Here is a 113,507-nt window from a genome sequence, read left to right as displayed (position 1 = left end):
CGGTCGATCAGGATGTAAAAATAGTTGCCCGCTTTTGTGGTCACGGTGATAAGCTGCTTGTCGCCGTAATAGTCGTCCACCAGCGTGGCGTTGCCCTCCAGGGTCAGGGGCTGCCCCTCCGGCTCCATGCCTCCGGTGGCGGGTTCTTCGGTGGGTTCCGGGGTCGTCTCGGCGGACTCCCCGGTGTAGTAGTCGCCATCCCCACCACCCGCAAAAGCGGTGACGGAGAAGGCGGTCATGCACAGAACCACCGCCGTCAGGGACGCCAGAAGGCGAAAAATTCTGTTACGCTTCATCTTCGCCATCCTCCATTCCTTCCATATCCTCGTCGTCAGGCTCCGGCGCCGCTTCCGCCTCCATCATCCCGTCGGGCAGGGTGATAAGGCCGCTGGCGTAAGCCTTCAGGAAGGCGGTCAGCTCCTTGTTGTCCATGCGTACCGCCTTGACCATGCGGACGATCTCCAGGTTTTCTTCCTCGGTGAGCTGCGCCTCCAGTTCCCGAAGGCGCTTCTGCTGGGTGGAGATTTTCTCCTTCGTCTTTTCGATGTCTTTGCGGATTTTCTCAACCGTTGCCATGTGTGCAAAACTCCTTTCCAAATCGTTCTCTCCAGGAATAGTTCCGCCCCAGGCCCTTGACCGTTTTCAGGTTTTTCCGGGCGTTGTCCTCCAGCGCCAAGGCGCGTCGGAACAAATCGGGATGCTGCTCCCGCAGGGCGGTGATCTCGTCGGGTTTCATGCTGGGGCAGAAAAAACAGGACGATTTTCCCGGCTGGGGCAGCCCTGCCGCCTCGATCTGCCGGATGCAATCGTCCCGCGTCCATCCCCATTCCATCAGGGGATACCACTTGCTGTATTTTCGGTCGGCCAGGTCTCCCAGCAGAACCTTGTCGCTGCGGTAGCCCTCGCCCGCGTCGTAACCGATGAACTTGACCACCCGTTTGCCCGCCGCCCAGGTTCGGCGGCATGGCAGGTAGTGGTTGCAGAACTTTTCCTGCGGCCCGATCTTGTGTTTCAAGGAACACCGCTTGAAGCCGTAGGCGATGGAAGGAAGGCTGCAACTTTGCAGACATTCATCCTCCAGCGTCAGCCGTTTCCCGTCACGGGTGGTCTTATACACTCTGGTAATGGGCGGCATCCCGTGGTCCTTCAGCCAGCGGTCCATCACCTCCAGATAGGCGTAGGTATGGGGATGCTCTGCCCCCGTATCCGCAAAGAGGATCAGGTCCACCGGGATACGGTGCTGGTGCAGCCCGATCAAAAGGGCGGTGCTGTTGGCGCCGCCCCCGTAAGAAACCATATTGATGCTTCATCACCTCCATTAGTTGTACGGCGGTCTGCCGTATGCGTAGAAATGAGACTGCCAGTAACTTGTGTTCAGGTTGGAATACTGGATGGGGTCCCCGCAATGCAGCATCATCCCGTCGCCCACATAGATGCCTACATGAGATACGCCGGTTGTGTCGTAGGTGCCCACGAAGAACACCAGATCGCCGGGCTGAGGGTCGGATACCGGAGTGGAAATGTTGTAGAGCCCCTGGGCGCCCAGCCGCCCGGTATTGCACAGGCCGCTGTTGGTCAGCACATAACTGACAAAGCCGCTGCAATCGAAAGAAGTGCTGGGACTGCTGCCGCCCCACACATAGGGATAACCCAGGTATTTTTCCGCCTCGGTAATGAGGGTGTTGAACCGCTCGTCCGTCAAGTATTCAGCGGGAATCTCCCAGGCGGTGGGCGGGTTGTCGATGTACTTGTTCACATACCCGGAGGACGGAAACAGGTCGGGACGGTTGCCCAGGGTGGACATATAGGTGGCGTAGAGCGAAAGCTGTTCCTCGCCCATCATGTAGACCGGCACATGGGAGAGGTCGAAGTTTTCCAGCGTGACGGTACAGATGGTCCAGGTGTACGGCACCTGGACCGTATAAGGGTTGCCCTCGCTGTCCGTCCGTGTTTCCGTCCGATACCGGGTTTCCGTGGTCACAGTTTCGGTGAGGATGTATTGCTTGTCAAAGAGGGTTTGAAGGTCGCCCTGTATTTGGTCGATGGTGAACACCCCTTCATGGAGAGCCGACAGAATGGAAACCAGCACATAGGGGTCGTGCTCAATTTCATCCAGGTCGAAGTGATACTCGTCATAGTCGTGGGTGGCCTCGTAGGTATCCAGGTACTCCCGCAATTCATCTTCTTTGGCGCAGTAGGCTTCTTCCGCTGCCAGCATATCGGCATCCTCAGAGAGATAGGAAGATGCCATGATGTTGGAAACACCGCCGCCGAACATGGAGGAACAGGATTGCAGGGAGCCCAGCAGCATCACCAGCACAAGGCCGATGCCGCCCACGATCAGCGCGCCTTTCCAATGCCGCTTTACAAAAAGAATGGTGCGCTTGGACTCCTGGGCGGTTTTCTTGGCCGCCTTTGCCGTGGCCTCCGCTGTTTTCCCGGCCTGGGCGGTCTTGCCCGCCGCCCGGTATGCCGCCGCATATTGCTTTTGCAGCTTCCGTTTCTGCCATAGACGGGAGATGGGATTGGATGCAAGCTGGGGGTTTTCCGCCACGGCTTTCCGATAGTAGAAATCCGCATTGGCCTTGACCGCCGCCTGCTCCGCCTTTGCCGCGTCCCGCCAGGGTTTCAGCTTGCGTTCCGCCCGCCAGTTCTGAACACGGCGGTTTCCGTAGCCCACAGCCTTCTCAAAGCTGCGTTCCCCCAGGTGGCCCGACTGGACGCCGGAATTTTCCTGCTCCACCTCCTGGACCTTGCCGTGGATCGCTGCGCCTGCCTCCTGAATGGGGCGGGACAGCGGATTGGCGTGGGGCTTTCCCGGATTCTTATTGGGGATCGCGTCTCTGGCGGCATCCAGCCGGTCCGCCGCCTTGTCCGACTTGCGAATGGCCCCTTGCAGCTCCGGCTTGGCCTGGTCTGACTCGGAAAACTGCAATCGGGAGGATGGGCGGCCCGCTGCCGCCTCGCCCTCCCGATAGGCCCTGCGCTGTTTCCGGCGCTTCTTTTTGGCTGCTGCCTGTTTCCGGTGCAGTTCCGCATGGTCCGCCGCTTTTCCTGCGGCGCCCGCCGTATCTCCGGATGCGGAATGGTCCTGCTCCGGCTCCCGGTCAGAGGGATAGGTCGTCTCGCCCGTGACCAGATTGACGTCTACCGCCCCGTCACGGGTCATCTTCTGCGCCTCCTTTTCGGGGGCTTTCCATTCTTTCAAGGTGCGTCACCTCCTGTTCCATAGGGGTAGATGTCGGCACACGCCCCGGTTTCGATCATGGCGATGTACTGGAAAATGGGATAGGCCTGGGGCGGGCAGACCGCGTTCCCCAGGGTTTTCAGCCGCAGCGCCCGGTTGTCGGTGTCCTCGGTCATGCGGGGGACTCCTTCGGGTTCGGCACGCCATAGGATGCGTCCGTCCATTTCGGGGGGAATCCCATAAGCCATTCCACCCAGTCCGGGTTCAGCGCCGCCTTCTCGGAAAGGGGCTGCTCCTGCCGGATCACCTGAGCCGACAGGTTGGAGGACGGGGATTTGTCCCGGAAGGCCGCCGGTTTTAGGGTGGAACGGTAGCCCTCCGATGCTGCCGGGGTCAGGTAGAACACCGCCGCCGATAGGCTGAGGCTCCAGATCGACCCGTCCTTGTTCCGTTTGCGGAATATCCCATTGTCCGACAGGAACACATCCAGGTTGGCAGCATCCCGCCCCGTGGATTTGTCGGAGGCAAGGGGTGTGGGAAACATCAGCCGCGACGATAAAAGTTCGCTGGCGCTCATGCCATGCGCCGACGCCGCAAGCCGGAAATACGAATGGGAGAACAGCGTATCCCGCTTTTGCCAGGTCAAAAATCGTTTTGTCGAGCCCCATATTGATGAAGCCAGCAACATTTTCCCCAAGCACCCAATGGGGCCGCAGTTCGGCAATAACGCGGCACATCTCCGGCCACAGGTAGCGTTCATCCGCAAAGCCCCGCCGTTTTCCTGCGGTGGAGAAGGGCTGGCACGGGAATCCGCCGGAGAGGATGGTGATGGTTTCAAGTCCTGTTTTCTCAAAAAACGCCTCCTTCGTGAATGTGGTGATGTCCCGGAACTTCGGCACATCCGGCCAATGCTTTTGCAGGATGGAATAGGGATAGTCCGCCCACTCGCACTGACAGACCGTTTCAAAGCCCGCCGCCTCCGCTGCCAGGTCCAGCCCGCCGATGCCGGAAAAGAGGCTGACATGGGTGAGGCGGTCAGGCATGGGGCTGGTCCTCGTCATCCTCGCAGTCCACATAGAAGGCATCCAGTTCGCACAGCTCCAGGGCCTTCAGCCGGGCAAGGTCGGCCTTTTCGCCGAACACCAGATAGCGGCCGGGGATGCTCCAGCGGTCAAACATCTGGTCGGCGATCTCGCCGTACCGCCGGGCGGTGTCGATCAGGTTCTCCATGTCCCGGCGGTCCTTAATCTTTCCAGCAAGGAAAGCCAGCTGGTGCAGCAGCCCATAGAGATGGACTTCCTCATCGATGTGCGCCTCGTAGGTCTTTTCCTCGATGACATACAGCTTTTCCTGTTCCATATCCTTATCCCATCCTTTCCTTATGTTCCACCTCGCTGGGCTTGGTGGTAAGCAGTTTGTAGAGTTCGGTATCCTTCGGGAAGTCATCCGCAAAGGGCAAAATGACATTGTTGAAAAACAGCAGCCCGTGGCCCGGCTCGGAATTGGTCACATAGGCAAGCTGCTCCGACGAAATGTTCAGCCGCTCCGCCAGTATCTTCCGGTCGCCTGCCGCCTGGTTAAGCATATAGATGAAGTCGCTGTTCTCCAGGATGTTTTCGATCTCCGGGGAAGAAAGCAGGTCTTTGGGATTCTGGGTCGCCCCGGTGGGGATACCGCCCCATTTTCGGAACCGCTTCCAAATCTCGGCGCTGTACGCCGCAGTCTGTTCCTCCTTCAGCAGAAGGTGGAACTCGTCCACGAAATACCAGGTAGACCGTCCAATCGCCCGGTTGATGGTGACGGTATTCCACACCGCGTCCTGGACAATGAGCATACCGGGCTTTTTCAGGTTCTTGCCCAGGCCCTTGATGTCAAAGCAGACCAGGCGGTTGGAGATGTCCACGGTGGTGCGGTGGTTGAAGAAGTTCAGCGAACCGTTCACATAGAGGTCCAATGCCTGGGCCACCCGGTCAGCCTCTGGGATGTGCTGGGACAGCAGGGCGTTCATCAGGTCGCCCAAAATCGGCATATTCTCCGGCCGGGGGTCAGCAAAGTAGGGCTGGTAGATCATCTGCACCGCCCGGTCGATGACGGTTTTCTCGATGGCCTCTAGGCCGGTCTTGCTGCCCATAATGAGTTCGCAGAAGGACAGCACGAAGTCGCTTTTCAGCGCCAGCGGGTTTTCTTCCTCGGAGTAGTTGAGATTGATGTCCAGGGGGTTCACATAGTCGGTGCTGGACGGGGACAGCCGGATCACCTGACCGCCCATCCGCTTCACCAGGGGCGAATACTCGTCCTCCGGGTCGCAGATGATGACATTGTCCTGGGTCATCAGCATGATAAAGGTGATTTCCCGCTTGCAGCTCATGGACTTGCCGCTGCCCGGTGTGCCGAACACGAGACCGTTGGGACAACGGGATTGCTTGCGGTCCAACAGGATCATGTTGTTGGAGAGAGCGTTGAGACCGTAGTACATGGCGTCGCCACCCATGAACACCTCCTGGGTGACGAAGGGGACGAACACCGCCAGGGCCGAAGTAGTCAGGCTCCGTTCGATCTTGATGCGGTTGAGGCCCAGGGGCAAAGAGGACATCAGCCCATCCTCCTGCTGGAAATCCAGCCGGGTCAGAAGGCAGTTATAGGTCTGGGCGACGCTGGCCGCCTGGGACACGGCGATCTCCAGCTTTTGCCGGGTCTCCGCCGTGTGCAGCACCAAGAAAGTCATATTGAACATTCTCTCGTTCCGGGATTGCAGGTCGGTGAGAAGGTCCTTCGCCGCGCCGCCGTAGGTGGAGAGGTCGGAAGGAAGAATGTCCATATCGTAGCCGCTGCGCACCGCCCGCTTCTGTTCCTGTATCTTCATGGCGTCCAGGTCGGTGATCTTCCGCTTGACCATTTTGATGGCCTCGTTCTGGTTGATGCCCCGAATGTGCATGGTCACCATGATATTCCCGTCCGCCTCCATGAAATCGGTGAGGATGCGGTCGTGCATCTCCGGCGCCAGAATTTGCAGGAAGGACACCGCCCCGTACCGCTTTCCTATGCGGAAGGTGCGGGTCTCCCCGAAGTGGAAGGAGGACGGAGAGATGAAGTCCTTCACCGAAAGGCCGCTGGCTGGGAGCCAGTCCCATTCAAAGGTGAACTGTCCTCCCTCCGGGTGGAGGATGTTGTAAAGCAGCTCCAGCCGTTCCTTTCCGTCCAGCACATGAGCCGCCGCCCCCATGACCTTGAAGCGGTTGAGGGTGTCGGTCTCAATGCGGGCAAACCGTGCCCGTGCCGCGGGAAGGTTCTCCGCCTCGATGGTCAGGGTGACATACTTGGTTTTCACATAGCCGTTGTTGCCCCGCTTGTACTGCATCCGCAGGATGTCCACCGCCTCGTCCCGGATGGGGTCCAGGTCGTTGCCCTGTCTGGTGATGCCGAACATTTCATCGGCGGCGCTGCCTCCGCTGCGGCTGTCCAAAGTGACCTGGACGCCGATGGAGGGGTCGTAGCCGTTGTAGAAGTCGCAGAGGCTTTCAAAGATGCTCCGCTGATCCTCCGGCCCCGCCAGACGGTAATTCACGTCCTCAAAGGCGATGGTTTTGGAGAAAGTCCCGCCCTCCAGCCTGCACAGGCCGTCGGGGAACATATTCTGAAACGGGATGCTGTCCTGCACGGTGTGGGCTTTCCCGTCGCCCTTTGCCTGCCGGATCACCGCCTCGATCTGCTTGCGCTCGGCACGGGTAAGCTTACGCTTTGCCGGTCTTTCTGCCTTTTCTCGCAATCCGCTTCACCTCCTGTTCCAGTTGGGATTGCCGCACCAGGGCGGAATAGAGATTGTTGGTCCGGTAGATGCGCACCTTCGGCCGGATGAATTTGTTCTGGATCAAATGGCCCAGGAATACTTCCAGCGGCTGTCCGTTCTTCTCGTACATGGCGAACAGGAAGAAGGGCAGCATCACCAGAATCATGCACAGCGCCGCCGTGGTGGTCCCCAGGCTCGCCTTTGCCAAAAAGAAAAGCGGCACGCCTATCAGCGCCGCCGCTCCGAAACAGATCACTTGTCGTTTGGTCAGCCCGAACAGGACCTTGCTCTGTATCCGGCTCAGGTCCTTCGGGATCGTTACATAAGCCAATGTTTCACACCTCCTTTAGTGGGCGCCGAACAGAGATTTTGCCAGGCTGCCGGTCTTGAACAGGGTGTAGCACAGCAGGACCGTATAGCCCATACAGCCCCAGATGGCCGCGGATATGTTGTCGCCGGATGTAGAGATGCCCTCCACCAGCACAGCATAGATGCCCACGCAGATCATAATGAGGAAGGCCTGGAAGCCCAGGGCCAGCAAAGAGCGAAGATAGTTCTGCCCTGTGGAGCCCCATTCCCGGTTGACCATCGTGGCAAAGGGAATCGGTCCAATGGAGGTCACCAGATACACCTCTATCATTCTGCCGTAGATCACCAGGAAGATGCAGATGGAAAGAATCTGCGTACACAGCCCCACAAACACGCTCTGGAACCACAACCCCAGCAGGGCGCCCACGCTCCAGTCGGCAAGCTGGGTCTCCAGATCGCCCACTACGCCGGAGATGTCGATACCCGCGTCCGAGATGATGACCCCCGCCGACTGGCTGACCACATTCTGCGCCACATCGAACACCGCCATGACGATGTTCCAGGTGTTGGTGACGATCAGCACTGCACAGAAGGTCTTGAAAATCCACTTGAAGAAAATCCATGTGTCGAAGTCGTGGAGGTTGTTCTTCTCGATGATGAGCTGGATCAGCTCGTAGCACATGACGAAGGTGAGGATGATGCCTGCGATGGGGACGATCACCGTCTCCGAGAGATTGCGGATCATGTTGAAGATGCTGCTGTTCCAGGCGGCGGGCGTCATGCCGACCTCTCCGGCAATCTCGCCCACCTTTGTGTTCAGGGTATCAAACATCCCGGTCAGGTTTGAAATGATACCATCAATGAGCAGTTCCTTGAACCACTCCTGGATCATATCCAATATCAAGGGAGATCACCTCCTTTGCGGGGGCTCCCGCTATGAAACGAAAGCCCCCGCCGGGTTTGGAGAAACATCAGGTGGTGGACAGCAGACCGGACAGCAGGGGGATCAGGGTGATGCCGATGAGGGCAACGCCGCCGCCCGCCATAAGCTGCTTGATGCCCTGGCTCTTTGCTGATGTGCGATAAAGAAGTAATAGAAGTGTAAAAAATTTTGCCGTTCCTATCCGGCACTTGCGCATTGTGTCGGATAGGTCGGGCGTTTATTCGGGCAAGTCCACCTTGCCAACAAAAGAATAATAAATCTCAATGTCCTGTCTGCGGGTCTTGTTCTCGTCATAGCTGCACTCATGTACAACGATTTTCTCTACAAACTCCCGCAACAGAGTAGGGGTAAGTTCTTCAAAGCTGGTATGCCGCCGGACAACATTCATAAACTTTTCTGCGTTCACAGTGGCTTCCTGTGCTTTGGAAAGCTCCGCTTGGATAGCGGCGGCTCTTTCTTTCAGCTCCCGTTGTTCTGCTTCATAGTCTGCCGACAGCTCTGTGAAACGCTCGTCTGATATGCGCCCGGTCACGCTGTCCTCATACAGCCGCTTGAAGATAGCGGATAACTCGGCTATGCGTTTCTCGGCGGCTTCCAGTTCCTTTTTCTTGGCGGCGTTCCTGCGTTTGCCCCCGTCCTCGTTCTGCTCAATTAAGAGCTTCATAAACCGGGCTTCATGCTTTGCCGCATAGCTTGTCACTTTCCGCAGATTGGAGAGTACACCAGCGGTCAAGAGGTCGGTGCGGATAAAGTGCGCCGTACAGTCATGGGTGCGTTTCTTGTAGTTGCCGCAGATATAACAGTCCTGCTTGCGCTTGTCCGTCTGGTATCGCTGCTGGTACATGACGCTGCCGCAGTCCGCACAGAACAGTATGCCGGAGAACAAACCCACTTCATCATAGCGGTTGGGGCGTTTGCGCTGCTTGCGAAGTTCCTGCACCCGTTCCCATGTCTGGGTGTCTATGATAGGCTCGTGGTGGTTCTCGAAAATCACTTGCTTCTCCGGGGGATTTTCTACGCTGTGCTTGACTTTGTAAGAGAGCTTTTCTGTCTTGAAATTTACCAGACAGCCTGTGTATTCCCGGTTTTCAAGGATATGCACAACGGTATTGGTCGCCCACTTGCACTCATAGCCGGGGTGGTAGCGGCGGGTGCTGCCCGTCCTGCGGTATTCCAGCGTCCCCGGCGTGGGGATCTGCTGCTCTGTGAGCATACGGGCTATCTTGGTCGGACCATTCCCGGCAAGGCAGAGGTTGTATATCTGCTTGACTACGGGTGCAGCTTCCTCGTCAATAATGAAATTTTCGTCCTCGTCCATGAGGTAGCCATACACAGGCTTGCTTGTGATGGGCTTGCCACTCATGCCTTTTGAGCGTTTTACTGCTTTGATTTTCTTGCTCGTATCTCTCACCAGCCATTCGTTAAAGATATTCCGCAGCGGGGCAAAATCATTGTCGCCCTGTGCGCTGTCCACTCCGTCATTGATAGCGATGAAGCGGACACCTTTCTGTGGGAAAATCATTTCCGTATACATTCCCACTTGCAGGTAGTTTCGCCCTAACCTCGACATATCCTTTACGATAACTGTCCCGACTTTTCCGGCTTCAATGTCCGCAAGCATGGCTTGGAAACCGGGTCTTTGAAAGTTCGCACCAGAATAACCGTCGTCCGTGTACCAGCGCAGATTGGAAAAGCCGTTCTGCTTTGCATAGGTTTCAAGGATACGCTTCTGATTGGAAATGGAATTGCTCTCGCCTTGCAGCTCGTCCTCATGGGAAAGTCTTGGGTAAAGGGCGGTAATTGGTTGTTGGTTGGTCTGTCTTAACATAAAATCCTCCGTTTCCGACAGCCAGCCCCACTATTCCGTACCTTGATTGTACCACATGGGGTGGCTGTCTGTATAGCGGCAAAAGCGTCAAATCTGCTTCTTTATGGTCGGTCAAATCGCCGTTTTTTGTGTAGCAGATGATTGGGATTGCATAGTAGAAAAACTCTTGTTCTTATGGTAAAATGGAGCTAATCAATACAAGGGGGTGTGACAATGAAAGGGTTTGTCCGTAACAATCAGTACCTTTCTCTTTGTGGTCTAAATTGTAAATTATGTCCTATGAATTTGGCAGGGCATTGTTCCGGTTGCGGCGTTGATAATCAAAGTTGTAAAATCGCAAAGTGCAGTATTGAACATGGGAAAATCGAATATTGCTTTCAGTGTACCAGCTTCCCTTGTGACAAATACGCTCATATAGATGATTTTGATTCTTTTATAACTCATCATAATCAAATGAATGACATGGAAAAAGCCAGCCAGATAGGGATTCCCGCCTATAATGCTGAACAGGAAGAAAAGCGCAAATTATTGGATTTCCTCTTGTCACACTATAATGACGGGCGCAGAAAAAATCTATTCTGTGTTGCAGTCAATCTCTTAACGATTAAAGAAATTGAAAATATCTTGCAAACAGTTAAATCCGATAAGGATTTTCAAAGTATGGGGAAGAAAGAACAGGCTTCTGTTATCGCAAAACTGTTGCAGGATATAGCTGTTCCAAAAGGCATTGAGTTGAAACTTCGGAAAAAATAAAGTTGTTACTGATATTCCAGCGGTCATGCTCCCCGGCGTGACCGCTTTTCCATGTCATCACTTATGCGCTGAACGGTGGCGTATGTCCGGCAGCAGTTTCCGCTTCCAGCACTTTCATCATCTTGTCGGCTGCGGTGTCGGTTGCGCCCTGCTTGAAGAAGCCGGAAACGGTAAGGACGGAGTTGCCCATGCGGATTTCCGTCACACAGTCCGGGCGGCGGTCTGTTTTGGTGGTGCTTGTCTGTTTCGTTTCTGTCATAGGCTCTCCTTTCGCTGCTTCATCAGTTGCTTTAAGCGTTCCAGCTTTTCCTGTGCGGTTTCCTTTCGGAAGTTGCTGCCCGTGAAGCGGACGGGGGCGCACATGGAAGTCAGCCTGTCATAGATACGGGCGTGGGGCGTGTCCTGCGGGTGCTGCAATTCCTCCAGCGTGAGGTTGGTCGTGGCGATCAGCGGCTTGCCGCTTCGGTAACGGCTGTCAATCACGCTGTAAACCTGTTCCAGCCCGTATTCTGTCCCTCGCTCCATACCGAAATCATCAAGTATCAGCAGGGGGTAGCTGCAAATGCGGGAAATATATTCGTTCCTGCTCTCAAAGCTGGCGGCAAGGTCATTGAGTATCGTTGCAAAGTTTGTCATGCGAACGGCAACCTCTTTTTCCATAAGGGCGTTGGCGATACAGGCGGCAAGGTAGCTTTTTCCTGTCCCCACGCCACCCCAAAACAGGTAGCCGATATTTTCAGCCTGCATGGTTTCCCAGCTCTCCACATAAAAGCGGGCGGTTTCGGTCTGCGGGTTTCTGCCGTTGTCATGCTCAAATGTCCAGTTCCGCATAGCAGGGTCGGTAAAGCCCCGGCGTTTCAAGTCCTCCACTTTTTCAAGGTGCTTCTGTCTGCTTTCAGCGGCTTCCCGTTTTTCACGGGCTGCCCGCTGGCAGTCGCACTCTGCCGGGTGTCGGTCATGCCCTAACCATTGGGCGGTTTCTTTTGAAAAGTAGGCTTCTTTTGGCGTATGGCACTTGCCGCAGTATAAAAGCCCGTCCTCGCCTGTGTAGTCCTCCGCTTCGGCGGTAGTGGTTGTAATGTCCGTAATCATAGCTTCAATCTCGTTTTTCATAAGCTCTCGCCCTCCTTGCATGAATAATCGGGTATGCCCTGTTTCGGGGCAGCCTTGCCTTTGGCAGCGTCCTCCTGCGCCCACTTGTAAATGGTGGCTGCATGGCTATGGTACTGCTTTCCGGTGGAAGCGATATGGCAGGAAAGCCGGTCAATATAATACTCCCACTTGTCGGGCAGCTCTGTTTTCAGCCCGGAAAGCTCCGTATCGGTCAGTATCACATTGTTGTATCTGCCATAAGCGGCGGGGGCGGGGTGTCCCGTTTCTCCCTCTCTCTCTTTTTCTATCTCTATCTCTTTCTCTAACTCTATCTCTATCTCTGGTGGACGAATGTCGGACAAATGTCCGCCTTTTGTCCGGGGCGGTAAAAGTGCCTTGTTTTCCAGCCTTGCAGCCCGTTTTCTCTCGGCTTCGGTAGAGGATTGTCCTATCATCAGCTCAATGTCGGTCATATAGAAAGCCCCGCTGTCAAGCTGCTCCACAAGCCCCAACTGCCGGAAAATCTCCAAAGCTCTCTCAACCGTCCCTATCTGGTGGCGGGTCAGTGTCGCTATCATCTGTGCTGTGTAGGGGATATGCTCGTCAAGCTGCAACTTCCCGCCGTTTTTCAGCGATTTTAAGTACAGTTTCAAGAGAATATTGGAATATAAAATCCCGTCTTTCATATCTTCCAGCAGCACAATGGAGTCGCTGTCAAAAAAGTTCTCTTTCAGCTTGAGGTAGTAATACTTGCGGTTATCTGCCATTGTCCCTGTCCTCCTTTTTCCGGCGTTTGGAGTAGTAGCGGGGGCAGAGTATGATAACCGCCCGGAAGCTCTGCTTGCAGCTATGGGTACAGCCCCGGCAGAGGTCGTTGTATGTGATACGGTCGCAGGTGGTATTCCCGACTTTCACTTGCCGCAGGAAAAAAGACCATTCCAGCCGCCGTTTCTTGCTCATTCTTGGCATGGGTGCGCTCCTTTCTGCCGTTTCCGCTGGTGTGGCGGTATCGGCGGTAATTCTGTATCATCTCGGTATCATTTTCGGGGTTTTTCTGCCCTGTAAGCCCGTTAAAAAATCCTTTGGTATTGCGGATAGGGTACGGGGCAGCCCCCTTGTTCTGTATGGGTTCGGGTACATTTTGGGGTGGTTTTTATCGCTCCTGTTCCTGCCTTTTCACAGGCTTGCGCTCCCGGCGTAAAATCTGGTCGATATTGCCTTTGACCGTCTGTAAGCGGCGGTATTCCTCCCGTTTTGCCCGGTAATCGTTGTAGCCGCTGTTTTTCTCTTTGATAAGGCTTTCAATCTCTGCTTGCAGGGTTTTATAGCTCGGCAGCTTGGAAATGCCGTTCTCCCTGAAATAGTGGGCGGCTGCGTCTGCTATGATAAAGTCGCTTTCGTGCTTCTGACGGTAGGCTGCTTTTGCTTTGGCGTTTTTCTGCTGTTTCAGCCCGTCCCGGACAGGGCGGGTCTTGGAATAGGCAAGCACCTGCCGTTGCAGCTCCTTTTTTCCGTTCAGCGTCTTTTCCACCTGCTTCAGCTCTGTAAGGCTTTCCTGCATGGCGGCATAGGCGGCAGAACAGGCTTCGTCCAGTTCCTCCGGGGAAGAAAAGCCGTACTGCTGGTAGGCGGTAACGGTAGCTGCCATTTGCTTTAGGTTGTGCTTTGCCGCCCAGCGGTCATAGCCCACGCCCTTGCCCTCGGCTCGCTTGGCTTCCCGGTCAACCATGCGCTGCAAGGTGTTGTCTGCCGGGGTGGTTTTTGTGGTTTTTTCCCCTTGTGACGGCTTTTTAACTGCGGCAGGGTATTCGGGTATGGCTTTGGTCTGTTCGGCGGCTCTGTGGGCGTTCTGCGTGAGCAGGGCAAGGACAGCAGCTTTGTCAAAATCGTCCCCCAGCTTCCGGGCTGTGATAGGCTTTGTCCTGTCCGGCGTGAGGTAGGAAAGCCGCCCTCGGCTCTCCTTGACGGTCACACCCCCCCGCAGCAAAAGGGAAGAAAACTCGTCAAAGCTGGCGGCTTGGGAAAGTGACTGCCGTATCGTCCGGCGCAGCTTCGCCTTGTCCGTTTCAAACTTGGTGGGCTTGGTCGGCTGTCCGGCGGCTTCTCTGGCGGCGTTCTCTTTATCAAGGGCAAGCTGCCCTTTCTTTGCCGCCCAGTATTCCCGTTCCGTTATCCGTTCCTTGCTGCCGTTCAAGAGGTCGATTTGATAAAGCCCCTCCCGGTGGCACATCTCCATGACTTCACTCTTGAAATATTCCATAGCGGCGTTGGTGCAGCGGTGCTTGCAGCCCTCCCCTGTGTCGGCTGGTCTGTCCATGTAGGGCAGAAGCGGGACTTCATAAATCCGCAGGGAGTTGATGACGATATGCACATGGATATTGCCGCTGTGGTTATGCCCGTCCGGGTGGGTGCATACAAGGGCTTGGTGTCCGGGGAAATGTGCCTTGCAGAACTGCTCGCCCAGCTCCTGCGCCCAGTCTACGGTCAATCCGTTATCTGTCCCGTCCCGTGGGTCAAAGCTGATGATATAGTGGTGGCTTTTCACATCTTCCCGTTTTTGGTTTTTCTCATAGCGGAGATTCGCCCGCATACAGGCAACGGCGAAATCCTCGCCCCCGCAGTTAAGGGAAGAAATGCGGTAATCCTCCCTCGGTATCAGCCGCCCGTTTTCATCAAGGGTGGGCTTCATGGTAAACTCGTCATGCTCAAATGTGAGGTAGGCTTCCGCTGCGCCATAGTCGGCATTTTTAGAGCTGATATGTTTGAATGTTGCCAACAGCGTCACCCACTTTCTGCAAGACTTCAAACTTTAGGGCAGCAAGGTCGGAAACCGCCGCCCGTACCTCCCCGGCAAGCTGCGGGTAGGGGCTGTGCCACTCGTTCAGCGTCCGGGCTATCTGGTTTAAGTTGCCGCCGATCCTGCCGTATTCGGCGGTCAGCTTCCCGACAGCGGCAAGCAGCTCGTCACTGACTGCCGACACATGGATAACAGGGCGTATGGCTGCCCCGGTTATAGCTTGCCGGATAAACTCGGCTTGGCTCATGTTATAGGCAGAAAGCCTTTCCGCAAACTCGGCGTATTCTTCCTCGGTCATGCGTGTTTTGACTACCCGGCTGCGGTGCGGCGTGTTATATCGTTTTCGCATGGTAAAAACCTCCTTTCGGCTGCCGCATGGCTGCGGCGGGATAAGCGGCGTAAGCCGCATAAGCAGGGTTTGGGGAAGGCACTCCCCAACAAGATTCCCGCAGGGGCAAAATGAGCGAAAAGCGAATTTTGGTACTGCGGTAGAATCTTGCTCTAAGAAACTGCTGGACTGCCGTTCACTTCCTACTGCCACTTTTTCGAGAAATCTATAACCAGTTTTTTATAAAAGGCGGCGGGCTGTCATTCTCCCCCTTACTCCCTACAACACCGCAAAAAGCAAAAATGACGGACTTTCCGGCAAGAACTTTTCCGGCGGCTCGGTCTTTCCCGACAATAAGGCGTTTCGGAAGCTGCATTTTGCCCGCTGTCTGAAAAAAACGGCAGCCTTTTTTGGCTTCACTGTCTAATACGGAACTTTTGGAAATTTGCCAAAAATGGGCGCAAAAAAAGCAGCAAATCTTTTTCGGATTTACTGCTTCATGTGCCGCTGCGGGGCGGCGGGATATTCAGTTTTTATGGTGGTTCAGTGTAGTAAACTGGAAGTTCATCAATTACTCTGCACTATGAAACTAACACTTCCTTTTGCTTTTTTTCCTGTTACTTCAACTGTGTATGTTCCGCTTTCATCAATTTCAACATCAAACTCATTAGATGTGGAAATTCCGTTACTTTCATAGATAGGGTCTTCCCCGTCTTTTTGAATTTTTATTGATAAGCTACCTTTATCTACTACAATTTTAGCACTAATAGTATCTCCAGCTTCAATAGTTAAATCCTGTGCGTCCGTTGTATTTAACACACTATATTCCATGATAAATTCACTATCGTTTCCAGTACGACTACCATCAAATTTTGTGCCACACGCAGTTAAAGATATAAGAAAGACTAATGTACAGACTATCAATATAATTTTTTTCATACTAACCTCCCGTTCGCATTTATTGGACTAATTTTATCATATCATCAATCCAAACTCAACGGTCAAGCCGGAACTTAAACAGGCTTTCAATCAGCTTTGTTCTGATGTAGTCCTCCATATCAGAGTTATAATAGCCGTTCATTTTGGAGAAATAGCGGATATATCCGGCATAGCGGTCAAGGACAGCCTGTATCGCTATGGGGTCGCCCTCATGTGCCTTTATTATCGTGTCATAGGGGAGAAGTCGGTCACTCATGGGACAACACCTCCATTTCCTCTCTCAGCCGCTTCAAGGCAAGCTGGATATGCCGCCCGATTGTGCTGCGTGTCCAGCCACTTTGTTCTCCGATTTCTTTCTGCGTCAAGTGCTGGAAGTAATACAAAAAGATTTCCTCCTGCGTCTGTTCCGGCAGGCGAGCAAGAGCCGCCGCAAGGGAGCAGCTATCTAAAAATATCGTCTGCCCCCGGACAGAGAACGGATAAGTTTCGCCATAGTCCGGCACTTGAAAATACTCGTCTGTGGTGCTTAGTGGGACAAACTTTTCTTCGGTCAAATATTCAAGAGAGATTTCCCGTTTCCACCTCGCCGCCAGCATACGGGCAGCGTCAAAGGACGCATGGCGAATAACAATCCGGCAATAGGTATCATGGGTATAACGGATATGTTCTTGATGGGCTTCCTGTTCGGTCATGGAAAATCCCCCTTTCTTCGATTATAGGAAAGGGCGGCAGCACTTTCTGCTGTCGCCCCTTGATTACCCACCAGCAAGGACAGTCGGGGCTGTCAACGGTGGGCGAAGCCCATTCACTTGCCGTTGACTGTCTCGACTGGGTTTGCTATCTCACATTTGAAATGTAATCTTTTAATTATTTGATAAAAATTTCTCTGGTAAGAAGTCACACTGACTGTCAGGAATACCTAAACTTTTTGCATAGTTAATCATTTCATTCCATTCATTCTTTTGTTCAGCAGAAGATATGTCAATCAATTTTCCGTGAATAGGTGATATACCTCTGGGAGATAATTTAAATATTTTAGAACGAAAGACAATAATTACCTTATTTTCATTGTAAAAAGTGATATACCATTCTTTTTTTAGCCGTGTACTCATATTTGATTGAAAATAATTGACTGTTTCCTCAATTTTTTCACTTGGGATTAGTAGAGTATATATTTTTACAAATCCCCAAAAGCGTTTTTTTATATCAATGGTTTTATAGTTATTAATTACATTAACATTTTTAAGGCTTAGATTCACTACTTCTGCACGATAATATGACATTATTTTCCCTCTCAATATATGGCACTTTATTCATTCCAATTCATCTCATTATCAGATATTCCTTGCTTTCTGCATTCATTACAAACAATGGCTTTTTCTTCTTCATTACCAATTGTGTATTTCAATATCTTATTTTTGAACACGACAAATTTTGTGTTATTGCATTTGAAATCAACAAACCAGTTTCCACCTCGACATGGGTCTGCTATTAAAACTTTTGAAGCTAACTCTGGAAAGTTAGGTACATCTGATGTAAAGAAAATGACTGTCCAGTACTTGGGCACTCCACCTGTATTCCACAATTCGATTTTATGGACACGAATGTAATCTAATAGTTTTTCATCTTCAAGGCTTTCTTTGATTAGCGCACCCTCAAATAGTTTTGCGTGTTCTTTTTTTATGGCATTATTACCGCAAGTATTAATTTCTTTTGTTCCGTTAATTGAAAGTTCGTCCTTTAATAACACATCAACCGTTACTTGAAATAAATTGCTTAATATTATCAATTTTTCTGTTTCGGGAAGTGCAATATCAGCTTCCCACTTTGAGATAGACTGTCGGCTAACATTACAAATAACGGCTAAATCTTCCTGTGAATATCCATTATCTTTTCTTAGTATTTGTATCTTTTCAGACAATTTCATGTGGCTTCCTCCTAGTCTGTTTTGATAAATTATAGCAAATCTCTAATGTTAATACTATCAACTTTCTCGTTCTTTTTAGCAACCTAAAAGTGCTTTTTAACTTAAGTTATAGATACTGGAATAGTAGGGTACTGTCAATTAAATTTTTGTGTTTCTTTACCGCACATGAGCATTGGAGGCAGGGTTGTCCTGGCCGTAACCTTCCAGAAGGTTGATGCCGCCCCATACGCACAGGCCGCCGCCCAGGGCGATGACCAGAGTCTGCAAAACGTCGATAGCGTTAGTAAAAAAGCTCATATTCACAGTTCCTTTCGTTCAGTTGAATTGTTGGGTTGAAGGTCGGTCGCTTTCAATTCGTACAGATCGAAAGGCTCGTCCGGCTTCACGATGGCCGGTCTGCGTTTCATGTACCGTTCAATGTCAAAGGTGTTTTTCTTGTCGGCGTCGGCAAGGTATTTATAGCGGGGATGCTTCGTTATATCAAACTTGTCGCTGAAAAACGGCCGCACCCCTCGAAGCTGCAAAATACACTTGCCTCCGTCCATCACCGCGATCTCGTCCTGGGTCATCAACTCCTTTCCTAATTTCTGATAGTTGAGGCCGTGGGAAATCTGGCTGCCCCGGTTCTCGGATTGATTGAAGCTGTCGATGGTCTCCTTGCCCAGCAGCTCCGAGATTTCTTTCAGGGTGGATTTCTCCTTGCCTCCCAAAAACAAGGTGGTGTCGCAGTTGCCCACAATGGTATCCGCGGCGTCCTTGTAGATGGTTTTTAACTGGCTTTGGGATTGCAAAATAATAGAAGCCGAGATTTCCCGGCTTCGGATGGTGGCGATCAGCTTGTCGAAGTTGGGTATCTGCCCGATGTTGGCGAACTCGTCCAGGAGGCACCGCACATGGACGGGCAGCCTGCCGCCGTACACATCGTCCGCCTTGTCGCAAAGGAGATTGAATAGCTGGCTTTGCAGCATGGCGATAACGAAATTGAAGGTGGTATCCGTGTCGCTCATAATGAGAAACAGCGCCGTTTTCCGGTCGCCCAGGGTGTCCAGCTCCAGTTCGTCGTCGGACATGATCTCCCGCAGCTCCGCTATATCGAAGGGGGCAAGGCGGGCGCCGCAGCTAATCAGGATGGATTTCAGGGTCTTGCCAGAGACAAATTGTCAAGGACTTTTTCATCAAATTCACAAAAAATCCACAAAAAAAGGTGCCAGAAGCACCGTATGGCTCCTGACACCTCGTTTGATAGATTACATTTTTCCGTTCAGCAGGTCTTTGCAGAGATACGCATAGTCTGGCAGCTGGTTGATATATGGCTCCCAGCGCCGCTTGATTTCGGCCAATTCCAGCGGATCGGCTGCTTCCAGTGCATGATCGTTGCCTGTCATATATAAAACATCCGTAGCAACATCATCCAAACACCTGCCGCAGAGATCGGCGGCTGATTCGATTCTGATACCGGTATCCACATAGACTGGATTGACGCTAATCGCCAGCCAGACATAGCCTACCTTGTCCGACCAGAGCAGTTCAAAATCAGGGCTTTGCCGCAGATGTTCCGCAAAGACCTCCTTTACTCGTTCAATTTCATGCTTCTCTTTTTCTGTGTAAAGCATTTTCGTGTCCTCCTTGACAAAAATTTTGGTGCGTACCATCATCAGTTTAGCACAAGGCAGCTTCGTTTATCAGTCTGTCACATCTGCTGAATTTCATTTTTGAGCATACGCTTGATTTTATCGCTCATGGTTTCTGTGCTGGTATTGCTGAAATGGACATGAACTTTGTAGGTTGTCTTTCCGATTTTCTTTACCATCGCCGGCGTGTTTTCCGGCGCTCTGGACGCAGTAGCGGCGTCTGCCACCTGCATAGTACGGGGTTCTTTGTTCATGGCGCTCCTTTCTCCGAACGGGTCTGTGACACCCGGTAAAAAATCAATCGTGCTTACTGTTTACAATGTCTTTTGCTGTCTGTCGGGTAGCACCGGCATTTTCTTCCCGGAAATTCTTCCCGTCAAAGAGAATCGGCGCACACCGTTCCAAAATACGATCATAGATACGGGCGTGAGCCAGATCAGGTGGGTTTTTCAGCTCGGACAGTTTCAAGTTTGTTGTAATAATCATGGGCCTGCGGCTGCGGTAGCGGCTGTCAATGACGAAAAACATCTGCTCCATCGCATACTCGGTATTGCGCTCCACACCCAAATCGTCAATGATGAGCAGGTCGTACTCGTCAAAGCTGGCGATAAAGTCGGCCCTGTCCTCGGAGAACATCCCTGTCAGGCGATTCAGAATGGTGGGAAAGTTCGTCATCAGCACCGGCACATCCCGGTCAAGCAGGGCGTTGGCAATACAACCGGCGAAAAAAGACTTGCCGGTTCCCACATCCCCGAACAACAGCAGGCCGGTGTTGTTTTTATATGCCTCCTTCCAATTTTCCACATAGGCGCGGGCCTTGTCCATCAATGGGTTTTGCCCGTTATCATTGGAAAATGTGTAGTCGTACAGATAACGGTCTTGCAGGCCCTGTGCCTTTCGGCGTTTGATACGCTCCATGCGGCGCTGCCGTTCCTCGGCGGCCTTGCGCTGCTCCTCAGCCTCCCGCTGGCACTGGCAGATGCAGCGCGGCATAAAGTAGCCGGGTTTCCCAAAGCATGGCACAACGGTCTGCCTCTGGCCGCCGCACTTTTTACAGTGAATGAGGCCGTCTGCCGGGTCTATGTACTCGTCCCCGGCCAGTTCCATACCGGCGGCTGCCTTGTCGATCAGCGCCCGGATTTCTGCGGTAATCTCAATCATACGGTTTCATCCTCCTTTACGCTGTAATCCCGGTTGCGAGAGGGCGGGGCTGCTTTCTTCGCGTCCTCACCGGCCCAGCGCCGGATGGTCGCTGCATGGCTCTGATAACGCTTGCCGGTAGAAGCCATGTACTCGGACAGTTTTTCGATGTACTGACCCCATACGGTGGGAAAGCTGGCCTGCAAGTCTGCCATTTCCTCGTCCGTCAGGAAAACATTTTGGTAACGGCCATAGGCGCGGGCGGAGTGTCCCTTCTCTATCTCTCTCTTTATCTCTATCTCTTTCTCTAACTCTATCTCTATCTCTGGTGGACGAATGTCGGACAAATGTCCGCCGTTTGTCCGGGGCGCAGAAAGAGCCTTATTTTGGAGCCTCGCAGCCCGCTTTCGCTCAGCCTCGGTAGAGGACTGGCCGATTAAAAGTTCGATGTTGCTCATGTAGAATGTGCCGCTGTCCAGCACCTCCACAAGACCCAGCTTCAAAAAGATCTGCAAAGCTCTCTCAACAGTGCCGATCTGCTGGCGGGTAATGGTGGCGATCATCTGCGCCGTGTAAGGAATGTCCTCGTCAAGTTGAAGCCGTCCACCATGTTTCAGCGATTTCAGATACAGCTTGAGCAGAATGTTGGAATACAGCACACCATCCTGCATACTTTCCAGCAGCACGATGGAATCATCGTCAAAATAGTTTTCTTTGAGTTTCAGGTAATAATATTTTCGATTGTCTGACATAGGGTTCCTCCTTGGGGTTCTCTTGGGATTCTGTACGCATTTTAAGGCTATTTTAGTGGGCAGAGGATAAATCTATCAGACTGCCTTTGACACCCCCGAAAAAAACCTTGATTTACAAGGGTTTTTCATCCCCTAAAGCGTGACATTTCTCCCGTTGTTTCCGCTTGCGCTTTGCGGCGTTGATCCGCTTCATGCGTGCGGCACATTCCGGGCAGTATTTGGCTCGGTTGGAACCGGGGGTAAACAGTGCCTTACATACGGAGCATTTCTTAGCATTCAGCCGGTGGAACAGCGCCGTTTCCAGTTCCTTATCCTGCGGCAATACCGCCGCCCGAAACCACCTGCACAACAGGGAGTAGGAAATAGACTGGACACAGACACATTCCTCCCCATCGTCCAGGGCGATACAGTTTCCGTCGATGTAGTTACAGCACTCATGCACCAGCCTCCGCGCTCTGCGATACTGGCGGTAATCCATGACAGGGATAGGTTCAGTCTTGTTGTTCTTCATAAATGATTTCTTTCATAAAGCCGGTAACCTCCTTGAATGAATTTATTGTTAAATATTCGTGCAAAGTATTGTTTTCTTCGTGCAAATGGCATATACTATAATTGCCAGCAGAAAGGGGTTGATCGTATGGCTGGAAATACCACAAACATCAGTATCCGCATGGACGCAGATTTGAAAGCGCAGGCGGACGCACTGTTTACTGAACTTGGCATGAACCTGACTACGGCGTTTAACATCTTTGTGCGCCAGTCGCTTCGTGAAGGCGGCATTCCCTTTGAAGTAAGGCTGGAACAGCCGAACAAAGAAACGGTTGCTGCCATGCTGGAAGCGGAAAGGATTGCAAAAGACCCGTCTGTAAAGGGCTATAATGACCTTGACGAGTTGTTTGCTGACCTGAAAAGATGAAAGAAACCAAATATACCGTCAAGTACACGACCAGTTTCAAAAAGGACTACAAACGAGCCATAAAGCGTGGCTTGAAGATTGAGCTGTTGGAGCAGGTCGTAGCATTGCTGGCGATGGGCGAACCGCTGCCAGATAAGAACCGTGACCATGACCTGTCCGGCGATTGGGCAGGCCATCGGGAATGTCACATTCTCCCGGACTGGCTGCTTGTCTACCGCATAGAAGATGATGTTCTGGTGCTGACGCTGGCCCGCACCGGCACACACAGCGACTTGTTCGGCAAATAAACAGTCTGCCGCCGTATGGGGAAACCTGTACGGCGGTTTTTCTGTATGCAAAGGTATGTCGTGAAACGCGACGCACCTAAAAGGGGTACGCCAAAACGCGGTAGACTTTACCGCTCCGGCCCACGGTCGTGAGACTTGTCCCTTTCCTGTCGGGACAGCTGCTCGGCGGTTTTGCGGAGCCGTTCCACTGCTTTCAAATCCTCCCTCATGGATTTCATGGCAAGCGTGTCCGTCTGCTTTCCAGCGGCCAGCTGGTCAATTTCCAGCTGCCATGCCTTTGGGGTGATTGCCTCGCCGCTGTCTTTCAGTTCTTTCAGATACCGGGCCGCTGCGTCATACAGAATCAGTTCCCGGCTGTGGCGCTGTTCAAACTGTTCCCATTTTTCCGGCTTTACTTTGGCAAGCTGCTTGTGGATGGACTTGTACTGGTTGTACTGTTCCCACATCTCCCCGCGCTCGGTAAGGGTAGTGATCCGGCGCTCGGCCTTGACGATCTTTCCGCGCAGGTCATAGTAACGGCTGTTCATATCAGCGATTTTTTCATGAAGCTGCTGCATAGACTGGATGCCGTTTGCCTGCAAAAAGCTGAATAGTGCAGCGCTTTCCTGCAAAGCCCGGATTTTGCCGGTGCGGGTGCGGGGAGCGTCCAACTGCTGCTGGGCCTCCCACAAAGCTGTCAAGCTGCTTTGCTGTGTTTGTGGTTTTTCCGTTTCGGCTTTCGACCAGCGATAAAGACGGGTAATGCGGGCTTTGATTTCTTTCAGCAGCTTATTGTCGGCGGCGATCTGCCGGTTTACTTCGCCCTTGTCGGTGCGGATGCCGCGCTTTTCCATTTGGCTGGCAGCTGGCCCCAGATGGACAGAGGGAATCTTATCAATGCCCTGCCGCTTGTAGCTGCGGTGATCTACCAGGGCGGGCTGACCGGCAGCCTCCAATGCCCGGTTGGTATAAGCCGCCCACGCTGCCCGCCAAATCTCCACATTTTCTTTATCGTTCCAGTCGGTCGTATCCTCTCTGTGATTTTTCCAGCCGCCTTTCCCATCCGGGATACGCTGTCCATTCTCGTCCAGATCGTATGCCTTGCGGCACTTTGCACCCCACTGTCCATTTTCTTTCAGAGGCCGGAGCGTCAGCATGATATGGACATGAGGGTTGCCGGTTCCCTTGTCATGGATAGCAAAGTCAGCACACATTCCTTTGTCTACAAAGTTGTCCTTCACATAGGCACGCACAAGGGCAAGCTGCTGTTCGCCGGACAGTTCACGGGGCAGGGCTGCTTCAATCTCGCGGGCAAGCTGGCTGTCCCTTGCTTTCTCGATTTGCTCCACGCTGTTCCAGAGGATAGATCGGTCTGCAAATTCCGGCGGCGCGTGGGCAGGCAGCATGATCTCCGCATGGACAATGCCGCCTTTCCGGGTGTAGTCGTGGGTCATTCCGTCCCATTCATTTGTCAGCTTGGTTCCGCTGCGGTAAGCAGCTGCGGCAACGGCAGAACGGCCTGCGCTGCGCTTTATGATACTGACGGGGATATGACAGAAATCTATGGGGAACACCTCCTTTCAGTGAGGGGATAACAGGCTCTGTGGAGCCGGACAAACGCAAAGCGGGTGTTTGGCTGCGCAGAGCGCACAAGGGGTTTGGGGAGTGTAGCGCCCCATCGCGGACGAAGTACGCAACGCCCCCGGCAGGGCGCACAGCACCGGCAACGGTGTATAAGTGCGCCCTTGTAAACAAGGGACTTACGGCTTGTCCCCGGATTTCGGCAGTTTTGCGGCCAGTTCTGCCGCCCCCGGAAGATGGGACAGGGCAATCAGGAACGCTTTGACCTCTACGCCGGGAAGGTCGGGGGCCAGAGGGAAAATGCCCTCCAAAACGGCCCCACGCTCAATCAGGCGGCGGGTGCGGGCCTTGCGTTCCTCGTTGCGCTGCTTGTTCTCCAAAATCTTCTTTCGGCTTTCAAGCTGCCGAATCTCCTTCAGGACTTTCTCCCGTTCTTCTTTTTGGGGGCGGGCTGTAATTTTTTCGTTCATGTCAGGCACCTCTTTTCTTTGAAAATACTCATAGATTGACCGTCCATTTCTGTCGAGCAAAGTACCGGCGTAGCCTCCGCAGTGCGGCATGGATGGATTTTCCCGCCTGTGATGGCGTGATACCCTCCATTGCGGCAATATCTTTCACTTTCATACCCAGCATATAGCGGGCGTGAACACGGCGAGCCTGCATAGGCGGCAGGGAGGAAATGGCTTCGTACAATCGCCGTATCAATTCTTCGTATTCGGCTAATTCTTCTTTTTCTATCAGGTAGTCCTCCGGCGATGGCTGCGCCCAGCCGATGGCGGCATTTTCGATTCCATCGTTACAATCGAGGGAATAAAACGCCTTATACCGGAACATCTTGCGATCTCTGGCGGCCTCGGCTCTCTTGTCCAGAAGAAACGCTTCGACGATCTCATCGGACACCTCCACAAAAATGTCCTCTTTGCAAAATGGATAATATTGTTTGAGATTGATGGTCTGCATAGGCACGCCCTCACTCTGTTTGAAAAAGGCCATCATAAAAGCGGCGCATATTCCGCAGCCCCCGGCGGATGGCAACGCTGACCTTGCTGCTGTGGACACCCTCTATCCGAGAGATTTCCGGCTGCTTGATACCGGCAATGTAGTAGGCGTGAACACGGCGGGCCTGTGTCGGAGTGGCATGAGCCAGAGCCACCGGCAGAGCTGCAATCAGGTATAGGCGGGTGGTCTTTTCTTCTCGTTCCAGCAAAATATCTTCCGGCGATCTGCTGTGTTCCAGTGCGTAATTTTCCAGCCAGCTGTATGCGTCCAGAGAGTAGTAGGCGCGGTGGTAGACTTTCCGGCGCTCATAATTCTCCATCTCCCGCTGGGCCTGATACATCGCTGCCCATACCTTGTCTGTAACATCCACAAACTCGTCATGCCGGTAGTGGGGATACATCCACCGCAGATTGATTGTTTTCATAGGCTTACCTCCTGAAAATCGGAGAGGCGGGCAGCTTGTCCGCTGTCCGCCCCTCGCTGAGATAAGGGAAATAATCCCTTTCACTTGGTAGCCCGAAAACAGGTCATTCGTTAAGCCTGTTCTCAGAGAAATTTATAAATTTTTTTCTGACCGCCTCCACACTTTGATAAACAGCCACTTTGGAGCAGCCGCACAGCACACCGATCTCTGCAAGGCTCAGCCCGTCAAGCGCATAGAGCAGGAACCGGCGGCGCTGGGCCTCGGTACAGGTGTCCAGAACAGCCATCAGCTCATGCAGCGTTTCCATGCGGCAAAGGTGTTCCTCCGGCGTTTCGCCGTAGACCCCTACACCCTCGGTGGTAATGATGTACTCGTCAAACTCCCGGCCATCCCAATGCCGCCGCTGTTCATGGAAGAGGTTCTCCGTTTTATGATCGGCCCGGTCAAGAAATTCATAGACTTCCAGCGTAACCTCCACGGCCACAGCTTGTCCGTTATAATTGATGGTAACTTCCATCTGCCTTTCCTCCATTCAGATTTTTTTAGTAAATCTGAATGGGGCGGCGGGGAGCGGCACCGGGGCCAGGGTTCGGGCCATGCTGGCCCGATGTTCCGGCTCCATAGGGACAAAAAAGCGCCCGGACAGCAAAAAGCTATTCGAGCGCAAAAACTCCAATATTCACTTACAGAATGACAATTTTCGCACCGGCTACCAGACGGGGCCTGTTCGTTGACTGGGCTTTTTTTGACGGTAGTGAAATATCGTCTGAATTTGTCGGCGGTCAATGTGCTTCATGGCGGTTCCCTCCTAAAGCCGCCGTGTCAGCGTGTAGTCGTCACTCCTTTGTTGAGGGCATAAGGAACGGCGGCCTTGATGTTACTCAAAACCGCCGCAGTACCCGGAAAATCCATTATGGGCGCACGAAGCTGCCTGCCCTGCAACGGTTTTTTTCTTTCCCCGTCTTGCGGGGCAGGATCGCTTGTCTTATTTGGTTTAGGTTTGTTCCTGTTCGGCTGCCTCTTTCAGCCGTGAAAAGCTCTCATCGCTGATGATGTGTTCAATCCGGCAGGCGTCAGCCTCCGCAGTCCTGGGGTCAACGCCTGCGGCGATAAGCTGCTCGGTAAAGAAGCAGTGACGCTCGTAGATTTTTTCGGCTACCTCGCGGCCCACATCGGTCAGATGGAGAAAGTGATCTTCGTCCATAGTGAGAAAGCCGCCGTCCCGCAAGATAGCCACTGCATGGCACACGCTGGGCTTTGACACCTCCATGTGCCGGGCCACATCTACGGAGCGTACCATACCGCGTTTCTTTTGGAGAACAAGGATGGTTTCCAGGTAGTCCTCCCCGGACGCATGAAGTTTGTTCTTGCTGCTCATTATGCCAGCTTCCAGTTTTTAATAGATTTCTCTTTTTCCCACATAGTTTGATAAAGCGGCACGGTCTGCAACAGTTCTTCATGTTTCCCACAGCCTTGCAATATGCCGTCAGATAGGACAAGTATCTGATCTGAATTTTGGATATAGGACAAAGTGTGTGATACAAGGAACACCGTCTTGCCCTTAATCATTTCTTCTATGCCCTTCTGTATTGCTACGGCATTTTCGGCATCCAGACTGGACAGCGCCTCATCTAAAAGAATGATCGGGGAATCTTTCAAAATTGCCCTCGCAATAGCGACGCGCTGACGCTCTCCACCGGAAAGGCTTGCGCCGCCCTCGCTGATAACCGTTTGATAGCCCTGTGGGAGCTTTTCTATAAATTCGTGACAGTGAGCCTTTTTTGCCGCCTCTACCACCTGCTCGTCCGTTGCGCTCTGGTTTCCCATTCGGATATTATTCATCATGGTATCCTGAAAAAGATATACTTCCTGAAAAACGACACTCACATGACGCACCAGATCACTATGCTTTAATGTTGCCGCATCTTTCCAATTCAACAGAATCCGCCCGTTTTTCGGCGTCACGAATCCCGGAATTAAATTAAGGAGAGTGGATTTGCCGCTTCCAGAAGGACCCACCAATGCAGTGATCGTTCCGGGTTTAGCTGAAAAACTTACATGACTAACTGCGTCACGCTTTCCATCATAGCTAAACGATACATTTTCAAACCGTACATCGGCTTGTGTATCTGCAAACTGTGTAGTTCCCTGTTTTTCATTTTCGGTCGGCAGGTTGTTGATTTCTGCTATATTATCCAACGATGCGTTTGCAAGATTCATCATGGCAAAGGAACCCATCAGAGCTTCCAGCGGACGGTAAAAAATAATACCCATGATTGCAAAAAACAAATAGGTTGCCGGGGCTAATGAACCAGAACGAACCATTGCAATGCCAACACCCAAACTCAAAAACAGGCCCAGATTCAGGCAGATTTTATAACCCATGCTCCAATTCGTCAGCGTCGCTTCATAACGGTCAGAAGCCGTGCAATATCCGTTCACCTGCTTCTCCACGAGCTTACCGGATTGCTCCAGCCGGTATGCCTTGATCGTTTCCATGCCCTGTACATATTCCAGCGTGGAATCAATCATTGCCACCTGCGTATTTTTCTTCTGCTCTCCCAGTTGAACCATGCTCTTTTGAAACTGCTGGTAGAGGATATAGCCGGGGATGATCCCCGCAAACAGAAGAAGCGCCATACGCCAGTCCACACTAAGCAGCATCAGAGCAAATACAACCGTCATGATCATGCTGGAAACGAAACCGGCAATAATCTCCATGATATTCATTTCCACGAAACTTAAATCAGTTGTAAACAAAGATGTAAGCTGGCTGATCTTGTCTTTTGTAAAGTAGTAGAGCGGAAACTGTTTGATTTTCGCCGCAATCGAAAGACGTTCATCCCGCATCATGGCATAAGATACCGGGCGCTGTTTTGCAATCGTAAAGTAATAAAAAACAAAATGCAGGACAGTATAGACCAGAAACATAAGGCTATACTGCATCAGTTTTTCCTTTGTAAACGAGCCGCCCAAAATATCTTTTATCGCAAGGAACAGCATGAAATATATCGCGCCCTCACAAATTGAGGTCAACGCCTGAAACAGCCACGCAAGATAAAGCTGCTTTTTGCGCTCGCCTGCAAGGTCTAAGAATTTCCTTATCATAGCAATCATGCGTTTACACCTCCCATTTTCCATTGATCGGATTGTTCAAAGGCCGCCCACATATCCTGATACGGGGAGCAACGGTTTATCAATTCATCATGTGTGCCGCAGTCAATCACTTTGCCCTGTTCCAGAACCACAATCGAATCAGCTTCCTTGATACTGGAAAGACGGTGCGCTATTACAAGTACGGTTTTTCCCTCTGATAATTTAGCTAGCGCCTTTTGCAGTAAATCTTCATTGTCGGCATCAATGTAAGCCGTTGCCTCGTCAAGAATCACGACCGGCGCATTTTTCAGAATCGCCCTTGCCAATGTGATTCTCTGTTTTTCACCGCCGCTCAACTTGGTTTCCTTGTCTATCACTGTGTCATAGCCCTTTGGAAGCCGCATAATAAAGTCGTGACATACGGCATCCTTGGCTGCCTGCATCATTTCTTCCTCCGTGGCCTCTGGGTTTCCCATCATAATGTTATCCCGGATGCTCTTTTTGAACAGGAACGTATTCTGGGTCACAAAGGAAATCTGGGACATCAGATCGGATAGCGGAATCTGGTTCAGCGGTACGCCGCCCATACAAATCTGTCCCTCGGTTATATCCCAAAACCGGCAGATCAGGCTGGCCGCTGTACTTTTGCCGCTGCCGGAAACACCGGCGAGCGCCGTTACTTTTCCGTCAGGAACAGTAAATGAGACATCTTTTAATACCGGCTGTTCTTCCCCATAGGAAAATGTAACGTGTTCAAACGCAATCGTGTGGTCGGCAAGTTCTGCCTTTGAGGTCGTATCCGCCATTTCATCCAGCTTCAGAATTTCGTCTATCTTTTTTGCAACAGAGGCGTTCATGCCGATATAATCAAAGTTATTAGAAACAGTTTCCAACGGAATCAGCATGGCAAGCCCCATAAACAGATACATAATATAGCTGGCCGCTGTCACGCTGCCGGAGAGGTACATCAAACCGGCAAGCGGAAACAGGAACACAAGGTTGCTGTTTAAGTCGGTATGATTGAAAGCAACATATTTCAAGCAGCTTTGGAACCACTCTGTTACAACGGTGCTGTAAGTGCGGATGCTTTCTGACAGGCGGCCATAAGTGGATTCGTCGGCAGCAAATATCTTCAGTTCTTTCATACCGTTGACATATTCCACCGTCTTAACGCTGACATCGGCAAACGCCTGATTAAATTCGTCCATTTTTTTCATCTGAACGATAATCATAAGAATACCGACAAGAATAAACAGAACGACCGGAATCAGCATGATACCGGCTACCCTGATGTCCAATATCACCAGCAGGATTTCCATACACAGCGGTACAGCGAGGCCGGAAATAATCTCTGGAATGTTATGGGCGTAAAATGTCTCCAACTGTTCCATATTGTCCATAATGATCGTTTTGACCTGCCCGGATGCCGTTGTTTTCACATAGCCCATTGGTAAGCGGGCAATTTTACGGAACAGCTTTTTACGGGTTTCCCCCAATGTCTGGTAGGCTACCTTGTGAGAGATTTTTGTGCCGGTTCCAAACAGCAGATGTTTCAAAATGATTGCTGCGGCAATCAGGCACACATATTGAAAAAGGTTCTCTGTCCGTTCATCCAGGAAACAGGTCACAATACCCCAAACGCCTAAATAGGGCAGGATGCCGCACAAAACAGACAGGACGCAACAGATCACCGCACCAATCAGGCGGCGCTTATTTCTCTTATCAATTAGTCCAAACAGGGCTTTTACATCACTCATTACAATTCATCTCCTCCTTGCGGAATAGTGAAATTCCAAAATCTGTCCGATACTCCATTTTGCCAACCAGGTATAGCAATAGTTCCATGACTTTAATACGCATAAGGTAATTGCGGTACTGTTCCGGCAGCAAGAGCAGTTCGGTAAAAATATGCTCCACACTTTTTGTTGCGGGTGCTATAAAGCATCCGCCCGCTGTAAAAAGTCCTTGAAAATCCATGTCCTCGTCAAACGCGATTGTCCCCAGCATGATATTCAGGCTGTTTATGATCTGCGGCAGATAAGCCACCACTGAAACACCAACAAAAGGTTCTTCTCCAAAATCACAGCTTTTCAGGTGGCTTGCACCATTGAAAACAGAAATATAATGGTCGCTCATAATCATCTCCGGCTGGTCGCTGAACAGCATATTCACTCGCCCATGAAAGCAATAGGTGACTTCAATAAAACGATCTATACATTGGATATTTTTTTGAATTGGAGTTGTGATATGAACATTGCTATAAACAATTTCAGCACCAGGCATCACTTCAAAGCTCTGCATGGTGCCTTTCCCAAATTTGGGAGAAATTGTATATATCTTTGAATCCTTTTCAACGGAACAGTTACCAATCAGCTCATGGAAGAACAGGAGGTCATTTTCCATTCTCCTCAAGGTTCTGCCTCCTTTCTGACCGCAAGAAAAAATCATGTAGTCGATGCAGATTGTCGGGGGAAAGTGGGTAATCTTCCTGCTGTTTTCCGTTATCTAAATGAATCACTCTTGTACAGGCTGCCGCTAAAAATTCGTAATCATGGGTTACAACAAAAATTACCTTTCCCATTTTGGAAAGCGTTTGAAATAACCCCGCAACCTGAATCATGCTGTCATAATCAAGTCCGCTAGTTGGTTCATCAAAAATTAAAACATCCTTACGGCATACCATACTGACCGCCACGGCTGCACGCTGCTTCTGCCCCCCGGAAAGTGTATTGGGATGATGAGTACGGTACTCATAAATACCCAGCCGTTCCATTGCCTGTTTTGCTGCATCCAGATCAGGATGTTTAATTCCAAATACACATTCCTTTTCCAATGTATCGGCAAATAACTGATAGCTTACGTCCTGCATCACCATATAGGAGCGTTTTAACCGGCTCTTTGCGTTCAGTTCTTTACCATCCCAAAGAATTTGTCCCGTACAGTTTGTGTGCAGGCCGCATAGTGTTCTGGAAAATGTAGATTTCCCGGCTCCGTTATGGCCGATAATTCCTATGATTTCTCCCGGTGCCGCACTCAAATTCAAATCGTCCAGAACCAGTTTTTTCTTATAGAACAAGGATAAGTTCCTGACTTCCAAAATCGGCTTTTGAGAATTTTCAGCAAAGGCCCTTGGCTGTACCTTTGACAAATCTAAAGCGCGAAGTCCCATACTATGCCGCTGTTCTTCAGGAATAGAAAGAAACTGGCTTGGAGAAAACACAGCAGATATAGCCCCGTTTTCCATATACGCAATGCGGTCAACTAATTCCCTCAGATAATAAATCCTATGTTCTGCAATTAGAATGGTCTTGCCTTGTTTCTTTAGGAGTTCAAGTGTACGCCGCAAATCCTCAATAGCATCCATATCCAGATTGGACGATGGTTCATCTAACAAGTAAATACTCGGAGACATAGCATAGATGGACGCAAACGCCACCTTTTGTTTTTCACCGCCAGACAATTCAAATATGCTTCTCCCCGTCAGATGTGCTATATCTAAATCCGCAACTGTCTTTGAAATGCGTTCTTTCATTTTTTCCCTTGGATAAGTCAGATTTTCCATTCCAAAGGAGATTTCACTGTCTGTATCTACATTAAAAAATTGAGAGCGTGGATTTTGGAATACAGACCCCACATACTCGGACACTTCATATATGGGATAATCCTGTATATTTTTACCGTCAACATAGGTTGTTCCGGTGACTTCTCCCGGATAAAAGTATGGAATCAGGCCATTCACAAGACGGGTCAATGTGGTTTTCCCACAGCCGCTTCGCCCACACAACAGCACACACTCGCCTTTGTTGATTGTCAAATCAACATCGCGCAGTCCGCCATTTTGTAATGATTCCTGATAGGTAAAAGAAACCTTGTCAAAACGGATCATTAGCCTGCACCCCCTTTCAATTTCAGCCAGATTGACACTGACATAAACAAAGTGAACAGGATAAAGCATACGGCATCCGCAACACTAAAGTGGATTTCCTGCAAGCAGGTTCGGGGCTTCGGATTTTCCAGCCCCCTTGTAACAGCCGCCGCCGACAATTCATCCGCCACTTTCAGTGCTGACATCATCATCGGAACATAGATACATTCCACTGTTCGGGCCGGATGGGTCAGCAGACTTTTGACGGTTGGAGCTACATCGCGCATCCGCATGGCGTCGCTGATATAGCCCCAATCCTCATGCACCATAGGAAAATAGCGGAGCATGACCGTCAGAGGAATAACCATTGCTTTTGGCATATGAATACGGTTCATGGCCGCCATAAATTCATTTACCCTTGTCGTGCTGACTAAAATACCTCCGAGCATGGCACAAGGAAAGATTTTACGGATAAATACGGTAAATGTTACAATCGCAATCTGCAAAGTCCCTGTCAAATAATTTGTTCCAATGATATGCAGAACAACCATTCCCGCATAGACAGCAGCCATTCTTACCGTAAACCGCTTTGCTCCTACAAGGATGCCGAGAATCACAACGCATACAACCAGCGCAATCTCATAGAGTAAAGAGGGCGCAAGGAACAACGCAACATTTCCGACGATCAACAGATATAGTTTTGTGCGAGGGTCTAAATGTAATGTGGCAAGTGTGTCTTTTGTTTGCAGTTGCATCTCCATTACACTACTCCGGCCTTTTCAAAATGCTTTTTCAATAGTTTCTGGCCTACAAGACCGCTGATAGCAGCACAGATCAACACGCCGATAATCATTGCCGGGAGCATCCAGTTTTGCGCGGTTGAAACCATTGTGTCCATATAGGTCTGTTCTGTTCCCTTTTCTACCAAATATTGCACATAGGCGTCGCGGTCAAACCAAAGCATACCGTAGGAGAAAACTGGGCTGAGAACAAAAATCATGTAGGACAACAGGTTACGCCCTTTGTTTCTAAAGTTCCCGGAACCGGCCAGCAGATCGGCCACAACGCCGAGAATACAATATGCCAAACACATAGACCAGTACATACCGAGTACGAACAGTACACCTCCTACCAAAATACCGGTGACAATGATTGGGCCATGCTTCGGCACCTTCGCCAGTATCAGCATATAAACCGGGCCGCACAGCAGCGCAATAGACAGCGGGCAAAGGAAAGTCAGTACAGGGAAGAACCCAAAGATAGCCTCGCCAATCATGGCGCATACCATGTACAAAGCAGCAAGGATGCCGGTGGTAATCAAATCACGCACAGACAGCCCTTTTTTCATTTGTTGTGAATTAGACATTTTCAACGTCCTCCTATTTATTATTTGCTGGCAGAAGCCTCATTGACCTACGCACAAAATCGTGATAGAATTGCTGTGATTAGAGTCAGCTAACCAGCCAGTAATGTCATTCTACTCAGTGATTTTTTGGGTGTCAAATCCGGCAAAAAAGGTCAAAACAGGAGTTAAAAGTGGAAAAACAACCGGATATATCAGTGCTTTTTGTGGTTTTGCTGACAGCCTTTGCGACATTTTGGAGCATAAAAAAAGATACTGCGGATTATTCCGACTACATAAGAAACGGGGGTGAGCAGGATGCAGACCGATTCTACACAGGCCGCGCACGAATTAGGGGATGCTTCTTTTTATCTGCATGATTATCATTTTCGACAGGATAATCATAATGGAATCTGCACCTTGCAGCCGCAAAACAGACAAGGCTATGGAAATATCTATCAGGTTCAACCGACAGATGGATTATTCCTGTCAACCGGAAGCTGGATACCATACGCCTCAATGGAACGCAAATATGAGATCAATCAAAAGCTGGTGAAAATTTATTATTTGGAATCCGGCGGTGTTACCCTGATCCAGAATGGGCGGAAAGCCCAACCTATCACAGAGGGAATCCACCTTTATCTAAATAAGCCGTCACAGGGGCGAGTATTATATCAACCCAATATACCAATCAGCTATGCGTCAGTTTTGCTGTTTGAAGATTACATAGAGAAAAATCTGCAAGACCGTTTTACCCCGGACGATTTTGACTATGCAGAGGTTTATGATTGGAAAGCTTTTGATTATAATACCCCGGAAATTGGAACCCTGTTTTTGCAGATACGGGATAAACTGATTGCTGGCGAAACCTCCCGTCTTTACTACGAAAGCAAAGTAGGTGAACTGCTTTCTATTGTGGCAGGCAACTTTCATAAACAGCGACAGGAGATAGCATCTAAACACCAGTCTCTTTCCAAACAAGAGAAAAAGGCGCTGGAATCTGTACGTCTGGCTATTGAACAGAATATTTTAAACCCACCAGAACTCTCGCAGCTTTGCAAAATAGCAGCAATGGGGCAGACCAAACTTCGAGAATCATTCAAAGCCATGTATGGTGTTCCTATTGGGGCTTATATCCGACAGGCAAAAATGCGGTATGCGCTTTTATTGATGTCAAAACCGAATTTGACAATCGGCAATATTGCAGAGCATTTGGGCTATGCCAATGCAAGTAAATTTGCGGCCACTTTCCGTAAAGTTTATGGAAAATCCCCAGAAGAATATAGGAATCAAAAAAGATGAAGTCAGTCTATTTACACTAACTTCGTCTTTTTGATTATATTGTAATTTATTGTTAGGGAATCAGTCGTTAATCAATTCTGCTAATATGATTTCTTCTGCCTGCGCTTTCAGCGTGTTCATCAGCCCCATCCAGCGCATAGGGTCACAGGCTTTCAGTTCCTCCGTGACACCCGCAACTTCCATCATGTGAGGCAACATGGTTTCCACACGCCCCTGTGCTGTCCGCTCAATCTCTAACAGGTGTGGATACAGCTTCTCGCTCATCAGCAGATGGTTGTAGAGAATGGGGCGATGTTCCTTTAGGTAGGATTTTCGCATTCTGCCGTACTTGCCGATAGAAGTTTCCGGCTGTTCAGAAAGTTTTAGGTTGGGTATATCATAATCTCCACAACGAATGTAAGTCAACTTACTCATATTCATTCTCCTTTGCTTCGTGATGATTAGACTGCTGCGCTGGCTGCTATGCTGCCTTTGCGTGGTTCTTCTTTCGGCAGCTGTCCGACAGTAGAAAAAACGCCTTTTTTCATATCCTCAGCCCGGATCAGGGCTTTCTTAGCGTCCATTTCCGCTTTTTTCTTCGCCTTGATTTTGTCCTCATACTGTTTCTGTGCGCCGCTGGCTTTCCGCTTCAAATAATTCTGATGAAGCCTGTCCTTGCGTTCTTCTTTTTTCTGCAGTTCTTCCTGTTCCTCCGGGGTTAAAGGAACCGGCTGTAAGGATGGTGGGATATAGCGTCCTAAAAAATTGAAGTAGATTTCAATTTCCTGCGTGGTGTCCTGGCTGCCTTTTCGGGCGCGTTCGTGGACAAGGATTTTCTCTACAAACTCGTTGAGCATGGTGTTTGTCAGCGTGTCAAAATTCTCATACTTATCAATCAGGGCTATAAATTTCTCTGCGGATTTCTGGCTCTGCTCATAGCCGGTAACAGCCTTTTCCAGCTCCGCAATTTCAATCTCAAGTGCGTCCTGCTCTTTGGCATACTGTGCATCAAGCGCCCTATATCGTGCATCCGACAGCTTGCCGAGGGCATTGTCCTCATAGATTTTGCAAATCAGTTTTTCCAGTTCTCCGGTTCTCTTTTGAGCAGCAGCCAGACGCCTGCGCTTTTTCGATATATCGGCACTCTGTTGAGCAACCTGCGTTTCCTGAACGGTGTGAATAAATTCCGTCCGGTCATTTCTGGAATATTCAGCGATAGCCCGGAGCGTGTCAGAAACCAATGTCAGAACAGCACTCTCATTGATACGGTGTTGTGTAGGGCATAGTGTCCCACACGGAACTTTGGTATAATTGGAACAGGTATATTGAGAAATCCGCCTGCCATTGTTGATGCGGTGGACATACATCTTGCCGCCACAATCGGCACAATAGAGCAAACCTGTGAGGGGAGCCGCTTCGCCCCAGCCGTTTGGATAACGCCGTACATTGCTGCGGATTTTCTGCGCCAAATCAAAGGTCTGCTGGTCGATAATGGCTTCATGGGTATTCTCAAAGATCGTCCATTCATCCTCAGAAACATAGTGGCTTTTCTTGTCCTTAAAGTGCTTGCGGGTCTTGAAATTGATGGTATGCCCTAAATACTCTCGTTTTTTCAAAATGTTCACGATGGTAGATGATCCCCATCCATAGGGGTCTTTGACCGGCTTTGAACGGTTCACACCTTCGTTGAATCGGGCAAGGTGTACGACAGGAATTTCAATCCGGTCTGCGGACAACTTGCAAGCGATCTGATAAGGCCCATATCCCTCCAGCGTGAGGGAAAAGATACGGCGTACCACTTCGGTGGCTTCCTCATCTACCAGCCAATGTTCCCGCTTTTCATCCCACAAGTAGCCGTAAATCACGGTGCCTGTCAGGTGCTTACCGCTCATGCCTTTTGACTTAAACACAGATCGGATTTTCCGGCTGGTGTCGCGGGCGTAAAACTCATTCATGATATTGCGGAAGGGCGTAAAATCATCGTCGCCTTTCAGACTGTCCACGCCATCGTTGATGGCAATTAACCGTACGCCGCGCTGCCGCAAAATCTCCATGACCTGGCCGACTTTCAGATAGTCACGCCCTAACCGGCTCATGTCCTTGATGACGATTGCCTCTACACGCCCTGCCTCCACTTCCTCCATCATCGCCAAAAATCCGGGGCGGTCAAAACGGGTGCCTGAGATACCATCATCGGTAAAGTGCGTAGGGTTGGGCAGCCCATTCCGGCGGGCAAAATCCTCTAACATCTGCTTTTGGTTGGATATGGAATTGCTCTCGCCCTGTAACTCATCGTCCCGGCTCAGGCGCTCGTACAGTGGGGTAATTTTTTCATTTCTCATGGCTGTACCTCCTGATACAAAAATGCTCTAAGTAATTGCTTCACTAACCATGACAAAATCATGATTAAGAAGTCACTTAGAGCATATATCACCGGCGGCCAGCTTGAATTTGCGGTACTGCTTCACGGCGAAGTGGTCCGGGTGTTCTTTCTCCAACTTGGCAAAGAGCAGGTCAACGGGGCTTTGAAATTCCTCGTCGTCCTCTCTGGCCTCCGATGCGTTGATGAGCTCCAGTAGCGTGAGGAAGTTCTTTTCTTCCGACTCCGCCTCGTACCAGATGTACCCGATCAGGGCGCAGTACAAAAGGCGCTCGGCCTTCACCCAAAAATCCTCCGAGGATTTTTCCCCGTCGCCTTTGGTGTTGGCGATAATGACATTGACCAACTTCAAAATATCCTTTTCGCTGCGGATGTAGGCGAAGGGGTTGTATTTCATGCTCTTTTTGAAGTTGATGGTGTTGAGGACCTTGATGCGGTATGGCTCATAGATGACCCTCCCGCGGGCGTCCCGCATGGGCTTTCCGTTCTCGTCCAGCTTGGGGGCGCCCCGCCGCAGCATGGTCCCCACCTCGGACAAAAGCTGTCCTTTGGGATCGGTGACCACATAGCTGCTGTGCATCTGCATCAGGGAGGGTTTGACGAAGAAACGGGTCTTGCCACTGCCGCTGCCGCCGATGACCAGGATGTTTTTGTTTCGGGCGTACTTGGGATTTTTCGGGCGGCTGGACATGGTGAGCTTTTCCGTCTGGGTCAGCGGGATATTCCAGTCAGGGACCGGATCGACATAGGGGGCAATATCTGCCGCCGTGCCCCATCGGGCGCTGCCGTACTCAATGCCCTTGCGGTATTTGCGGGCGTTTTTTCCTTTGGCATACACCGCCAGCCGGACGACGACCGCCCCGGCGATGCCCACCAGCAGGTCCAGGGGATGCAGGCTTGGCGCCGCATAAGAAAACGCCTCCGTAAAGCCCTGGCTCAAATGCAGGAACTTTTCAGAGGCGTCAAGGCCGGGCGCAAGGCGCACCGCCTGGCATAGCTTATCAAAGAGATACACGAACAGCAGATACGGGAGGTTAGGGAGCAGTTTCTTTTTCCAGTCAACCGTCATAACTCCACACCCCGGCCTTTGGTCTTGACCTTCTCCCGCTGGCGGTGCTGGGCTTTGGCCTGCTGTTTCGCCTGGTCCAGTTCCTTGCGGATGGAGGGCTTTTTCTCTTTCTCCAGGTTCTTTGCGGAGAACTCCCGGAAGGCCGCCGTGATGACGTCGGCATCCCGCCCCTTGAAAAACACCAGGTAGCGGGGTATCTCGCCGCTGGTGTCCTTTTTCAGAGCAAAGTCAATGCCGTACTTCTTGGCGGTGGCAGAAAAGGCCCGAATGTTCTGGTCGGTGATCTCGATGTTGGAAACGCCGGTGTTGTGCTTCATAAGCTGCCGGAGGGTCTGCTTGCCGTGGTGCAGCTTCGTCTTGTGGCCGGTCACTCCTTTTTGCATCTCATCCAGCACCTTTTTCATGGCCTGTTGCAGCATCCCAGCGGAGAGCTTGGTGGTCTCCACACAGAGGGCAACGGTGCGCTGGGTGACTTCTTCCTGCATAAGTAATTACCTCCTTTGTGGCTTGAAATATGCATAGTCCATACAGTTTGTTGAGCTTGAATATAGATAATTCCGTTGCTTTTGTTCGGAATTGCGTATATAATAAGGGTGCTAATTCAATCATGAGGTGTTATGATGGAATACTTGACAGCAAAAGAAACTGCACAAAAATGGGGAATTTCAGAACGTCGAGTTCAAGTTCTCTGTGAGCAAGGGCGAATAACAGGTGTGCAGAGACTTGGAAAATCATGGGCGATTCCTAGTGGTGCAGAAAAGCCAATTGATAAGCGACTCAAGAAAAATCAATGACAGCAATGGATGATTACTATTGCATAGTGCCAGGGATTATTGAGAATATCGGTAAAAAGCGATCCTGAAACTGAATTAGCGTTTTTGTTGCAAAAAATAAACTCGTTATGCGTTGCTTCATCTAAAATGTTGCTGAACGAATAATGGTCTTGACCCAGTACGCATTTTTCGATGCGTCGAATTCTGAACTTACCCAAGGATTCTAAAATGGAGCATGTATAATCGGCATATTCCATACAATAGGCCTTTAATCTTTCTGCGTTTTCCTTGACCTTATCAGGAAAATATTCTGTTTTTACCAACAGGTAAAATAGAGAATTCACACTTTCATCTCCTTACTTACGAGGTGCATTATGGCAATGAAAAAAACAATATCGATGCAATTCCACCCCAGAGCATTTGCTGCCTTTGGTGCAGATTTGGTAACCAATGATACGGTCGCTGTTACTGAGTTAGTGAAAAATTGTTATGATGCATTTGCGTATCATGTACAAGTTGAGTTTGGCGAGGATAAGCGCGGAAAATACATTCAAATTACTGATGATGGTCTGGGAATGACCAGCGATATAATTGAAAACTCCTGGGCAGTTATAGCCACCCCTTATAAAGAAAAGAATCCTGTGGTTTATAGGGACGGGAAAATCAGGAGGGTTTCTGGTAACAAAGGATTAGGGCGTTTTTCTGCTGCAAGGCTTGGCAGCATAATGCACATATGGACCAAAAGTGATAGTGACAGTTACCTTCACGCAAAAATGGACTGGAATTCCTTTGTAGAATCAAATAATGTCAATGATTGCAAAATATCCATTGAAACATTAGATGATGATGATTGTGTATTCGATCCATCTGGGACAATTTTAAGGATTCGGAAACTGACATCAGAATGGGATCAAAAGAAAATTGATGAACTGCGTGAGAACTTATCAAGGCTAATATCACCGTTTAAGAAAGTTGATCAATTTGAAATTACCCTTACCTCTCCATTCTATGATGCTCCAATAGAAATAAAGCCATCAGATTTTATTGAACACCCTACTTATCGAATATGGGGAGATGTAGATAGTGCTGGTGTAGTAAATTGGAGGTACATTTTTGAACCTAAAAACAAGCATCAGAAGTGCCAAAAACGACACGGAGAAATTTCATGGGAAGAAGCGATCCGGGGATTTAATGCGAATGTCCTAACTTTTGAGGAAGACAATCTTCCTCCATACAAAGCTGGAATGTTTACTTTTGAAATTCGCTGCTGGGATTTAGACAATGACAGCCTGGAAGATTTAACCTCGACTTTTGGTTTGAAAAGACGCGCAATCAGGAACACGATCAGTCAATATAAAGGATTATCAATATATCGCGATGATGTTTTGGTGTTACCAAAATCAAGTGCATCAAAAGATTGGCTTGGTATTGACTTGCGGCGTGTTAGTAGTATCGGTACACGTATAAGCACTAACCAAATAATTGGAATTATTAATATTTCGTCTTCTGAAAATCCCGAGATAAGAGACACAACAGATCGGGAAAAATTAGTTGATACTCAGGAATACAAACAGTTTTCCAAAATTGTTGAAACAATAATTTCTCAATTAGAGAAACTAAGGAATACCGATAAAAACACGGAAGATCACCGTGAAAAACCAAATATTAGTAGCCTGATGGCACCACTTTCTGCCCAAGTGCTTGTTCAAAAAATAGAGCAAGCTGTAGATGCTGGAGAAAAATATGAAAATATTCTTGAATATGTCAGGGAATATTCAAGTCAAAACGAAAAGGGGCTTGAAGCGCTGCAATCCAGGCTAACATATTATGCCCAAACTGCCTCTTTAGGTTCTGTCGCAATTGTTATTCTCCATGAAATCTTGACGGGAATGACAGTAATAAAGCGCTTTTTACGCCGTGTTTCTAAAGAGTATTCCCCATTTGATTCCAGAACTGAAGAATACTATAAAGACGCGGAAGAAAGTCATACACGGCTATTGGAAGTTGCCAAAAGTTTTGCGCCTTTGTATCGAGCCGACTTGAGGAACAAAAAAAATCAATGCGCCTTACAAAACACATTACTTAGTAGCGTCAGACTGGTGCAAGGGCAGAAATATGCAAAAGATGTTGATATTAAAATTGATAATGTGCCCGAAATTGATATTGGAATGCATGAAGGTGAATTGCAGACAGTTTTTGTAAATCTTATGGATAACGCATGTTACTGGATGAAAGGCAACCAAGGTCCCAAGCAAATAACACTTGAGTATAAGATTGTCAATAAAAACAGGCTCGAGGTAACGATAAGTGATAATGGCCCCGGTATAAAAGAGAGTGATGCGCAGTTGATTTTTGATGCCGGTGTCACGGCCAAACCTCACGGAATCGGAATGGGGCTAACTATTGTCACGGAATTACTGGATTACTATAATGGAAAAATAGCAACTATTGTTCCTGGGACATTAGGTGGGGCAACTTTTGTTTTTGATGTACCTATAGCATGAATATAGAGAAAGATTAACTATTAGAAGTCAACCCCCAAAATGAATGGCGGTGGTACAAAAACAGATGGTTCAAAAAAAGTATATCAAAGTAGAGGTCCGTTAGGACCCCGGATGCCAGCAAGAGTAAGTTAGGCTACCAGACGGTACGGTTGTCTGGACTTCTCCAGAGCGAAGATGAGCCGTACCAGTTTCTTGGCCGCGTGGGAGATTGCAACATTGTAATGCTTGCCTTCCGCTCGTTTCTTGGCAAGGTAAGACGCAAAGGCCGGGTCCCATAAGCAGACATACTTGGTGGCGTTGTAAATGGCGTAGCGAAGGTATCTGGAGCCGCGTTTTTCCATGTGCGGATAGCAGTTCTTGAGCTGTCCGGATTGGTAGGTCGATGGTGAAAGCCCTGCATAGGCAAGCAGCTTGTCGGGAGATTCAAAGCGGGAGAAGTCCCCAACCTCGGCAAGGATCATAGCCCCCATGCGACAGCCAATGCCCGGAATGGTCGTGATCGGAGAGTGCAGTTCATCCATCATAGCTTGGATTTCTGTTTCGATTTCCTCAATTTCAGCGTCCAGTTCCCGGATAAGCCGGATGGTATGCTGCAATTCGAGGGACTTGGCAGGCATTCTGGAGCCTATGGAATTCCTGGCAGCATCCCGGATGTCCAGGGCCATGTCCCGCCCGTAACGGCCTCTGGAGGCGTCAGTCAAAAGGGATTTCAGTCGTGTCAGGTGCGCCCCGGCGATCTGAACGGCGCCAGGGAACTCTTCCAGCAAGGCATAGACAGAAGCCCCATGGAGGGACGGTACCAGATTTTCCAACTCTGGGAACAGGATGCAGACCAGCCTGGAAACAGAGCATTTCAGTTTGGCTCGTTCTTTCACCTTGTCGAAACGGTATCTTGTGAGTGACTTTAGCTCCTCATTGTGGTATGCTGTGTCTGTGTAGGGCTTGAGGCCTACATCGGACAGAAGCATAGCTGCAATCGTTCGTGCATCCACACGGTCAGTCTTTGTCTTTCTTAAGCTGAGACTTTTCCTGTAGAGATTGGTGCGCAAAGGGTTCAAGACATAGGTGGCCAGACCGTTGTCAAGAAGAAACCCAAGGATGTTGTAGCTGTAATGTCCGGTCGCCTCAAGCCCTACTCTTATTTTGTCCTGGGATGTGGTGCAGTCCCGGATTTTCTGAAGCAGGCAGGTAAAACCATCCATGTTGTTGGGAATGGTGAACACATCTGCCAGGACTTCACCTTCCGAGTTGAGAATGAAGCAGTCGTGCTTGTCCTTTGAGACATCAATGCCAACAGAAACCACCATGATAAAACCTCCAACGGTAAGATTGTGATGCTGCTCCACAGAACACTTTGCTCTTGTAGCCTTGTTCCACATAAACCGTCTGGCGGTATTTAACTGATTAACAAAACTGCAAAGGGCTGTGGTTGGAACCTTTCTTAAACCATCTTCTGGTAGGAGGACAACACCAATCCACAGCATCCCTTACAGTGTAGCACATAGCCCTTGGAGAGGGGCTCTAATAACTACTACTTTATAATACAAGGATATTGCTAATGAAGGTGCTTATAATTGATGACAGGCCTGAAGCCGTCAGAGGTATAAAAGACCATTGTGATGATAATGGATGGGAATGCAAACCTATTTCGTTTGATCGGTTTGATAGTGAATTTTCGGAGTTCAATCCAGATGCGATAGTCCTTGATTGGAAAGATGATGCATCAGGAAACCTGGAGGGCAATGCGTTACTAGAAAAAATATGGGAATCAGGATTTAAGCCTGTCATTATTTTTTCTGGTTATGCAGAATTAATTTCTTTGGACAAAAAATATACTTCCAGCAATTTGGTGAAAATTCAATCAAAAGGTGATGAAGAACCAGTAATTAACTATCTGGATACTATTGAAAAATTTGTCCCCGTAATTTCTACACTGAAACAAGACTTTAATGATGCTCTAATTGTGGCGCTTAATTCAATTATGCCTATGAGTAAGACAGATGGCATTACAGACGGTGTTGTTCGCTTCGTTCTTGCCAAAAGAGTTTCGAACTATTTTGATGAAAATTGCAGTGAGAATGCACCACCATGGATTCAATATGTCTGTCCTCCTATTGCTAAGTCTTTGTGTGTGTGTGATGTTATAAAAAAAGTTTCTCCAACTGAAGACGATCTGCTGAAAATAGGAGAGCCAGACGAGTATCGTTTGATCTTAACACCTTCTTGTGATATGGCGCAAAATAAAGTAACGCATGCTCTGTGCGCAAAGTGTTATGATAAAAATGTATTTCATTCATACCCTCCTAGAGATAATCCTTCTAACAATCAGATTAACAATATAACGAGCCATCTGAATGCTGGATATCGCAACAATTATGTCTCACTACCTGCATTTCCTGAATCATTACCCTATTTGACAGTTAACCTTAAACAACTGGAGTTTATACCGCTTGATAAAATTGCGTTGAGTATTGAAAGCATTAGGCCAGAACAACACGATTATTTTCGAGTGGCGTCTGTTGACAGCCCGTTTAGAGAACAAATTGTATGGGCCTATATGATTAATTCTTGCAGGCCGGGTATGCCAGACCGAAATATGGATTTGTGGGCAAAGGAATTAATGAAACCATGATTGCAATTGACTTTTTTTGTGGCGGGGGCGGTCTGACGAGCGGGCTCATCGGAGCAGGCATATCTGTGCTCGGGGGATATGATAGTTGTCCTGACTACAAAGATACTTATGAAAAGAATAATAAAACAAAATTTATATGTGCAGATATACGAAATGTAAATGCAGAGCAAATTTACGGAGACTTTCCAGCAATTAAGGGTAAAGAGGATCAGTTGCTTTTTTCCGGGTGCGCTCCGTGTCAGCCGTTCAGTTCGCAGAGACATGCAAAGACAGTTCATAAAGATGTCAATTTGCTTGTTGAATTTGGCAGGATTGTTGAGGCGATTAAACCAGCCCATGTTTTTGTTGAAAATGTGCCCGGTATTCGTGGAAAAGGGAAACAAGTTATTGACTCTTTTATTTCCGTACTAGAAAAAAGTGGATATTTATACGACTATAAAGTTGTAAACGCAAAGGATTATGGTGTACCTCAAAATCGTCAGCGATTTGTATTAATTGCATCACGATTCTTCAAACCCACAATACCAGAAGGAACATTTGGCGCAGGGAAAACACCATATCGCACCGTCAGAGATGCAATTGCAAAATTTCCAGAGATTAGTGCTGGTGGTCATAATGACTCTGTTCCAAACCATCAGGCATCGGCTTTATCTGCTATAAATTTAGAGCGCATACAACATACACCCCATTCTGGTGGAGATAGACGCTCTTGGCCCCCTCGGTTAATTCTTAAATGTCACAACAATGGGCATACAGGGCATACAGATGTATATGGCAGAATGGATTGGGACAAAGTGGCACCTACGCTTACAGCGCGATGCTATAGCCTGTCCAATGGACGATATGGTCATCCAACACAAGATAGAGCGATATCATTGCGAGAAGCAGCCGCACTTCAATCTTTTTCCGATGAATATGTATTCTACGGGACATTTGTATCCATTGGTAGGCAAATCGGAAATGCAGTTCCTGTCAAAATGGCAGAAGCAATGGGCAAATACATTGTCCGTAGTGCAAAAAATGCCATGCTTTCAGAATGATCTCCATCTTAAAAATCCCACATTTACAACGAATTGTGTTAACCATATAGATCGTGGTTCACTAGGGACGCATAGTAGCTGTCGATGGTGGCCGGGGCGTTATACAGGGCAGCCAGCAGATATTTCTTGATATTGCGGACATAGGTGGTGTTCTCTCGCATACGGTCCAACATATACTCGATGTGGGAACTGTTCAGCTTCAGGAACCGGGATTTCACCACCTCAGCCGGATAGTCGTCCCCAGCAATGAGGATCGTCTCCCTGCGGGAACAGACGGTGTCCACTATGAGCTCCACCAACTCATTCAGCATATCCCGATCCAGCCGGTCATCCCGGCATAGATAGTCATACTCGATATTCTCCAAAATCAGTTCCCGATAGCTCTCTCGCTCCCGCATCCAGTCCTGTCCGGTCCGTTTGGCCCCTGCGGGGGCTTGGGGGCTTGATTGGATAGGATTTGATCCTTCCGTACTTGATGAATCAGTATTTTGTTCTTCAGGATTTCTTTTCTCTTTATTTAATTGCGGCCGGTTTTCCAGACATGGGTTATCCATATCCGGGTTTTCCGTATCTGGACAAGCCGTATCCGGCTCGTCCTCACACGGCTGGCCCGTGTCCGGGGGATGGGGTGTCTCATAGATGACATACTCCACATCCACGATCTTGCCCTTGCTGTCCCGAAGCCGGTTGCGGACTATGTACCCGGCTTGCTCCAGTTCCTTCAGGGCTGATCCGATGCTGTCTGTGCCCTCCTTGCAGATTTTGGCCAGACCCCTGGTGGTGTAGTTCCAGTCCTCCGGCAAGGACAGCATCATGGAGAGCAGCCCTTTGGATTTCAGGGACAGCCCCGCGTTGCGCAGGTGGTGGTTGGACATCACCGTATAGTCGCGGGTTTTCTCAATACGAAATACCGCCATGTTATTACCTCCTTTCGGTGGTCAAAAAAGTGTTGATTTTTTGGGAAAAGGCGGCCTCTATGATGCCTAGACACCTGGGAGGGGAAAACCCTATGGGCGGTAGCCTTTGCCCCATTGCAGAAGACAAAGTACGGAATTTTTGACTCATTTCAATACAGTTTTGAATGATATTGTAGATATGTTTACCTACAATAGAAGTAAGATTTCCATATTTAGAATTGTTCCTATGGCTTGAATGACCAAATGAAAAATTGATGCTCAAAGGAGACGAACAGAATGTCTGATGTGCTCACATCAGAACAACGGCACAAGTGTATGTCGCATGTCAAAGGCAAAAACACCAAACCAGAACTGATTGTTCGCTCATGGTTACATAGACACGGATACCGTTTTAGGATACAATGCGCAAACTTACCTGGAAAACCTGATATAGTCTTAAAAAAACATAATTTAGTTATTTTTGTTAATGGCTGCTACTGGCACAGGCATCCAGGATGCAAATACGCCTCAACGCCTGCTACAAATATTGCTTTCTGGGAAGAAAAGTTCTGTCAAAATGTCGCCCGCGACAAAAGAAATATTGAAAACCTTGAACATAGCGATTGGAATGTTTTGGTCATATGGGAATGCCAGGTAAAGGATGGCTCTTTTAAAGAAATTCTGGAGAATTACTTTGCAGGTCATTCACAGGATTAACAGGAACCAAAAAGCACCATGGGATTTCCATGGTGCTTTCATGATTATATGATTTCGTCATCCAGCCCCTCTGCCCTTAGCCAATCCTCAAAGGACTTCCTGGAGATGCGGATCATGTTGCCAATGCGGATCGTCTTGAACAATCCAGAGTTGGCGAGTTTATAGGCCGTAGCGCGGCCGATACCGAGAATAGCTGCGATGTCATTCACGGTGTATGTTCTGCTTTGGGGCGTTCCTTTTTCGTTGGGTGTGTTGGTGTTCATAAGATTATCCTCCATCTGTGCTAACAGCATTTTGAAATGGCCCCTAGAAGTCCTCTGTCACAAGGGGTTCCTGCTAATACCTTGCTAATACGACATTTGAAAAGCCGTTGTAAGGCAGCATATTTCAGGGGAATTTGTGCAAATTGACCTGCCTCCAGGCAGCACAATTTGCGAAGAAACAACACGGGAAGATATGATATGAACAATTTACGAAATGGTACGCCGTACTCCTAAGCGGAATGTAGTGAGTTCGAGTCTCGCCGGGGGTGCCAAAAATGACCGCTGTAAGCCGTTTTTTGATGGTTTACAGCGGTTTTTGTTGTCGTTTCTTTTGGGCGGCTACGCTGCGCCGCCGAAACGGTCTTTACATTTTCCACTGCATACCTGCTAATTGGCTTCGAACTGTTTTCCGGACGGGGCTGACGCCAGCTCAGAAAAACCCGGCTTGGTAGCAACTGCCGCCCGGAGAAAGTCGCTGCCAAACAGGGTTTTTCTTCGGCCTGTGATTCTGAAAGATACGGGGCGGTGCTGATAGACCGGATGGGGAATGGGCATACTAGGCCCATCGAAAAGGAAGGTGTACTGCAGGATGATGGAACAGGATACCGTAAAATTGCTGCGAGAATGCGACGCGGGCATCAAGATGGGCGTGGCGTCCATCGACGATGTGCTGGAGCACGTGCAGGCGAAGAACTTCAGAGACCGGCTGAGTGTCTGCCGGTCGGAGCACAAGAAGCTGGAGGACGAGGTCCAGAGCCTCCTGCGGCAATACCACGACGACGGAAAAGAGCCCAATCCCATTGCAAAGGGTATGTCTTGGATGAAGACCAACATGAAGCTGGCGATGGATACCTCGGACGCCGCCATTGCCGATCTGATGACGGATGGCTGCAACATGGGCGTGAAGTCGCTGCACAAGTATCTAAACCAATATCAGGCGGCCAATGAGAAGTCCAAGGAGATTACCCGAAAGCTGAGTACCCTGGAGGAGCAACTGGCGAGTGACATCCGGGGATTCCTCTGATCCGGCGCCCCGCCGGGGAGAGCGAAACCAGCCGCCGCAGGCGCGAGAGCGCCTGCGGCGGCTGGTTGGTTTTTATTCCGCCTCATCCCCGGCCTTCAGGGCCCGGGCGGCGTTGAGAATGGCAATCACGGACACCCCCACGTCGGCAAACACGGCCTCCCACATATTGGCCATGCCCAGAGCGCCCAGTGCCAGCACCAGCAGCTTTACGCCCAGGGCAAACACGATGTTCTGCCGGACGATGGTCAGAGTCTTGCGGGCGATGCGGATGGCCACGGCGATTTTGGAGGGTTTGTCATCCATCAGCACCACGTCGGCGGCCTCGATGGCGGCGTCGGAGCCCAGCGCGCCCATGGCGATGCCGATGTCGGCCCGGGAGAGGACGGGGGCGTCATTGATGCCGTCGCCTACGAAGGCCAGCGCGCCCTTGGGGGACTTCTCCTTCAGCAGGGCTTCCACCCGGTCCACCTTGTCCCCGGGCAGGAGCTGGGCGTGAACCTCGTCCAGGCCCAGCTCCCGGGCCACTGCCTCGCCCACCGCCCTGGCGTCGCCGGTGAGCATAACGGTCTTGCGGACCCCCGCCGCCTTCAGGGCGGCGATGCCCCGGGCGGCGTCGGGCTTCACCTCGTCCGAGATGACGATGTGGCCCAGATAGACCCCCTGGGAGGCCACGTGGACGGTGGTGCCCACTCGGTGGCAGGGGTGCCAGGCCACGCCTGCGGCGTCCATCAGCTTGTCGTTTCCGACACAGACCTCCACGCCGTCCACCGTGGCCTTCACGCCCTGACCGGCGACCTCCTCCACGCCGGTCACCCGGCGGGGGTCCAGCTCGGCGCCGTAGGCCTCCCGCAGGGACTTGGAGATGGGGTGTTCGGACCAGCTTTCCGCCAGCGTGGCCAGCTCCAGCAGCTTGGCCTCCGAGCACTCGTCCGGGTGGATGGCGGTGACGTTGAACACCCCCTTGGTCAGGGTGCCGGTCTTATCGAATACCAGAATCTCGGTGTTTGCCAGGACCTCCAGGTAATTGCCGCCCTTGACCAGGATGCCGGCCTTGGAGGCCCCGCCGATGCCGCCGAAAAAGCTGAGGGGCACCGAGATGACCAGGGCGCAGGGGCAGGAGATCACCAGGAAGATGAGGGCGCGGTGGAGACTGTCGGTCCAGGGCATCAGGCCCAGCAGCGGAGGCAGCGCGGCCAGGAGGACGGCGGCGATGACCACCACAGGGGTGTAGTACCGGGCGAATTTGGTGATAAAGTGCTCGGCTTTGGCCTTCTTGCTGCTGGCGTTTTCCACCAGGTCCAGGATCTTGGCCACCGTGGACGCGCCGAACTCCTTGGTCACCCGCACCCGCAGCAGGCCTGACAGGTTGACGCAGCCCGAGATCACGTCGTCGCCGGGCTCCACCTCCCGGGGCAGGGCCTCGCCGGTGAGGGCGGCGGTGTTCACCGTGGAGCTGCCCTCCAGCACCACGCCGTCCAGGGGGATGCGCTCCCCGGCCTTGATGACGATGGTGTCCCCCACCGCCACGGCCTCCGGGTCCACCTGCTCCAGAGCCCCGCCCCGCTCCAGATTGGCATAGTCGGGCCGAATGTCCATCAGCGCGGCGATGGACTTGCGGGAGCGGTCCACGGCGTAGCTCTGGAAGAACTCGCCCACCTGATAGAACAGCATGACAAAGACCGCCTCGGGGTACTCCCCGGTGAAGAGAGCACCGATGGTGGCCAGCGCCATCAGAAAATTCTCGTCAAAGACCTGGCCGTGGGCGATGTTGCGCGCCGCCCGCCACAGCACGTCGTAGCCGATGACGGCGTATGGGAGAAGGAAGGCGCACAGGCGGACAGGACCCTCCAGGTCCAGCAGCGCGGCTGCCGCCAGCAGCGCGGCGCTGACCAGGATGCGCCAGAGCATTTTTTTCTGCTTTTTAGTCATAAGAAAACCTCCATTGGGCACAGTTGCGGCGCAGGCCCGCTCTGCAGCGGGCTCAGACGTGGATGACACAGTCGGGCTCCACCTTTTTGCACACCTTCACGACCTCCTGCACGATGGCGTCGAAGCGGGCGTCGTCGGCGTCCAGGGTGAGCTTCTGAGTCAGAAAGCTGACGCTGGCGTCCCGGACGCCGGGCAGCTTTTTAATGGCCTGCTCCATCTTGGCAGCGCAACTGGCGCAGTCCAAGTCGGTGAGGTTAAAACGTTTTTTCATACGATCCAATCCTTTCTTAACAATTCAAAAGATGGCTGGGGCGGGGTGTGTCACTCCGAGATGTGCTCCATGCCCTGGTCCAGAATGGTGCGCACATGGCCGTCGGCCAGGGAGTAAAACACCGTCTTGCCCTCCCGGCGGTACTTGACCAGCTTGCTTTGCTTCAGGGAGCGGAGCTGATGAGAGATGGCCGACTGGGTCATGCCCAGAAGCTGGGCAATGTCGCAGACGCACATCTCCGACTCAAAGAGGACGTACAGGATCTTGATACGGGTGGAGTCCCCAAAGATTTTGAAGAGCTCCGCCAGATCATACAGGATCTCCTCGTCGGGCATGTTCTGGTTGACCTGTTCTACGATGTCCTCGTGGATGTGGATGTATTCACAGCGCTCCACCTCGCTGTCGCGGTTCTCCGGCATAGCGGTCTCCTTTCGCAAATATATGAGTTATTGTTCATATGTTATTATATACACCCGAGCGCAAAAGTCAAGAGGGGGACGCAGAAAATGTTCTTCTTTTGCCGTGGGGCGGGAGATGTGCTATACTGGACCGGAGAAAGGGAGGACTGCGACATGGTGGAACGGCACATCTCCTGCCTGGACCTGGATCAGATCGCCGCCTCCGGCCAGTGCTTCACCTGGCAGCGGCTGGGGGAGGGACACTACGGTATCCCGGCCCGGGGCAGCTATGTGGAGGCTGAGCAACGGGGGGAACGGCTGGTTTTTTCCTGTGGGGAGACGGAATTTGAGGCCCTCTGGGCCGACTATTTTGATTTGAGCACCGATTATGAGGCCATCCAGGCCGCCATTGACCCGGCGGACGGCTACCTCCGGGCCGCGGCCCGATACGGCCGGGGCATCCGGGTGCTACGTCAGGATCTGTGGGAGGTGCTGGTGAGCTTCCTGATCTCCCAGAACAACAACATCGGCCGCATTACCCGGAGCGTGCAAGGTCTGTGCCGCCGCTGGGGAGAGGAGCGGCGGGCGGGGAGCCGGACCTACTGGAGCTTCCCCTCCCCCGCCGCCCTGGTCGGGGCCTCGGAGTCCGATTTTGCCGCCCTGGGGCTGGGCTACCGGGCCCGGTACCTGGTCCGCCTGACGGCGGAGGTGGAGGCGGCCGGCTATGAGGACTGGGCCCGGCGGCTGCGGGCCGCCGGAGCGGAGGAGGCCATGGAGCGGCTCACCGGGCTTTACGGCGTGGGGAAAAAGGTGGCCCAGTGCGTCTGTCTGTTCGGTCTGCACCAGGTGGACGCCTTCCCGGTGGACACCCACATCCGCCGGGTGCTGGAGGCCCACTACCCGGCCGGGTTTGACCTGGAGCGGTACAAAGGGTATGGTGGCATCCTCCAGCAGTATCTGTTCTATTACGATCTGGCTGTGAAAAGTAGATAAAATAGATGCGGATTTAAGCGGAAACTTAAGGTAAACTTGACAACGAAAAACGGAGGTGATACCATAAAATATCGGAAATGTGGTCCGCGTTTTCGGGACAACATCGGAAAGGGGCGAGGAGCGCATGTCCAGTCTCAAAGACGTCAGTGCCCTAGCGGGCGTCAATGTTTCCACCGTGTCCCGCTATCTTTCCGGCAAGCTCACCGTGCGGAAAGAGACGGAGGATCGGATCAAGGAGGCCATCCGGGCACTGGATTACCGGCCCAACTCGGTGGCCCGGGCGCTCAAGCTGCGGCGGACGGGCACTGTGGGCATCATTGTACCCAACAGCGCCAATCCGGTCTTTGCCGAGATTGTGTCGGGGGTGTACCGCGTCCTCAGCGACTACGGCTACGCCTACATCCAGACGGCCTCGGAAAACGACAAGGACCGGGAACTGACCTGCTTTCAGCAGCTCCAGGAGCGGCAGGTGGACGGCATTCTGGCCATCGGCAGCGCCCGGCCGGGGGACCGCTATGAGCAGTGGGTGGCGGAGGGGGCCATCCGAAAAACTCCCACCGTGTTCATCAACCGTTTTTACGACCAGCCCCAATACCTGCGGGTGCTCACCGACTTTGCCGGGGGAACCTACCGGGCGGCGGAATACTGCCTGCAGCGGGGCCGGAGAAGGGTCGCCATGGTCACGGGCGTTCCCGGACTGGAGGAGACGGCGGTCAAGGAGCGGGGATACCGCAGGTGCCTGGCCGGCCACGGCCTGGAGATGGAGCCCGGCCAGGTGCAGCCGGGCTTCTACCGCTATGAGGAGAGCTACCGGGCGGCGGGCTATATCCTGAAGCTGTTCCAGCCCGACGCCATACTGGCGGTCAACGACCTGGCCGCCATCGCGGCGCTGAACTGCGCCCTGGATATGGGGCTGCGGGTGCCGGAGGACCTGGCTGTCATTGGCTTCGGCAACTCCGAGACGGCGGCCTTTACCAGCCCCGGCCTCACCACGGTGGAGCAGCACAAGGCCTACTGCGGCCAGCGGGGGGCCCAGAAGCTGATCGATCTGCTGGAGGGGAAGCGTCCGGTCTCGGAGATGGTGGAGACGGAACTGGTCCTGCGGGGCAGCGTCTGAAAAGCACAAGAGCGGCAGAGGACCGGGCGGTACGCCCGGTCTTTTTTGTGGGGAAGAGACCGCGGACCATTGCCTTTCTCCTGTAAAACGGGTATGATATACGGGAATAACATCAAGATGAAAAAGGAGCTTTCCCCTATGGAGATTGAATGCTGCAAGGAATTTTTGATGGATACGGCCCGGACCTTGCTCACCACCGACAGCCCCAGCGGTTTCACCGCCAACGCCGTGGCGGCGGCGGAAAAGATCGCCGCGGATCTGGGCTACGCCGCCCGCCGCACCAACAAGGGCGGGCTGATCATCGACGTGCCCGGCCGGGAGCACACCAAAAAGCTGGGCCTGTGCGCCCATGTGGACACCCTGGGGCTCATGTGCCGGGCGGTCACCGACCAGGGGGAGCTGATGATCACCAAGATCGGCGGCCCCATCCTCCCCACGCTGGACGGAGAATACTGCAGGATCTACACCCGGGACGGCCGGGTCTACACCGGCACCATCCTCTCCCTTTCCCCCGCGGCCCACGTCTTTGACGATGCGCTCACCCGGCCACGGGACGAGCAGAACATGGCAGTGCGCATCGACGAGAAGGTGCGCTCCGCTGCCGACGTGGCCGCCCTGGGTATCGAGGTGGGGGACTACGTCTGCTTGGACCCCAAGACCACCGTCACCCCCAGCGGCTTCCTCAAATCCCGGTTCATCGACGATAAGGGCTCGGCGGCCTGCCTGCTGACCCTCTTAAAGCTGATGAAGGATGCCGGGACCCGGCCCCGGTACGACACCGAGATCCACTTCACCGTCTACGAGGAGGTGGGCCACGGCGGGGCCACCATCCCGGCCGGGCTGGACGAGCTGCTGGCGGTGGATATGGGCTGCGTGGGCAGCGATCTGACCTGCACCGAGTACCAGGTGTCCATCTGCGCCAAGGACTCCGCCGGGCCCTACGACTACGAGATGGTGTGCCGCCTGGTGGAGCTGGCCAAGAAAAACGGCGTGGATTACGCCGTGGACGTCTACCCGCACTACTCCTCCGACGTGGCGGTGGCCTGGAAGGCGGGCGGCGACATGAAGGCCGCCCTCATCGGGCCCGGCGTCCACGCCTCCCACGGCATGGAGCGGACCCACTTCGACGGCATGCGGGAGACCATCAAGCTCATCGCACTGTATCTGGAGTGCGCCTGAAATACCCCGGCGGCCTCCCGGCAACTCCCGCCGGGAGGTCATACCAATCCATGCTTGTAACCATGGGGTGGATTTGATATAATAAAGGGTGATTTTCAAGAATCTTGAGGGTAGACCATGAAATATAAAAAGTGGAATTTTACCGCCCCCGCCCGGCCTGAGGTGATGGCCATGGCGGAGGCGGGACTGCCGGTTCTGGCCGCCCTGGTCCTGTGTGCCAGAGGGGTGGATACCCCGGAAAAGGCCCGGGCCTTTTTGGCGGTGGACGGCCTTCCCCTGCCCGACCCCTTCCTGCTCTGCGACATGGACAAGGCGGCCGCACGCATCGAACGGGCGCTGGCTGGAAATGAATACATAGCGGTATACGGCGATTACGATGTGGACGGCATCACCTCCACCTGCCTGCTGACCCGCTATCTGCGCAGCCGGGGCGGCCGGGTGGTCCCCTATATCCCCGACCGCCTGGAGGAGGGCTACGGCCTCAACCGGGAGGCGGTGGACGCCCTCCACGCCGCCGGCGTCACCCTGATCGTCACCGTGGACTGCGGCATCACCGCCGTGGAGGAGACGGACTACGCCGCCAGCCTGGGGGTGGATGTGATCGTCACCGACCACCACGAGTGCAAGGAGCGGCTCCCCGCCGCCGTGGCGGTGGTGGACCCCCACCGGCCGGACTGCCCTTACCCTTTCAAGGCCTTGGCCGGAGTGGGGGTGGCCCTGAAGGTGGCGCTGGCCCTCACGCCCACGGCGGAGCGCCCGGCGGTGCTGGAGCGCTACGCCGACCTGGCCGCCGTGGGCACGGTGGCCGACGTCATGTGCCTCACCGGCGAGAACCGGGCCCTGGTCCGCCGGGGCCTGGACGTGCTGTCCCGCACCCAGCGGCCCGGCATGAAGGCCCTGATCCGGGAGGCAGGGGCCGAGGGAAAGCCCCTGGCCGCCGACCGCATCGGCTTTACCCTGGCCCCGCGCATCAACGCCGCCGGGCGCATGGGCCGGGCGCCCTTGGCCGCCGAGCTGCTGCTCACCGAGAACCCCGGCCGGGCCGAGGAGCTCTCCCACGAGCTGTGCGAGCTCAACCGGGAGCGACAGAACATCGAGGGGGAGATCTTTGCCGAGTGCCTGGCCCGTCTGGAGCGGGAGGGCACCGGACCCCGCCGCTGCATCGTCCTGGCCGGAGAGGGGTGGCACCAGGGGGTGGTGGGCATCGTGGCCTCCCGCCTGGCCGAGCGCTTCTCCTGCCCCACCTTTATGATCTGCCTCCAGGACGGCCGGGGCAAGGGCTCCTGCCGGAGCTTCGGGGGCTTCAACCTGTTTAAGGCGCTGGAGAGCTGCGCCGAGCTGCTGGAGGGCTTCGGCGGCCACGCGCTGGCCGCCGGCTTTACCATCCTGGCTGAGCACATCGACGCCTTCCGGGAACGGATGGAGCGCTGCGTGGAGGCGTGGAGCGGCGGGGCCGAGCTGGTGAGCGTGCTGGACGTGGACGCCGAGCTGCCCGACCCGGATCTGCTCACCGTGGAGGAGGTGCTGGGGCTGGACGCTCTCGAGCCCTACGGCGCGGGCAACCCCAAGCCGGTGTTCTGCCTGTCGGGCTGCACCGTGTCCGCCTGCGCCGACGTGGGGGGCGGCCGGCATCTGAAGCTGAAGCTCTCCCGCGGCGGCCGGACCCTGGACGCCATCTTCTTCTCCAGCACCGCCGCCGCCGCGGGCGTGGCCGCCGGGGACCGGGTGGACGTGGCCTTTACCCCCCAGATCAACGAGTTCCGGGGGGCGCGGACGGTGCAGCTTCTGGTGTGCGACCTGCGCCCCGCCCCCACCCGCATGGAGGCCGAGCAGGCCCTGTATGAGCGGCTGCGCCGGGGGGAGAGCCTCACCGCCCAAGAGGCCGCCGCCCTCATCCCCAGCCGCACCGAGTTTGTGGCGGTCTGGCGGTACCTCAGCGGCCACGCCCGGCTGGGCCGGGTGGAGGACACCGCCCGTCGGCTGGCCCGCAGCGTGGCCCGGACTTATGGCATCAAGGAGACCGTCATGCGCACCATGGTCTGCCTGGAGGTGCTGGACGAGCACGGCCTCATCCAGGTGGAGCAGTCCACCGACCACCTGCGCATCTCGGTGCAGGAGGTCAGCGGGAAGGTGGACCTGGAGGCCTCCAAGCTGCTGCGGCATCTGCGGCGGCTGGCGGAGGAGGCATAGCCCTCCGCGACATGGAAAGAAGGTGATGGAATGGACCCGATTTTAGAGCGCTACCATGCGCTGGAGCACAAGATCAGACAATACAACCCCAACGCGGATACCAAGCGGCTGTTTGCGGCCTTCCAGTACGCCGACGACGCCCACAACGGGCAACTGCGCAAGGACGGGTCCCCCTTCGTCACCCACCCCCTGGCGGTGGCGGAGATCGTGGCCGAGCTGGAGCTGGACACCGACTCCATCATCGCCGCCATGCTTCACGACTGCATTGAGGACACCGGCGCCACCCACGAGGAGATTGCCAAGCTCTTCGGCCACGATGTGGCCGACCTGGTGGAGGGGGTCACCAAGCTGACCCGGGTGACCTACACCTCCAAGGAAGAAGAGCAGATGGAGAACCTGCGCAAGATGCTCATGGCCATGGCCAAGGACATCCGGGTGATCCTCATCAAGATCTGCGACCGGCTGCACAACATGCGCACCATGAACTACCAGACCCCCCGCAAGCAGCGGGAGAAGGCCCTGGAGACCATGGAGATCTACGCCCCCATCGCTCACCGCCTAGGCATGCAGAAAATCAAGTGGGAGCTGGAGGACCTGTCCCTCCAGTACCTGGACCCGGTGGGCTACCAGGAGATCGCCGACGAGCTGCTCCGCCGCTCCTCCGCCCACGAGGAGTTCATGGCCTCCATCCAGAAGCGCATCCAGGAACGGCTGGCCGAGGAGGGTATCCAGGCCACCGTCTACGGCCGGGTGAAGCACATCTACTCCATCTACCGCAAGATGTTCGCCCAGAACAAGACCATGGACGAGATCTTCGACCTGTACGCCTTCCGGGTTATCGTGGACGACATCCCCGAATGCTACAACGTTCTGGGCTGCATCCACGACCTGTTCAAGCCGGTGCTGGGCCGGTTCAAGGACTATATCGGCACCCCCAAGCCCAACATGTACCAGTCCCTACACACCACGGTCATCGGCCGGGAGGGCATCCCCTTCGAGGTGCAGATCCGCACCTGGGAGATGCACCACACGGCGGAATACGGCGTGGCCGCCCACTGGAAGTACAAGCAGGGCATGGCTAACGCCAAGCTGGGCACTGAGGAGAACTTCGAGTGGGTGCGCAAGCTGCTGGAGAACCAGCAGGACACCGACGCCGAGGACTATGTACGCAACCTGAAGGTGGACCTGTTCGCCGACGAGGTATTCGTGTTTACTCCCCGGGGGGATGTGGTCAACCTGCCCGCCGGGGCCACCCCCATCGACTTTGCCTACTCCATCCACTCCGCCGTGGGCAACTCCATGACGGGGTGCAAGGTCAACGGCCGCATCGTCACCTTTGACTACCAGCTCCAGTCCGGCGACATCGTGGAGGTCATCACCTCCAAGGCCGCCCACGGCCCCAGCCGGGACTGGATGAAGATCGCCAAGAGCAACGAGGCCAAAAATAAGATCAAGCAGTGGTTCAAAAAGGAGCGCCGGGAGGAGAACATCGCCACCGGCCGGTCCATGTTCGAATCCGAGCTCAAGCGCGCGGGCTACACGCTGGCGGCCATCACCGCCGAGGACGTGCTGCCCGGCGTGCTGAAAAAGGTGCGCTACGGCACCCTGGACGAGCTGTACGCCGTCATCGGCTACGGCGGCATGACCGCCCTGAAGGCGGTCAACCGGGTGCGGGAGGAGATGCTCCGCATCAGCCGGGAAAAAAGCGCCGCCGCCACCGCCGAGAAGCTGGCCGACGGGGTGGTGATCCCCGCTTCCTCCGCCCAGTCGGCCCCCAGAAGCGCGCCCAAGCACTCCGAGTCCGGCATCATCGTGGAGGGCCTGGACAACTGTCTGGTGAAGTTCGCAAAGTGCTGTACCCCCGTGCCCGGAGATCCGGTGGTGGGCTTTATCACCCGGGGCTTCGGCGTGTCCGTCCACCGGGCCGACTGCCCCAACGCCGACCCCGTCCGCCGCAAGCCGGAGGAGGCGGGCCGCTGGGTGAAGGTGGCCTGGGTGGACGGCGACCTGACCGCCTACCAGACCTCCCTGGACATCTCCGCCAAGGACCGCAACGGCCTGACGCTGGATGTGGCCATGGCCCTGTCCACCGTCAAGGTGAAGGTCACCTCCCTGTCCGCCCGGAGCCTGCCCGACGGCTATGCCACCGTGTCCATCTCCCTGGAGGTTCGGGACAAGAATGAGCTGGCCGCCGTCAGCAACAAGCTGGGGCAGATCCAGGGGGTCTATCAGGTGCGGAGGGCCTCCGGCTAGGAAAGACGCGGAAAATCCACACGCAGGGACGCGAAAGCGGCGTGCAGGAACGCCGGTTAGGGAGAGAGAGAAATGACCATAATCAGAGAGATCGAACAAAAAATCTCCGACGCCTTCCAGGGCGGGGAGATCCTCACGCGGGAGCTGCGCCTCACCAGCCGGGAGGCCGACTATATCCGCACCCACTACCAGGCCAGCCTCACCCCGCTCACCGCCGGGGACGGGGCCTGGTATGAAATTTCCTTCCGGGGAGCTGAAAACTGATGGAGACCTCCTTCCTTCCCCTGCTCTTCGGCGGGGACATCAACGTCTACAGCATGGCCCGGGCCTTTCACGAGGCCTACGGCATCCGATCCACCGCCTACGGCAAGTTCCCCACGGGACCCTGCTATCAGAGTGATATCATCGACTACCGCCCCTGCCGGGACATTGAGTCCGACGCCGTATTCGTGGAGAAGGTGACCGCCTTCGCCCACGAGCACCGGGACAAGACGGTGCTGTGCATCGGCTGCGGGGACTCCTACGTCAAGCTGGCCGCCCGCCACAAGGGGGAGTTCCCCCAAAACGTGACGGCCCCCTACATCGACATCGACCTCATGGACGTGCTCACCCACAAGGAGCGGTTCTACACCCTCTGCGACCAGTACGGCATCGACCACCCCGGCACCTTCGTCTACCACAAGGAGATGGGCCACGATTTCGAGCTGCCCTTTCCTCCCCCCTACATCTGCAAGCCGGCCAACGGCGTGGCCTACTGGGAGCACCCCTTCGAGGGCAACGAGAAGGTCTTCTGCCTGCCCGATCGGGCGGCCCTGGAGCGCACCCTGGACAAGGTGTACGCCGCCGGGTACCCCGATACCATGATTTTGCAGGAGTTCATCCCCGGGGACGACAGCTACATGCGGGTGCTCACCTGCTACTCCGACGAGCAGGCCCGGGTGAAGCTCATGTGCCTGGGCCATGTGCTGCTGGAGGAGCACACCCCCCACGGCATCGGCAACCACGCCGTCATCCTCACCGAGCCCAACGAGGCGCTGTGCCTCAAGTTCAAGGACTTTTTAGAGGCCGTGGGCTTCACCGGCTTTTCCAACTTCGACATCAAGTACGACCAGCGGGACGGCAAGTTCAAGGCTTTTGAGATCAACACCCGCCAGGGCCGCAGCAACTACTACGTCACCGGGGCGGGCTATAACCTGGCCAAAATCCTGGTGGAGGACCGGGTGGAGCACAAGCCCCTGGAGCTGGTCGTCACCCGGAACCGCTCCCTGTGGCGGGTGGTGCCCCAGCAGGTGGCCTATGCCTACACGCCCAAAAAGTATCATGCGGAGATGAAGGCCCTCATCCGGGCGGGGGCGGCGAAAAACCCTTTGTTCTACGGGCCGGACAAGCATCCGACCCGCCGCCTGCGCATGACCAAGAACGCCCTGGGCCACTTTGTCAAGTTCAAGCAGTATTATCAGAAACCGAACTGACCGCGAAAGGAATCGTATGACTGCACAACAACCTCGCCTCGGCATCCTCGGCGGCATGGGACCGCAGGCCACCCAGGTCTTTTACCAGCGCATTTTGGACAAGACCGACGCCCGTCGGGACCAGGAGCACCTGCCCACCCTGATCTGGAGCGACACGGGAATGCCCGACCGCACCCAGGCCATCCTCTCCGGCCAGACCGAGCCGGTATACCAGCGGCTGCTGGCGGATGCCCGGCTGCTGGAGCGGGAGGGCTGCACCGTGCTGGCCATCCCCTGCAACACCTCCCACTATTTTGCAGACCGGCTCCAAAGGGAGCTGTCCATCCCCCTGATGAACATGATCCGCCTGACGGCGGCGGCCATGAAAAAGCGAGGGTGTCGCCGGGTGGGCCTTCTGGCCACCGACGGCACCGTGCGCACCGGCATCTATCAGGCCGAGTGCGCCGCCCAGGGACTGGAGGGGGTGGTCCCCGGCCCCGAGGCCCAGGCGCTTACCATGAGCATCATCTATGACGAGATCAAGCGGGGGGAAAAGGGCAGCCGGGAGAAGTTTGCCCGTATCGACCGGGACCTGCGCGATCGGGGATGCGACGGGGCCGTCCTGGCCTGCACCGAGCTGAGCGTGTACAAGGACTACCACGGGGTGCCCGAGCTGTATCTGGACGCCATGGACGTGCTGGCGGAGGAGAGCATCCGGGCCTGCGGCTATCCCCTGCGGCAAGTGTGAGCCCCAGGCGCAGCGAGGCCAAAAAGAGCTTGAGGCGGGAGAGAGTCAAGGGGCAAGTATGGAGATTTTGGCGAAAAGAATGAGAATTTTGCGGAAAGAACGACACCTCCGCCAGGAAGTTGTAGCCGAGGCGCTGGGTGTGTCCATCAGCGCCTACCGCCGCTATGAACTGAAGGAACGGGAACCCAACGCCCCCACCATTGCGGCCATGGCGGATTATTTCGGCGTGTCCGCCGGGTCCGGCCGGAGGCCAACGCCCCGTCCCCCTTGGGGGGACCATCCTACAAATGAGGTGACAACATGAACCTCCCCATCCGCCCTCTGGGCGACTACTGGCAGCTTCTGCAAAAACACGGCCTGCTCTCCTCGGCCCAGCCCCTGTCCGCCGACCTGCTGTCCCGGCCGGTGGCGCTGGTCTCCTGCGACTCCCAGTCGGTGACCCCCGGCACCCTGTTCATCGTCAAGGGGGCCCACTTCAAAGGCCGGTATCTGGCCGACGCCCTGGCCCGGGGCGCGTTCATCTACCTCTCCGACCACGTGTGGGAGGAGGCCGGGGCCGCCCCCTGCCTGCTGGTCAGCGATGTGCGGCGGGCCATGGCCCTGCTGGCCGACTTCTACTACGACCACCCCTCCGGCAAGCTCCATGTGGTGGGTATCACCGGTACAAAAGGGAAAAGTTCCACCTCTTATTACCTAAAGTATATTTTTGACGAGTATGAGGCGGGCAAAAAGGGGCCCGAGAGCGGGGTCATCGGCTCCATCGACACCTACGACGGGGTAGAACGCTTCGAGTCTCACCTCACCACCCCCGAGCCCCTGGACCTGGAGCGCCATCTGGCCAACGCCGCCTCGGCGGGGCTGGACTACCTGACCATGGAGGTCTCCTCCCAGGCCCTGAAGTATGACCGGATGGTGGGCGTGGAGCTCTCCGCCGCCGTGTTCCTGAACATCGGCTACGACCACATCTCCCCCATCGAGCACCCGGATTTTGAGGACTACTTCGCCTCCAAGCTGCGCATCTTCGAGCACTCCAGCCTGGCAGTGGTCAACCTGGACTCCGACGAGGCCGGCCGGGTGCTGCAGGCCGCCGCCGGCTCCCCCCGGCTCATCACCTTCTCGGAAAAGGACCCCGCCGCCGCCGTCTACGGCTCCAACGTCCGCAAGTCCGGCCACGACATTCTCTTCCGGGTCAAGACCCCCCGGTTTTCCCGGGAGTTCCGGCTGACCATGCCGGGGCTCTTCAACGTGCAGAACGCCCTGGCCGCCATCGCCGTGTGCGAGGGCCTGGGTATCCCCGAGCGGTGCATCTACGTGGGACTGATGAAGGCGCGGGTGCCGGGGCGGATGGAGGTCTATCAAAACGCCAACGAAAGCATCACCGCCATCGTGGACTACGCCCACAACCGCCTGAGCTTTGAAAAGCTGTTCCAGTCGGTGAAGGCGGAGTACCCCGGGCAACGGGTGGTCATCGTCTTTGGCTGTCCGGGCAAAAAGGCCCTGGACCGGCGGAAGGACCTGAGCGAAATTTCGGCCCAATACGCCGACCTGGTGATCATCACCGAGGAGGACCCCGGCGAGGAGGACGTGCTGGACATCTCCCGGGAGATGGCGGCCTACGTGGAGGCAGGGGGCTGCGACTACTCCATCGAGCCCGACCGGGGCCAGGCCATCCGTATGGCCGTCATGGGCTGCGAGGAGCCCACCGTCATCCTCATCACCGGCAAGGGAGCCGAGACCCGCCAGAAGCGGGGCACTGCCTATATTGACTGCGTCTCCGACGTGGAATACACCCGGGAATTTCTGCACGAATACGACGTGGTCCACCATCTGGACGGCATGGAAAAGGTGCTGGGCCTGCTGGACACGCTGCCCCGGCTGGCCGAGAGCGCCGGCAAGACCATCGTGCTCAAGTACGGCGGCTCCGCCTGGGGGGACAACGGGGCGGTGAATTCCATCCTCCGGGACGTGGCGGCCCTCCAGATGGCGGGGGTCCACGTGGTGCTGGTCCACGGCGGCGGCAAGAGCATCACCGGCTGGCTGGACAAGCTGGGGGTGGAGACCCGCTTCGAAAACGGCTACCGGGTCACCGACGGCGCCGCCATGGACGTGGCCGAGATGGTCCTGTCCGGCCAGGTGAACAAGCAGATCGTCATGGCCCTGCGCAAGCTGGGCGTCAAGGCCGCCGGCGTGTCCGGCAAGGACGGCGGTATCCTCACCGCCCGGCAGAAGGACCCGGCCCTGGGCCACGTGGGGGACATCACCGCCGCCGACGCCGCGCTGATCCAGACCCTGCTTTCCGGCGGGTATGTGCCCGTCGTCTCTCCGATTGCGGCGGGGCAAAACGGGGAAGGCTATAACTGCAACGCCGACGACGCCGCCTGCGCGGTGGCCGAGGCCCTGAAGGCGGACAAGCTGGTCTTCCTCACCGACGTGGACGGCATCCGTATGGACGCCCGCAATGCCAAGACGGCCATCGACCGCCTTACCGCCGCCCAGGCCCGGGAGCTGCTGGACGACGGGCTCATCCAGGGGGGCATGGTGCCCAAGCTGAGAAGCTGCGTCCGGGCCCTGGACAACGGCGTGGAAAAAGTGGTGGTGCTGGACGGCCGCATCGACCACGTGCTGCTGCTGGACGCCGTGTCCGGCCAGACCATGGGCACCACCATCCGCCGGAACTAAATTCGATACACAGCGAGGGAACTATGGAAGAATTCTATGACCTCCAGACCCTGCCCAACGGGGTCCGCATTGTCACTGAGCACGTCCCCGCCGTCCGCTCGGCCTGCCTGGGCCTGTGGGTGGGCACCGGCTCCCGCCATGAGAAGGCGGGCGAGGGGGGCGCCGCCCACTTCATCGAGCACATGGCCTTCAAGGGCACCGAGCGGCGCACCGCCCGGCAGCTCGCCCAGGAGATGGACGCCATCGGCGGCCAGATCAACGCTTACACCACCAAGGAGTGCACCTGCTTTTACGCCCGCTGCCTGGACGACCACCTGGACCGGGCGGCCGACATCCTGTGCGACATGGTGTTCCACTCCCGGTTCGACGAGGGCGATGTACAGACCGAGCGGGGGGTCATTCTGGAGGAGATCGGCATGTACGAGGACAACCCGGAGGACCTGTGCGCCGAGCGGCTGTCCGCCGCGGTGTACCGCGGGACCCCCCTGGGCCGTCCCATCCTGGGCCGCAAGGCCACTCTGGACAAGATGAGCGGAGCCTGGCTGAAGGACTATATGACCGAGCACTACCGGCCCGAAAACCTGGTGGTGGCGCTGGCGGGCAGCTTCTCCCCCCTGGCGGTGGAGGAGCTGAAGGCCCGGTTCATCGGCCTGGAGCGGGGCGCACCCCGGACGCTCAGGCCGGTGCGCTACACCCCCGCCGTCACCCTGAAAAAGAAGGCCACCGAGCAAAACCACCTGACTCTGGCCTTCCCCGGCCTGCCCTACGGCCACGAAAAGCGCTTTACCCTTCAGCTTTTGTCCACCATGCTGGGCTCCGGCATGTCCTCCCGGCTGTGGCAGGAGCTGCGGGAGAAGCGGGGACTGTGCTATTCGGTGTATACCTACGGGGCGGGCCACGCCGAGACCGGGCTGTTCGCCGTCTACACCGCCCTGAGCCAGGAGACCGAGACCCAGGCGCTGGAGACCATCTGCGCCCTGGTGCGGGAGTTCGCCGAGCACGGCCCCGGGCCGGAGGAGCTGGATCGGGCCCGGGAGCTGTCCAAGGCCAACGTGCTCATGGGATTGGAGTCCACCCAGTCCCGCATGAGCGCCCTGGGCCGGGGGACCCTGCTCCAGGACCGGGCCCTCACCACCGACGAGGTTATCGACGCCTACGACGCCGTGACGGCGGAGGACGTGCGGGACCTGGCCGGGGAGCTCTTCGACTTCCAGCGGGCCTCCCTGTCCGTGGTGGGCCGGGTAGGTGGCGAGGAGCGCTACCGGAGCATATTGGGACAATGAAAGACGGGGCGCGCCGGACTTCCGGCGCGCCCCATCTGTTCAACGGGGTAGCTTGGGGTTTGGGGTGCGGTCCAATAAAAAATCAACGCTGACCTGATAGTAATCCGCAAGCCTGAGAAGGACAGGCGCAGTCCATTCGATTTTACCGGTCTCATACTGCGAGTAGGTATTCTGTGCTACCCCCAGGATTGCCGCAACTTGGGCCTGACTCAAGCCCCTTTCCTCCCGCAGAGTGCGGATCGCCTCAAAAATCACATCAACCACCTCCAGGACAGTTTAACGTATCTGAATAAAAGATATTGACTTTTATCTTGAATACAGATAGAATAAATGTGAGGTGATGAAGATGTCCGACAAACTGCGGGAGATCTTTTTCGGGCAATACGACCCCCTGGCCCGGGCGGCGCCGCAGGGGGAGAAATTCGACCGGGTATTCGACGAGCTGGAGGAGCTGGAGCAGCGGCTGCGCTCGGCGCTGCCCGGCGAACAGTGGGAGCAGGTCTGGCGGCACACGCTGCTGACGGCCCAGCTCCGGGACATGGCCTATGCCGACTACTTTGCCGAGGGGTTCCGGCTGGCCCAGGAGCTGTACCGGCATCCCGGCACATAAAAAAGCAGCGGCCTACAGCCGCTGCTTTTTTTGCAGCCGGATATCCTCCCCGAAAAACCGCAGCATATGGTACTCCCCCTCCAGCCGGGAGGCGAGCTGGGGCGTATACCGTCGCCGGATGTCGTCCGGGGTCAGGTTGGTGCTGATGATGGTCCGTTTACCGCCGGTCAGCCGGGTGTTCAGAAGCTGGTACAGGGCCGACTGCACGAAGGGCGTGGTCATCTCGCTGCCCAGGTCGTCCAGGATCAGCAGGTCGCAGCCCAGATACCGCCGGGTGCCGTCCCGGGCCTCCCGGGTGTCGTCCTCGTCCCGGCTGAACTTCTGCGTCTCAAACTGGGCGAAGATGTTCACCGCCGTATCGTAGACCACCGAAAAGCCATGCTCCGACACCACCCGGGCAATGCAGGCCGACAGAAAGGTCTTGCCCAGGCCCGGCGGGCCGTAGAGCAGCAGGTTCCGAAACGGGAAGGTCCGGAATTTTTGGGCGTAGCTCAGGCAAACGTCGTAAATAAACTCCATGTTCTCCCGGGGGGAAGGACTGCCCAGGGGGGAGTACCAGTCCAGGCTGAACTGGTCAAAGGACTGCTCCCCCAAATCCAGCAGAGAGGACAGCTCCCGGATCTGCTCCTGGGTGCACAGGGCCTTGAGGCAGGCGCACATGCGGCTGCCCACCCAGCCGGAATCCCCACACTGGGGGCAGAAGGGCCGGTCGTCCAGGCAGTCGGCGGGGTAGCCCCGTCCGGTGAGCAGCCGGGCCTTTTCCGCCTGAAGGGCCTGGTTTTCCGCCCGGACCGCCGCGATGGAGGAGGCGGGGTCGCCGCCCTCCTTCAGGGAGGCGGCGATGATGTGGACGATGGTCTGCCGCAGGGCCCGGTCGATCTCCGCCACCCGGGGGAGCTGGCGGTAGATCTTCTGCCGCAGGACCTCCTGCTGCTCCAGCCGGGCGGCCTTCCGGGCCTCCAGGGCCTGGGTGGCCCGGCGCATCACATTGCTGTCGTAGGGCATGTCAGCCTCCCTCCTTCAGGAAGCGGCGCAGCCGCTCCATATCCGCCTGAGCCCGGTCGTCCCCCGGCCCCGGAGCGGGCGGCGCGGCCGGTCCCGCCGCGCGCCGCCAGGCCGAGTCGCCGGACTCCACCTGCTCCACCGTGTGCAGCCCCTTCTGGTGCCAGCTCTTCAGGATGGAGTTCATATAGGCCCAGTTGAGCGAGCCCTTTTTCAGCACCGTGCGCTCGTAGGCCAGACAGATGGTCTCGTCGTCGAAGCCCAGGTCCACCCAGGCCGCGATGTATTTCCGCTCGCCCTCCACCGGGGCCCGGCCGGAGATGCCCAGCCGGGGCAGCAGGCTCCGCTCCCGGCCCGCCAGGGCGGTGAGATGGCGCAGGTGGGCGTCGGCGGCCTCGGGGGTGTCCACCCCCAGCCGGTGCCAGATAAAGCCCTCCCTGCGGATCTGGGACATGCGGGGCTTGCGGCCCGGGCCGTATTTGCGCTCGCTCTCCTCCACGCACCAGGTGGTCAGCATCAGGATGACCTCGGCGGGAAGGGCCAGATAGTCGTACAGGGAGTAGAGAATCTTCAGGTCCGCCGTGGAAAGCAGCTTGCCCAACTGCCTTTGGACCTCCTCCACCAGATGGGGGAAGGAGCCGCCGTTTTCCAGCTCTTTGGCAATGTCGGCGGCGGTGTAGTCCGGGGGAGCCTGGGGCTCCGGCGGCGTGGCGGGGAGGGACTCCTCGGCACGCCCGTCCCACAGGCCCAGCCGGGCCAGGGACTCCCCGGCGGCCTTCAGCCGGTCGGCGCTCCAGCCCAGGGCCTTCCGGGCCCCCTCGGCGGAAAACACGCCCCCCCGCCGCAGGAGATAGAGGTACAGCAGGGCGGCGTCCCCGTCCCCGGCCTTGACCAGCCGGTCGGCGCACCCCGCCGCCATGGAGACGATGTCTCCCGGCAGCAGCAGATTCCCGGCCATACGCGCACCTCCTTTTCCGTCCGTATTGCACAGACCATTCTACAGGAAAAAGCCGCAGAATTAAAGAAGAATTTATTTTTTTATGTTGACCGTTATGATATAATACCTGTAATGAACTCAGGAGGAGGGCCAGCCATGAAAAATAAGATCACAGTATCCATTGCCGACCAGGAATACACCCTGGTGGCGACCGAGGATGAGGGCTATATGCAGAAGGTGGCCCAGCATGTGGACGCCAAGGTGCGGGAGGTGCTGGACGGCGCCAAGGTCTCGCTGGTGGACGGCGCCGTTCTGGCCGCCCTCAACGTCGCCGACGAGTACTTCAAGGAGGTGGAGGCCGCCGAAAATCTGCGCCGCCAGCTCAAGGAGTACCTGGAGGAGGCCACCAAGATGAAGCTGGAGCTCTCTGAGGCCAAGCGGGAGATCTTCAAATTACAGAACAAGAAGTAAAAGGAACGTCCCGCCGCGCTGGAGCTACGGTCCCCCGCCGGAAGAAAAAACACCCCTGGAGGCTGCACATACCATGCTGGAATTACTGTCCCCTGCCGGCTCTCCGGAGGCGGTCACCGCCGCCGTCCAGTCCGGCGCCGACGCCGTCTATCTGGGATACGGAGACTTCAACGCCCGCCGCAATGCGAAAAACTTCTCCCGAGAGGAGCTTGCGGCGGCGGTTTCTTACTGCCATCTGCGGGGGGCCAGGGTCTACCTGACCCTCAACACCCTGGTTACCGACCGGGAGCTCCCCGCCGCCGCCCAGGTGGCCGCCGCCGCCGCCCGGATCGGGGTGGACGCCGTCCTCATCCAGGACCTGGGCATCCTGCGGATGCTCCGCCAGGTGGCCCCCGACCTGCCGGTCCACGGCTCCACCCAGCTCACCGTCCACTCCCTGGACGGGGTGCTGCGCTGCGCCGATCTGGGCATGGAGCGGGTGGTGCTCTCCCGGGAGCTGAGCCGGGACGCCATCGAGTACATCTGCACCCACTCCCCCATTGAGATCGAGACCTTTGTCCACGGGGCGCTGTGCATGTGCTACTCCGGCCAGTGCTTCCTGTCCTCGGTCATCGGGGGCCGGTCGGGCAACCGGGGCCTGTGCGCCCAGCCCTGCCGCCTCAAGTACGGCTGGGAGGGCCGGGCCGACGGCTATCCCCTCTCCCTGAAGGACATGTCCCTGGCCGGACACCTCCAGGAGCTGAAGAAGCTGGGGGTCAAGTGCCTGAAGATCGAGGGGCGGATGAAGCGGCCGGAGTACGTGGCGGTGGTCACCGGCATCTACGCCCGGGCCCTGCGGGAGGGCCGGGAGCCCACCGCCGAGGAGCTCGCCGAGCTGGAGGCCGCCTTTTCCCGCCAGGGCTTTACCGAGGGCTACTACCTGGACCAGAAGGGCCCCGGTATGTTCGGCGTCCGGGAGGACGCCCGGGAGCCCCGGGAGCTCTATGCCCGGGCCCGCACCCAGTACCAGAGCGGGGAGCGCCAGAGCGTGCCCATCACCTTTTACGCCATGATCCGCAAGGGGGAGCCCGCCCAGGTGGCGGTGCAGGACCCGGAGGAGCGGGTCATCACCGCCGAGGGCCCTGTCCCCGAGGCCGCCCGCACCAAGGAGCTCACCGCCGCCGACGTGGAGGCCCAGCTCTCCCGCACGGGAGGGACCCCCTTCCGCTGCGCGAAGGTCCGGGCCCTGGTGGAGCCGGGGCTGTCTCTGCCGGTGTCGGTGCTCAACAGCCTGCGCCGGGGCCTGCTGGACAGCCTGCGGGCCAGCCGCAGCGTGCCCATGAGCTGGGAGACCGGGGAATTTCACCCCGGCGTGCGGTATGAAAACCGCCGGGAAGCGCCTATACTGAATTTGTCCCTCCGCACCGCTGGGCAGCTCACCGACGCCCTGCTGGACCTGGGGCCCGGTATTGTCTACCTGCCCGCGGCGGAGGCCGCCGCACACCCGGAGGCGGTCAAGCGGGTGCTGGACCACGGCGTCAGGGCCGGGGTGACCCTGCCCCGTATCTGCTGGGACCGGGAGCGGCAGGAGCTGTACCGGGACCTGGAGGCCGCCCGGGCCTCCGGCTGCACCGAGGCTCTGGCGGGCACCCTGGACCTGCTCCGCCCCGCCCGGGACACCGATTACAACCTGCGGGGGGACTTCGGCCTGTGCGTGTTCAACTCCCAGGCCCTGAAGGAGCTCAAACGGCTGGGCCTCAGCTCAGCCACCGCCTCCTTCGAGCTCAAGCTGGTTCAGGTACGGGATATTTCCAAGGCCCTGGACATAGAACTGATCGTGTACGGCCGCCTGCCCCTGATGGTCACCGAGAACTGCATCATCAAGAACCGCTCCGGCCGCTGCGGCTGCGACGGCGTCAACCAGCTCACCGACCGGAAGGGCGAACGCTTCCCGGTGGTAAAGGCCCCCGGCTGCCGCAGCGAGATCCTCAACGCCAAGACGCTGTTCTTGGCGGATAAGCGGGGGGACTATCAGAGGGTGGGGCTGTGGGCGGCCCGGCTGCTCTTCACCACCGAGAGCGCCGCGGAGTGCGTCCGGGTAACCGAGCGCTACCTGGGCCGGGGCAGCTATGAGCCCAAGGACTACACCCGGGGGCTGTATTACCGAGATGTGGAATAGAGAGGAATTCCGATGAAGCTGAAAATTAAGGCCGTCTCCCCCAAGATCGGGGCGGAGATCCCCCTTCCCTATTACGCCAGCGCCGGTGCCGCCGCCATGGATCTCCACGCCTGCCTGGAGGAGCCGGTGACCATCCCCGCCGGGGGGCGGGCGGCCATCCCCACCGGTATCGCCATCGCCCTGCCCTCGGCGGCCTATGTGGCCCTGGTATTTGCCCGGTCGGGCCTGGGCATCAGGCACGGGGTGGCCCTCTCCAACGGGGTGGGAGTCATCGACAGCGACTACCGGGGGGAGATTGCCGTGGGGCTGCACAACAGCGCGGACGCCCCCTATACCGTCCAACCCGGGGACCGCATCGCCCAGCTTGCCGTGGTGCCGGTGGTCCGGGCCGAGCTGGAACAGACGGACGAGCTGGACGAGACCGACCGCGGGGCCGGCGGCTTTGGCTCCACCGGGAAATAGAAGGAAGGACCGACTTACATGGATATCATTCTGGCCTCCGGCTCTCCCCGCCGGAAGCAGCTCCTGGCCCAGATGGGCATTGAGACGTTCCGGGTCATCTCCTCCGACGCCGACGAGACGGTGGAGCCTGGCCTCTCCCCCGCCCGGATCGTGGAGATCCTCTCCGCCCGGAAGGCGGAGGCGGTGGCGGAGCACGCCAAGCCCGGCGGGCTGGTCATCGCCGCCGACACCATCGTCGCTCTGGACGGCGCGGTGCTGGGCAAGCCGAACGACGGGCTGGAGGCGTTCCGGATGCTCTCCGCCCTGTCCGGCCGGCGCCACCAGGTGTATACCGGCGTCACGCTGCTGCGGGACGGGGAGCGGCGCACCGAGCACGAGGTGACTACCGTCACCTTCCGGGAGCTGACCCAGGACGACATCACCCGCTACATCGCCACCGGCGAGCCCATGGACAAGGCCGGGGCCTATGGCATCCAGGGCTACGGCGCCCTGCTGGTGGAGCGCATCGAGGGAGATTACTTCAACGTGATGGGACTTCCGGTGTGTCGCCTGGGCCGGATGCTGGCCGGGATGGGCACAGACTGCCTGGCGCTGGCTGCCGGGAACCGGGGCCAATAAGGAGAACTGCTTTTGAAGGACTTTCTGCGCCACAACGGGATACTGATCCTCATCATCGCCGTGCTGCTGGCCGCCATCACGGCGGTGGCCTCCTATGCCCTGAAGGGAACGGCCAATCCCCTGTCCAACGCCCTGGGGGTGGTCACCACCCCCATCCGCAACGGCGTGTCCTCCTTTGTGGGCTGGGCCGAGGGGGTCTACAACTACTCCTTCCGGTACCAGGAGCTGGAGGAGGAGAACCAGCGGCTGCGCAGCCAGATCGCCGAGCTGGAGGAGAAGGCACGGGAGGGCGAGGCCGCCAGCAAGGAGAACGAGCTGCTCCGGGAAGCGCTGGGCCTGCGGGCCAAGCGCAGCGACTTCGTCCTCGAGTCCGCCCGGGTCACCGCCCGGTCCACCTCCAACTGGGCCTCCACCCTGACCCTCAGCAAGGGCTCCGTCCAGGATGTGGCGGCGGGGGACTGCGTGGTGGATGCCGCCGGCAACCTGGTGGGCATCATCGACGAAGTGGGGAGCAATTACTCGGTGATGATCACGGTGGTGGACGCCAACCTCCAGATGGGCGGCATCGTGTCCCGCACCGACTCCACCGCCATGCTGGAGGGCGACTTTACCCTCATGCAGGAGGGCCGCCTCAAGATGACCTACCTGCCGGAGAACACCGAGCTGCTCACCGGCGATCTGGTGCTCACCTCGGGCCTGACGGGCATCTACCCTTCCGGGCTGGTGGTGGGGGCCATTGAGTCCCTCCATACCGACCCCTCGGGCATGAGCCGGTATGCTGTGCTCGCCCCCGCCGCCGACCTGGACCGTCTGGTGGAGGTCTTTATCATCAAGGAGTTTGACATCGTCGAGTGAGGCGCGCCTGCCGGGCGGCCCTACGGCGGAAAGGGAGGTCAGACCGTTGACCCGTCAGGATATGCTCTATAAGTGGACCATCTACGGCCTGGCCCTGCTGCCGGTGTGGTGGCTGGAAGTCTTTGTGCTCAACCGCTTTCCCGTCCTGGGGGTGTTCCCCATGCTGCTGCCCCTGGCCGGGGTGGCGGTGGCGGTGCTGGAGGGGACCCTGGCCGGGGCGGGCTTCGGCCTGGCGGTGGGCGTGCTGTGCGACGCCGTCTACTTCGGCACCCGCGGCGCCATGACCCTGGGGCTGTGCCTGCTGTGCTGCGCCTGCGGCGCCGCCGCCCAGTACGCCCTCAACCAGGGCTTTTGGGGCTGCCTGCTGTGCTCCGCCGCCGTGCTGGCTGTCATCGACGCCGGACGCATCCTGCTCCGGCTCTTCACCGGAGCCGCCTCCCTCCCCGCCCTGCTGGAGGTGGCGGTGCCCGAGGTCCTCTGGTCCCTGTGCTTCGTGGCGGTGATCTACCCCTGGTTCCGGTGGGTCCGGGGACGGATCGTCCGGCTGCTGCGTCTGTAAGGAAGGAGTCCCATGAAGGACAAGGAAAACCGACAATTTCACATCCGCTCCAGGGGCCTGGTGGCCGTCCTGGCGGCGGTGCTCATCGGCTTCGGCTATGTGCTCTATGACCTCCAGATCGTCCACGGGGCGGAGTACCGGGAGCGCTCCCAGCGGAAGATCGCCCAGACCGAGACGGTGGAGGCCGCCCGGGGCTCCCTGCTGGACCGCTACGGCAGGGAACTGGTCACCAACCGGACCAGCTACAACGTGGCGCTGGAGACCTCCCGCATGGGGGAGGACAAAAACGCCGTGCTGCTGGAGCTGCTGGACATCTGCCGGGAGCAGGAGGTGGAGTGGACCGATACCCTGCCCGTCTCCGCCCAGGCCCCTTATGTGTTTACGCTGGACGCCGCCTCCGACCTGGCGGTGACCCGGCTGCAAAAGCTGTGCGCCCAGCTCAAGTGGACCGACCTCATCCCCACGGAGGACGAGATCGCCGCTATGCGGCCCGCCCCGGCGGAGACCGCTCCCGCCCGGGAGGAGGAAGCCGAGGAGACGCTCCCGGCGGAGCCAAAGGCCCCCGCCGTGTCCGCCCAGCCCCTGCTGGACAAAATGAAGGAGTATTTTGGGCTGGACGAGACCCTCCCGAACCAGGAAGCCCGGGGGCTGCTGGGTGTGCTTTACGAGCTGGCCCTGCGCTCCAAGGGGATCACCACGGTGTCCTACGTCTTTGCCAAGGATGTGGACATTCAATTCATCACCGCCGTGAAGGAGGCGGGGCTGGCCGGCGTGCGCATCGACACCAAGAGCGTCCGGCAGTACCGGACCCCCTACGCTGCCCATCTGCTGGGCCGGGTGGGGCTGATGGACGAGACCGAGCAGGCCTATTACCGCACCCTGGGCTACGACGGAGACGAGTCGGTGGGCAAGGAGGGCGTGGAGCAGGCCTTTGAGTCCTGGCTCAAGGGCACCGACGGCAAAAAGGCCGTGGAGACCAACACCGAGGGGAAGGTGATCAGCGAGACCTACAAGGAGGAGCCCGTCCCCGGCGGCCACGTGGCCCTGACCCTGGACATCCGGCTCCAGGAGGTGGCCGAGCGGGCGCTGGCCGATGGCATCGCCGGCCTGAAATCCGAGGACACCCAGGGCGGCGCCCTGGTGGCCATCGACGTGTCGGACGGCGGCGTGCTGGCCATGGCCAGCTATCCCACCTATGACCGTACCACCATCTACTCCGACAACGAGGCCTATAACGCCGCCCTCAACGACCCCCTCAAGCCCTTCTACAACCGGGCCCTGCTGGGCCAGTACGCCCCGGGCTCCACCTTCAAGATGGTCACCGCCGTGGGCGGTCTGGAGGAGGACATCATCGAGCCCAGCACCGAGATCCGGGACACCGGGCGGTATATGTACTACGCCCCCAGCTACACCCCCATGTGCTGGTACTACCGCCAGTACGGCGGCACCCACGGCAACGAGAACGTCTCGGAGGCCATCCGGGACTCCTGCAACATCTTCTTCTACGACGTAGGCCGGCGGCTGGGTATCGACCGGCTGGACCAGTACGCCCGGATGTTCGGACTGGGGGAGTCCACCGGCATCGAGCTCAAGGAGAACACCGGCATGGTGGCCGGGCCGGACGCCTCCAAGCGCCTGGAGCAGACCTGGTACGAGGGCCAGACTCTGGCCGCCGCCATCGGGCAGGACAACAACCAGTTCACCCCCCTCCAGTTGGCCAACTATATCGCCACCCTGGTCAACGGCGGCACCCACTACTCCGCCCACCTGCTCAAGTCGGTGAAGTCCTACGACTACTCCGAGGTGCTCTACGAGCGGGAGCCGGAGGTGCTGGACACCATTGAGATTGCCCCGGAGAATTTGAACGCGGTGCTGGAGGGGATGCGCCTGGTGGCCGCCGAGGGAGGCACCACCTACCGCTTTTTCAAGGACCTGCCCGTGACGGTGGGCGCCAAGACCGGCTCCGCCCAGGTGAGCAGCACCACGGAGTCCAACGCCGTGTTCGTCTGCTTCGCCCCTTACGAGGACCCGGAGATCGCCCTCGCCGTGGTGGTGGAGAAGGGCGGCTCCGGCATGGAGCTGGCCGCCATCGCCGCCGACGTGCTGGAGTATTATTTCAGCACCGGCACCGGACTGGAGGCCGCCGCCAAGGAGAATACCCTGCTGCGGTGATTCTGAGAACAGCGAGTTGATACGATGACAGATTCCCGTATATACGACTCCCGGGACCCCCGGTGCAAGACCCCCTACGGGGCGGTGAGCGCCGGGACCCGGGTGACCTTCACCCTCCGCCCGCCCCGGACGGGGGGCTTTTCCCGCGCCAGGCTGCTGGCCCGCTTCGAGTTCCGGGACAACGAGGTGCAGGAGCTCCCCATGCCCTGGTCCGGCCTGGACGGCAGCCGGGACCGGTTTACCTGCACCCTGGATACCGGCGATTACCTGGGCCTGGTGTGGTACTCCTTCCGGCTGGAGGGCCTGGGGGACCGGAGCCTGGAGCTGGGGGAATACCAGCTCACCGTCTACGACGGCACCCAGGCCGTCCCCCCCTGGTTCGGGGAGGGGGTCACCTATCAGATCTTCCCCGACCGCTTCCGCCGCACCGGCGTACCGGACCCCGCCGGCATGGTGGGGGGGCGCTGGGTCCATGCCGGCTGGGACGAGGAGCCGGAGTGGCGGCCCGACGGCCGGGGGGAGATCCGCAACCGGGACTTTTTCGGCGGCTCCCTGGCGGGGGTGCTGGAAAAGCTGGACTACCTGAAGGAGCTGGGGGTGGACACCCTCTATTTCTGTCCCGTCTTTGAGGGGGCGGAGAACCACCGCTACGGCACCGGGGACTACGAGAAAATCGACCCCATGCTGGGCACGGAGGAGTCCTTTCGCGCCTTGTGCGCCGCCGCCCACGCCCGGGGCATGAGGGTGCTGCTGGACGGAGTGTTCAACCACCAGGGCTATGTGAGCAAATACTTCAACGGGGACGGCTCCTACCCCGCCGTGGGGGCCAGCCAGTCCCAGACCTCCCCCTATTACCGCTGGTATCACTTCACCCACTGGCCGGACAAATACGACGCCTGGTGGGGCATCTACTCCCTCCCCGCCGTCAACGAGAGCGAGCCGGGCTACATGGACTACATCATCCGCGCCCCCGACAGCATCGTCCGCCGGTGGCTGCGCGCCGGGGCGGACGGCTGGCGGCTGGACGTGGCCGACGAGCTGCCCGACGACTTTATCCACGCCCTCCGCGCCGCCGTCCGGGAGACCAAGCCGGAGGCGGTGGTCATCGGGGAGGTGTGGGAGGACGGCTCCAACAAGATTGCCTACTCGGTCCGCCGGAAGCACCTGCTGGGGGGCTATCTGGACGGGCTGATGAACTACCCCTTCCGCAGCGCGGTGCTGGACTGGCTCCTGGGCGGGGACGCCTGCCGTTTCCAGCAGGAGATGGAGACCCTGCGGGAGAACTATCCCCCGGCGGCCTTCCACTCCGCCATGAATGCCCTGGGCACCCACGACACCGTGCGCATCCTCACCCTGCTGGGGGTGGGGAGCGAGTGCCGGGACCACGGCCGGGATTGGCGGGCGGCCCGCCGCCTGTCGCCGGAGGAGCGGGCGCTGGGGCTGGCCCGGCTGAAGCTGGCCGCCCTGGTGCTCTATGCCTTCCCCGGCTCCCCCACGGTGTACTACGGGGACGAGGCGGGCATGGAGGGCTTTGAGGACCCCTTCAACCGCCGGACCTTCCCCTGGGGCCGGGAGGACCGGGCCCTCACCGGCTGGTTCCGGGCGCTGGGGCGGGCGCGGCATCGGTTCGCCGCCCTGCGCAAGGGCGATATCCGCTATGTGCGGGCGGCGGGGCCGGTGCTGGCCTTCACCCGCACCTGGGAGGACGAGACCGTCCTGTGCGCCGCCAACGCCGGGCCCGCTCCGGCGGAGCTGGAGCTGCCCGGCGGGGAGACGCGCACCCTGGGGCCGTGGGAGGGGCGGCTGCTGCGGCTGGAGGCTTGCCAGGCGGCGGAGGATGTGCTATCCGAAAGGGGATTTTAAGGAAAAGGGAGGGCGCGGTTCCGTGCGTGGTCCGAAGGAAATCATCCATCTGAGTCGGGCGGCCCGCTGCAAGGCGGGTGTGCCGGCATGTCCATTTTGGAACAGGAGGATGGTTTGTGGCTCGGCTTCCGCGCGGGATCGCGCTCTTTTTTGCTGTCTATTTTTTGCAGGGCATGGTGTTTTACAGCCCGGTGGGACGGGTAAAAAAGGGGGGCCGCTTTTGCGGTCCCCATTCCTTTTTGCGGTCACGCCGCGGCGTGGAAGTCCTCCTCCAGTTCCCGGCGCGCCTCGCTCTCGCTGTCGGCGGAGAACAAAAACCGCCCCGTATGGTCGTAGACCTCCACATGCTCCCGGACCCATCTCATGCTGTACTCCATGATTGCGCGCTCCCTTCTGTATCGTATGGCTACAGTATAGGGGAGCGCATGTCCCATAAAACGGACTATTCCTGCACATCCAGAAGAAATTGTGCCCAGGCCTCCGGGTGCTGGACGTAATAGCGGGGGCACTCCTTGCCGGTTACGTCGTAGTGCCGGATGATCTGTCCGGCCTCCAGCCCGTAGTACTCCCGCAGCCAGCGGACCAGCCGGACCAGGGCGTCATAGGTGGCTTGGGTGAACCGGCCGGAGTCGTCGGGGTGGCAGCACTCGATGGACAGGGTGTCGTGGTTGCGCTGATTGGAGCAGTAGGCCACCTCGTCCAGCGGGACGCACTGGAGGATCTCCCCGTCCAGGTCGATCAGGAAGTGGCTGCTGGCATAGGTCTCGCCGGAGCGGGCCAGACCGGCGAAGTAGCTGCGGTTCTGCCCGGCGGTGGTGCCCGGGTTGCCCACATAGTGGACCACTACGCCGTCCACCGCGTCCAGGGGCGTGCCTGGCCGGGAGTAGTCGTTGCGGGGCAAAAAGTCCTGGGTGATCCAGTCGGGATTCTCCGGCGGCGCCTTGCAGGTCGGGCCGCCGCCCAGCAGCCGCGCGGCCAGGACCAACCCGCCGCCGACGGCCAGGGCGCACAGCAGCAGGCGCAGCACCGGCGGGCGGCGGCTGCGCCCGCGGCCCCGCCGCCCCCGAAGTTGTTCCATCCTGCCCCTCTCCCCTGTCGGTTTTTCCCCTTCTAGCAGAAAATGTGCCGCAATGTCTGACTTTTTTATAAAAATGGGCCTCCGGCTGTACGCCGAAGGCCCGCGAAAAGATCGGATGGGTCAGGGGGCTTCCAGCGCCCCGTCGTAGGCGGCCTTGGTCCGGGAATCGAAGCAGACGAAGGTGACCCGGTCCAGCGCGCCGGGGCGCTCCGCGCAGAAGGTCCGCACCGCCCGAACGGCGATGGGTGCGGCCTTCTCCAGCGGGAAGGCATACACGCCGGTGGAGATGGAGGGAAAGGCCACGGTCCGGCAGCCGTGCTCCGCCGCCAGCGCGAGGCTGTTGCGGTAGCAGGCGGAGAGCAGCTCGGCCTCCCGCCGGTTTCCGCCCCGCCAGATGGGGCCGGGGGTATGGATCACGCAGCGGGCGGGCAGGTCGTAGCCGCCGGTGAGCTTGGCCTGGCCGGTGGGACAGCCGTGTAGAGTGCGGCACTCCGCCAGCAGCTTGGGCCCCGCCGCCCGATGGATGGCCCCGTCCACGCCGCCGCCGCCCAGCAGGGAAGTGTTGGCGGCGTTGACGATGGCGTCATAGTCCACCGTAGTGATGTCGCCCAGCAGCGTGTCAATCGCGGTCGTCATAGTGCTCCTCCTTGGCGGGGGGCGCGGGGAGGTCCGGAGCGGTCTGCGCCTGCGTCGGAGCGGGCGCGCCGTCCCACTGGTCGGTGAAGACCTTCTCAAAGGTCTCCGCGTCCATGGTCTCGTGCTCCAGCAGGTATTCCGCCGTCCGGTGCAGCTCGGTCATCCGGTTTTTCAGGATGATCTCGCACTGGGCGTAGGCGTTGTCGATGATGGCCTTGATCTCCTCGTCGATGCGGCCGGCCACCTCCTCGGAGTAGGTCCGGGCCTGGGCCATGGACCGGCCGATGAACACCTCGTCGTGGCCGGTATCGTAGACCACGGTGCCCAGCCGCTCGCTCATGCCGTACTTGGTGACCATCTCCCGGGCGATGTGGGAGGCCCGTTCCAGGTCGTTGGAGGCGCCGGTGGAGATGTCGCCCAGCACCATCTGCTCGGCCACACGGCCGCCCAGACACACCGCGATGGACTCCTCCAGCTCCTTCTTGGAGCGGTAGGCTCGGTCCTCCTGAGGCAGTGAGATGGTCATGCCTCCGGCGGGGCCACGGGGGATAATGGTGATCTGGTGGACCGGATCGGGGGTCTCCAGCTCGTGGATGACGATGGCGTGGCCCGCCTCGTGGAAGGCGGTGAGCTTCCGGGCCCGGGGCGTGACCACCCGGCTCTTCTTCTCCGGCCCGGCGATGACCTTGAGCATGGCCTCATGCAGGTCGGACATGGTGAGGAACCGCTCCCCCCGGCGGGCGGCCAGGAGGGAGACCTCGTTCATCAGATTCTCCAGGTCGGCGCCGGTGAAGCCGCTGGTGGCCTTGGCAATGACCGACAGGTCCACATCCTCACCCAGGGGCTTGTTCCGGCTGTGGACCTTCAGGATGGCCTCCCGGCCCCGGATGTCGGGCAGGCCCACGTACACCTGTCGGTCAAACCGGCCGGGGCGCAGCAGGGCGGGGTCCAGAATGTCCACCCGGTTGGTGGCGGCCATGACGATGACTCCCTCGTTGGCGGCAAAGCCGTCCATCTCCACCAGGAGCTGGTTCAGGGTTTGCTCCCGCTCGTCGTGGCCGCCGCCCAGGCCAGCGCCTCTCTGGCGGCCCACGGCGTCGATCTCGTCGATGAAGACGATGGCGGGGCAGTCCTTCTTGGCCTGGTCGAACAGGTCCCGGACCCGGCTGGCGCCCACGCCCACATAGAGCTCCACAAAGTCGGAGCCGGAGATGGAGAGGAAATTGACCCCGGCCTCACCGGCCACGGCCCGGGCCAGCAGTGTTTTGCCGGTGCCCGGCGGGCCCACCAGCAGCACGCCCTTGGGGATGCGGGCCCCCAGGGAGACGAAGCGCTTGGGGTCCTTGAGGAACTCCACGATCTCCCGGAGCTCCTCCTTTTCCTCGTCGGAGCCGGCCACGTCGTCAAAGGTGACCTTTTTATTGCCCTGGTCGGCCAGGGTGCGGGTGCGCGCCCGGCCAAACCGGGCGGTCTTGTCCCCGCCACCGCCACCGCCGCCCTGGCGGAGGAACATAAAGTACCACATCAGGGCGAACAGGGCGAAGATGGCCAGATAGGGCACAAAGGACATCCACGCCGGGGGCGTGGGGTCCTCGGGGTAATCGTAATCGTCCAGGATGCCCAGCCGGTACTGCTGCACCAGCAGGTCGTTAAACTCATCGTAGAACAGCTCGAAGGAGTAGAGCTTACGGGTGACCACGTCCGAGCCGTTCACCGGCTCCCGCAGGGTGAGCACCAGATTGTTGTGGGCGTCCACTGTCACCTTGGACACCTTCTGCTGCTCCAGCAGGACCCGGATGTCGGCGTAGCTGGGCTCCGGGCCGTTTTTCATGTTTTGCAGCGTCCACAGGACGCTGACCAGCACAAAGATGATGAGGCAGTACAGCACCACATCGCGCAGACTGATCTTCTTCAAAGGTGGACCACGCTCCCACAGGGGCCCCCGGCGGCGGAGACCCTCCAGATTTTATCCAACAGCCGCAGCCTCAGTCGGCGGGCAGCTCGGCCTCATAGACGCAGGGCTTGAGCACGCCTATGTAGGGCAGGTTGCGGTATTTTTCCGCAAAGTCCAGGCCATAGCCCACCACGAACTCGTCGGGGATGGAGAAACCGCTGTAGTCCACATGGACGGGCTTGATCCGGCGGTCGGGCTTATCCAGCAGCGTGCACAGCTTCATGGAGGCCGGGTGCCGGGCCTGGAGGATCTGAAGCAGATAGCTCAGGGTGTTGCCGCTGTCCAGGATGTCCTCCACCACGATGATGTCCCGACCCTCAATACTCTCGGACAGGTCCTTGGTAATCTTCACCTGACCGGAGGAGGTGGTGCCCGCCCCATAGGAGGACACGGCCATAAAGTCCACCGTACAGGGCAGCGTGATGGAGCGCATCAGATCCGCCATAAAAATAAAGGAGCCCCGCAGGACGCTGATAAGCATGGGTTCCTTGCCCGCAAAATCCCGGTCAATCTGACCGGCGATCTCCCGCACCCGGGCCTTGAGCTGTTCCTCGCTGAACAGAATATGGTCGATGTCCTTTTCCAGCATGGTTGTTTCTCCCTTTCAGTCTGACTTTTCCGTCCAAATTTCGACCGCCTTCTCCCCCGGGGCGGCCAGGTGGGCCGCGTCGGGGCCGAAGCCGGGGATATATAGGGGGCCGCCTGCGTCGGCCAGTACGGGCCAGGTCCCCCGTTCCAGCCGGGGCACGTGGGCGTCGATAAAGAGCTTTTTCAAGGTTTTGCGGCCCCGCCGGGGCAGGGTGACGGCATCCCCGGTCTGCCGGGGGCGGATCACCAGGGGACCGGACAGGGCGTCCCGGGCCAGAAATACATGGTTCGGACCCTCCGGATGGGCCGCCGGAGCGGCGGCCGGACGGCAGGTGATGCGCCAGGGGCCGGCCTCTATCGTTTGTTCCCGGTCCGGGTCCAGGGGGCGGGCGGCCAGTACGGCGGCCTCCTGCCGGGGGCCCAGCACCAGATCCCCGTACACCCGCCGGGCCGTCAGGCCGTGGGGCAGGTCCACGGCGGCGGAGGGGTCCCCCCCGCGGCACAGGGCGGTGACCGCCCGCAGATGGGCGGCGGAGAATTGATAGGCGTCCAGCTCGGCCAGCAGGGCGCGGACCATGCGCACGGCGATGGGGCCGGGCTGTCCGGCGATGCGCCCGGCGGGAAGGACCAGCTCACCGCCCCGGCGGACGGCACATTGGACCTCATGGTCGGCAATGGCCTGGAGATAGGCGTCGTCCTCCCGCAAAGAGCCGATGGTCTCGGCGGTGCGGGGGATGAGCCAGGGGTTGATCTCCTTCAGCACCGGGAGCACCTGATGCCGCACCTTGTTGCGGCTGTAAGCGTCATCGCGGTTGGTGCTGTCCTCCACGTGGGGGATGCGGTAGCGGCGCAGATAGTCCTCGATGACGGCGCGGCTGGTGGTGAGCAGAGGCCGGATGAGCTTGCCCCGCACCGGCGGGATGCCGGTCAGGCCGTGAAGCCCGGTCCCCCGGGCCAGGTGGAGCAGCAGGGTCTCGGCGTTGTCGTCGGCGTTGTGGGCGGTGGCGATGCGGTCGCAGCCCAGAGCGGCGGCGGTCTCCTCCAGAAAGGCGTACCGCATGGCCCGGGCGGTCTCCTCCACCCCGGCCCCCAGCCGCCTGGCCTCCTCCGCCACGGGACCGGAGCCCACCGCGAGGGTTACCGGCGGCAGGGTGGGCCCGCCGGAGAGGCGCTCCTCCCCACACCAATCCCGGACAAAGGAGCGGACAAACGCCTCGTCCCGGTCGGATTCGGTGCCCCGCAGATTGTGGTTGTAATGGGCGGCTGCCAGCTCAAAGCCCATGGCATGCCGCAGGAGGTACAGCCGGTGCAGCAGATAGACCGAGTCGGCCCCGCCGGAGACGGCGCAGAGCACCCGGCTGCCGGGGGGGATCATATGGAACCGGGCCAGAAGCTCGTTCATGGCCGAATCAGGCGACTGGTACATCTCAATACTCCGAATGGGTGCGGTCGATGGAGGAGAAGGTGGTGTACTCGGGCAGCCACTGGAGCTCCACCTTGCCGGTCTCACCGTGGCGGTTTTTGGCGATGATGCACTCGGCCAGGTTGTGCATCTCGGAATCCTCGTTGTAGTAGTCGTCCCGGTAGAGGAACAAGACGATGTCGGCGTCCTGCTCGATGGCGCCGGACTCCCGCAGGTCGGAAAGCATGGGCCGCTTGTCGGTGCGGCTCTCCGGGCCGCGGGAGAGCTGGGACAGGCAGACCACGGGCACGTTGAGCTCCTTGGCCATGATCTTCAGGGCCCGGGAGATGTCGGACACCACCTGCTGGCGGTTTTCGCCGGAGTAGCGCTGCTTGCCGCCGGCGGACTGCATGAGCTGCAGATAGTCTATGACGACCAGACCCAGGTTATCCACCCGGCGGCACTTGGCGTTCATATCGGCCACCGACAGGGAGGGGTTGTCGTCGATGAGGATCTTGGAGCGGCCCAGGGCGGCGGAGGCCAGGGCGATCTTGTCCCAGTCCTCGTCCCCCAGCTTGCCGGTGACCAGCTTCTTATTGTCCACAAAGGCCTCGTTGGAGATCAGGCGCATGGCCAGCTGTTCCCGGCTCATCTCCAGGGAGAAGAAGACCGCCGTTTTGCCGGAGAACTTGCCCGCGTGGAGCAGCACGTTCAGGGCAAAGGAGGTCTTGCCCATGCCGGGGCGGGCGGCCAGCAGGATGAGGTCGGAGTCGTTGAGGCCGGAGATGGCCCGGTCCACATCGGACAGGCCGGTGGACAGACCGGGGATGGCCGAGTCCCGCTTGGACAGCTCCTCCAGCCGGTCCAGCACGTCCAGCACCACCGCGGAGATGGGGGTCAGCCCCTGGCTGGCTCTCCCCTGCCGGATGGCGTAGATGCGCTGTTCGGCGGCGTCCAAGACCTCCTGGGCGGTGCCGGTGCCCTCCTGGATCATGCCGGTCAGGTCGGCCGCCGTCTCGGCGATGCGCCGCAGCAGGGCCTTGTCCTTTACGATGGCCACATATTCCGCCACGTTGGCGGCGGTGGGGGTGACCTCCATGAGCTGGAGGAGGTAGGACCGGGAGGTGTTCTCCTCAAAGACCCCGTTCTGGCGCATGTGGTCCAGCACGGTGACCGGGTCAATGGTCTCCGAGTAGTTGAACATACCGTAGATGGTCTCATAGATGTCCCGGTTCTGCTGGAGGTAAAAGTCCTCGGGGCGGAGCCTCTCGATGACCTCGGGCACGCACCGGGCGTCGATGAGCATGGAGCCCAGCACCGCCTGCTCGGCCTCCACCGAGTGGGGCATCTGGCGGACCAGCAGCTCTTCGTCCATGTGCATCACCCAGCTTTCCTGTAAAATTGGGGGGCTTACGCCTCCGCCACCACGACCTGGATGGCGCCGCTGACCTCGTAGCCCAGCTTGCACTTGAGCTCATAGGTGCCGTAGGCCTTGATGGGCTCGTCCTGAACGATCTTGGACTTGGCCACGTCCAGGCCGTACTGGACCTTGAGCCCCTCGGAGATCTCCTTGGAGGTGACCGCGCCGAACAGCCGCCCGCCTGCGCCGGCCTTGGCGGTGAGCTTGACCACGCAGTCCTTGAGCTTGGCGGCGATCGCCTCGGCCTCGGCCTTCTCGGCGGCCTCCTGGGCTTTCCTGGCCTTCTCCTGCATCTTCATGGTGTTGACGTTCTCGGCGGTGGCCGGCACGGCCAGCTTCCGGGGCAGAAGGAAGTTGCGGGCGTAGCCGTCGCTGGCCTCGATGAGCTGGCCCTTCTTGCCCTGACCCTTCACGTCCTGCTGTAAGATCACTTTCATGGTAAAAACCTCCTCAATCTTCTTCAAAATACTGGTCGATGGCCCGCAGCAGCCGCTGGAGGACCGCCTCCACGCTGCCGGAGGGCACCTGGGCCCCCGCTGTGGCGGCGTTGCCGCCGCCCCCCAGCTTCTCCAGCACCACCTGCACGTTGGTGTTGCCCATGCTCCGGGCCGAGATGATGACCCGCTCCCCGTCGGCGTCGGGAAAGAGCACGAAGGAGGCGTCAATGCCGGAGATGTTCAGCAGTTCATCGGCGGCCTGAGCGGCGGTCACCCGGCCCACCGTGTGGTCCACGGCGGCCACGGCGATGTCGTTGTGGTACATCCGGGCGGTCTGGATGATGTCGTAGCGGGCGATGGTGCCCGCCAGGTCGTTCTGGAACAGCTTGCGCACGTCGCCGGTGTCGGCGCCGGAACGGCGCAGGAAGGCCGCCGCCTCAAAGGTGCGGCTGCCGGTGCGCATGGTGAAATTCTTGGTGTCCAGCACCATGCCGGCCAGCAGGGCCTCCGCCTCGATGCGCAGCAGGTCCGAGGGCTCCATGATGTACTGGATGAGCTCGGTGACCAGCTCGCTGGCCGAGGAGGCGTAGGGCTCGTGGAAGTTCAGCGCCGCGTTGCCGATGTAGGAGGCCGCCCGGCGGTGGTGGTCGATGACGGCCACCCGGGTGCAGCACTCCAGCAGATCCTCCGACTGGACCTGTTCCGGCCGATTGGTGTCCACCACCACCAGCAGGGTCCGGGGATCGGCCAGGATGATGGCGTCCTGAGCGGAGAGAAAGGCGTCCTTGTACTCCGGGGTCTGGCCCAGCTTGGCGGCCATCTCGGCGGCGGGGTTGCTGCCCGGCTCCCGGATGATGCGGGCCTGCACCCCCCGCTTGCGGGCGATGGCGCACACGCCGGTGATGGCGCCGATGCAGTCCAGGTCGGGGAACTTGTGGCCCATGACGAACACCCGGGAGGAGTCGGCGATCAGCTCGCCCAAAGCGTTGGCCATGACCCGGCTTTTGACCTTGGTGCGCTTCTCCATCTCCTTATTGTGCCCGCCGTAAAACTCAAAGTTGAATTTATTTTTGATGACGGCCTGGTCGCCGCCCCGGGACAGGGCCATCTCGATGGAGAGGGAGGCGTACTCCAGCAGTTCCCTGAGGCTGGGGGCGTCCCGCCCCACGCCGATGGAAAGGGTGGGGGACACGCCGTTGGGGCCGGGGATCTCCCGCACCTTGTCCAGCAGGTCGAACTTGGCGTCCACGAAGCCCTGCAGGTACTGCTCCTCAAAGACGAAAAGATAGCGGTCCCGGTCGTACCGGGAGAACAGCCCGCCGGTGGGGGCCACCCAGGCGGCCAGGCGCTTGTTGATCTCGCTGAGCATGGCGGTGCGGGCGGACTCGTCGGTGTTTTTCACCACGTCCTCGTAGTTGTCCAGCAGCAGCAGAGCCACTACGGGCCTGCTGCTGCGCAGGGTCTGCCGGTCGGCGGAGTAGCCGGTGATCTCCACCCAGTAGGTGGTGGCCATGCTGGACGGGCGGCCCCGCCGCTCCTCGGAGCGCACCAGACTGCCAAAGACCAGAAATTTCCGCTGGCCCACCTGGACCTCGCCGGGGCACTCGGTCTTGCCCTCCAGCAGCCAGCGGGTGTCGAAGCCGGGCACGGCGGCGGAGAGCTTGGTGTCAAACAGGTGGTCCCGGCCGTCGGTGAGCTGGAGGAACCGCTCGTTGGACCAGATCACCTCGTCGGTGTCCGGGTGGAAGATGACCATGGGCAGCGGGGAGTTGAGCATGGTGTCCCGTGTGGCCATATCCATGTTGGCGGATACGCTCTCCAGGTAGCGGAGCATCTCTTTCTTCCGGCGGCTGCTGTTGCGGCGGAGGTAAAAGAAGAGAACGACCACCACTACCCCCTCCACGGCGGCCACGGGCGGGCTGAGAAAAGCGGAGGCTGCGGCAAAACAGACCAGACAAAACAGATAGAGCCCCAGACTGGGCTCCAAAAGCCGGGAGAGCCGCTTGTTCATTCCTACACCTCCTGGAAGTCCCCTCTGCGGGGGACAGGCATAACTCGGATAGTCTATTTTATCAGAAAAGCCTTGAAATTACAAGAGCGGGGGCCAGCCTTCGACGGCGGAAATAATGACGAGGGCCCTGCGGCGGAAAGAGACGTTTTCCGGCATTTTCTCTATTGCAGTAAAGTGGTGAGGCTGATATAATAACTTCTAATCTACAATGCTGCAGGGAGGCCATCCACCATGGAGGAGATCAAGATCCAGCGCGCCACCACCCTCAAGCCCAAGCCGGACTTCAAGACCCTGGGCTTCGGCAAGGTTTTTTCCGACCACATGTTTCTGATGAACTACACCGCAGGCCAGGGATGGCACGATCCCCGCATCGTACCCTACGGCCCCTTTACCCTGGAGCCCTCCGCCATGGTGTTCCACTATGCCCAGGAGGTCTTTGAGGGCCTGAAGGCCTACCGGACCGCCGACGGCCGCATCCAGCTCTTCCGCCCCATCGACAACGCCAGAAGACTCAACGACTCCTGCGAGCGGCTGTGCATCCCCGCCATCGACGAGAACCTGTTCGTGGAGGCGGTCAAGACGCTGGTGGCCGTGGACAGGGAATGGGTGCCCGATCAGCCCGGCACCTCCCTGTATATCCGCCCCTTCATCATTGCCACCGATGCCAGCCTGGGCGTCCACGCCTCCCACACCTACCTTTTCTGCATCATCACCGGCCCTGTGGGCGCCTACTACGCCGAGGGCATCAACCCGGTGCGGATTTACGTGGAGGACGACGATGTCCGGGCCGTCAAGGGCGGCACCGGCTACACCAAGTGCGGCGGCAACTACGCCGCCTCCATCCGGGCCGGTGAGCGCGCCGAAAAGCAGGGCTACGCCCAGGTGCTGTGGCTGGACGGCGTCCACCGTAAGTACATCGAGGAAGTGGGCTCCATGAACGTCATGTTCAAGGTGGGCGGCAAGATCATCACCCCCCAGCTCACCGGCTCCGTACTGCCTGGCATCACCCGCCGCTCCTGCCTGGAGCTGCTGCGGGACTGGGGCTACGCCGTGGAAGAGCGCCTCATCACCGCGCGGGAGCTCTTTGGCGCCGCCGACAGCGGCAAGCTGGAGGAGGCTTGGGGCACCGGCACCGCCGCCGTCATTTCCCCCATCGGCGAGATGGGCTGGGAGGGCCGGCACGTGGTGGTCAACGGCGGAGAGATCGGCTCCCTGACCCACAAGCTGTACGACACCCTGGTGGGCATTCAGTGGGGCACCGAGCCGGACCCCTACGGCTGGACCATCCAGCTCTGAGAAAGCCGGCACAAGGCCGTGGACACTGGGTGTCCGCGGCCTTGTTCTGTCAACCGGGGACCCCGTGCCGGGTTGCGGGCGGTTGGTGGTATTTTGCCCCGCAAGGGCCCTCTACCGGGGAAACAAAAGGGGCAAAACGCATGCCGTCTCATATTTTGGAGAATCCGTTACAAAATATAATACTTATCATAAAAAGGAGCATCTAAGATGACGCCAAGGCAATTGCTGGAAGAAGCCGCACAGCTAAAGGAAAGCATGGTTTTTAACCGAAGATACCTGCATGTCCATGCGGAGACAGGATTTGACCTGAAGGATACGTATGCCTTTGTAAAAAAGGCATTGATCGATATGGGGTATGAGCCGCTAAAGTGCGGGAAGGCAGGGCTTGTGGCCTTGGCCGGCGGAAAAAAGAGCGGAAAGGTGTTCTTGATTCGGGCGGATATGGATGCGCTGCCGATCCAGGAAGCGGCGGAGGTTGATTTTGCATCCGCCAACGGCAGTATGCATGCATGCGGACATGATATGCACACCGCTATGCTGTTGGGCGCTGCGAAATTACTAAAAGCCCACGAAGACGAACTGGAGGGAACGGTAAAACTCATGTTTCAGCCCGCCGAAGAAATCTTTGAGGGTTCCCGGGATATGATCCAAGCCGGTTTATTGCAGAATCCGGATGTCGATGGAGCGCTGATGATCCATGTTATGGCAGGGATGCCCTTTGAGGCGGGTACCGTGATTGTTTCAGCACCCGGCGTCAGTGCGCCGGCAGCGGATTATTTTGAGATCAGCGTGCAGGGGACGGGGTGCCACGGTTCTATGCCCTATGCCGGGGTTGACCCCCTTAACGCCGCCGCCCACATTTTAATTGCGCTTCAAGAAATTCACGCCAGAGAATTGGCCATGGATGACCGCGCCGTTTTGACGTTTGGGACGATGAACGCCGGAACCGCCGCGAATGTCATTCCGGACATGGCGGTCATGGCGGGGAGCATTCGCACCTTTGACGAAGAGATACGCGCCTTGATCAAAGAGCGAATGGTACAAATTGCAGATGGGATTGCCAGGTCTTTTCGGGCGGAAGCAAATGTCAGCTTTGGAAGCGGGTGTCCCACCTTGGTCAATGACAAAGACCTGTGTATCTGCACCGAGAGGTATGTAAAGGAATTATTGGGCGGGCACAAAGCATTCTCCGTGTCGGATCGGAACGCTATGAGCGAAGGGCAAAAGCCTTCCAAATCGGCAGGTTCCGAAGATTTCGCATATGTCAGCCAGGAAGTGCCGTCCATTATGCTGGCCTTGGCCGCCGGACAGCCGGAAAAAGGGTATGGTTACCCGCAGCACCATCCGATGGTTCGATTTGATGAGGATGCGCTGGTCAACGGCAGCGCGGTCTATGCTTACACGGCAATGCGCTGGCTCGAAGAGCACAAATAAGGACGCAGATACAGCAGCACGCTTCCCAACTTGTAATGCCTCTGGCAGGAAAAAACCGGGATGAAAACACATCCGGGGCGCGGTATTCCGCGCCCCGGATGTCTGCTATTTGCCCCAGATCAGGGTCAGGGCCTTCTGTCGGTTTTGAATCTCCACCGTCTCCGGCGCGCCGCCGTACTCCCCGTCCAGAGTCCAGGTCAGCTCCTCCTGGGTGACGACCCGGAGGCGGCTGGTGTGGAGCGCCACGATCATATCGCTCTCCACGGTGTTCTGGCGGGTCAGGGAGCGCAGGGCGCTTTGAAACTCCGCCGGGTTCCGGGGCAGGCGGACCAGCACCACCTCGAACAGACCGTCGTCCAGAGCCACCCGCTCCGGTGGGAAGAGCTGAAAGCCCCCCACCGAGATGGTGTTGGACACCATGCCGTAGATGAAGTCCCCCTCCACGGCGCCTCCGTCGTGCTCGATGGTCAGGTGGTAGCCCTTGAGCAGGGAGCCCAGCTTGGTGGCTCCCTCCAGCAGATAGGCCAGGTGGCCGAAGGTGTTCTTGAAGGGCTGGGGGGTGTCGTAGGACACGTCGGTAAAGGCGCCGAAGGCGGCCACATAGACGAAAAAGCGGTCGTTGAACACCCCAATGTCGCAGGGGCGGGCCACGCCGGCCACGGCGGCTTCGGCGGCCTTGTCCATGCCTTTGGGCAGGTCCAGGTTCCGGGAGAAGTCATTGGTGGTGCCGGCGGGGATGTAGCCCACCAGGGGGGGCGCCTCCAGGCCCATCAGGCCGGTGACCACCTCGTTGAGGGTTCCGTCGCCGCCGCAGCATACCACCCGGTCGTACCGGCGGCCGATGGCGGCGGCCACCCGAGTGGCGTCGCCGGGTCCCTGGGTGGGCCAGGCGCTGGTCAGGTACCCCGCCTTGGAGAAGGCGTCCAGAATGGCGGCGAGCTGGGGGCGTACCTGGCCCTTGCCCGCCTGGGGATTGTAGATAAAAAGTAGTTTTTTCATGTCGTTCCTCCGGGTGCTTGCGGTTGGCTGTCGATCGTATTGTGTATTATACAAGTTTTTTCCCCAAAGCGCCACCCTTTTTCACAAGGGGGAGAAATTCCGACGGCCCGCTTGCTTTTTCAAAGGGAAGCGCATAAAATATTTTTTACAATGAGGTGATTTTGTGTGAGCCGCCGCGCCTTTGCCGCTGCCTTTCCGGCCACCGTGCCGGTGCTGATGGGATATCTGTCCATCGGCATCGCCTTCGGGCTGATGCTGGAGGCCGTCGGGTACAATGTCATCTGGGCCTTTTTTATGTCCCTGACCATCTACGCCGGGTCCGGGCAGTACATGGGGGTGGAGCTCCTGGCCACCGGGGCGGCCCTGGTCAATGTGGCCGCCCTGACCCTGATCCTCAACTTCCGGCACCTGGTCTACGGCCTGAGTCTGCTGGAGAAGTTCCGGGGCATGGGGGTGCGGAAGCTGTATATGATTTTTTCCCTCACCGATGAGACCTATGCGCTGCTCTCCTCCGCCCGGGTGCCCGAGCGGGTGGACCCCCACGACTACTATTTCGCCGTGGCGGTGCTGGATCACAGCTACTGGATTCTGGGCTCGGTCATCGGCAGCGTGGCGGGCGCCCTGATCCAGTTTGACACCACCGGCATCGACTTTGCCATGACCGCCCTCTTCCTCGTCATCGCGGTGGACCAGTGGAACGCCTACCGCTCCCACCTGCCCGCCCTGCTGGGGGCCGTCATCACGGTGGTCTCCCTGGTGGTCATGGGGGCGGCGAACATGCTCATTCCGGCCCTGTGCGTCATCATTGCGGCTCTGCTGGCCCTCCGCGTCAAGCTGGACCGGGACCCGGCCGTGGAAAAGGAGGCGGTCTGAATGGTCCTCTCCGCCGGACAGGCTGTGGCCTCCATCGCCGTCATGGCCGCGGTTACCTTCCTCACCCGGGCCCTGCCCTTTCTCCTCTTTGACCGGGGCGGACATCCCCCCAAGCTGGTCCTCTACCTGGGCCGGGTCCTGCCGCCGGCGGTCATCGCCATGCTCATCGTCTACTGCCTGCGGACGGTGCGCTTTGCCGCGGTACCCCAGTGGGCCCCTCAGCTCATCGCCGCCGCCGCGGTGGTGGCCCTCCACGTATGGAAGCACAACAACCTGCTGTCCATCTTCGGCGGCACGGTGCTGTATATGGTGCTGGTGCAGGCGGTATTCGTGTGAGAAAAAGGCGCCGGACCCCACGGGGTCCGGCGCCTTTCGGTTATTTGTACGCCAGCAGCACCGCGCCGGCGGCCCGGGCAAAGCACCGGGCGGCGGCCAGGGCCTCCTGGAGCGTATTGCCGTGGGCCCCGATCTCCACCAGCAGGGAGCCGGTGGTGGTCTGCTGGTTGTAACGGTTCTCCCGCAGGCCGATGGGCCGGGCCAGGGTGGGCCACAGGGTGTTCATCTCCCGCTGGACCTTGACTGCCAGGGACAGGTTCTCCTGCCAGTCGGGGTGGTCGTACTTGGCGTTGGACCCCATGACCAGCATGACCTGGGCGGTCTTGACCCCGTCGATGGTGGTGATGGGCTTGTAGACGGTGCCGTCCTCCCCGATGAGGGCGTCCCGGTGGACGTCCAGCACCACCCGGATGGAGGGGTAGTCCTGAAGGTACTGCTCCACGGCGGCCAGGGAGCGGTCGTAGGAGCCGCTGTAGTTGGGGTAGTCGTAGAGCTCCTTGTCGTGGAGGACCGTAAGGCCCATGGAGGTGAGGACGCTGGCAATCTCCTCCCCCACTCGGATCATGTTGTAATTTTCGTCGGTGGTGCGGCAGTCCCCACTGGGGGTGTAGACGTCCGCCCCGTCGGGGGTGTAGGCCTCGGTGCCGTGGGTGTGCATGATGAGGACCTGAGGGCCGTCGGCGGGCAGCTCCAGGGTCAGGGCGGCAGAGGCCAGAGCGGCCACGTCCAGGGGCAGGCCGGGTCGGTTTTCGATGTAGACCCCGCCGGCGCTGGCGTAGCCGTCGCCGCTGACCGGGGCCAGGGTCCGGCCCACGATGTCGTCGGGGGCGGTGGTGGAGGCCGGAAGCTGGTGGGGGTCCTCCGGGTCGTCGGGCTCCTGGACGGCGGAGGGCTGAGGGGGCTCGGGGTCCGCGTCGCCCTGAGCGGTGGCGTCGGACAGATACCGGGAGACTTGCGCCCGCCCGGCCATCAGGGTGGGGGACTGGTCCAGCACCAGCCGCTGCCAGCTCTCCAGAGCGTCCAGGGTGTCCGTTCCGGTCTCCACATGGCCCAGCTCGGCCTGGAGGGCCGCCGCCACGAAGGCGGGGCTCTCGGCCAGGGTGCGGAAGGTCTCCGCCGCAGCCCCCATATCGGCGGTGAGGGAGAGCACCCATACCGTCACGGTGGCCAGGAACAGGGCCGCCCCGCGGCGGAGGACCTTTGTCCACTGACCGGGGCCTTGTCCTCTTTTCATGGGTCATCCCCGTCCTTTCCGTACAGTCATAAGAAACGATATGCCGGGCCGGAGGGGAATATGACCCCGAGTTTGGGGTTTGTGAAAGGAGGCATAATGTGGTATACTACCAAGCGAGACCATCCAAAAGGCAGGTGGAGCCATGAAGGCGCTTTGGGAATCCTCCCCCGTGCGGTTCATCCGGGAGATCGCCGACGTCTATTTTTCCCGCCGGGTGTCCCGGTCGGCCGCCGAGCTGGCCTATTTCCTCATCCTCTCCTTTTTCCCCGTCCTGATCTGCGTCAACGCCTTTGTGGGGCTGCTCCACATCGACGTCAACGCCCTGGTGGACGCCGCTTCCGAGATCATCCCCCGGGAGAGTTTGTCCATCCTCACCGACTATATCACCTATCTCTCCGAGCCGGGCAGCCAGTCCAACGCCATGCTGGCGGCGGGCATCACCATGACGCTGTTCTCCGCCTCCGCCGCCTTCCGGGCCCTGATGAACATCATGGCGGATATCTACCGGCGCAGGACCTATACCGGCGTGGTGCAGATCGCGGCCAGCGTGCTCAACTCCATCCTCTTCCTCATCACCATCTATCTCTCTCTGGGGGTGCTGCTCACCGGGAGCTGGTTCTTCCGCCTGGTGGAACGGCATTTCCCCTGGATCGCCCAGTTGGTGGGAAGCTGGCAGTCCCTGCGCTTCCTCATCCTGTTCTGCCTGGTCTTTCTGTTTGTCCTGCTGGCCTACCGCATGTCGGCGCCCAGGGGCCGCCCCCGCCCCCCCATCCTTACCGGCGGCTTTCTGGCTTCGGTGGCCCTGGTGTGCGCCTCCATGCTCTTCTCCTGGTTCATCGGCATGTCCTCCCGGTACTCCCTGGTGTACGGGTCTCTGGCCTCGGTCATCATCCTGCTGGTGTGGCTCTACCTGTGCGGCAACATCCTGATCCTTGGAAACGTGTTCAACTATGTCTGGTACCGGCGCAAGCAGGCGCGGTATCAGCGGGAGCACCCGGAAGAGCGCCCATAAAAAACGCCCGGACAGCTTTGCTGTCCGGGCGTTTTCCAGGTTTGACCTAGTTGAGATAGGCCGACGGGTTGACCTGGGTGCCATTGACCCGAATCTCGAAGTGGCAGTGGCTGCCGGTGGAGCGGCCGGTGGAGCCGGCCTTAGCGATGGTCTGCCCCTGATAGACCTTGTCTCCCGCGCTGACCAGCAGGCTGGAGTTGTGGCCGTAGTAGGTCTGCTCACCATTGCCGTGGTCGATGATGACCAGGTAGCCGTAGCTGCCCTTGTAGCCGGCAAAGGTGACGGTGCCGCCGTCGGCCGCCTTGACGGAGGTGCCGTAGGGGACGGCGATGTCGATGCCGGAGTGGTAGCTGTAGGAGCCAAAGATATAGCGGTAGCCGAAGCGGGAGGTGATCCGGCCGTAGCAGGGCCAGACGTAGTAGCCGTTGGGAAGCCAGGAGGGGCGGGGCACGGTGCCCACGGCTACCACCTTCTCGGTGGCCTCCCGCACGGTGGTGGAGCTGAGGATGTCCCGTTCCCGCTCATGGCCGTTGACGTAGGTCACGTTGGCGGAGACCAGAGCCTCACCGGGGACGCCGGGGTCCAGGACCTTGGACTCGCCCTGGTACATGGTGTCGTCCTCCACCTGCCGCACGGTGCAGGGGATCTCCTCGGTGTAGGTAATGGAATCCACGGTCTGCACGGACAGATAGGGGACCTCCTCCTTGATGTTGAGGAGCTGGCCGATCTGAAGCTTGTTGATGTCCACGCCGGGGTTGAGGGCCTCCATCTCGGCCATGGTCATGCCGTTGGAGAAGGCCAGGGCCATAAAGGTGTCGCCCTTCTGGACCTCATAGGTGGTCTGGCCGCTGGTGTTGGCGGTGAGAGCGGCCTTCATCTCGGAGATATCCTTGATGGACTCGGATGGGGTGTACTCCAGGGAGACGCCCACAGCCTTGTCATAGGTGACGGAGATGGTGTCTGCGTTGACGTAGGGGGCGGCGATTTCGTCCAGCATCTGGTCGATCTGGGCCCGGTCGGTGACGGCGCCCAGAGCCTGGCCGTCCACGGTGAGGACATAGCTCTTCATCACCTCGCCCACCTGGCTGAACAGATAGGTCTCAAAGCCGGAGATGGGGGACAGATCCTCCCGCTCCGCCAGCACACGCTCGTAGCCCACCTGGTTCTGGAGGGTGTAATCATAGCCCAGAATGTTGGAGGCGCGGGCCTCCACCCGGTCCATGACCTGCTCGAAGACCTGGGGCTCCTTCACCAGGCCCAGGTCCACGCCGTCCACGCTGACCACATAGGCGGGGGTGTAGACCACACCCACCACAGAGGCCAGCCCGATGACCAGGGACAGGGCCAGGAAGGACAGCGGCCCCAGCTTAGGCTTCCCCGCCGTGGCGGAGTGGACCCGGTGATAGACCCGGGCGCTCTGCAGCTTCAGGCGGCGGGAGCGGGCGGCGGCGGCGTCGGCAAAGCGGTGGAGCCGGTCGCTCCAGGCGATATTCTTCTGCTCCCGGCCGGACCGGCGGGCGGAGCGGGAAGCCGGCCGGACCGGCGCATGATTTGGTGTCCGCAGGATCTCATCCATAAAGACGGACCTCCCTGTTCTTTGATATCAGAAAAAGACGGCCCAACGGGCCGAAGCACAATTGCTAAATTATAACAAAGGGGTAAGAAAGGATTACAAATAGTTACAAAAGCATGATACACGCTTTCCCAGGCAACGTCAAGTCTTTTTTGGAGGAAAGGCGTCGAGGGCGGGACAGGGCCTTTAAAGCAGGGAAAACAACAAGATATAGTGGTTTTTTGGCGGCTTTCTGGAAAAAACCACGCTGGGTTGGGCAAGGGACACAACTTTTGGGGCATATAAATTTGGTAAATTTGTGAATTTCACAAAAAACCGGAGCCCGATAGGCCCCGGTTTTCCTGTAACCAAGCTAGAAAACAAAGCCGGCGGCCGCCCCGGCCAGGGGGGACAGGGCGATCATTACCAGGCTGAAGCACATGGAGGATACGGAGATGAGGGTGGCCCGCTGGTCGGAGGGGAAACAGTTGTTGAGGCGGGCGTCGGTGAGGGTCTGGAAGGCGTCGTCGCACACCACCGCCAGAAAACCGCCCGCCGCCATTTGGAGGACGGAGCCGGACAGGGGGAGCAGCAGTCCGGCCAGCGTACCCAGGCCGCACAGCAGCCCTGCGGCCCGGTAGGGCAGCCGTGACAGGGGCAGGGCCAGACGGGCTCCGGCTACGCCGCCCAGCTCGATGGCCAGAAGCAGGGGCCCAAGCAGAGCGGGCGAGGCTCCCGCCCGGATCAGTCCATCCTGGAGAAAGAAGCGCAAAAGCGTGGCCAGTGCGCCCACAAGGGCGTTGTAGAGCATCCGGACCGACACCCGGGGGTGAGCGTGCAGGAAGCCTGCGGCCTCCCGGGCGCAGCTCGCTACCAGCCGGGGCAGGTCCCGGAGCCGCTGGCCTGCCCGCTGCGCCTGGGCGGTGGTAACCACCGGCTCGGCCAGACTGCCGGCCAGCAGGAGCCCTGCCAGGGCCAGCAGTGCGTCGGCGGCATAGCCCGCCTGGTAGCCGATGGCCACGGCCAGACCGGCGCAGAGGGTGGACAGGCCGCTGGCGAGCCGCCAGAGACTGTTTTGCAGGGAGGATACCCGCAGGTAGGCGCCCTCCGCTCCGCCCTGGACCAGGGAGTCGTAGGTGAGGGCCTCTCGGGTACCGGAGGCCAGATTGTAGGCCAGGGCGCTCAGGGCCATGGCGGCGCAGACGCCGGCCATAGTGCGGGACAGGAGCATGGCCAGAGAGGACAGGATAAACATGGCCTGGCTGGCCATCATGGCCTTTTTCCGGCCCAGTACATCGGCTGCCATGCCGGAGGGAATCTCGCCGCACAGGCTGACCGCGTGAAAGAAGGCCTCGGCCAGCCCCACCTGGACCAGGGAAAAGCCCCGGCCCACCAGCAGCAGGACCCATACGCCGCCTGCCACCCGGAAATTGCCGACCAGCTCCAGCGCCAGGAGCCGGCGGATCTGTTGCTTCAGGTTCATATCGCTTACCTCTTATATAAATATAGATGTGGTGCGGGGAAAGAGATAAGCCGCCCAAGGAACAAAAAAGGCCGCGGCGAACGCCGCGGCCGGAAAGAACACAAAAGTCTTTACCGCCGTAAAGTCCGCAAAAAGGGCGCACTTATCCCATCGACGGCACATTTGTTTCCAAAAGATTCCATTACAAGGCCAAATGCCCAGCCCATGGCGCACACTCCTTTCCCGGACGATCTGTGGACAGTATAGCAGAACTGGGACCGCCGGTCAAGAGGAAAGCCGCGCCGCCCCATAGGGCGGCGCGGCTTGGATGTAGGCGGAGACTTGGAGGCTCAGGCCAGAGCGGCCGTGATGATGGCCATGGAGTAGACCTCCTGGGCGTTGCAGCCGCGGGACAGGTCGTTGATGGGGGCGTTCAGGCCCAGCAGGATGGGGCCGTAGGCGTCGAAGCTGCCCAAGCGCTGGGCGATCTTGTAGCCGATGTTGCCGGCGTTGATGTCGGGGAAGATAAAGGTGTTGGCGTGACCGGCCACGGGCAGGCCGTGGCACTTGGTCTCGGCCACCTTGGGGGAGACGGCGGCGTCGAACTGGAGCTCGCCCTCGATGGCCAGGTCGGGACGGGCGGCCTTGGCCTTCTTGGCGGCCTCCCGCATCTTGTCCACATCCTCGCCCTTGCCGGAGCCCTTGGTGGAGTAGGACAGGAAGGCCACCTGGGGATCGATGCCGAAGATCTTGGCACACTCGGCGGTGCCGATGGCGATCTCCACCAGCTCGTCCTCGGTGGGCTTGATATTGATGGCGCAGTCGCCCATGGCCAGCACGGTGTTGCCGCCCACGCCCTCACGGACCAGAATGAAGCAGGAGCCCACGATGGAGTGGCCGGGCTTGGTCTTGATGAGCTGGAGGGCGGGGCGCACGGTGTCGGCGGTGGAGTAGGTGGCGCCGCCCAGCAGAGCGTCGGCCTCGCCCAGCTTCACCAGCATGGTGCCGAAGTAGTTGGCCTTGGACAGCGCGGCGCGGCACTCCTCGGGGCTCATCTTGCCCTTGCGCAGCTCCACCATGGTGCTGACCATCTCGTCCATGCGGGGGTAGGTCTCGGGGTCCAAGATGATGGCGCCGCGGATGTTAAAGCCGGCCTCTTCGGCGGCGGCGTGGACGGCATCCGGGTTGCCCACCAGCACGGGGGTCAGCCAGGTACCGGCCAGCAGCCGGGCGCTGGCCTCCAGGATGCGGGGATCGGTGCCCTCGGTGAAGACGATCTTCTTGGGATTTTTCTTCAGAATGTCGATGAGGGTCTGGAACATATGCATGGCCATGGGAAACGCCTCCATAAAATAAAATTGGGTCGTTTGACGGGCAGAACGTCACTAAAAAACATTATACACAACCCAACACCACTTCTCAAGGTCTAAAACGCATAAAAAGCGTCGGAATCCTCCATTTTTTTCGCACAGGCCGTTTTGGTACCCGAGGGAAGCGGCGGGGAAGCGCGCCCCGGCAGACGGACAAAAAGTGCTTTACTTTTGGTATTTTATTGGATATACTATACTCACTGTTTTGCGAGGAGTGTAGTGCAATGAGTTCCGATTTTTCCCGATCACTTACGCTGCTGCGGAAAGAAAAGGGCATTTCGCAGCGGGCGGCGGCCAAGGAGCTGGGGATCTCCCAGGCCCTGCTGTCCCACTACGAAAACGGCATCCGGGAACCCGGCCTCAAGTTCGTGACCCGGGCCTGTGATTATTACGGTGTCTCCGCCGACTATCTGCTGGGACGCACCCTCAGCCGGGACGGCACCACCATTGTGGATGCCGAGAGCCTGTACGACTACAGCGCGGAAAAGGATAACGTGCTGCGGGGCAGCATTATGGCCACCCTGTCGAAAAAGCTGCTGGTCAACTCGGTGGGCATCCTCTTCGATCTGCTGGGCAGGACGGGCAGCAAGGAGGCCATCAAGGCGGCCTCCGATTACCTGGGCACCGCGGTGTACCGGCTGTTCCGGCACCTCTACCGGGCGGGCGGCAACAACAACGAGGACTTTTTTGCCGTGCCGGTCCGCCACTTTGTGGGGGGGCTGCCCAACGCGGATATGATCTGCTCCGAGGTGGACTACGTGGACGCCCTGGCGGTCCACGTGAAGGAGAAGGGGGAGTTCCCCCTGCTCAACCACGACACCCTGAGCGCCGCCTATCCCGGGGCGTACCAGTCCCTGCTCCAGATCATCCACAACACCGGCGAGCGGATCAACCACCGGATGGACGCCCGCCGGGCGGACGCCCGATAGCGCCGCCCGGCCAAGGCATGCAAACAGAGAGGTGAAGACTTTGACCGACCAATCGAAGATTCGAAATTTCAGCATCATCGCCCACATTGACCACGGCAAGTCCACGCTGTCCGACCGGCTGATCGAGGCGTGCAACGCCGTATCCGAGCGGGAGATGGAGAGCCAACTGCTGGACAACATGGACCTGGAGCGGGAGCGGGGCATCACCATCAAGGCACGGGCGGTCCGGCTGACCTACCAGGCCCGGGACGGCGAGAGCTATGAGCTCAACCTGATCGACACCCCGGGCCATGTGGACTTCAACTATGAGGTGTCCCGGTCCCTGGCGGCCTGCGAGGGCGCCCTGCTCATTGTGGACGCCGCCCAGGGCATCGAGGCCCAGACCCTGGCCAACACCTACCTGGCCATGGAGCACGATCTGGAGATCCTGCCGGTCATCAACAAGATCGACCTGCCCGCCGCCGACCCCCGGAAGGTGAAGGATGAGATCGAGAACGTCATCGGCCTGCCCGCCCAGGACGCGCCGGAAATCTCCGCCAAGATGGGCGTCAACATCCCGGCGGTGTTGGAGGATATCGTAGCCAACGTGCCCGCCCCCAAGGGCGATCCCAAGGCCCCCCTCCGGGCCCTGATCTTCGACAGCCAGTACGACCCCTACCGGGGGGTCATCGTCTACTTCCGGGTGATGGAGGGGACCATCCGGACGGGGATGCCGGTCAAGCTGATGGCCTCGGGCGCCAAGTACGAGGTGCTGGAGTGCGGCCACCTGCTGCCCATCGGCATGGAGCCCTGCCGGGAGCTCATCGCCGGGGAGGTGGGCTATTTTACCGCCTCCATCAAGGACGTGAAGGACACCCGGGTGGGCGACACCATCACCGGAGCCGAGGCTCCGGCGGCCGAGCCCCTGCCCGGCTACCGCCCCGCCAAGGCCATGGTCTACTGCGGCATCTACACCGAGGACGGCTCCAAGTATCCCGACCTGCGGGACGCCCTGGAGAAGCTCCAGCTCAACGACGCCTCCCTGTCCTTCGAGCCGGAGTCCTCCGTGGCTCTGGGCTTCGGCTTCCGGTGCGGCTTTTTGGGGATGCTCCACATGGAGATCATTCAGGAACGGCTGGAGCGGGAGTTCGGCCTGGACCTCATCACCACCCTGCCCTCGGTGATCTATGAGATTACCAAGACCGACGGCTCGGTGGTCCATGTGGACAATCCCCACAACTACCCGGACCCCGGGGCCATTCTGGAGGCTCGGGAGCCCTATGCCAAGGTGTCCATCATCTCGCCGCCGGACTATGTGGGCAACATCATGCCCATGTGTCAGGAGCGGCGGGCGGAGTTCAGGGATATGCAATATCTGGACACCAACCTGGTGGAGCTCCACTACTCCATGCCCATCAATGAGATCATCTACGATTTTTTCGATACCCTGAAGGCCCGGACCAAAGGCTATGCCTCCCTGGACTATGAGCTGGAGTGCTATCATTCCTCCGAGCTGGTGAAGGTGGACATGCTGCTCAACGGCGACCAGGTGGACGCCCTGAGCTTTATTGCCCACAGGGACAAGGCCTATCCCCGGGCGAGAAGGCTGTGCGAGAAGCTGAAGGAGAACATCCCCCGCCAGCTCTTCGAGATTCCGGTCCAGGCCGCCATCGGGGGCAAGATCATCGCCCGTGAGACAGTGAAGGCCATGCGCAAGGACGTGCTGGCCAAGTGCTACGGCGGCGACATCACCCGGAAGAAGAAGCTGCTGGAAAAGCAGAAAGAGGGCAAAAAAAAGATGCGCTCCTTGGGGACGGTTCAGATTCCGACGGAGGCATTTATGGCGGTATTGAAGCTGGACGAGGAATAGCGGCATCTTTTTTGCGCCCTCTGGGGCCCCATCTGCGATGGGGCGGCACGGTACGGGCCGTTCAAGGGTTTGCCCAGAGGCAATTCACTTGCCCCGAGCCTGTCGAATCCGGCCTGGGGTCCCCGCGGAAGGCGGAGCCTTTCGTGGGGCGGGCAAAAAAAGATGCGCTCCTTGGGGACGGTTCCGATTCCGACGGAGGCATTTATGGCGGTATGGAAGCTGGACGAGGAATAGCGCGTCAGGCGTTTCCCACGGGCAGCACCCGCCCCGGCCCTCGGCGGTCCGGGAACCCGCAGGATCGGAAAAGCCCCGAAAGTGACGGCAAGTCACTTTCGGGGCTTTCTGCTGCGGCGGGACAAACGGCGAGGTGCGGAAACCCGCCCGTGCAGCGCCGCTTCATTTTTTGAGGATTCGCTTTAGATAGGAGACATCCAGCAGGTTTACGGTTTCAAACCTTCCGTTGTAAAATACGGCCCAGTTGTTGAACACACAGGGCAGCTCCTTTGCCTTTTGCAGCGTGTCCACCAGAAGAAACTGAACGGGGATGCCGTTCTGCTCGCAATACTGTCTGACCGTTTCGACGGCTTGATGGACGTAGGGGCATTGCAGATCATAGTAAATGGTGAGCTCCTTGCGCTCGATTTCCTGCTTTTTCGCATGGGGAGCAAACCTCGGCGTTGTTCCGTCAAAAGAGAGGGCGAGCAGCGCATAGCCGTTGGCGGTGGTATCGACCACCTCGAAACCGAACTTTCGGGCAAAGGATTGGTCGGCAAGCCACGCTTTTTGTTTTTGCGCCCCCAGCATGCACACGCCGGACCGGCCCTTTTCTCTTGCGTCGGCCAGGCAATATTCCATCAGCGACCTCCCGTACCCGTGTCCCCTGCTGTCGCCGGAGACCCACAGACAGTACAGATAATAATAGTTGTCGCCGACGATTGGAACCCACGCGGTCTCAAGCGGCGCGTATTCGATGAAAACCGTGGCCTTGGCATTTCGCTTTCGAAAAACATGCCCTTCCGGCAGGCGGTCCGACAGCCACTGCCGCTTGGCCTCCACACCCGGATGGGGCTTTCTGCTGCGGATGATACAGCACAAATGCTCGTGGGCGAGGTTTTCCGGGGTCAGGTTTACAAAATCAGCGCACATCGTCTCACCGACCCCCTGTTACAGGCGCTCCAGGACCTCGGCCACGCCGGCCATGGGGTTGGGCTGATAGTCCTCCACTCCGCCGTTGTCGCAGGCGGAGGCCAGCGCGGAGTCGATGGGCAGCTTGGCCAGCACCTTCAGGCCCAGGTCGGCGGCCACCCGCTCCACCTTGCTCTCTCCAAAGATGGCGTGCTCTTTGCCGCAGTCGGGGCACTGGAAGTAGCTGTAGTTTTCCACGATGCCCAGGATGGGGATCTCCATCAGCTCGGCCATCTTGACGGCCTTGGTGACGATCATGCTGACCAGGTCCTGGGGAGAGGTGACCACGATGACGCCGTCGATGGGCAGGGACTGGAACACGGTCAGGGGCACGTCGCCGGTGCCGGGAGGCATATCCACGAACATGAAGTCCACGTTGCCCCAGACCACCTCGCTCCAGAACTGCTTGACCGTGCCGGCGATGACGGGCCCCCGCCACACCACCGGGTCGGTCTCGTTCTCAGTGAGGAAGTTGAGGCTCATGACCTCCACGCCCCCCCTGGAGACCACGGGCTCGATGCCCAGATCGCTGCCCACGGCGTGCTGATGGAGTCCAAAGGCGGTGGGGACGCTGGGGCCGGTGATGTCGGCGTCCAGCACGGCGGTCTTTTTGCCCCGCTGGGCCATGGCGGCGGCCAGGGTGCAGGTGACGGTGGACTTGCCCACGCCGCCCTTGCCGCTGACCACGGCGATGACCTTTTTGATGTCGGACAGGGGATTCATGGGCGCGCGGAAGTCCATGGGCGCCGTGCGCTCTCCGCAGGACTCGCCGCAGGAGGAGCAATCATGGGTACACTCAGACATGTTAAAGTCTCCTTTTTTGATCGAAATTCGGGAAATTCAGGGAAAACGGGAGGCGGCCGCCGGCCGCCTGTCCGCGGTTCAGTAATGGTAGCTGCCGCCGCCGATGAACTCCCGCAGAAGGGAGTCGGCGGGGACCAGCGCGGGGTCGATGGGGGTAAAGTAGCGGAAGGCGTCCACCAGCTCGTGGAGCTCCTGGAAGCGCTCGTTGTCGGGGGCCACCTGGTCCAGGGCTTCCCGGAGGGGGGCGGCGTAGTTGGCGAAAACGGGCACCTCATAACGCAGGGAGGAGTCGATGATGACGTCGGCCCGGCCCTTGAAGGGGGAGATGTAGCGCTTCTCCCCCCGGCGCACATTGTACCACATGGACAGGGTCTCCACCAGATCGGTGCCCCGGAAATTGTAGTCCCGCACCGCCCGGCGGGAGATGCGCATCCACGTGCCCTTGAAGCGCAGATCCTCCCCCTCCCGGATATCGGACCGGGCGGAGATATAGAGAGTGGTGGCCTCCGGGTGCCGCCCGGCGATGTCGTCATTGAGGGCGTGAATGCCCTCGAAGATGGCGATCTCGTTTTTGTCCAGCTTCAGCAGGGTGCCCCGGCTGTCGTTGCGCATCTGCCGGGCAAACTCAAACTTGGGCACCACCACCCACTCCCCCCTGGAGAGCTTGGTGAAGGTGTCGTCCAGCAGGTCCATGTCCAGCAGCAGGGGGGATTCGTAGTCGATGTCCCCCTCGGGGGTGCGGGGCGCGGTGCTGCGGTTGAGAGTCTTGAAGTAGTTGTCCATGGAGATGGTGTGGGTGTTGATGCCCCGCCGCTCCAGCTCCTGCTCCAGCTTGAGGGCCGTGGTGGTCTTGCCCGAGCCGGAGGGGCCGGACAGCAACACCACCGGGCTCTCCGCCATTCCCGCAATGATGCGGTCGGCGGCGTCCTCCAGCCGCTTTTGGTAGTTGGCGTCGCACTCGGCGAGAAAGGCCTTGGGGTCGGCCTGGATCTTCTGGTTGATCTCGGTCAGTTGGTAGGCCATGTCAGGTTCTCCTTTGCCTGTAAAATGGGGTCCAGGGTCTCGATATATTCCTTGGGATACTTGGGGTTGGCCTGCCGCACCAGGCTCCCGGCCCGGGGGTCGATGACCTTGGTCACCCCGCCGGAGCCCAGAGAGAGGATGGTATGCAGCTCCTCCATCATACAGATGTTGTAGAGGCTCTCCGCCCCCGGCCGGCACCAGCCCACGTTTTCAAACCCGCCGGACATATACTTCTGCCGGTAGAGGTAGTAGGGGGCGTAGCCCGCCGCGCGCAGGGCGCCCCACGCATAGTCCAGCATGGCGGACACCTGCTCCGGCGCGGGGAGGGCGCCGTTTTTCTCCAGGGTGAGGCGCGAGCCCTTCTTGAGAGCCAGGGTGTGGACGGTGACATTTTCCGGCCCCAGGGAGAGCACCTGGTCCAGAGAGGCGCGGAAGCCCTCGGGGGTGTCGGCGGGGAGCCCGGCGATCAGGTCCATGTTGGCGTAGGGGAACCCAGCCCGCCGCACCAGGTCCCAGGCCTGGAGGATGTCGGCGGCGCTGTGGGCCCGGCCGATGGCGGCCAGGACCCGGTCGTCCATGGACTGGGGATTCACCGACACCCGGGTGCAGCCCCGCTCGCGCAGGACGGAGAGCTTTTCCGCCGTGATGGTGTCGGGCCGCCCGGCCTCCACCGTGTACTCGGCGCAGGCGCTCAGGTCAAAGGCCCCCTCCAGCGCCCCCATGAGCCGGTCCAGCAGGGCGGGGCTCAGGGTGGTGGGGGTGCCGCCGCCGATGTAGACCGACTTGATCCGCCTGCCGCCCCGCCGGACGGCCGCCCCGGCGGCGGCGATTTCCCGGCACAGGGCGTCCACATAGGGCTCCATGAGCGAGAAGGTGCGCCCCACGCCGGCGGAGACAAAGGAGCAGTAGGCGCACCGGGTGGGGCAGAAGGGGATGCCCACATAGAGGGAGACGTCCTCCGGCGCCAGCGTGCGCTTGGCGGCCAGGGTGGCCTGGGCGCAGTCCAGAGCCAGCGCCCGCCGGGGGGCGGAGACCCGGTACAGGTCCCGCAGCAGGCGGTCGGCCTGGCGCGCGGGTGGGCAGCTTGACCGGCCGCACGCCGGTGAGCCCGCCCCAGGGCGGCTCCCGGCCCAGGGCCTGGACCCCCGCCCGGTAGAAGGCGTTCTTCACCACCCGCTGGAGCACCCGGTCCCGCTCCACTCGCCCGGCGTCCGGGGCGGGCACTGGGGCCCGGGCGGCGGCGGTCCAGCGGCGCCCATCCCGGGTCAGAACGGCCCGGGCGGTGGCCCACCGCGCCCCCAGGGACAGAGAGAGGGTCAGGCTGTCCTCCCCCTCCCCGGCGGGCCGGTCCGGGTAGGAGGGGCGCTCGCCGGGAAACAGGGTCAACAGCATCTGCTCGGTGGCGTATTTGTAGTCGTGTCCCTTCAAATAGAGCTTCATCGCGTCAGCCGTGCAGGGCTTCCTGCATGTAGTAATTGGTTTTCCGCTCCCGCTCCAGCGTGGACAGGCCCATGTGGCCGGGGCAGACATGGTAGTCGCCGGGCAGCTCGCCCAGCCGCTTGAGGGAGGCCATGATCGCCTCGTAGCTGCCGCCCCGCAGATCGGTGCGGCCCATGGAGCCCTGGAACAGGGTGTCGCCGGTGAAGAGCACGTCGCCCACCTTCAGGGTGACGGAGCCCTTGGAGTGGCCGGGGGTGTGGAGCACGTCGATGGTCAGGCCTCCCAGCTCCACCTGGTCCCCCTCGCCGTAAGAGCGGCGCACGCTCTCGTCGATGGGGGGGAACAGACCCCTGGAGACCCCCTCCACGTCCCCCATGTGGACGTAGACGGGGGTGTGGGGGTAGAATTCCTCCAGCCCCTCGATGCCGCCGGTGTGGTCATAGTGGGCGTGGGTCAGCAGAATGAGCTTGAGCGCGCACCCGGAGTCCTCGATCATCTTCCGGATGGCGGGAGCGTCCCCGCCGGGGTCCACCACGGCGCAGACCTTGGCGCTCTCGTCGCCCAGCAGGTAGCAGTTGGTGCCAATCTCGCCCACGGGCATGGTTTTTACGATCATATCCTTCACCTCAAATTGTTTCTGGTTGTTCACATCAGATCCGTATCCAGCAGAATGGTCACCGGTCCGTCGTTGACGGAGCAGACCTGCATGTCGGCGCCGAAGCGGCCGTGCTGTGGGGGAAAGCCCAGCCGGGCGCACTCGGACAGAAAAGCCTCGTACAGGGGGATGGCCACGTCGGGCTTGGCGGCCCCGGTAAAGCCGGGCCGGCGGGACTTGGTGTCGGCGTACAGGGTGAACTGGCTGACCACCAGCAGCCCGCCCCCCACCGCGGCCAGGTTCCGGTTCATCTTTTCGTTCTCGTCCTCAAAGACCCGCAGGCCGGTGACCTTGTCGGCCAGCCTGGCGGCCTGGGCCTCGGTGTCGTTGGGACCCACCCCCAGCAGCACCAGGAAGCCGCGACCGATCTGGCCGCAGACCTCCCCGCCGATGGTCACCGAGGCGGAGGTCACGCGGGTAACAACAGCTTTCATGTTAACGACTCGCTTTCTGTCTATCGGTATTCCCTGGGCAGGCCCCTGGCATACAGGGGGTCCAGCTCAAAAACGGCGGCGTCGCCGGGGCCGCACTTCATTTCGGTTACGTCCACCAGGGTCTCTATGGCGCCGATGGGGCCGATGACCCGGGCCTTCTGCCCCCCGATCTGCACCGTCTGCTTCCGGGCGCGCATCCACCAGCGCAGCAGGGCGAACAGCCCGCTCTCCCGCGGGCGCTGGGCCCCGAAGCCGTTCTGGTAGCCCACGGGCAGCACCGCCACCCGGGTGGGCTTTTTCAGGGTGATGAGGGAGCTGGAGCCCACGGTGTGCCCCTTGGGCAGCCACCGGATTTCCTCCAGGGTGGCCTCGCCGTGCCCCACGGTCTGGAGCCCGTCTCCCCGGGTGCGGCGGCACCGGCCCAGGAAGGCGGAGCCCACCCGCACCGCGTCCAGCTTGGCGAACTCGTAATGCATCAGCGCGTCCGACCCCGCGGCGTGGACCACGCCGGTCTCAAAGCCGGCGTCTACGATGCACTGCACCACCCGCTGAAACTCCTCCAGTTGGGCGGAGGCGTCCCGCTCCCCACGGCTGGAGGCGTGCATCTGGGTGTAGACGCCGGACAGGGCCACGTTGGGCAGGTAGCGGTACATGGAGAGAATCTTCTCCGGCTCGCCGGCCAGAAAGCCGCCGTAGCCCAGGCCGGTGTCCACCTGGATATGGGCCTCCACCACGGTGGAGCGGGCCTCGGCCAGACCGTTGAGGGCCACGCCGGTGTCATAGGAGCCGATGGTGCACACCACGTTCAGGTCGATGAGCTGCTCCAGCTCGTCCCGGTCCGTGGTGGAGCGGAGCATGAGAAGCTCCTCCTCCACAAAGCCCGCCTTGCGCAGGGCGGCGGCGTCCGCCGGCTCGGAGACGGCGAAGCGGCCGATGCCCTCGGCCCGGAGCAGCCCGGCCATCTCCACCAGACCGGCCCCGTGGGCGTCCCCGGTCAGGACGGCGTAGATGGCGGCGGAGCCCGCCTTCTCCTTGATGACGGCGGCGTTGCGGCGCACCAAATCTCTCTCGATCACAAGGGCTTTCACGGGGGCGCGTCCCTCCTTTTCTGCACGAAAATATGGATTGTATCATTATACCACCCGCCGGCGGGCAACGTCAATGAAAGCCGAGCCTGCCGGGGTGAAAAAAGCCGCTCCCGCCGGCGACTGCCGATTGCAAAACGGGTGGGAACGTGCTATGCTGATGGTGGTATCTTTCGAAAACTCGATTGCATCCAAACGAAAATTTTAGGAGGTAAGAACATGTCGAAAAAGGTATTGCTGCTGTGCGGAGATTTTACCGAGGATTATGAGACCATGGTGCCCTTCCAGGCTCTGAGCATGCTCGGCTACCAGGTGGACGCCGTCTGCCCGGACAAGAAGGCCGGCGACACCGTGGCCACCGCCGTCCATGATTTTCTGGGCGAGCAGACCTACACCGAGCTGCGGGGCCACAATTTTGCCCTCACCGCCGATTTCGACGGCGTAAAGACCGAGGATTACGCCGGCCTCTTCATCACCGGCGGCCGGGCCCCCGAGTACATCCGCCTCAACGCCCGGGTCATCGAGATCGTCCAGGCGTTCTTTGCCGCCGGCAAGCCGGTGGCCGCCATCTGCCACGGCCCCCAGGTGCTCACCGCCGCCGGGGTGCTGAAGGGCTACAGGGCCACCTGCTACCCCGCCGTGGGCCCCGATATCACCGTGGCCGGCGGCGAGTATGTGGAGGTGCCGGTGGACCAGGCCGTGGTGGACCGCAATCTGGTCACCTCCCCCGCCTGGCCGGGCAATACCGCCATCTGCCGGGAGTTCGCCAAGCTGATGGGCGCCAAGTTCGAGGTCTGATCGTTCCAGCCGTACCGGGCGGGGCGGGCGCAAAAGCGTCCGCCCCGCCCTTGTGTTTTTTCGGCAGAAATGATACAATACTCTGAAACACTATTTCCCAATGGAGGCGCCGCTTTGAAGCAAGCTACGACACGGATTTCCCCCGAGGATATCGCCCGGCAGAAGGACTTCTGCGCCCAGGTGGCGGCCATGAACGCCCCCCTGCCCACGCCCCCCCTGGCCTTTGTGGACACCTACGGCTGTCAGCAGAACGAGGCCGACTCCGAGCGCATCCGGGGCTACCTGGCCGAGATGGGCTACGGCTTTACCGACGATGAGCGCACCGCCGCCGTGGTGGTCATCAACACCTGCGCCGTGCGGGAGCACGCCGAGCAGCGGGTGCTGGGCAACGTGGGGGCCCTGACCCATACCAAGCGCCGCAACCCCAACCAGATCATCTGCCTGTGCGGCTGCATGATGCAGGAGCCCCACAATGTGGAGAAGGTGCGCCGGTCCTTCCGCCATGTGGACCTGGTGTTCGGGCCCCACGCCCTGTGGCGGTTCCCGGAGCTTTTGTGGCGCATCCAGACGAGACGGGGCCGCATTTTCGACACCCCGGACGAGGCGGGCTCCATTGCAGAGGGGATGCCCGTCCGGCGGCAGGGGAGCATCAGGGCCTGGGTTTCCATCATGTACGGGTGCAACAACTTCTGCTCCTATTGCATCGTGCCCTACGTCCGGGGCCGGGAGCGCTCCCGAGACCCGGAGGACATCCTCTCCGAGGTGCGGGAGCTGGCGGCAGCGGGATATAAGGACATCACCCTGCTGGGCCAGAACGTCAACTCCTACGGCCGGGACCTGGACGCCGATGTGGACTTCGCCTGGCTCCTGGAGCAGGTCAACGCCGTCCCCGGCGACTTTTTGATCCGCTTTATGACCAGCCACCCCAAGGACGCCTCGGAGCGGCTGTTCGACGCCATGGCCCGGTGTGAGAAGGTGGCCCCCCACCTCCACCTGCCCTTCCAGGCGGGCAACGACCGGGTGCTGGCCGCCATGAACCGGGGCTACACCCGGGAACACTACCTGGGGCTCGTCCGGTCCCTGCGCCAGCGCATCCCCGACATTGTGCTCACCTCCGACATCATCGTGGGCTTCCCCGGCGAGACCACCGCGGAGTTCGAGGACACGCTGACCGTGCTGCGGGAGGTGGAGTTCGACGCCCTGTTCACCTTCCTTTACTCCCCCCGGGAGGGCACCCCGGCCGCCAGGCTGCCCGACCCCCTGAGCAAGGAGGAGAAGGCCGCCAACTTCCAGCGGCTGGTGGACCTCCAGAACGAGATCTCCGCCAAGAAGCAGCAGGGCTACGTTGGAAGGACCCTGCGCTGCCTGGTGGACGAGCCCTCCGACGACCCCCGCCACAATCTGAACGCCCGCACCGCCGGGGGCCGGCTGGTCCACCTCACGGGGGACCCCGCCCTGCTGGGGCAGTTCGTGGACCTGAAGATCACCGGTGCCTCCACCTGGACCCTCTTTGGGGAGCCGGCGGAGTAAATTCGCCCCATAGACAGAGAAAAGGAGCCAACCGCTATGCCCGCTGACACCACCCCCATGATGAAGCAATACCTGCAAATGAAGGCGGAGCACCCGGACTGCATCCTGATGTTCCGCCTGGGGGATTTTTACGAGATGTTCCTGGAGGACGCCAAGCTGGCCTCCCGGGAGCTGGACCTGACCCTGACCACCCGGGACCGGAACAAGCCGGAGGGGGAGCGCACCCCCATGTGCGGGGTGCCCTACCACTCGGTGGAGTCCTATATCGCCCGGCTCATTTCCAAGGGCTATAAGGTGGCCATCTGCGAGCAGATGGAGGACCCGGCCCTGGCCAAGGGCCTGGTGGACCGGGACATCATCCGCATCGTCACCCCCGGCACGGTCATCGAGTCCTCCATGCTGGAGGAGGGGCGCAACAACTTCCTCTGCTCCATCTGCCTTCAGGAGCCGGCCGTGGGGGTGTGCTTCTGCGACATCTCCACCGGCGAGGTGTCGGCCACCGCCTTTGCGGGCAAAGACGCCATGGAGCACCTGTGGAACGAGCTGGGCCGCTACGCCCCCAGAGAGGCCGTCCTCTCCCCCGCCGCGGCGGAGGACCCGGAGCTGCGGGCCTTCCTGCGGGACCGGCTGGACTGCCGGTGCGAGCCGGGGGCGGAGGACCGCTTCGAGCGCTCCGCCGCCTGGGCGCTGTGCCGGAAGCAGTTCCGGACCGGGCTGGAGGGCCTGCCGGAGCAGGGAGAGGCCGCCGTCCGGGCGGCCGGAGCCCTGCTGGACTACCTCTACACCACCCAAAAGACCGACCTGAGCCACCTGACCGCCTTTCAGTATTACACCTCCGGCCAGTACATGGAGCTGGACCTGACCGCCCGGCGCAACCTGGAGCTCACCGAGACCATGCGCGCCAAGGAGAAGAAGGGCTCGCTGCTGTGGGTGCTGGATAAGACCAAGACCGCCATGGGCGGGCGGCTGATCCGCTCCTGGATGGAGCGGCCCCTCCTGTCCCCGGTACCGATCAACAAGCGCCTGGAGGCGGTGGCCGACCTGACCGGGAGCGCCATCGCCCGGGACGAGATCGCCGCCTGCCTGCGGGAGGTCACCGACCTGGAGCGGCTCATCTCCCGGGTGGTGTACGGCACCGCCGGCGCCCGGGACCTGGTGGCTCTGGCGGGCGGCCTGGGCCGCCTGCCCCGGCTGCGGGAGCTGCTCGCGCCCTTCCAGTCCTCCCTGCTGTGCGGGCTGCGCCAGGCCATCGACGACCTGGCCGACCTCAGAGAGCTCATCGGCCGGGCCCTGGTGGAGGAGCCTCCCTTCTCCGTCCGGGAGGGCGGCTTCATCAAGGCGGGGTACGATCAGGACGTGGACTACCTGCGGGACGTGATGACCAACGGCAAGTCCATGGTGGCGGCCATCGAGGCCAGCGAGCGGGACAAGACCGGCATCAAAAGTCTGAAGGTGGGCTACAACAAGGTCTTCGGCTACTACATCGAGGTCTCCCGGGCCAATTACGACCTGGTGCCCGACACCTACATCCGCAAGCAGACCCTGGTGAACTGCGAGCGGTTCATCACACAGGAACTCAAGGATATGGAGCACACCATCCTGTCCGCCCAGGACAAGATCGTGGCCCTGGAATACGAGCTGTTCTGCGCCCTGCGGGAGCAGACCGCGGCCCGGGTGGGGGAGATCCAGGCCACCGCCGCCGCCGTGGCCCAGGTGGATGTGCTCACCTCCTTCGCTGCCGTGGCCGCGGCGGGGGGCTACTGCATGCCTACGGTGGACCTCAGCGACAAGCTGGATATCGTGGAGGGCCGCCATCCGGTGGTGGAAAAGGTGCTTAAGAACGCCCTGTTCGTCCCCAACGACGTACATATGGACAGCGGAGAGAATCTGGTGGCCGTCATCACCGGACCCAACATGGCGGGCAAGTCCACCTACATGCGGCAGACCGCCCTCATCGTCCTCATGGCCCAAATGGGCTCCTTCGTGCCGGCCAAAAGCGCCCACATCGGTATCGTGGACCGGGTGTTCACCCGGGTGGGGGCCTCCGACGACCTGGCCGCCGGGCAGTCCACCTTTATGGTGGAGATGACCGAGGTGGCCGAGCTTTTGAAGAACGCCACGGCCAAGAGCCTGCTGATCCTGGACGAGATCGGCCGGGGCACCAGCACCTACGACGGCATGTCCATCGCCCGGGCGGTGGTGGAGTACTGCGCCGACAAGCGCCGCCTGGGGTGCAAGACCCTGTTCGCCACCCACTACCACGAGCTCACCTGCCTGGAGGGCCAGATCCCAGGGGTGAAGAACTATAACATCGCCGCCAAAAAACGCAAGGACGACATCATTTTCCTGCGGAAGATTGTCCGGGGCCCCGCCGACCAGAGCTACGGCATTGAGGTGGCGGGCCTGGCGGGGGTGCCCGGACGGGTCATCGAGCGGGCCAGGGACATTCTGGCTGAGCTGGAGGCCCAGGGGGCCCCGGCTCCGGCGGCCGCCCCCGCCCGGGCCGACGACCAGATCTCCCTGACGGACCTGGGGGCCAACGAGGTGGCCGAGCGGCTGCGTCGGGTGGACGTGAACACCCTGACCCCCATCGAGGCGATGAACTTGCTGTACGAGCTGAAACAGAAGCTGTAACCAAACGACCCAGCCAAAGGAGGAATTTCCATGACCAGCCGGCACCGGCACTGGCGGCCCCAGCTCACCCGATCCGAGTTTTACCGGGGCTGGGTGTTTTTCGCCCTGTATATCCTGGTGTTCCCCCGGCTGATGGGCGCGCTGCAAAAGGCGCTGGGAGAGCGCTGGCAGCTTCTCCCCGCCGAATACGGCCTGATTTACTACCTGCTGGCGGTGACCCTGGTGGTGCTGGTGTTCTGGAGCTTTCTGTATCACGGGGTCCACATCCTGCTGGACTGGCTGCCGGAGAACCTCTTCGCCTTTGCCACCGGTCTGGCGGGGGCGGGGGTGTTCCACTTCCTGGCCTCCCGCATTCCCCTGCCGGTGGAGGACCCCTTCTACCCGCTCTACGCCGAGCAGTTCTCCTACTTTCCCGGCGCCACCGTCCTGATCCTGGTGGTCCTCACCCCCATCGTGGAGGAGGTGCTGTTCCGGGGTCTGATGTTCGGCTCCCTGCGCAAGTACAGCCGGAGCCTGGGCTATGTGGTGAGCATCCTGGTCTACGCCTTCTATGCAGCCCAGCAGTACGCCTTCACCCCGGGAAACGTGGATCTGCGCTACCTGCTGCTGATGGTCCGCTACCTGCCCATGGCGGCGGCCCTGACCTGGAGCTACGACAACGGCGGCTCGGTGTGGACGCCCATCTTTTTGCGTATGGCGCTCAATGGATTCCAGCTCTTTGCGGCTGTGAACGGATTTGCGAGGTGAACGATGCCCCATATTCAAGTGCTCGACTCCCATGTGGCCGATCTGATCGCCGCCGGCGAGGTGGTGGAGCGGCCGGCCTCGGTGGTCAAGGAGCTGATGGAAAACGCCATCGACGCCGGGTGCACCACCCTTACCGTGGAGATTGCCCACGGCGGCATGAGCTATATCCGGGTCACGGACGACGGCTGCGGCATCCCCGCCGGGGAGCTGGAGACCGCCTTCCTGCGCCACGCCACCAGCAAGATCCGCAGTGAATACGATCTGGAGGCCATCGGCACCCTGGGGTTCCGGGGGGAGGCTCTGGCGGCCATCGCCGCCGTGTCCCGGGTGGAGGTGGTCACCCGCACCGCCGCATGCGACTTCGGCGCCGCCCTCACCCTGGAGGGCGGGACGGTGCGCAGCCGGGAGGAGGCCGGCGGCCCGGTGGGCACCACCATGATCGTCCGGGACCTGTTTTTCAACACCCCCGCCCGGCTGAAATACATGAAAAAAGACGCCGCCGAAGGGGCGGCGGTGTTTGCCGCCGTCCAGCGGGAGGCCCTGGCCCGGCCCGAGGTGGCGGTAAAGTTCATCCGCGACGGACGGCAGGAGCTGCTCACGCCCGGCGACGGGGCGCTGAAG

Annotated in this window: 114 protein-coding genes and 3 pseudogenes (2 of these 117 running past the window's edge); 42 read left to right on the top strand and 75 right to left on the bottom strand. The window is 58.6% G+C overall.

The genetic code is table 11. The features are described from left to right. The 11 genes from BN2154_RS03255 to BN2154_RS03210 form a co-directional block, all read right to left on the bottom strand. Positions 1–296, bottom strand: partial view of a DUF4366 domain-containing protein gene (locus BN2154_RS03255; protein WP_050617409.1) — the 5' portion only. It extends 439 nt beyond the left edge of the window; 296 of the gene's 735 nt are visible here — the first part of the coding sequence; it begins with the start codon at positions 294–296; the stop codon falls past the left edge of the window. Continuing rightward, positions 286–576 carry a DUF4315 family protein gene (locus BN2154_RS03250; protein ID WP_050617408.1) on the bottom strand — a complete coding sequence of 97 codons (291 nt, stop codon included), beginning with the start codon at positions 574–576 and terminating at the stop codon, positions 286–288. Before BN2154_RS03250 ends, BN2154_RS03255 begins: the two co-directional genes overlap by 11 nt. Next, the gene (locus BN2154_RS03245) at positions 563–1,303 is read right to left on the bottom strand and encodes an adenine nucleotide alpha hydrolase family protein (protein ID WP_050617407.1); all 741 of its coding nucleotides are present in this window, start codon (positions 1,301–1,303) and stop codon (positions 563–565) included. The genes BN2154_RS03250 and BN2154_RS03245 overlap by 14 nt, the downstream gene beginning before the upstream one ends. 15 nt (positions 1,304–1,318) lie before the next feature. Then, positions 1,319–3,208, bottom strand: coding sequence for a C40 family peptidase (locus BN2154_RS03240; RefSeq protein WP_050617406.1), 1,890 nt, complete (start codon positions 3,206–3,208; stop codon positions 1,319–1,321). Beyond that, on the bottom strand, positions 3,205–4,230 hold the full coding sequence (gene dcm, locus BN2154_RS03235; protein WP_050617405.1) for a DNA (cytosine-5-)-methyltransferase: 1,026 nt from the start codon (positions 4,228–4,230) through the stop codon (positions 3,205–3,207). Before dcm ends, BN2154_RS03240 begins: the two co-directional genes overlap by 4 nt. Further along, positions 4,223–4,546 (bottom strand): hypothetical protein, encoded by a 324-nt coding sequence (locus BN2154_RS03230; RefSeq protein ID WP_050617404.1) that lies wholly within the window; start codon positions 4,544–4,546, stop codon positions 4,223–4,225. Before BN2154_RS03230 ends, dcm begins: the two co-directional genes overlap by 8 nt. Before the next feature lie 4 nt (positions 4,547–4,550). Then, a complete protein-coding gene (locus BN2154_RS03225) occupies positions 4,551–6,953 on the bottom strand; it encodes a VirB4-like conjugal transfer ATPase, CD1110 family (RefSeq protein WP_050617403.1) in 2,403 nt (800 codons plus the stop codon). Continuing rightward, positions 6,919–7,305, bottom strand: a complete 387-nt coding sequence (locus BN2154_RS03220; protein WP_050617402.1) for a PrgI family protein — start codon at positions 7,303–7,305, stop codon at positions 6,919–6,921. Before BN2154_RS03220 ends, BN2154_RS03225 begins: the two co-directional genes overlap by 35 nt. Before the next feature lie 15 nt (positions 7,306–7,320). After that, positions 7,321–8,175, bottom strand: coding sequence for a VirB6/TrbL-like conjugal transfer protein, CD1112 family (locus BN2154_RS03215; RefSeq protein WP_050617401.1), 855 nt, complete (start codon positions 8,173–8,175; stop codon positions 7,321–7,323). 79 nt (positions 8,176–8,254) lie between these two features. After that, a complete protein-coding gene (locus tag BN2154_RS16605) occupies positions 8,255–8,422 on the bottom strand; it encodes a Maff2 family mobile element protein (RefSeq protein WP_087216777.1) in 168 nt (55 codons plus the stop codon). A 21-nt stretch (positions 8,423–8,443) separates the two neighbouring features. Further along, positions 8,444–10,054 (bottom strand): recombinase family protein, encoded by a 1,611-nt coding sequence (locus tag BN2154_RS03210; RefSeq protein ID WP_050617400.1) that lies wholly within the window; start codon positions 10,052–10,054, stop codon positions 8,444–8,446. Between the two features lie 213 nt (positions 10,055–10,267). On the opposite strand from BN2154_RS03210, the gene BN2154_RS03205 reads away from it, so the two are divergent. Beyond that, positions 10,268–10,807 carry a DUF3795 domain-containing protein gene (locus BN2154_RS03205; protein ID WP_025486303.1) on the top strand — a complete coding sequence of 180 codons (540 nt, stop codon included), beginning with the start codon at positions 10,268–10,270 and terminating at the stop codon, positions 10,805–10,807. 61 nt (positions 10,808–10,868) lie between these two features. On the opposite strand, the gene BN2154_RS03200 is transcribed toward BN2154_RS03205, so the two are convergent. The 18 genes and pseudogenes from BN2154_RS03200 to BN2154_RS03135 all read right to left on the bottom strand — a co-directional run bounded on the left by BN2154_RS03200 (position 10,869) and on the right by BN2154_RS03135 (position 21,924). Then, positions 10,869–11,066: a transposon-encoded TnpW family protein gene (locus BN2154_RS03200; protein ID WP_025486305.1), complete on the bottom strand. Its 198-nt coding sequence runs from the start codon at positions 11,064–11,066 to the stop codon at positions 10,869–10,871. Continuing rightward, a complete protein-coding gene (locus tag BN2154_RS03195) occupies positions 11,063–11,920 on the bottom strand; it encodes an ATP-binding protein (RefSeq protein WP_050617399.1) in 858 nt (285 codons plus the stop codon). The genes BN2154_RS03200 and BN2154_RS03195 overlap by 4 nt, the downstream gene beginning before the upstream one ends. After that, on the bottom strand, positions 11,917–12,666 hold the full coding sequence (locus BN2154_RS03190; RefSeq protein ID WP_002569235.1) for a phage replisome organizer N-terminal domain-containing protein: 750 nt from the start codon (positions 12,664–12,666) through the stop codon (positions 11,917–11,919). Before BN2154_RS03190 ends, BN2154_RS03195 begins: the two co-directional genes overlap by 4 nt. After that, positions 12,656–12,868 carry a hypothetical protein gene (locus BN2154_RS03185; protein WP_005927784.1) on the bottom strand — a complete coding sequence of 71 codons (213 nt, stop codon included), beginning with the start codon at positions 12,866–12,868 and terminating at the stop codon, positions 12,656–12,658. The genes BN2154_RS03190 and BN2154_RS03185 overlap by 11 nt, the downstream gene beginning before the upstream one ends. Before the next feature lie 184 nt (positions 12,869–13,052). Beyond that, complete coding sequence (locus tag BN2154_RS03180) at positions 13,053–14,675, bottom strand: relaxase/mobilization nuclease domain-containing protein (RefSeq protein ID WP_050617398.1); 1,623 nt, start codon at positions 14,673–14,675, stop codon at positions 13,053–13,055. After that, entirely contained in the window at positions 14,647–15,045 is a 399-nt protein-coding gene (locus tag BN2154_RS03175) for a plasmid mobilization protein (protein ID WP_050617397.1), read from the bottom strand. Before BN2154_RS03175 ends, BN2154_RS03180 begins: the two co-directional genes overlap by 29 nt. A gap of 546 nt (positions 15,046–15,591) precedes the next feature. Then, a complete protein-coding gene (locus tag BN2154_RS15105; RefSeq protein ID WP_094762335.1) occupies positions 15,592–15,963 on the bottom strand; it encodes a hypothetical protein in 372 nt (123 codons plus the stop codon). A 55-nt stretch (positions 15,964–16,018) separates the two neighbouring features. After that, positions 16,019–16,219: a helix-turn-helix domain-containing protein gene (locus tag BN2154_RS03170; RefSeq protein ID WP_050617396.1), complete on the bottom strand. Its 201-nt coding sequence runs from the start codon at positions 16,217–16,219 to the stop codon at positions 16,019–16,021. Continuing rightward, positions 16,212–16,655, bottom strand: coding sequence for a sigma-70 family RNA polymerase sigma factor (locus BN2154_RS03165; protein WP_050617395.1), 444 nt, complete (start codon positions 16,653–16,655; stop codon positions 16,212–16,214). Before BN2154_RS03165 ends, BN2154_RS03170 begins: the two co-directional genes overlap by 8 nt. 171 nt (positions 16,656–16,826) lie before the next feature. Next, positions 16,827–17,246: a hypothetical protein gene (locus BN2154_RS15665; protein WP_154666628.1), complete on the bottom strand. Its 420-nt coding sequence runs from the start codon at positions 17,244–17,246 to the stop codon at positions 16,827–16,829. Between the two features lie 26 nt (positions 17,247–17,272). Further along, positions 17,273–17,890, bottom strand: coding sequence for a helix-turn-helix transcriptional regulator (locus BN2154_RS15100; RefSeq protein ID WP_094762334.1), 618 nt, complete (start codon positions 17,888–17,890; stop codon positions 17,273–17,275). Between the two features lie 168 nt (positions 17,891–18,058). After that, positions 18,059–18,187 (bottom strand): annotated as a pseudogene (locus tag BN2154_RS15095) (Maff2 family mobile element protein); the annotation flags it as partial. Between the two features lie 2 nt (positions 18,188–18,189). Further along, positions 18,190–19,050, bottom strand: a pseudogene (locus BN2154_RS03160) (VirD4-like conjugal transfer protein, CD1115 family); the annotation flags it as partial. Positions 19,051–19,137: 87 nt separating this feature from the next. Then, positions 19,138–19,545 carry a hypothetical protein gene (locus tag BN2154_RS03155; RefSeq protein WP_438819133.1) on the bottom strand — a complete coding sequence of 136 codons (408 nt, stop codon included), beginning with the start codon at positions 19,543–19,545 and terminating at the stop codon, positions 19,138–19,140. A gap of 35 nt (positions 19,546–19,580) precedes the next feature. After that, entirely contained in the window at positions 19,581–19,754 is a 174-nt protein-coding gene (locus tag BN2154_RS03150) for a transposon-encoded TnpW family protein (protein WP_005924807.1), read from the bottom strand. A 64-nt stretch (positions 19,755–19,818) separates the two neighbouring features. Continuing rightward, the gene (locus BN2154_RS03145) at positions 19,819–20,682 is read right to left on the bottom strand and encodes an ATP-binding protein (RefSeq protein ID WP_050617392.1); all 864 of its coding nucleotides are present in this window, start codon (positions 20,680–20,682) and stop codon (positions 19,819–19,821) included. Next, positions 20,679–21,413: a phage replisome organizer N-terminal domain-containing protein gene (locus BN2154_RS03140; protein WP_050617391.1), complete on the bottom strand. Its 735-nt coding sequence runs from the start codon at positions 21,411–21,413 to the stop codon at positions 20,679–20,681. Before BN2154_RS03140 ends, BN2154_RS03145 begins: the two co-directional genes overlap by 4 nt. Before the next feature lie 112 nt (positions 21,414–21,525). Further along, positions 21,526–21,924: a cysteine-rich VLP domain-containing protein gene (locus BN2154_RS03135; protein WP_050617390.1), complete on the bottom strand. Its 399-nt coding sequence runs from the start codon at positions 21,922–21,924 to the stop codon at positions 21,526–21,528. A gap of 126 nt (positions 21,925–22,050) precedes the next feature. Here BN2154_RS03135 and BN2154_RS03130 point away from each other — a divergent pair, with 126 nt between their 5' ends. Continuing rightward, entirely contained in the window at positions 22,051–22,329 is a 279-nt protein-coding gene (locus tag BN2154_RS03130; RefSeq protein WP_005924829.1) for a type II toxin-antitoxin system RelB/DinJ family antitoxin, read from the top strand. Then, positions 22,326–22,616: a type II toxin-antitoxin system YafQ family toxin gene (locus tag BN2154_RS03125; protein WP_002596328.1), complete on the top strand. Its 291-nt coding sequence runs from the start codon at positions 22,326–22,328 to the stop codon at positions 22,614–22,616. Before BN2154_RS03130 ends, BN2154_RS03125 begins: the two co-directional genes overlap by 4 nt. Positions 22,617–22,723: 107 nt before the next feature. Here the strand turns inward: BN2154_RS03125 and mobQ are convergent, their stop codons facing one another. From mobQ to BN2154_RS03065, 12 genes are all read right to left on the bottom strand, one after another. Next, positions 22,724–24,169, bottom strand: coding sequence for a MobQ family relaxase (mobQ, locus tag BN2154_RS03120; RefSeq protein ID WP_077138751.1), 1,446 nt, complete (start codon positions 24,167–24,169; stop codon positions 22,724–22,726). A 186-nt stretch (positions 24,170–24,355) separates the two neighbouring features. Next, positions 24,356–24,646 (bottom strand): DUF3847 domain-containing protein, encoded by a 291-nt coding sequence (locus BN2154_RS03115; protein ID WP_050617388.1) that lies wholly within the window; start codon positions 24,644–24,646, stop codon positions 24,356–24,358. A gap of 28 nt (positions 24,647–24,674) precedes the next feature. Beyond that, positions 24,675–25,136 (bottom strand): RNA polymerase sigma factor, encoded by a 462-nt coding sequence (locus tag BN2154_RS03110; protein WP_009296689.1) that lies wholly within the window; start codon positions 25,134–25,136, stop codon positions 24,675–24,677. A 10-nt stretch (positions 25,137–25,146) separates the two neighbouring features. Beyond that, positions 25,147–25,599 carry an RNA polymerase subunit sigma-24 gene (locus BN2154_RS03105; RefSeq protein ID WP_050617387.1) on the bottom strand — a complete coding sequence of 151 codons (453 nt, stop codon included), beginning with the start codon at positions 25,597–25,599 and terminating at the stop codon, positions 25,147–25,149. A gap of 103 nt (positions 25,600–25,702) precedes the next feature. Beyond that, positions 25,703–26,116: an RNA polymerase sigma factor gene (locus BN2154_RS03100; protein ID WP_050617386.1), complete on the bottom strand. Its 414-nt coding sequence runs from the start codon at positions 26,114–26,116 to the stop codon at positions 25,703–25,705. 477 nt (positions 26,117–26,593) lie between these two features. Continuing rightward, on the bottom strand, positions 26,594–26,977 hold the full coding sequence (locus BN2154_RS03095; RefSeq protein WP_024724761.1) for a metal-dependent transcriptional regulator: 384 nt from the start codon (positions 26,975–26,977) through the stop codon (positions 26,594–26,596). Further along, a complete protein-coding gene (locus BN2154_RS03090) occupies positions 26,977–28,716 on the bottom strand; it encodes an ABC transporter ATP-binding protein (protein ID WP_024724762.1) in 1,740 nt (579 codons plus the stop codon). Before BN2154_RS03090 ends, BN2154_RS03095 begins: the two co-directional genes overlap by 1 nt. Then, positions 28,713–30,452: an ABC transporter ATP-binding protein gene (locus BN2154_RS03085; protein WP_050004281.1), complete on the bottom strand. Its 1,740-nt coding sequence runs from the start codon at positions 30,450–30,452 to the stop codon at positions 28,713–28,715. Before BN2154_RS03085 ends, BN2154_RS03090 begins: the two co-directional genes overlap by 4 nt. After that, positions 30,445–31,107: a hypothetical protein gene (locus BN2154_RS03080; protein ID WP_059004508.1), complete on the bottom strand. Its 663-nt coding sequence runs from the start codon at positions 31,105–31,107 to the stop codon at positions 30,445–30,447. Before BN2154_RS03080 ends, BN2154_RS03085 begins: the two co-directional genes overlap by 8 nt. Continuing rightward, on the bottom strand, positions 31,088–32,581 hold the full coding sequence (locus BN2154_RS03075) for an ABC transporter ATP-binding protein (protein WP_050004279.1): 1,494 nt from the start codon (positions 32,579–32,581) through the stop codon (positions 31,088–31,090). The genes BN2154_RS03080 and BN2154_RS03075 overlap by 20 nt, the downstream gene beginning before the upstream one ends. Then, positions 32,581–33,321 (bottom strand): energy-coupling factor transporter transmembrane component T, encoded by a 741-nt coding sequence (locus BN2154_RS03070; RefSeq protein ID WP_050004278.1) that lies wholly within the window; start codon positions 33,319–33,321, stop codon positions 32,581–32,583. The genes BN2154_RS03075 and BN2154_RS03070 overlap by 1 nt, the downstream gene beginning before the upstream one ends. Then, positions 33,321–33,926, bottom strand: coding sequence for an MptD family putative ECF transporter S component (locus BN2154_RS03065; RefSeq protein WP_015533385.1), 606 nt, complete (start codon positions 33,924–33,926; stop codon positions 33,321–33,323). Before BN2154_RS03065 ends, BN2154_RS03070 begins: the two co-directional genes overlap by 1 nt. A 294-nt stretch (positions 33,927–34,220) precedes the next feature. On the opposite strand from BN2154_RS03065, the gene BN2154_RS15090 reads away from it, so the two are divergent. After that, positions 34,221–35,204, top strand: coding sequence for a helix-turn-helix transcriptional regulator (locus BN2154_RS15090; RefSeq protein ID WP_050004277.1), 984 nt, complete (start codon positions 34,221–34,223; stop codon positions 35,202–35,204). Between the two features lie 60 nt (positions 35,205–35,264). Here the strand turns inward: BN2154_RS15090 and BN2154_RS03055 are convergent, their stop codons facing one another. The 4 genes and pseudogenes from BN2154_RS03055 to BN2154_RS03040 all read right to left on the bottom strand — a co-directional run bounded on the left by BN2154_RS03055 (position 35,265) and on the right by BN2154_RS03040 (position 39,117). Further along, a complete protein-coding gene (locus BN2154_RS03055) occupies positions 35,265–35,618 on the bottom strand; it encodes a TnpV protein (RefSeq protein ID WP_024724768.1) in 354 nt (117 codons plus the stop codon). A 26-nt stretch (positions 35,619–35,644) separates the two neighbouring features. Next, positions 35,645–37,525 carry a recombinase family protein gene (locus BN2154_RS03050; protein WP_050617384.1) on the bottom strand — a complete coding sequence of 627 codons (1,881 nt, stop codon included), beginning with the start codon at positions 37,523–37,525 and terminating at the stop codon, positions 35,645–35,647. Positions 37,526–37,615: 90 nt separating this feature from the next. After that, positions 37,616–38,632, bottom strand: a pseudogene (locus BN2154_RS03045) (type IV secretory system conjugative DNA transfer family protein); the annotation flags it as partial. Further along, positions 38,629–39,117, bottom strand: coding sequence for a PcfB family protein (locus BN2154_RS03040; protein ID WP_050617383.1), 489 nt, complete (start codon positions 39,115–39,117; stop codon positions 38,629–38,631). The pseudogene BN2154_RS03045 and the gene BN2154_RS03040, both read right to left, overlap by 4 nt. Before the next feature lie 135 nt (positions 39,118–39,252). Between BN2154_RS03040 and BN2154_RS15085 the strand changes: the two genes are divergently transcribed. Next, on the top strand, positions 39,253–39,426 hold the full coding sequence (locus BN2154_RS15085; protein ID WP_094762332.1) for a helix-turn-helix domain-containing protein: 174 nt from the start codon (positions 39,253–39,255) through the stop codon (positions 39,424–39,426). 353 nt (positions 39,427–39,779) lie between these two features. After that, positions 39,780–41,909, top strand: a complete 2,130-nt coding sequence (locus BN2154_RS15080; protein ID WP_094762331.1) for a sensor histidine kinase — start codon at positions 39,780–39,782, stop codon at positions 41,907–41,909. Positions 41,910–42,037: 128 nt separating this feature from the next. Here BN2154_RS15080 and BN2154_RS03030 read toward each other — a convergent pair whose 3' ends face one another. Then, on the bottom strand, positions 42,038–43,213 hold the full coding sequence (locus BN2154_RS03030; RefSeq protein ID WP_050617610.1) for an IS110 family RNA-guided transposase: 1,176 nt from the start codon (positions 43,211–43,213) through the stop codon (positions 42,038–42,040). Positions 43,214–43,467: 254 nt separating this feature from the next. Here BN2154_RS03030 and BN2154_RS15660 point away from each other — a divergent pair, with 254 nt between their 5' ends. After that, positions 43,468–44,541 (top strand): ANTAR domain-containing protein, encoded by a 1,074-nt coding sequence (locus tag BN2154_RS15660; protein WP_154666627.1) that lies wholly within the window; start codon positions 43,468–43,470, stop codon positions 44,539–44,541. Then, positions 44,538–45,581, top strand: coding sequence for a DNA cytosine methyltransferase (locus BN2154_RS15075; protein ID WP_094762330.1), 1,044 nt, complete (start codon positions 44,538–44,540; stop codon positions 45,579–45,581). The genes BN2154_RS15660 and BN2154_RS15075 overlap by 4 nt, the downstream gene beginning before the upstream one ends. Positions 45,582–45,619: 38 nt before the next feature. On the opposite strand, the gene BN2154_RS03025 is transcribed toward BN2154_RS15075, so the two are convergent. Further along, a complete protein-coding gene (locus tag BN2154_RS03025; protein WP_050617381.1) occupies positions 45,620–46,498 on the bottom strand; it encodes a DUF6017 domain-containing protein in 879 nt (292 codons plus the stop codon). 276 nt (positions 46,499–46,774) lie between these two features. Between BN2154_RS03025 and BN2154_RS15070 the strand changes: the two genes are divergently transcribed. Beyond that, positions 46,775–47,194: a very short patch repair endonuclease gene (locus tag BN2154_RS15070; protein ID WP_094762329.1), complete on the top strand. Its 420-nt coding sequence runs from the start codon at positions 46,775–46,777 to the stop codon at positions 47,192–47,194. Between the two features lie 44 nt (positions 47,195–47,238). On the opposite strand, the gene BN2154_RS03020 is transcribed toward BN2154_RS15070, so the two are convergent. Further along, positions 47,239–47,457, bottom strand: a complete 219-nt coding sequence (locus tag BN2154_RS03020) for a helix-turn-helix domain-containing protein (protein WP_050617380.1) — start codon at positions 47,455–47,457, stop codon at positions 47,239–47,241. Between the two features lie 589 nt (positions 47,458–48,046). Here BN2154_RS03020 and BN2154_RS03015 point away from each other — a divergent pair. Next, on the top strand, positions 48,047–48,481 hold the full coding sequence (locus BN2154_RS03015; protein ID WP_050617379.1) for a hypothetical protein: 435 nt from the start codon (positions 48,047–48,049) through the stop codon (positions 48,479–48,481). A gap of 72 nt (positions 48,482–48,553) precedes the next feature. Here the strand turns inward: BN2154_RS03015 and BN2154_RS03010 are convergent, their stop codons facing one another. From BN2154_RS03010 to BN2154_RS03000, 3 genes are read right to left on the bottom strand one after another with little or no spacing between them, the layout of a single operon-like run. Continuing rightward, positions 48,554–50,410, bottom strand: a complete 1,857-nt coding sequence (locus BN2154_RS03010) for a heavy metal translocating P-type ATPase (protein ID WP_050617378.1) — start codon at positions 50,408–50,410, stop codon at positions 48,554–48,556. A gap of 52 nt (positions 50,411–50,462) precedes the next feature. Further along, entirely contained in the window at positions 50,463–50,681 is a 219-nt protein-coding gene (locus BN2154_RS03005) for a cation transporter (protein WP_050617377.1), read from the bottom strand. 50 nt (positions 50,682–50,731) lie between these two features. Beyond that, complete coding sequence (locus tag BN2154_RS03000) at positions 50,732–51,100, bottom strand: ArsR/SmtB family transcription factor (RefSeq protein ID WP_050617376.1); 369 nt, start codon at positions 51,098–51,100, stop codon at positions 50,732–50,734. A 153-nt stretch (positions 51,101–51,253) separates the two neighbouring features. Here BN2154_RS03000 and BN2154_RS02995 point away from each other — a divergent pair, with 153 nt between their 5' ends. The 11 genes from BN2154_RS02995 (at position 51,254) to BN2154_RS02945 (ending at position 64,972) form a co-directional block, all read left to right on the top strand. Beyond that, a complete protein-coding gene (locus tag BN2154_RS02995) occupies positions 51,254–52,072 on the top strand; it encodes a DNA-3-methyladenine glycosylase family protein (protein ID WP_050617609.1) in 819 nt (272 codons plus the stop codon). Positions 52,073–52,196: 124 nt separating this feature from the next. After that, a complete protein-coding gene (locus tag BN2154_RS02990; RefSeq protein WP_050617375.1) occupies positions 52,197–53,189 on the top strand; it encodes a LacI family DNA-binding transcriptional regulator in 993 nt (330 codons plus the stop codon). 138 nt (positions 53,190–53,327) lie between these two features. Further along, the gene (locus BN2154_RS02985; protein ID WP_050617608.1) at positions 53,328–54,368 is read left to right on the top strand and encodes a M42 family metallopeptidase; all 1,041 of its coding nucleotides are present in this window, start codon (positions 53,328–53,330) and stop codon (positions 54,366–54,368) included. A gap of 117 nt (positions 54,369–54,485) precedes the next feature. Continuing rightward, positions 54,486–56,558: a single-stranded-DNA-specific exonuclease RecJ gene (gene recJ / locus BN2154_RS02980; protein WP_050617374.1), complete on the top strand. Its 2,073-nt coding sequence runs from the start codon at positions 54,486–54,488 to the stop codon at positions 56,556–56,558. Between the two features lie 30 nt (positions 56,559–56,588). After that, positions 56,589–58,811: a RelA/SpoT family protein gene (locus tag BN2154_RS02975; protein ID WP_050617373.1), complete on the top strand. Its 2,223-nt coding sequence runs from the start codon at positions 56,589–56,591 to the stop codon at positions 58,809–58,811. Between the two features lie 72 nt (positions 58,812–58,883). After that, positions 58,884–59,075: a hypothetical protein gene (locus BN2154_RS02970; RefSeq protein ID WP_050617372.1), complete on the top strand. Its 192-nt coding sequence runs from the start codon at positions 58,884–58,886 to the stop codon at positions 59,073–59,075. After that, positions 59,075–60,283 (top strand): carboxylate--amine ligase, encoded by a 1,209-nt coding sequence (locus BN2154_RS02965; RefSeq protein ID WP_050617371.1) that lies wholly within the window; start codon positions 59,075–59,077, stop codon positions 60,281–60,283. Before BN2154_RS02970 ends, BN2154_RS02965 begins: the two co-directional genes overlap by 1 nt. A gap of 16 nt (positions 60,284–60,299) precedes the next feature. Continuing rightward, entirely contained in the window at positions 60,300–61,010 is a 711-nt protein-coding gene (locus BN2154_RS02960) for a cysteate racemase (protein ID WP_050617370.1), read from the top strand. Positions 61,011–61,068: 58 nt separating this feature from the next. Beyond that, positions 61,069–61,314 carry a helix-turn-helix domain-containing protein gene (locus BN2154_RS02955; RefSeq protein ID WP_050617369.1) on the top strand — a complete coding sequence of 82 codons (246 nt, stop codon included), beginning with the start codon at positions 61,069–61,071 and terminating at the stop codon, positions 61,312–61,314. Beyond that, positions 61,311–63,689, top strand: coding sequence for an acetylglutamate kinase (gene argB / locus BN2154_RS15065; protein ID WP_094762327.1), 2,379 nt, complete (start codon positions 61,311–61,313; stop codon positions 63,687–63,689). The genes BN2154_RS02955 and argB overlap by 4 nt, the downstream gene beginning before the upstream one ends. A 23-nt stretch (positions 63,690–63,712) precedes the next feature. Next, positions 63,713–64,972 (top strand): M16 family metallopeptidase, encoded by a 1,260-nt coding sequence (locus BN2154_RS02945; protein WP_050617368.1) that lies wholly within the window; start codon positions 63,713–63,715, stop codon positions 64,970–64,972. 39 nt (positions 64,973–65,011) lie between these two features. Here BN2154_RS02945 and BN2154_RS02940 read toward each other — a convergent pair whose 3' ends face one another. Then, the gene (locus BN2154_RS02940) at positions 65,012–65,227 is read right to left on the bottom strand and encodes a helix-turn-helix domain-containing protein (RefSeq protein ID WP_050617367.1); all 216 of its coding nucleotides are present in this window, start codon (positions 65,225–65,227) and stop codon (positions 65,012–65,014) included. A 91-nt stretch (positions 65,228–65,318) separates the two neighbouring features. Between BN2154_RS02940 and BN2154_RS02935 the strand changes: the two genes are divergently transcribed. Continuing rightward, positions 65,319–65,582 (top strand): DUF6809 family protein, encoded by a 264-nt coding sequence (locus BN2154_RS02935; protein WP_050617366.1) that lies wholly within the window; start codon positions 65,319–65,321, stop codon positions 65,580–65,582. 12 nt (positions 65,583–65,594) lie between these two features. Here the strand turns inward: BN2154_RS02935 and BN2154_RS02930 are convergent, their stop codons facing one another. Then, the gene (locus BN2154_RS02930; protein ID WP_050617365.1) at positions 65,595–66,587 is read right to left on the bottom strand and encodes an ATP-binding protein; all 993 of its coding nucleotides are present in this window, start codon (positions 66,585–66,587) and stop codon (positions 65,595–65,597) included. Between the two features lies 1 nt (position 66,588). Beyond that, positions 66,589–67,542, bottom strand: coding sequence for a DnaD domain protein (locus BN2154_RS02925; RefSeq protein ID WP_050617364.1), 954 nt, complete (start codon positions 67,540–67,542; stop codon positions 66,589–66,591). Positions 67,543–67,677: 135 nt separating this feature from the next. Here BN2154_RS02925 and BN2154_RS02920 point away from each other — a divergent pair, with 135 nt between their 5' ends. The 8 genes from BN2154_RS02920 to BN2154_RS02885 all read left to right on the top strand — a co-directional run bounded on the left by BN2154_RS02920 (position 67,678) and on the right by BN2154_RS02885 (position 76,679). Further along, positions 67,678–67,992 carry a cell division protein ZapA gene (locus BN2154_RS02920; protein WP_050617363.1) on the top strand — a complete coding sequence of 105 codons (315 nt, stop codon included), beginning with the start codon at positions 67,678–67,680 and terminating at the stop codon, positions 67,990–67,992. A 73-nt stretch (positions 67,993–68,065) separates the two neighbouring features. Continuing rightward, entirely contained in the window at positions 68,066–70,150 is a 2,085-nt protein-coding gene (locus tag BN2154_RS02915) for a U32 family peptidase (RefSeq protein ID WP_050617362.1), read from the top strand. A gap of 12 nt (positions 70,151–70,162) precedes the next feature. Next, on the top strand, positions 70,163–70,612 hold the full coding sequence (gene dut / locus BN2154_RS02910; RefSeq protein ID WP_050617361.1) for a dUTP diphosphatase: 450 nt from the start codon (positions 70,163–70,165) through the stop codon (positions 70,610–70,612). Between the two features lie 18 nt (positions 70,613–70,630). Then, the gene (locus BN2154_RS02905) at positions 70,631–71,230 is read left to right on the top strand and encodes a Maf family protein (RefSeq protein ID WP_050617360.1); all 600 of its coding nucleotides are present in this window, start codon (positions 70,631–70,633) and stop codon (positions 71,228–71,230) included. A 12-nt stretch (positions 71,231–71,242) separates the two neighbouring features. After that, positions 71,243–72,085 (top strand): rod shape-determining protein MreC, encoded by an 843-nt coding sequence (mreC, locus tag BN2154_RS02900; protein WP_050617359.1) that lies wholly within the window; start codon positions 71,243–71,245, stop codon positions 72,083–72,085. 46 nt (positions 72,086–72,131) lie between these two features. Then, on the top strand, positions 72,132–72,644 hold the full coding sequence (locus tag BN2154_RS02895; protein WP_050617358.1) for a hypothetical protein: 513 nt from the start codon (positions 72,132–72,134) through the stop codon (positions 72,642–72,644). Positions 72,645–72,656: 12 nt separating this feature from the next. Beyond that, a complete protein-coding gene (locus BN2154_RS02890) occupies positions 72,657–74,816 on the top strand; it encodes a penicillin-binding transpeptidase domain-containing protein (RefSeq protein ID WP_050617357.1) in 2,160 nt (719 codons plus the stop codon). A 24-nt stretch (positions 74,817–74,840) separates the two neighbouring features. After that, positions 74,841–76,679, top strand: coding sequence for a glycoside hydrolase family 13 protein (locus BN2154_RS02885; RefSeq protein ID WP_094762326.1), 1,839 nt, complete (start codon positions 74,841–74,843; stop codon positions 76,677–76,679). Between the two features lie 245 nt (positions 76,680–76,924). Here BN2154_RS02885 and BN2154_RS16425 read toward each other — a convergent pair whose 3' ends face one another. From BN2154_RS16425 to BN2154_RS02845, 9 genes are all read right to left on the bottom strand, one after another. Next, complete coding sequence (locus BN2154_RS16425) at positions 76,925–77,056, bottom strand: hypothetical protein (protein ID WP_256303177.1); 132 nt, start codon at positions 77,054–77,056, stop codon at positions 76,925–76,927. Between the two features lie 65 nt (positions 77,057–77,121). Next, positions 77,122–77,757: a peptidoglycan recognition protein family protein gene (locus BN2154_RS02880; protein WP_050617356.1), complete on the bottom strand. Its 636-nt coding sequence runs from the start codon at positions 77,755–77,757 to the stop codon at positions 77,122–77,124. A gap of 120 nt (positions 77,758–77,877) precedes the next feature. After that, positions 77,878–78,393: an O-acetyl-ADP-ribose deacetylase gene (locus BN2154_RS02875; protein ID WP_050617355.1), complete on the bottom strand. Its 516-nt coding sequence runs from the start codon at positions 78,391–78,393 to the stop codon at positions 77,878–77,880. After that, complete coding sequence (gene ftsH, locus BN2154_RS02870; RefSeq protein ID WP_050617354.1) at positions 78,377–80,308, bottom strand: ATP-dependent zinc metalloprotease FtsH; 1,932 nt, start codon at positions 80,306–80,308, stop codon at positions 78,377–78,379. The genes BN2154_RS02875 and ftsH overlap by 17 nt, the downstream gene beginning before the upstream one ends. A gap of 70 nt (positions 80,309–80,378) precedes the next feature. Continuing rightward, a complete protein-coding gene (gene hpt / locus BN2154_RS02865) occupies positions 80,379–80,936 on the bottom strand; it encodes a hypoxanthine phosphoribosyltransferase (RefSeq protein WP_050617353.1) in 558 nt (185 codons plus the stop codon). 15 nt (positions 80,937–80,951) lie between these two features. Continuing rightward, a complete protein-coding gene (gene tilS / locus BN2154_RS02860) occupies positions 80,952–82,361 on the bottom strand; it encodes a tRNA lysidine(34) synthetase TilS (protein WP_242853674.1) in 1,410 nt (469 codons plus the stop codon). A gap of 1 nt (position 82,362) precedes the next feature. After that, a complete protein-coding gene (dnaB, locus tag BN2154_RS02855; protein WP_050617606.1) occupies positions 82,363–83,712 on the bottom strand; it encodes a replicative DNA helicase in 1,350 nt (449 codons plus the stop codon). Positions 83,713–83,747: 35 nt separating this feature from the next. Further along, positions 83,748–84,194 (bottom strand): 50S ribosomal protein L9, encoded by a 447-nt coding sequence (gene rplI, locus BN2154_RS02850; RefSeq protein WP_050617352.1) that lies wholly within the window; start codon positions 84,192–84,194, stop codon positions 83,748–83,750. A 13-nt stretch (positions 84,195–84,207) separates the two neighbouring features. Continuing rightward, a complete protein-coding gene (locus BN2154_RS02845) occupies positions 84,208–86,205 on the bottom strand; it encodes a DHH family phosphoesterase (RefSeq protein WP_050617351.1) in 1,998 nt (665 codons plus the stop codon). A gap of 231 nt (positions 86,206–86,436) precedes the next feature. Between BN2154_RS02845 and BN2154_RS02840 the strand changes: the two genes are divergently transcribed. Both BN2154_RS02840 and BN2154_RS02835 read left to right on the top strand, forming a co-directional pair. Further along, positions 86,437–87,501 (top strand): branched-chain amino acid aminotransferase, encoded by a 1,065-nt coding sequence (locus BN2154_RS02840; RefSeq protein ID WP_050617350.1) that lies wholly within the window; start codon positions 86,437–86,439, stop codon positions 87,499–87,501. Positions 87,502–87,708: 207 nt separating this feature from the next. After that, entirely contained in the window at positions 87,709–88,935 is a 1,227-nt protein-coding gene (locus BN2154_RS02835; protein WP_050617349.1) for a M20 metallopeptidase family protein, read from the top strand. Positions 88,936–89,040: 105 nt separating this feature from the next. Here BN2154_RS02835 and BN2154_RS02830 read toward each other — a convergent pair whose 3' ends face one another. Further along, positions 89,041–89,934, bottom strand: a complete 894-nt coding sequence (locus BN2154_RS02830) for a diacylglycerol/lipid kinase family protein (protein ID WP_050617348.1) — start codon at positions 89,932–89,934, stop codon at positions 89,041–89,043. A 165-nt stretch (positions 89,935–90,099) separates the two neighbouring features. On the opposite strand from BN2154_RS02830, the gene BN2154_RS02825 reads away from it, so the two are divergent. Both BN2154_RS02825 and BN2154_RS02820 read left to right on the top strand, forming a co-directional pair. Continuing rightward, a complete protein-coding gene (locus BN2154_RS02825; protein WP_050617347.1) occupies positions 90,100–90,807 on the top strand; it encodes an AzlC family ABC transporter permease in 708 nt (235 codons plus the stop codon). Beyond that, positions 90,808–91,143 carry a branched-chain amino acid transporter permease gene (locus tag BN2154_RS02820; protein ID WP_050617346.1) on the top strand — a complete coding sequence of 112 codons (336 nt, stop codon included), beginning with the start codon at positions 90,808–90,810 and terminating at the stop codon, positions 91,141–91,143. 40 nt (positions 91,144–91,183) lie between these two features. On the opposite strand, the gene spoIIP is transcribed toward BN2154_RS02820, so the two are convergent. Next, on the bottom strand, positions 91,184–92,377 hold the full coding sequence (gene spoIIP, locus BN2154_RS02815; protein ID WP_050617345.1) for a stage II sporulation protein P: 1,194 nt from the start codon (positions 92,375–92,377) through the stop codon (positions 91,184–91,186). A 142-nt stretch (positions 92,378–92,519) separates the two neighbouring features. Between spoIIP and BN2154_RS02810 the strand changes: the two genes are divergently transcribed. Then, entirely contained in the window at positions 92,520–93,389 is an 870-nt protein-coding gene (locus tag BN2154_RS02810) for a YihY/virulence factor BrkB family protein (RefSeq protein WP_050617344.1), read from the top strand. A 46-nt stretch (positions 93,390–93,435) separates the two neighbouring features. Here the strand turns inward: BN2154_RS02810 and BN2154_RS02805 are convergent, their stop codons facing one another. The 3 genes from BN2154_RS02805 to pta form a co-directional block, all read right to left on the bottom strand. Continuing rightward, a complete protein-coding gene (locus BN2154_RS02805; protein ID WP_050617343.1) occupies positions 93,436–94,965 on the bottom strand; it encodes a M23 family metallopeptidase in 1,530 nt (509 codons plus the stop codon). A 349-nt stretch (positions 94,966–95,314) separates the two neighbouring features. Continuing rightward, complete coding sequence (locus BN2154_RS02800) at positions 95,315–96,424, bottom strand: MFS transporter (protein ID WP_050617342.1); 1,110 nt, start codon at positions 96,422–96,424, stop codon at positions 95,315–95,317. Positions 96,425–96,753: 329 nt separating this feature from the next. Beyond that, entirely contained in the window at positions 96,754–97,737 is a 984-nt protein-coding gene (gene pta, locus BN2154_RS02795; RefSeq protein WP_094762325.1) for a phosphate acetyltransferase, read from the bottom strand. A 260-nt stretch (positions 97,738–97,997) separates the two neighbouring features. On the opposite strand from pta, the gene BN2154_RS02790 reads away from it, so the two are divergent. Together BN2154_RS02790 and lepA are read left to right on the top strand one after the other, a co-directional pair. Continuing rightward, positions 97,998–98,702, top strand: coding sequence for a helix-turn-helix domain-containing protein (locus tag BN2154_RS02790; protein WP_050617341.1), 705 nt, complete (start codon positions 97,998–98,000; stop codon positions 98,700–98,702). A gap of 40 nt (positions 98,703–98,742) precedes the next feature. Further along, positions 98,743–100,551 (top strand): translation elongation factor 4, encoded by a 1,809-nt coding sequence (lepA, locus tag BN2154_RS02785; RefSeq protein ID WP_050617340.1) that lies wholly within the window; start codon positions 98,743–98,745, stop codon positions 100,549–100,551. A 396-nt stretch (positions 100,552–100,947) separates the two neighbouring features. Here lepA and BN2154_RS02780 read toward each other — a convergent pair whose 3' ends face one another. The 7 genes from BN2154_RS02780 to BN2154_RS02750 all read right to left on the bottom strand — a co-directional run bounded on the left by BN2154_RS02780 (position 100,948) and on the right by BN2154_RS02750 (position 107,180). Then, complete coding sequence (locus BN2154_RS02780) at positions 100,948–101,697, bottom strand: GNAT family N-acetyltransferase (protein ID WP_050617339.1); 750 nt, start codon at positions 101,695–101,697, stop codon at positions 100,948–100,950. An 18-nt stretch (positions 101,698–101,715) separates the two neighbouring features. Further along, positions 101,716–102,540 (bottom strand): Mrp/NBP35 family ATP-binding protein, encoded by an 825-nt coding sequence (locus BN2154_RS02775; protein WP_050617338.1) that lies wholly within the window; start codon positions 102,538–102,540, stop codon positions 101,716–101,718. A gap of 78 nt (positions 102,541–102,618) precedes the next feature. Next, positions 102,619–103,563 (bottom strand): uridine kinase family protein, encoded by a 945-nt coding sequence (locus BN2154_RS02770; RefSeq protein WP_050617337.1) that lies wholly within the window; start codon positions 103,561–103,563, stop codon positions 102,619–102,621. After that, a complete protein-coding gene (gene hemZ, locus BN2154_RS02765) occupies positions 103,548–104,570 on the bottom strand; it encodes a coproporphyrinogen dehydrogenase HemZ (protein WP_242853686.1) in 1,023 nt (340 codons plus the stop codon). The genes BN2154_RS02770 and hemZ overlap by 16 nt, the downstream gene beginning before the upstream one ends. A 437-nt stretch (positions 104,571–105,007) precedes the next feature. Continuing rightward, positions 105,008–105,652: an MBL fold metallo-hydrolase gene (locus tag BN2154_RS02760; RefSeq protein ID WP_242853673.1), complete on the bottom strand. Its 645-nt coding sequence runs from the start codon at positions 105,650–105,652 to the stop codon at positions 105,008–105,010. Continuing rightward, positions 105,649–106,092 carry a D-aminoacyl-tRNA deacylase gene (dtd, locus tag BN2154_RS02755; RefSeq protein WP_050617336.1) on the bottom strand — a complete coding sequence of 148 codons (444 nt, stop codon included), beginning with the start codon at positions 106,090–106,092 and terminating at the stop codon, positions 105,649–105,651. The genes BN2154_RS02760 and dtd overlap by 4 nt, the downstream gene beginning before the upstream one ends. A gap of 20 nt (positions 106,093–106,112) precedes the next feature. Continuing rightward, a complete protein-coding gene (locus tag BN2154_RS02750; protein WP_050617335.1) occupies positions 106,113–107,180 on the bottom strand; it encodes an alanine racemase in 1,068 nt (355 codons plus the stop codon). Positions 107,181–107,396: 216 nt separating this feature from the next. On the opposite strand from BN2154_RS02750, the gene BN2154_RS02745 reads away from it, so the two are divergent. The 5 genes from BN2154_RS02745 to mutL all read left to right on the top strand — a co-directional run. Next, entirely contained in the window at positions 107,397–107,975 is a 579-nt protein-coding gene (locus BN2154_RS02745; protein WP_050617334.1) for a DJ-1/PfpI family protein, read from the top strand. Positions 107,976–108,089: 114 nt separating this feature from the next. Next, complete coding sequence (gene miaB, locus BN2154_RS02740) at positions 108,090–109,505, top strand: tRNA (N6-isopentenyl adenosine(37)-C2)-methylthiotransferase MiaB (protein WP_050617333.1); 1,416 nt, start codon at positions 108,090–108,092, stop codon at positions 109,503–109,505. Positions 109,506–109,541: 36 nt separating this feature from the next. Further along, positions 109,542–112,139, top strand: a complete 2,598-nt coding sequence (gene mutS / locus BN2154_RS02735; RefSeq protein WP_050617332.1) for a DNA mismatch repair protein MutS — start codon at positions 109,542–109,544, stop codon at positions 112,137–112,139. A 30-nt stretch (positions 112,140–112,169) separates the two neighbouring features. Continuing rightward, positions 112,170–112,886, top strand: coding sequence for a CPBP family intramembrane glutamic endopeptidase (locus BN2154_RS02730; protein WP_050617331.1), 717 nt, complete (start codon positions 112,170–112,172; stop codon positions 112,884–112,886). A 3-nt stretch (positions 112,887–112,889) separates the two neighbouring features. Next, positions 112,890–113,507 carry the beginning of a DNA mismatch repair endonuclease MutL gene (gene mutL / locus BN2154_RS02725; RefSeq protein WP_050617330.1) on the top strand. Its footprint extends 1,317 nt past the window's final position, so 618 of the gene's 1,935 nt are visible here — the first part of the coding sequence; the start codon lies at positions 112,890–112,892; the stop codon falls past the right edge of the window.

The sequence above is a fragment of the Intestinimonas massiliensis (ex Afouda et al. 2020) genome, assembly GCF_001244995.1.
GTDB classification, from domain to species: Bacteria; Bacillota; Clostridia; order Oscillospirales; family Oscillospiraceae; genus Intestinimonas; species Intestinimonas massiliensis.
Note: the sequence above shows the minus strand (reverse complement) of the source record. Positions and strands in the feature narration are given on the sequence as shown.

Coding starts and splice junctions, on each gene's coding strand:
- BN2154_RS02955 (WP_050617369.1), top strand. CDS start 61,069: ATGGAGATTTTGGCGAAAAGAATGAGAATTTTGCGGAAAGAACGACAC.
- BN2154_RS03200 (WP_025486305.1), bottom strand. CDS start 11,066: ATGACAGAAACGAAACAGACAAGCACCACCAAAACAGACCGCCGCCCG.
- BN2154_RS02820 (WP_050617346.1), top strand. CDS start 90,808: ATGGTCCTCTCCGCCGGACAGGCTGTGGCCTCCATCGCCGTCATGGCC.
- BN2154_RS02930 (WP_050617365.1), bottom strand. CDS start 66,587: ATGCCCTACGACAGCAATGTGATGCGCCGGGCCACCCAGGCCCTGGAG.
- BN2154_RS02885 (WP_094762326.1), top strand. CDS start 74,841: ATGACAGATTCCCGTATATACGACTCCCGGGACCCCCGGTGCAAGACC.
- BN2154_RS02990 (WP_050617375.1), top strand. CDS start 52,197: ATGTCCAGTCTCAAAGACGTCAGTGCCCTAGCGGGCGTCAATGTTTCC.
- argB (WP_094762327.1), top strand. CDS start 61,311: ATGAACCTCCCCATCCGCCCTCTGGGCGACTACTGGCAGCTTCTGCAA.
- BN2154_RS03145 (WP_050617392.1), bottom strand. CDS start 20,682: ATGATTGAGATTACCGCAGAAATCCGGGCGCTGATCGACAAGGCAGCC.
- BN2154_RS03215 (WP_050617401.1), bottom strand. CDS start 8,175: ATGATCCAGGAGTGGTTCAAGGAACTGCTCATTGATGGTATCATTTCA.
- BN2154_RS03010 (WP_050617378.1), bottom strand. CDS start 50,410: ATGACTAAAAAGCAGAAAAAAATGCTCTGGCGCATCCTGGTCAGCGCC.
- BN2154_RS02995 (WP_050617609.1), top strand. CDS start 51,254: ATGGTGGAACGGCACATCTCCTGCCTGGACCTGGATCAGATCGCCGCC.
- BN2154_RS03175 (WP_050617397.1), bottom strand. CDS start 15,045: ATGCGAAAACGATATAACACGCCGCACCGCAGCCGGGTAGTCAAAACA.
- BN2154_RS02730 (WP_050617331.1), top strand. CDS start 112,170: ATGACCAGCCGGCACCGGCACTGGCGGCCCCAGCTCACCCGATCCGAG.
- mutS (WP_050617332.1), top strand. CDS start 109,542: ATGCCCGCTGACACCACCCCCATGATGAAGCAATACCTGCAAATGAAG.
- BN2154_RS02780 (WP_050617339.1), bottom strand. CDS start 101,697: ATGTGCGCTGATTTTGTAAACCTGACCCCGGAAAACCTCGCCCACGAG.
- BN2154_RS02975 (WP_050617373.1), top strand. CDS start 56,589: ATGGACCCGATTTTAGAGCGCTACCATGCGCTGGAGCACAAGATCAGA.
- dcm (WP_050617405.1), bottom strand. CDS start 4,230: ATGCCTGACCGCCTCACCCATGTCAGCCTCTTTTCCGGCATCGGCGGG.
- BN2154_RS03085 (WP_050004281.1), bottom strand. CDS start 30,452: ATGAGTGATGTAAAAGCCCTGTTTGGACTAATTGATAAGAGAAATAAG.
- BN2154_RS02920 (WP_050617363.1), top strand. CDS start 67,678: ATGAAAAATAAGATCACAGTATCCATTGCCGACCAGGAATACACCCTG.
- BN2154_RS15075 (WP_094762330.1), top strand. CDS start 44,538: ATGATTGCAATTGACTTTTTTTGTGGCGGGGGCGGTCTGACGAGCGGG.
- BN2154_RS15105 (WP_094762335.1), bottom strand. CDS start 15,963: ATGAAAAAAATTATATTGATAGTCTGTACATTAGTCTTTCTTATATCT.
- BN2154_RS03155 (WP_438819133.1), bottom strand. CDS start 19,545: ATGATGGTACGCACCAAAATTTTTGTCAAGGAGGACACGAAAATGCTT.
- BN2154_RS02960 (WP_050617370.1), top strand. CDS start 60,300: ATGACTGCACAACAACCTCGCCTCGGCATCCTCGGCGGCATGGGACCG.
- BN2154_RS03125 (WP_002596328.1), top strand. CDS start 22,326: ATGAAAGAAACCAAATATACCGTCAAGTACACGACCAGTTTCAAAAAG.
- BN2154_RS03065 (WP_015533385.1), bottom strand. CDS start 33,926: ATGTCTAATTCACAACAAATGAAAAAAGGGCTGTCTGTGCGTGATTTG.
- BN2154_RS03070 (WP_050004278.1), bottom strand. CDS start 33,321: ATGGAGATGCAACTGCAAACAAAAGACACACTTGCCACATTACATTTA.
- BN2154_RS03210 (WP_050617400.1), bottom strand. CDS start 10,054: ATGTTAAGACAGACCAACCAACAACCAATTACCGCCCTTTACCCAAGA.
- BN2154_RS02840 (WP_050617350.1), top strand. CDS start 86,437: ATGGAGGAGATCAAGATCCAGCGCGCCACCACCCTCAAGCCCAAGCCG.
- dnaB (WP_050617606.1), bottom strand. CDS start 83,712: ATGGACGAAGAGCTGCTGGTCCGCCAGATGCCCCACTCGGTGGAGGCC.
- BN2154_RS16425 (WP_256303177.1), bottom strand. CDS start 77,056: ATGGAGTACAGCATGAGATGGGTCCGGGAGCATGTGGAGGTCTACGAC.
- dtd (WP_050617336.1), bottom strand. CDS start 106,092: ATGAAAGCTGTTGTTACCCGCGTGACCTCCGCCTCGGTGACCATCGGC.
- spoIIP (WP_050617345.1), bottom strand. CDS start 92,377: ATGAAAAGAGGACAAGGCCCCGGTCAGTGGACAAAGGTCCTCCGCCGC.
- BN2154_RS03005 (WP_050617377.1), bottom strand. CDS start 50,681: ATGAAAAAACGTTTTAACCTCACCGACTTGGACTGCGCCAGTTGCGCT.
- BN2154_RS03250 (WP_050617408.1), bottom strand. CDS start 576: ATGGCAACGGTTGAGAAAATCCGCAAAGACATCGAAAAGACGAAGGAG.
- BN2154_RS03110 (WP_009296689.1), bottom strand. CDS start 25,136: ATGCAGACCATCAATCTCAAACAATATTATCCATTTTGCAAAGAGGAC.
- tilS (WP_242853674.1), bottom strand. CDS start 82,361: ATGTACCAGTCGCCTGATTCGGCCATGAACGAGCTTCTGGCCCGGTTC.
- BN2154_RS02880 (WP_050617356.1), bottom strand. CDS start 77,757: ATGGAACAACTTCGGGGGCGGCGGGGCCGCGGGCGCAGCCGCCGCCCG.
- BN2154_RS15100 (WP_094762334.1), bottom strand. CDS start 17,890: ATGAAATTGTCTGAAAAGATACAAATACTAAGAAAAGATAATGGATAT.
- BN2154_RS02790 (WP_050617341.1), top strand. CDS start 97,998: ATGAGTTCCGATTTTTCCCGATCACTTACGCTGCTGCGGAAAGAAAAG.
- BN2154_RS03025 (WP_050617381.1), bottom strand. CDS start 46,498: ATGGCGGTATTTCGTATTGAGAAAACCCGCGACTATACGGTGATGTCC.
- BN2154_RS02845 (WP_050617351.1), bottom strand. CDS start 86,205: ATGAACAAGCGGCTCTCCCGGCTTTTGGAGCCCAGTCTGGGGCTCTAT.
- BN2154_RS03170 (WP_050617396.1), bottom strand. CDS start 16,219: ATGAGTGACCGACTTCTCCCCTATGACACGATAATAAAGGCACATGAG.
- BN2154_RS03050 (WP_050617384.1), bottom strand. CDS start 37,525: ATGAGAAATGAAAAAATTACCCCACTGTACGAGCGCCTGAGCCGGGAC.
- BN2154_RS02965 (WP_050617371.1), top strand. CDS start 59,075: ATGGAGACCTCCTTCCTTCCCCTGCTCTTCGGCGGGGACATCAACGTC.
- BN2154_RS03190 (WP_002569235.1), bottom strand. CDS start 12,666: ATGGCAGATAACCGCAAGTATTACTACCTCAAGCTGAAAGAGAACTTT.
- BN2154_RS03000 (WP_050617376.1), bottom strand. CDS start 51,100: ATGCCGGAGAACCGCGACAGCGAGGTGGAGCGCTGTGAATACATCCAC.
- BN2154_RS02805 (WP_050617343.1), bottom strand. CDS start 94,965: ATGGATGAGATCCTGCGGACACCAAATCATGCGCCGGTCCGGCCGGCT.
- BN2154_RS03165 (WP_050617395.1), bottom strand. CDS start 16,655: ATGACCGAACAGGAAGCCCATCAAGAACATATCCGTTATACCCATGAT.
- BN2154_RS02945 (WP_050617368.1), top strand. CDS start 63,713: ATGGAAGAATTCTATGACCTCCAGACCCTGCCCAACGGGGTCCGCATT.
- BN2154_RS03115 (WP_050617388.1), bottom strand. CDS start 24,646: ATGAACGAAAAAATTACAGCCCGCCCCCAAAAAGAAGAACGGGAGAAA.
- BN2154_RS03020 (WP_050617380.1), bottom strand. CDS start 47,457: ATGAACACCAACACACCCAACGAAAAAGGAACGCCCCAAAGCAGAACA.
- hpt (WP_050617353.1), bottom strand. CDS start 80,936: ATGCTGGAAAAGGACATCGACCATATTCTGTTCAGCGAGGAACAGCTC.
- BN2154_RS02775 (WP_050617338.1), bottom strand. CDS start 102,540: ATGTCTGAGTGTACCCATGATTGCTCCTCCTGCGGCGAGTCCTGCGGA.
- recJ (WP_050617374.1), top strand. CDS start 54,486: ATGAAATATAAAAAGTGGAATTTTACCGCCCCCGCCCGGCCTGAGGTG.
- BN2154_RS02810 (WP_050617344.1), top strand. CDS start 92,520: ATGAAGGCGCTTTGGGAATCCTCCCCCGTGCGGTTCATCCGGGAGATC.
- BN2154_RS03095 (WP_024724761.1), bottom strand. CDS start 26,977: ATGAGCAGCAAGAACAAACTTCATGCGTCCGGGGAGGACTACCTGGAA.
- BN2154_RS03105 (WP_050617387.1), bottom strand. CDS start 25,599: ATGAAAACAATCAATCTGCGGTGGATGTATCCCCACTACCGGCATGAC.
- BN2154_RS02890 (WP_050617357.1), top strand. CDS start 72,657: ATGAAGGACAAGGAAAACCGACAATTTCACATCCGCTCCAGGGGCCTG.
- BN2154_RS03135 (WP_050617390.1), bottom strand. CDS start 21,924: ATGAAGAACAACAAGACTGAACCTATCCCTGTCATGGATTACCGCCAG.
- BN2154_RS15660 (WP_154666627.1), top strand. CDS start 43,468: ATGAAGGTGCTTATAATTGATGACAGGCCTGAAGCCGTCAGAGGTATA.
- BN2154_RS02770 (WP_050617337.1), bottom strand. CDS start 103,563: ATGGCCTACCAACTGACCGAGATCAACCAGAAGATCCAGGCCGACCCC.
- BN2154_RS02830 (WP_050617348.1), bottom strand. CDS start 89,934: ATGAAAAAACTACTTTTTATCTACAATCCCCAGGCGGGCAAGGGCCAG.
- BN2154_RS02905 (WP_050617360.1), top strand. CDS start 70,631: ATGGATATCATTCTGGCCTCCGGCTCTCCCCGCCGGAAGCAGCTCCTG.
- BN2154_RS15080 (WP_094762331.1), top strand. CDS start 39,780: ATGGCAATGAAAAAAACAATATCGATGCAATTCCACCCCAGAGCATTT.
- BN2154_RS16605 (WP_087216777.1), bottom strand. CDS start 8,422: ATGCGCAAGTGCCGGATAGGAACGGCAAAATTTTTTACACTTCTATTA.
- BN2154_RS02915 (WP_050617362.1), top strand. CDS start 68,066: ATGCTGGAATTACTGTCCCCTGCCGGCTCTCCGGAGGCGGTCACCGCC.
- BN2154_RS02835 (WP_050617349.1), top strand. CDS start 87,709: ATGACGCCAAGGCAATTGCTGGAAGAAGCCGCACAGCTAAAGGAAAGC.
- BN2154_RS03205 (WP_025486303.1), top strand. CDS start 10,268: ATGAAAGGGTTTGTCCGTAACAATCAGTACCTTTCTCTTTGTGGTCTA.
- BN2154_RS02875 (WP_050617355.1), bottom strand. CDS start 78,393: ATGACGACCGCGATTGACACGCTGCTGGGCGACATCACTACGGTGGAC.
- BN2154_RS15070 (WP_094762329.1), top strand. CDS start 46,775: ATGTCTGATGTGCTCACATCAGAACAACGGCACAAGTGTATGTCGCAT.
- BN2154_RS15665 (WP_154666628.1), bottom strand. CDS start 17,246: ATGTCATATTATCGTGCAGAAGTAGTGAATCTAAGCCTTAAAAATGTT.
- BN2154_RS02970 (WP_050617372.1), top strand. CDS start 58,884: ATGACCATAATCAGAGAGATCGAACAAAAAATCTCCGACGCCTTCCAG.
- rplI (WP_050617352.1), bottom strand. CDS start 84,194: ATGAAAGTGATCTTACAGCAGGACGTGAAGGGTCAGGGCAAGAAGGGC.
- BN2154_RS15090 (WP_050004277.1), top strand. CDS start 34,221: ATGCAGACCGATTCTACACAGGCCGCGCACGAATTAGGGGATGCTTCT.
- dut (WP_050617361.1), top strand. CDS start 70,163: ATGAAGCTGAAAATTAAGGCCGTCTCCCCCAAGATCGGGGCGGAGATC.
- BN2154_RS03040 (WP_050617383.1), bottom strand. CDS start 39,117: ATGCAGGAAGAAGTCACCCAGCGCACCGTTGCCCTCTGTGTGGAGACC.
- BN2154_RS03230 (WP_050617404.1), bottom strand. CDS start 4,546: ATGGAACAGGAAAAGCTGTATGTCATCGAGGAAAAGACCTACGAGGCG.
- BN2154_RS03150 (WP_005924807.1), bottom strand. CDS start 19,754: ATGCAGGTGGCAGACGCCGCTACTGCGTCCAGAGCGCCGGAAAACACG.
- BN2154_RS03195 (WP_050617399.1), bottom strand. CDS start 11,920: ATGAAAAACGAGATTGAAGCTATGATTACGGACATTACAACCACTACC.
- BN2154_RS03185 (WP_005927784.1), bottom strand. CDS start 12,868: ATGCCAAGAATGAGCAAGAAACGGCGGCTGGAATGGTCTTTTTTCCTG.
- BN2154_RS03130 (WP_005924829.1), top strand. CDS start 22,051: ATGGCTGGAAATACCACAAACATCAGTATCCGCATGGACGCAGATTTG.
- pta (WP_094762325.1), bottom strand. CDS start 97,737: ATGGCCATGCATATGTTCCAGACCCTCATCGACATTCTGAAGAAAAAT.
- BN2154_RS03015 (WP_050617379.1), top strand. CDS start 48,047: ATGATGGAACAGGATACCGTAAAATTGCTGCGAGAATGCGACGCGGGC.
- BN2154_RS02935 (WP_050617366.1), top strand. CDS start 65,319: ATGTCCGACAAACTGCGGGAGATCTTTTTCGGGCAATACGACCCCCTG.
- BN2154_RS03100 (WP_050617386.1), bottom strand. CDS start 26,116: ATGGAAGTTACCATCAATTATAACGGACAAGCTGTGGCCGTGGAGGTT.
- BN2154_RS03075 (WP_050004279.1), bottom strand. CDS start 32,581: ATGATCCGTTTTGACAAGGTTTCTTTTACCTATCAGGAATCATTACAA.
- BN2154_RS03140 (WP_050617391.1), bottom strand. CDS start 21,413: ATGTCAGACAATCGAAAATATTATTACCTGAAACTCAAAGAAAACTAT.
- BN2154_RS02985 (WP_050617608.1), top strand. CDS start 53,328: ATGGAGATTGAATGCTGCAAGGAATTTTTGATGGATACGGCCCGGACC.
- BN2154_RS15085 (WP_094762332.1), top strand. CDS start 39,253: ATGGAATACTTGACAGCAAAAGAAACTGCACAAAAATGGGGAATTTCA.
- BN2154_RS02800 (WP_050617342.1), bottom strand. CDS start 96,424: ATGAACCTGAAGCAACAGATCCGCCGGCTCCTGGCGCTGGAGCTGGTC.
- BN2154_RS03090 (WP_024724762.1), bottom strand. CDS start 28,716: ATGATTGCTATGATAAGGAAATTCTTAGACCTTGCAGGCGAGCGCAAA.
- BN2154_RS02745 (WP_050617334.1), top strand. CDS start 107,397: ATGTCGAAAAAGGTATTGCTGCTGTGCGGAGATTTTACCGAGGATTAT.
- BN2154_RS03055 (WP_024724768.1), bottom strand. CDS start 35,618: ATGAGTAAGTTGACTTACATTCGTTGTGGAGATTATGATATACCCAAC.
- BN2154_RS02925 (WP_050617364.1), bottom strand. CDS start 67,542: ATGGCCGGGAATCTGCTGCTGCCGGGAGACATCGTCTCCATGGCGGCG.